This is a genomic window from Polaromonas potterensis (genome assembly GCF_033446725.1).
Lineage (GTDB): Bacteria > Pseudomonadota > Gammaproteobacteria > Burkholderiales > Burkholderiaceae_C > Polaromonas.
On record NZ_JAWQLX010000011.1, the window covers coordinates 1 to 113,830 of the forward strand.

Here is a 113,830-nt window from a genome sequence, read left to right on the forward strand (position 1 = left end):
AACGCCAACTCGTGTAATCTCGCGCATGGGACTTCTCCTTCATATAGGTTTCAGATTGAATTCAACAACCCAATCTTGGCACTTGATGCCGCTACCGTGAAGTGGGAAGTCCCTTCGTATTCCGTACAGCGAATCCATCTCTGCCCTCCGGAAGCAAGGCAAGTACAGTCACCGCTCGCAAAGCCGATCCAGGGGACAGTTGGACGGCGCAGGCGGGCCGCCGGATCTCATGGTTTGGCTCATAAAGGCATGAATTGACAGCATATGCATCGCAAGTCAAACATACAAGCCAGCGTCCGGAGGATCGGATGTCCAGATTGACTCGCAGGGATTACGACATACATCTTGTTATGCCTTAGAGGAAACACAGTGCCAGAACAGCAAATTGACTCCCAATTGATACCTTGGAGCGAGATCGCGGGAGAGTTGTGGCAGTCTCTCTTGCTCGGCAATGGCTTCAGCATGAACATATGGCCAAAATTTGGATATAAAAGTCTCTACGAAGTAGCGAAGAGCGATGAAGTTGAACCGTCGCTCGACGCGAATAGCACTGCGCTTTTCGAGCGCCTCGGTTCGAATAATTTCGAAGATGTACTGCGAGTGCTCTTTCATGCTCGTCTGGTTGATGTGCAGCTAGATTCTCCTCAGCAGGCGCAGATTGATGCCCTTTACAACAGCACAAAGAATGCACTCGCTGCTGCAGTTAATTACTCCCACGTCCCTCATGGATTCAATAGCCTGACAGCTATAAACATATCGTTTCGTAGTTTCAGGAATATATTCACAACCAACTACGACTTGATTCCCTATTGGGCAATCATGCAGGAAGAGGTCGGGCGATTCAAAGACCTCTTCTGGGGGAAGGGAAATACGTTCGACCCAAGCAATACCGAAGTCAATGCAGATAGATGCGTCATTTCTTATCTGCATGGGGCAATTCATTTGGTTGAGCTGCCGGACGGAAAAACGAAGAAACTAACAGCAAATGGAATTAATTCGCTTGCGGAACTTTTTGATCTCGATCACCCAGAGTACTTCCCACTTTTCATTTCGGAGGGTTCCTCCGAAAGAAAACTCTCAAGAATCAAGCGGAACGACTATCTGCGTTTTTCGTTTGAAAAGCTGCAATCCATAGATGGAAACATAGTGGTCATAGGCCATTCTCTCCATAAGGACTATGACCAGCATCTATTAAACGCTTTGCGTGATGGCAATGTGACCTCTATTGCAATTGGAGTCTGGCCGCTGCAGGGGCCAGAGGAAATACTTCTTTTCAAATCTCGGGTGCTTGCAGAGATCAAAGGCAAGAACATCTACTTCTTTGATTCAACGACCCACCCGCTCGGCAATTCGGGGTTGAAGCATGAGGCATAAACGACAACGGCTATCCCGGAACTCCCGTCTGGAGCTATCAAATGAAGTCTGCTACTGCGGAGCAGATGGAAAAATTCCTAGAGCCGAAATGAGGGCTAACCACTCATATATGGACTCCCTCCAAACGGCAAGAAACTGACCGAAGTAGCTCGCAATATCAGATGCAGATGGTTATGCGGCAAGCCAGGAGACGTCCACGCCCTCGTCAAACCGGCTCAATCGTGATCTCCACCGTCATGCTCTCCTCGCCCCCGCCCTGCCGCACGCCCTTGATAGGCGGGCAGGCGTTGTAGTCGGTGCCCATGGCCAGGCGCACATGGCGCTCGTCGATCAGGCAGCTGTGGGTCACATCGATGCTGGCCCAGCGGCGCGTGGCCACATCCAGGCACACATCACACCAGGCATGGCTGGCCAGGTCGGGTTCGTTGGCGGCGTAAAAATAACCGCTAACATAACGCGCCGGAATCCCCAGGCTGCGGCAAATCGCCACCATCACATGGGCCTGGTCCTGGCACACGCCAGCCCCCGCTTCAAACGCCTGCAGCGCCGTGGTGGTGACATTCGTGCTATTTTTTAGATAGCTGACTGCGCCCGCCACACCTTGGCTGAGGGCCAAAAGCATGCTCAAGTCGACACGTCCCTCGACTGCCGGTGCGGTGACAAAGCCGCGGCCGAACTCGGCCAGGCGGACATGCGGCGCGGCCAGCGAAGTGGAACGCAGGAAAAAAGCCGGGTGCGGCAGGGTGTCCGCATCGGTGAACTCGGCCACACCGAACGTTTCCACATCGCCCGCGGCATTGACCAGGCTCCAGCGCACGTTGTCGGCGACCTGGCCGACGAAGGTGTAGGAATGAACGCTGTTGCCAAAAGCGTCGCGTTGTTCAAACAGTTGTTCGGGTGCGCCCAGGCTCCAGAAATGCACGGTTTGCGCCGGTCCCGACTGCGGCGTGAGCCACATCGTTTGCACCGCGTAACGCAGTGGCTCGGTGTAGCGGTAGTCGGTGGTGTGTTTGACGTGCAGCTTCATGAATTAAGTGGCCCCCACGTTCGTTCGCTTCGCGTAACTCTCTGCCCTCCGAGGAGGCTGGCCTTGCTTGGGGCGGCCCGGCGCTGCGGCCGTCGCCCCCACGTTCGCTTCGCTTTCCCGATCGTCCTGAGCCCGTCGAAGGACGCCCCCCGAGGGGGCTGGCCTTGCTTGGGGCGGCCCGGCGCGGCGGCCGCTGTGTGCTCATCGTTCACGTGGTCGCCGGCATCAGAAAATCACGGCTGATGGCCGCACCCAAGGCATTGACGCGGTCCAGAAACTGCGTCAGGTAGGCGTGCAGGCCGGTAGCCAGGATTTCGTCAATGCGCGCGTACTGCAGGTCGGCACTGAGCTTGCCGGCGCGGCGCACCGTCTCGCAGGTCTGGTCGTCGGTCACCCTTTGCAGGTTGCTCACCACCTCTTGCAGACTGGCCGCCAGCGAACGCGGCATGTCGGCGCGCAGGATCAGCAACTCGGCCACCCGTTCGGGCTTGATCACGTTGCGGTAGACCCGGCGGTAAATTTCGAAGGCGCTGACGCTGCGCAAAATCGCGCTCCAGTGGTAGAAGTCATACTCTTGGTCCTTCACGCTGGCGGTGCCGTAAAAGTCGCTTTGCAGCGCATGAAACTTCACATCGACCAGGCGTGCCGTGTTGTCTGCGCGCTCCAGGAAAGTCCCCAGGCGCATGAAATGCAAGGCCTCGTCCTGCAACATGGTGCCCACGGTGACGCCACGCGAGAGGTGTGAGCGAAACTTCACCCACTCGAAGAACTGGCCCGGGTCACGCTCAAACTCACCCTCACGCAACATGCGCAACACCTCAAGGTAAGTCTGGTTTTGTGTCTCCCAGACTTCGGTGGTCAAGGTGCCGCGAACGGAGCGCGCATTTTCGCGCGCGTTTTTCAGGCAGGAGACGATGCTGGACGAATTTTTCTCGTCGTGCACCATGAAGTCCATCACGTCACGTGCGTTGATCGCGCCGTATTTTTTTTCGTAGGCGTCCGACAGCTCACTGATGCTCAGCAGCCCCTGCCAGCCGACCTGCGCCACCGCCGCCGATTGCGGCAACAACGAGGTCTGGTAGTTGACGTCCAGCATACGCGCGGTGTTTTCGGCGCGTTCTGTGTAGCGGGACATCCAGAATAGGTGATCGGCGGTTCTAGATAACATTTTTTCTCCTTGGCCTCAAACACCGAAAGCGCTGGCGCGCTTTGCGTGTTTTGGTGATGACGTCACAAGCGCTGCGCGCAATTGACGAGTCATCCCCCCGAATGCCTTCGGCATATCGCCAGCGCGCTCTGTGTAACGGGACATCCAGAAAAGGTGATCGGCGGTTCTTGACAGCATGTGAACTCCCTTAAAGCGATGCCAGCGACTGGCTTGGCGACTGACCCAATGTGAGCGACGCTTCCAGCACCCAGGTGTCCTTGGTGCCGCCCCCTTGCGAGGAGTTGACCACCAGCGAGCCGTCTTTCAGCGCCACACGGGTCAGCCCGCCCGGCACCATCTGCACGGTTTTTCCGCTCAGCACAAAAGGCCGCAGGTCGATGTGGCGCGGCGCGATGCCGCTGTCGACATAGGTTGGGCAGGTCGACAAGCTCAGCGTCGGTTGGGCGATGTAGCCGGCCGGGTTGGCCAACACGGCTTGGCGGAAGTCCTCGATCTCGGCCTTGGTAGACGCCGGGCCGACCAGCATGCCGTAACCGCCGGCACCATGCACTTCCTTGATCACCAGGTCCTTCATGTGGGCCAGCGTGTATTTGAGGTCGTCCGGGTTGCGGCACATATAGGTCGGCACATTGTTCAGGATGGGTTTTTCGCCGAGGTAGAACTCAATCATTTTCGGCACATAAGGGTAGATGGACTTGTCGTCCGCCACACCCGTGCCGATGGCGTTGCACAAGGCCACATTGCCGCTGCGGTAGACATTAAGCAGGCCGGCGCAGCCCAGCGTCGAGGTCGGCCGAAAGGCCAGCGGGTCGAGAAAATCGTCATCCACGCGGCGGTAAATCACATCCACACGTTTGGGGCCGCGTGTGGTGCGCATGTACACAAAGTTGTCTTTGACAAACAGGTCTTGGCCCTCGACCAGCTCCACGCCCATTTGTTGCGCCAGGAAAGCGTGTTCGAAATAAGCCGCGTTGTACATGCCGGGCGTCAGCACCACCACGGTGGGTTCGGCGCGGTGCGCCGGTGAGCTCTCGCGCAGGGTCTCCAGCAACAAATCGGGGTAATGCGCCACCGGCGCCACGCGGTTTTCGCTGAACAGGTCGGGAAACAGCCGCATCATCATCTTGCGGTCTTCCAGCATGTAGCTGACGCCGCTGGGCACCCGCAGGTTGTCTTCCAGCACGTAATATTCGCCCTCGCCTTGCGCGTTAGGCGCACGCACGATGTCGATGCCGCTGATGTGCGAGTAGATGTTGCCGGGCACGTTCACGCCCATCATTTCAGGGCGAAACTGCGCGTTCTGGAAAATCTGCTCGGACGGAATCACGCCGGCCTTGACGATTTCCTGGCCGTGGTAGACGTCGTGGATAAAACGGTTCAGCGCGGTGACACGTTGCACCAGGCCTAACTCCATTTTTTTCCATTCATGTGCCGGGATGATGCGGGGGATCAAGTCAAACGGAATCAGCCTTTCGGTCCCGCCTGTGTCAAGGTTGCCGTCATCCTTGTCGCCATACACCGCAAACGTGATGCCGACCCGGCGAAAAATCATCTCCGCCTCGGCCCGCCTGGCCTGCATGACCGGAGCCGGCTGCCGCGCCAGCCAGCGCTGGTAGCCCTGGTAATGTTCGCGCACGCCGCTGTCGGCGGTATTCATCTCGTCAAACTTGAGTCGGCTCATCGGCTTATCTCCGGAATGTGTCTTGAGTATGTCGGTGTATCCAGCTTAGCAAGGAATGCGCCAGCAAGCTGTAGGGCAGCGCCCTATTTGCGCGTCTCAGGCGTTTGCGGCGAAAGCTGGTGGTGCCAGTAACGCAGGCCCACCTGCCGCTGGCAGCGGATCAGCTCCGGCTGCTGGCTGGACCAGGTGGCCGCGCCGCACACCGGGGATACAAACACCGCAATGCCGCGTTCGTGGTAACGCGCCAGCACAGGCGCTGCCGGATGGCCAAAGCGGTTGCGGTAACCGGCCTGCGCCAGCGCCAGCCGGGGCTGCACGGCATCCAGAAACACCGCGCTGGACGAGGTCTTGCTGCCGTGGTGCGGCACCAGCAGCACATCGGCTTGGATAGTTGCGCCCGCCGCCACCAGGCGCTGCTCCTGCGCCAGCTCGATGTCGCCGGCCAGCAAAACACTGTTTTGGCCATTGGAGATACGCAGCACACAACTCATGGCGTTGGACTTGGCCGGCAAGGCGTAGTCCTCTACCGCCGGATGCAACACGTCAAATTGAACACCATCCCACCACCAGCGCTGGCCGGCCACACAAGGTGTCGAGGGGCGCAAGGCCTGCAGCGGATGAGTCGCTTCGATGGAACTGAGCAGGGCCGCCTGCGGCTGCATGGCCAGCACGGCTGGTGCGCCGCCAATGTGGTCGCTGTCCCGGTGGCTCAGCATGACGGTGTCCACGCGTTCGCCGAAAGCCCGCAGCAAAGGCACCAGCACCCGGTGCCCGGCATCACTTTCGCGCGAAAAACGCGGGCCGGTGTCATACACCAGGGTGTGGCCGGCGGTGCGAACCAGCAAGGCATTGCCCTGCCCCACGTCGGCGGCCAGCAGCTCAAACTGACCGTCAACCGGCCGCAACGCCTGCCACAACAAGACCGGCAGCAACAGCGGCACACCCAGCACCCGCCAGTGCCAGGGCAGGCGCATCGCCAGCAACACGCCGCCGGCCACACCCGCCAACGCACACCACAGCGGCGCAGCCGCCACACTGATGCTGGCCAGCGGCCAGGCGGCCAGCCACTGCAAAAACACCATCAGCCCGGCCACGGCCGCCGCCGCGCCATCCCAGGCCGGGGCCCAGACCACACCTAACATGGTCAACGGCGTCACCAGCAAGGTCACCCAGGGAATCGCCAGCGCATTGGCCAGCAGGCCAACCAGCGAGCCCTGGTTGAACAACAGCAGCGACAAAGGCGTGAGCGCCAGCGTGACCACCCATTGCTCACGCGCGGCGCGCCCCAATGCGCCCGCGGCTCGTGCCAGCCAGGGCATGCGCCAGTCAGAAAAGGACTTGCTTTCAGCATCAAATTGGCCTCCAGTCCTTTCCCCATGGCCGCTACCAGCTCCTGAATCCGTAGCAAACTCACCTCCACGCTCGCCCACTGCATGTGGCTCCCTTCCCCCCGAGGGGGCCTCTTTGCCTTGGGGCGGCCCGGCGGCAAAGAGCACACTCACCGCCACAAAAGACAACCAGAACCCTGCCTGCATCAAGGCCCAGGGGTCTAAGGCCACCACCGCCGCCATGGCCAACAGACAGACTTGCGGCCACGGCCAACGCTTGCCGCTTTGGCGCAGCAAAACCACTACCGCCAGCATCCAGACCGTGCGTTGCGCCGGCACACCCCAGCCCGAAAACAGCGCATAAGCCGCCGCCAGCAGCAGGCCGCCCCAGGCGCCGGCGGTGCTGGCCGGCCAAGCCAGGCACAAGCGTGGCGTCCAGCGCACAGACCGCCGCCACAGCCAGGCGATGCCGCGCGCCGCCAACCAGGCAAACATCGTGATATGAAGCCCGGAAATACTCATCAAATGAGCCACACCAGTGGCGCGAAACACATCCCAGTCCGCGCGCTCTATGGCGTTTTGGTCGCCGACCAGCAAGGCCGCCACCACGCCGGCCAGTTGGCGGTCGGCCACACGCGCAAACACCGCATCGCGCACCGACTGGCGCGCCCGTTCGACCGGGTGGCGCCAGCCATCGGCCAGTTTGATGGGCGGCACATCATGCGACCCCACGCGCACATAACCCGTGGCCTGCAAGCCTTGTTCCCACAACCAGAGTTCGTAATCAAAGCCATGCGGATTGCTGTTGCCGTGCGGCGCCTTCAGGCGCACCGTCATGCGCCATGTTTCCCCCGCACGCAGGGTTTGCGGCTGGCGTTGCAACGCCAATGTCGCGGCCGGTGTAGCCTCGGCCTCAGGGTTGTCCGGTGCGGTGGTGGAAGGCGTAGCCTCCCGGCCGCCAAAACCGGCATACCAGCCCAGGTAGATCTGCGCCGGCAACACCACGGGTTGCCCGTCCAGACGGGCAGACGCGACGGCAAAACGAAAACGCAGGCCGTCCTCACTGCGTTGCGGCATGGCCAGCACCCGGCCGGTCACCGTGATGTCTTTGCCTTCCAGCGCCGGGTCCAGCGCGCCGGCCTGAAAAATCGCGGCGCGCAGGCCTGTCAGCCCGAAGCCAAAAACCAGCGCCAGCAAAAGCGTCGCCGCACCGACGAGCGGAAACACGGCTTTCCCGCCCATCCACCAGCGCGCCACCCCGGCGGCCAAGGCCAGCACCAGGGCCACTAAAGCGGCATACAGCCAGGTGTCCAGCAGCGCCCGCTGCTGCAACTGAAGGGCTGCGCCCGCAACAAAGCCGCAAAAAAACAGGCTCAGCAGCCTGCCTGGCGGTGTGGCTGACATCATTCGACGCACTGGCCTCCCCTGTTTGACGACTTGTGTACCCGCGGAACGAAGCTGTTCAAGGGCGCGCTGTGCGCCCTGCCTGTATTAAAACCTCAAAGCCGTGCTTGCGGGAGCAGGACTATCCTGGGCCTTGTTTCTATGCATCCCACCACCGTCAAGCGAGACCGGGGACGCGCAGAAAGGCATACTGGGAACACCGTGAAAAACAACCCCTCCCCTCTCGCAGCCGCGCTGGCGCTGCCAGCCGCTGACGACCATTTTGACGAGCTTCACGGCGCGCCCGCGGCCCAGCCCTCTAAAGCGGCGCTGGCCCCCCACTGGCACCATTTTTTTGACTTGCTGGGCCCCGAGGGCTTGGACGATCTGAACCACCGCACCACCAACCTGCATCGGCAAATCCGCGACAACGACGTGAGCTACAACGTGTACGCCGATGCCCACGGCCCGCAGCGGCCCTGGTCGCTGGACCTGTTTCCGCTGATTCTTTCCGCCCAGGACTGGACGCAGATCGCCAGCGGCGTCCGCCAGCGCGCCCGGCTGCTGGACCGCATCATGGCCGACGTTTACGGCCCGCAGCAGTTGCTGCAACAAGGCCTGCTGCCCGCAGCGCTGGTGCAAGGCCACCCCGGCTACCTGCGTACCATGCACGGCGTGTTGCCGGTGGGTGGCACGTTTTTGCGGATCGCGGCCTTCGACCTCGCGCGTGGTCCGGACGGCCACTGGTGGGTGGTCTCGCAAAAAACCCAGGCGCCGTCCGGCCTGGGCTACCTGCTGGAAAATCGCCTCGCCATCTCGCGGCTGTTCCCGCAGGCCTTCCGGGACATGAAAGTGCAACGTGTGGCCGCGACCTACAAGGCCTTGGTCGATGGCATGAAGGCAGCCAGCCCGGCCCCGCCCGGCGAAGACAGCCGCATCGTGTTGCTGACACCCGGGCCCTACCACGAAACCTATTTCGAACACGCCTACCTGGCGCGCCACCTCGGCTTGAGCCTGGTCGAAGGCAGCGACCTGCTGGTGCGTCATGACAGGCTGTACCTCAAGACCTTGCAGGGGCTGGAGCCCGTACACGGCCTGCTCACACGCCTGGACGACGAGTTTCTGGACCCGCTTGAATTGCGCTCGGACTCCACCTTAGGTGTGCCCGGCCTGCTGCAGGTGATACGTGCGGGCCAGGTGCTGGTCGCCAACGCGCCGGGCTCGGCCTTTCTCGAATCCAGCGCGCTGCTGGGATTTTTGCCTGCGCTGTCGCGCCATCTGCTGAACGAGCCGCTGGCCTTGCCTTCGCTGCCCACCTGGTGGTGCGGCGAACAGGCCGCGCTGCAGCAGGCCCTGCCGCAGCTCCAGGACCATGTCATCAAGGGCACCTATCCGGATGCCGGCATCACATCGGTGATTACGCAAAACCTGTCGCTTGCTGAACGCGAGGCCTGGGCCGACCGCCTCGTCAAACGCAGCGAGGATTACACCCTGCAAGCCTATTTGCCGCTGTCCCAGGCACCGACCTGGCACGACAACAAAATCACCCCGCGCACCGCCATGCTGCGTGTGTTTGTCGTGGCCGACGGCGCGGGCGACTGGCAGGTCTTGCCGGGCGGGCTGGCGCGGCTGGGCGGCCCCGACCACACCATGGCGTCCATACAACAAGGCGGCAGCAGCGCCGACGTCTGGGTCTTGTCCGAGCCGACGCCGTCTTCGGCCAACGCCGCTGACACCGCCCCGCTGGTCTGGCCCAGCCTGCCGGCGCGGCACAAGCCGCCGGTGAGCAGCCGCGCCGCCGAAAACCTGTTCTGGCTGGGCCGCTACACCGAGCGCACTGAAAACGTCATCCGCCTGGCCCAGCTGACCTTGCAGTCGCTGAGCGGCGAGGACCAGTCCTCGCAAGCCTTGCTGGCCTGGCTGTCGGCGCTGGCGCTCAGAAACGGCCTGCTGCCCCATTCTGTCCCGCCGGCCACGCAGGCGCGCCGCGTGTTCGAACGCGCCCTGATCGCCGGCCTGACCGACACCGCGCATACCGCCAGCGTTGGCTACAACCTGCGCGCACTCAAGGACACGGCGTCGACAGTGCGCGAGCGCTTGTCGCAGGAGCAGTGGCATGTGATCGTGCGCGCCGAGGCAGATTTTTTCAAGCGCTGCGAGGCCTTCAGCGGCCACCATCACCCGGCGCCTTCGGCCCTCGAATATTCATCGGTGGAAGCCTTGCGTGCGCTGGAATCGGCCAGCGGTTTTCTGGCCGCCATGACAGGCGCACAAACCGACCGTATGACACGCGACGACGGCTGGCGCCTGCTCAGCATAGGTCGTCATCTCGAGCGCCTGAACACACTGGCCGCTGCGCTCATCCTCGGTTTTGAAACCGGCGCGGTGCACGACGACAGCGGCTTTGACGCCATCCTCGCCCTGTTCGACAGCAGCATCACGTTCCGTGCGCATTACCAGCAGCAGCGCGACGTGCCGGCACTGCTGGATGCGCTGGTACTCGACCGCGACAATCCGCGCGCGTTAGGCGGGGTGATCCAGACCTTGCGCAGCCGGCTCGCCAGGCTGGCGCAAAACACCGCAGAAGCATCGCAGCCGCCACCCGACCTGGGCGCGGCCCTGCCCGACCCCGGCAGCTGGAACTTGGCCGACTTGTGCGAGTCCAGCACCCCGCAAGCGCAGCGTGACGAGGCGCTGCTGGCGCACCTGGTGCAATGCTGCCAGGCCGCATTCACCCTGTCGGACAGCCTCAGCCGCCGTTATTTCAGCCACGCCGCGCCCGACGCGCACAGCCTGGGCGCCTAAAACGCCACCCCGCTCATGCTGCTTCACCTCGTCCACGAAACCCGGTATACCTACACGCCCAGCGTGGAGCATGCCCACCATGTGCTGCATCTCAAACCGGCCAGCCTGGCAAACCAGCAACTGCTGCACCGCCAACTCACGATCAGTCCGCAGCCGACGCAACTGCGCGAGCTGCCGGATGTGTACGGCAACATACGCACGTTTTTTTCCCTGCATGCCCCGCACAATCAGCTGACCGTGGTGGCCGACAGTGTGGTCGCCACGCAGGTCCCAACGCCCATCGTCCAGCCGGGCCTGCCTTGGGAAGAGGTGGGTGAGCAATTTCGCTACCAGGCCGGCGGCCGCTACAACAGCGCGGCCGATTTTGTGTTTGCCTCGCCTTATGTACCCTACGACGACCAGTTTGCGGAATTTGCACGGCCCAGCTTTGTCCCGGGCCGGCCGCTGCCGGAAGCTGCGCAAGCCCTGATGGAACGTATCCACCAAAGCATGCGTTACGAGAGCGACAGCACCGAGGTCGGCACACCCGCGCTGCAGGCCCTGCAACTGGGCAAAGGGGTGTGCCAGGACTTTGCCCACATCATGGTCGCCTGCTGCCGCGCCATGGGTGTGCCGGCGCGTTATGTCAGCGGCTACCTGCTGACCCAGCCGGCACCCGGCCAGCCGCGCCTGATCGGCAGCGATGCCTCCCACGCCTGGGCCTCGGTTTATTGCACCACGGCCGATGGGACTGGCGCCTGGCTGGACTTCGACCCGACCAACAATCGCCCACCCGGCGAGGACTACATCACCCTGGCCACAGGCCGCGATTTTCTGGACGTCTCGCCCATGCGTGGCGTGATACGCGGCGGCGCGCGCCATGTGCTGGACGTGGCGGTGACCGTGACGCCCATGGACACAGCGCCCGCGCCTGGGTCAGGCGCAACCAGCTAAACTGCCAGGCAGCGAGTCCGCCCGCTCTCGCTACCATTTTCATAGCTGATTGCGCCCAACCCTCAAGGGCTGGGAGCACTTTTTATCATCAAACTGCGCTTGAATGGCGCTTCAGGAGTTCCCATGACCACATCCTCGCCCAACGTTTACGACACCCTCAAAACCCTGGGCATCACCCTGCCGCCCGTCGCCACGCCGGCCGCGGCTTATGTGCCTTATATGCAGACCGGCAAACTGATTTTTCTGAGCGGCAACATTGCCAAGAAGGACGACCAGCCCTGGGTCGGCCAACTCGGTAAAACCATGGAGACAAAAGAAGGCCAGGCCGCAGCGCGCGCCATCGCCATCGACCTGATGGGCACCCTGCACGCAGCCCTGGTGGCCATGGGTAAAGACCTCAACGACGTCAAACAAATCGTCAAACTCATGAGCCTGGTCAACTCCACCAGCGAGTTCACGGAACAACACCTCGTGACCAACGGCGCCAGCGAATTGTTCGCGCAAGTTTTTGGCGCCAAGGGTGCCCACGCCCGCAGCGCTTTTGGTGTGGCGCAAATCCCCCGGGGTGCTTGCGTTGAAATCGAACTGATCGCTGAAATCAACTGATCATCAGCGCTACCGCTGGCCTGCGCGGTAGCACCGGCGACACGTGAATTTTTTATCCGCTTTAGAATAAACCGTCCCCGTAGCCATCCGGGGCAAGCGTTCTCAGGGCGGGGTGAGATTCCCCACCGGCGGTGTTTGCGATCAAACGCATCAGCCCGCGAGCGCCTGGCTTTGTTAGCAAAGCCAGGGTCAGCAGATTCGGTTCAACTCCGAAGCCGACGGTCACAGTCCGGATGAAAGAGATCGCGAAGTTCATGGCCCCTGCCGTGGGCTGGTGCGAAAGCGCCGGCCTGCTGGCGGGCCGTAGACTCGTGCGCCCTGATACCGGTTATTGCTTACCGTTTTCAGGAGAAACCCATGAGTGACAGACTTCCCCAGGCCGCTATTCAGCGCCCACCCCATCCCGCCCGTTATGCCTTTATCCAGGCCAGCTGGCATGCCGGCATCGTCAACCAGGGACGCGATGCGTTTCTGGCGGAAATGGCCAAAAACGGCGTGCCGCCCTCGGACATCGATGTGTTTGAAGTGCCGGGCGCTTTTGAAATCCCCCTGCATGCACAACTGCTGGCACGTACCGGCTGCTACACCGCCATCGTCGCCTGCGGCCTGGTGGTGGACGGCGGTATTTACCGCCATGAGTTTGTGGCCGATGCCGTGATCAGCGCCCTGATGCGCGTGCAGCTCGACACCGGCGTGCCGGTGTTCTCGGCCGTGCTGACGCCACACCACTTCCATGAACACGAAGAACATCGCCGTTATTTCAGCGAGCACTTCCTGGTCAAAGGCACGGAAGTGGCGCAAGCCTGTCTGCGCACGGTGGCGAGTTTGCGGCAGTTGGCGGATCGGGTCGCTGCCTGAGTGGGTTTTGTTGCGCCCGCTGGTTCAGCGGGCGCAACAGGTGTCAAGCGGTGTCAAGCGGTGTCAAGCGCGATCAGACGCGTTCGGCCACCCAGGCCTGCACCGATTTCAGCGCCTCAGCCAGTTTGGATGCGTCGGTGCCGCCGGCCATGGCCATGTCGGCCTTGCCGCCGCCTTTGCCGCCCACTTGCTGGGCCACAAAGTTGACGAGTTCGCCGGCCTTGACCTTGCCCACGCTGTCGGCCGTCACGCCAGCAGCGATCTGCACCTTGTCGCCGTCCACGGCGGCCAACACGATGACCGCGGTTTTCAGCTTGTCCTTGAGCTTGTCCATGGTGTCGCGCAAGGTTTTGGCGTCCGCGCCTTCAAGCCGCGCGGCCAGCACTTTCAGGCCCTTGATATCGATGGCTTGCGCCATCAATTCGTCGCCTTGGGATGACGCCAGCTTGCCCTTGAGCGCGGCCACTTCTTTTTCCAGCGTCTTGACCTGGTCCAGCACCTGGCCGATGCGGTTTTGCAACTCGCTGGGGCTGGCCTTGAGTGTGCCCGCCGCCGCCTGCACGGTGGATTCGAGCGACTGCAAATAGGCCAGAGCGTTGTCACCGGTGACGGCTTCGACACGGCGTACACCTGCCGCCACGCCGCTTTCGGCGACGATCTTGAACAGGCCGATGTCGCCGGTGCGTGTCACGTGGGTACCGCCGCAGAGTTCCTTGCTGGAGCCAATGCTGAGCACACGCACCTTGTCGCCGTATTTTTCACCGAAAAGCATCATGGCGCCGGTTTTCTGCGCGGCTTCCATATCCATCTCGCTGGCGTCGGTCGCCACGTTGGACAAGATTTCGGCATTGACACGGGCTTCGATCTCGCGAATCTGCTCGTCCGTCACCGGTGCGTTGTGGGTGAAGTCAAAACGCGTGCGTTCGGCGTTGACGAGCGAGCCCTTTTGCTGCACATGCTCACCCAGCACTTCGCGCAAGGCCTTGTGCATCAGGTGGGTGGCGCTGTGGTTGCGCACAGTGGCCGCACGCACGGCGGTGTTGACCTGAGCCGTCACAGTGTCGCCAACCTTGAGCGTGCCTTCGGACTGCGTGCCATGGTGGCCAAACACGTCGGCCTTGATCTTCAGCGTGTCTTCCACGGTAAAGGTCGCGCCACCGGCCGTCAGCCGGCCCTGGTCGCCGACCTGGCCGCCGCTTTCGGCATAAAACGGCGTCGTACTCAAGACCACCACACCGCTTTGCCCGGCATTCAGCGACTGCACGGTCACGCCGTCGGCATACAGCGCGACGACCTTGGCGGGCTCTTGCAGCAACTCGTAACCCGTGAAAGCATGGCCCTCGCCCGTGTAGTCCAGCGCGCGGTCCATCTTGAACTTGCCGGCGGCACGCGCCTGGTTTTTCTGTTTGTCCATGGCGGCCCTGAAGCCGGCCTCATCAACTTCCACACCACGCTCGCGGCAGACATCGGCCGACAGATCCAGCGGGAAGCCATAGGTATCGTGCAGCTTGAAGGCCACCTCACCCGGCAACACCTTGGCGCCACCGGCCAGTGCCGTGTCCAGAATCGTCATGCCGATTTCCAGCGTTTCGAAGAAACGTTCTTCTTCGGCCTTGAGGACTGCGGTGATGCGTTTTTCTTCGGCCTTGAGCCGGGGATAGGCATCACCCATCTGCACCACCAGCTCGGCCACCAGTTTGTGGAAAAACGGCGTCTTTTTGCCCAGCTTGTAGCCGTGGCGAATCGCGCGGCGAATGATGCGGCGCTGCACATAACCGCGGCCTTCGTTGGACGGGTTCACGCCGTCGCTGACCAGGAATGACGTCGCGCGAATATGGTCAGCGATGACGAACAAACTCTTGTTGCCCAGGTCTTGCTCACCGGTTTCGCGGGAGGCAGCCTTGATCAGCGCGGCAAAAATGTCGATTTCGTAGTTGCTGTGCACGTGCTGCAGGATGGCGGCCAGGCGCTCCAGCCCCATGCCGGTGTCCACGCAGGGTGCGGGCAGCGGCGAGACGGAGCCGTCTTCGGCCATGTTGAACTGCATGAACACGTTGTTCCAGATCTCGATGAAACGGTCACCGTCTTCATCCGGGCTGCCCGGTGGGCCGCCGGCAATGTGGTCACCGTGGTCGTAGAAAATTTCAGAACAAGGGCCGCAAGGCCCGGTGTCCGCCATCATCCAGAAGTTGTCGGACTTGTAGCGCCCACCCTTGTTGTCGCCGATGCGGATCACACGTTCCGGTGGCAGGCCGATTTCCTTGGTCCAGATGTCGTAGGCCTCGTCGTCCTCTTCGTAGACCGTGGCCAGCAGGCGGTCGGCCGGCAGTTTGTAGACTTCGGTCAGCAACTCCCAGGCCCACTTCAGCGATTCACGCTTGAAGTAGTCTCCAAAACTCCAGTTGCCCAGCATCTCGAAAAAGGTGTGGTGACGCGCGGTGTAACCCACGTTTTCCAGGTCATTGTGTTTGCCGCCAGCACGCAGGCAGGCCTGCACCGAAGCCGCACGCACATAGGGGCGTTTGTCGGTGCCGAGGAACACATCCTTGAACTGCACCATGCCCGAGTTGGTGAACATCAGGGTCGGGTCGTTGCCCGGCACCAGCGAGCTGGACGGCACCACGGTATGGCCCTTGGACGCGAAGAAATCAAGAAAGGTCTTGCGGATGTCGGCGACGGTGAAAGTGGGTGTGCTCATGTTTTGGTAGTTGCTGATGCCATCGGCGCCGGCCGGGTAAACGACCCGGAACGGCCGACCGCACCTGAATGCTTGATTTGCCTGAGCTTTTGATTATAAGTTTGGCTGGGCCGGGCCCGGCTGATACCTCCGCTGCGCCAAACCGGCTGACGCGCTATGCTCGCTACCCACACGCCGCACCAGAGCGTCCCCACCCGAAAGAGACATCGATGGACATGAAAACCTCCCCCCTTGCCCTGCTCAAAGACCCCAGCCTGCTCAAAACCGATGCCTTGATCAATGGCCAGTGGGTGGCGGGCGCCAACCGCTTTGACGTCAACGACCCGTCCACCGGCCTGAAACTGGCGGATGTGGCCAACCTGGGCGCCCACGAGGCCGAAGCCGCGATTGCCGCCGCCAACGCCGCCTGGCCTGCCTGGCGCAGCAAAACCGGCAAGGAGCGCCATGCCATCCTGCTCAAGTGGTACCAGTTGTTGATGGCGAACCAGGAAGACCTGGGCCGCATCCTGACCGCAGAGCAGGGCAAACCGTTTGCGGAAGCCAAAGGCGAAGTCGCTTATGGCGCCAGTTTTGTCGAATGGTTTGCCGAAGAAGCCAAACGGGTCAATGGCGAAACCTTGCCGCCTTTTGACAACAACCGCCGCCTGATGGTGATCAAACAGCCGATCGGCGTCTGCGCCGCCATCACGCCCTGGAACTTCCCGCTGGCCATGATCACGCGCAAGGTCGCGCCGGCGCTGGCCGCAGGATGCCCGGTGGTCATCAAACCGGCTGAACTGACACCGCTGACGGCATTGGCCGCGGCCGAACTGGCCGTGCGTGCCGGCATTCCGGCCGGTGTGCTGAATGTATTGACGGCCGACAGCAGCAACTCGATTGCCGCCGGCAAGGTGTTTTGCGCCAGCGACGTGGTGCGCCACATCAGCTTTACCGGTTCCACGGAAGTCGGCCGCATCCTGATGGCGCAAAGTGCGCCTTCGGTCAAAAAACTCGCGCTGGAGCTGGGCGGCAACGCACCTTTCATCGTGTTTGATGACGCCGATATTGATTCCGCCGTGGAAGGCGCAATGGCCAGCAAATACCGCAACGCCGGCCAGACCTGCGTCTGCGCCAACCGCATTTATGTGCAGGACGGCGTCTACGACCAGTTTGTTGAAAAATTCGCCGCCAAGGTCAAGCTGCTCAAGGTGGGCAACGGCTTTGAAGATGGCGTGTTGCAAGGCCCGCTGATCGAAGACGCCGCGGTTGAAAAAGTGCAGCGCCATGTGGCCGACGCGCTGGCCAAGGGCGGCAAGCTGCTGGCCGGCGGTCACCACCTCAAGGGCCAATTTTTCGAGCCCACGGTGGTGGCCGAAGCCACGGCCGACATGTTGTGCGCCCGGGAAGAAACCTTCGGGCCCTTTGCGCCGGTGTTCCGCTTCCAGCATGAGCAGGAAGCGATCGACGCGGCCAACAACACCGAGTTTGGCCTGGCCAGTTATTTCTACAGCCGTGATGTGGGCCGCATCTTCCGCGTGGCCGAAGCGCTGGAATACGGCATGGTCGGCATCAACGCCGGCGTGATCGCCACCGAACATGTGCCTTTCGGCGGCGTCAAGCAGTCGGGCCTGGGTCGCGAAGGCTCACGCCACGGCATGGAAGAGTACCTGGAGATGAAATACCTCTGCCTCGGCGACATGCTGAAGTGATACGCCCACAACTGCTGGGCTTGGCCCTCGCCGCCCTGGTGGCGGCTGTTGCGCCTGTACGCGTCCTGGCGGCACCACTCCAGCCTTTTCTCGATCGTCTGGTGAAGCAGGAAAAACTGCCGGGCGCCGTCTTGCTGGTGTCCGGCCCGCAAGGGCGCGAGGTCGTAGCCTCAGGCTTCGCCGACTTGAAAACCCGCGAACGCATGACGCCGCAAACCCGCTTTTACATTGCCTCCAGCGGCAAGCTGGTCACTGCGGCCGCCACGCTTCAGTTGATGCAGGAGCAACGCTTCAAACTGACCGACCCGGTGTTTCTCTGGGTCAAGAGCGTGCCCGGCATCGCCAAGCTGCGCAACATCCAGACCGTCACGGTGGAACAGTTGCTGCAGCACCGCTCTGGCCTGGCCGAATATTTCACCGACGACTTTGAAAGCGAAGCGGCCGAGCAGCCCGAGAAGCAATGGAGCGCCGAAGAGTCGCTGGCCTTTGCCTTTGGCGAAAAAGCCCAGGCACGCCCAGGCCGCGAATACATTTACACCAACACCAACTATGTCTTGCTGGGCCAGCTGATCAGCCAGGCCGACCGGCTCAGCTACGCCCAGTCGGTGCAAAAGCGCATTTTTGAGCGTGTCGGCATGCCGGCCTCCACCATTGGCGCGCGCAAGGAAGCCAGCGGGCTGGCCCATGGCTACACCCTCAATGAACAGGGCAAGCGGCAGGATGTTAGTTACTCCGGCTGGAGCGCCATCACCGGCGACGGTGCGGTGGTCACGACAGCCGCCGACTACGAGGCCTTTTTGTTCGCCCTGTTTCGCGACGGCAAACTGCTGCCGCGCAAAACCGTCGCACAAATGTGCAGCGTGCAGGAAGAAGACATCGACAGCGGCTATGGCCTGGGTTGTTCTGTCCAGGACACGCCCTGGGGCGAGGCCTGGGGCCACAACGGCTCCATCTCGGGCTTCAATACCGAAACTTGGTACATCCCAAAGCTTGGCGTGAGTGTGGTGTTCATGACCAATGGCGACTTTGTGTCCGACGAACCCGACCTCGTGGTGCGTGCCGTGAAAGCCTACCTCAAACAATAACCATGCATTTTTAGCATAGTTTTGTAACATATAGCTACAATCCTGTCGTCAGGAAAGTAGCTCTATGAAGACCCTCTCCCGGCATCCCGCAGCGGTTTTGCTGCATGTCTACGAGGGACTCATGAAATTTCAACGGAATGCGTTAGCCACGCTGCTCGGCTTTTTGGTGGTCGTTATCTTGCTGACCACCTTTCTGACCAACCGCCTGTTCGTCAGCACCACCGAACAGACCGAAAACAGCCAGTACGCGCTGATGAAGTCCATCATCGACTTCAACCTGCAGGGCGCCGCCGGCCGCTCGCTGGCCCGTGCCGAACTGGTCGCCAACATGCCAAGGGTCCAGGAACTGTTTGCTGCTGGCAACCGCGACGCGCTGTTGACCGAGCTCAAGCCCATGTTCGAGATTCAAAAGGACAAACACAACACCGACCAGGCGCAGTTTCACTCGCCCCAGGGGATTTCCTTTCTGCGCCTGAATGATCCGGCCAAATTCGGCGACGACCTGAAATCGTCACGCCCCATCGTGGTGGCCGTGCAAAAAGACCAGGTGGCCCGCAAAGGCTTGTCGATCTCGCGCGCCGGCCCCGGCATCTTTGGTGTGACACCGGTCCGGGACCGCGCCGGCAAATACATAGGCACTTTCGAGTTCGGCCAGAACTTCGGCGGCGTGCTGGACCAGGTCAAGACCGCTTATGGTCTGGAAACCGTGCTCTTCATCGACGAAGAAAGGCTCAAAAAGAGCTCGCCCGGCCTGGGCGGCGAAATTTTCTCCGAGAAAAACCGGGTTGGCCGCTACATCAAGTTCCAGTCCACCAACTGGGAATTGATGAGCAAGCTGGTCAGCGACACCGAACTGTCCCAGCCCGGCATCGAGAACCAGCCTTATGCCCGCGAAGCGCAGGACACGCCTTACGGTGTGGTGGTGCTGCCCCTGCGTAATCCCGCCGGTGAACAACTGGGCACGATTGTGGTGGCCAAGGACTTCAGCCCTTCGCGCAGCGCCATGGGCCAGTCCATGATCTGGCTGGCGATGTACTCGCTGTTTGCGCTGGTGATCCTGGCCGGTGTGATCCTGATGGTGATTCGCGGTGCCATCGTGCGTCCGCTGGCCGAGCTCAACCCGCGTTTTGCCGCCCTGGCCGACGGCCAGCCGGCCGAACCTCTGCCCAATCCCGAGGCCTATTACAGCGAAATCGGCACCTTGGCGCAGACCTACGAACGCCTGCGCCAGCGCCTGCAAGGCGAAGCCGCACAGCCGGCAGACAAACCATGAGGCGCTGGCTGATCGCTGCCGCGCTGGCCTGGCTGGCCCTGGGCAGCGCCCAGGCCAAGGATGCGCCCGCCGCCGCAACCGAACAAAACAAAAGCCTGACCGCGCTGCCGCAAGGCCGCGGCCTGCCCGTGGTGGTGCGCGCCGGCCTGAGCTTCATCGAACTCAAGGGGATCAACGAAAACGAGGAAACCTTCACCGCCACGGTGGACACCCGCCTGCGTTGGCAGGATGTGCGCCTGGCTTATCCGGCCGAGCAGGCGGCGGCAGGCTACCAGGAGTTCCTGGACGGCGAGGTGGAGAAAAAACTCGCGCAGATCTGGCATCCCAACGTGGAGTTTTCCAACCTCAAGGCGGCACCGACCTTTCAGAAGCGCAACCTGCGCATCTCGCCGGACGGCCGGGTCGAGCTGATGCAGCGCACCACAGCGGCCTTTGAAACCGGCTACTCGCTGGAGAATTTCCCGTTTGACCGCCAGAAACTGGGCGTGGAAATGATCTCGCGCAGCGAACCGCTGGAAAGACTGGTGCTGGACTACCGGCAAGACGAACTCGAGTTCAGCAACACCCAACATGGTGTGACGCTGGACGGCTGGTCGGTCGGCCTGGTCGAGTTGTCCAAGGATGCGGTCAATGCCTGGCGCGGCGAGGAAAACACCCGCGTGAAAGCCGCGCTGGTGGTCAAACGCGAACAAAAAAGCCTGCTGGCCACGATTTTTGTGCCGCTGTTTGCTTCGCTGCTGATTCCGCTGCTGGTCTTGTGGCTGAACCGGATCGAGGACGGCGAGTTTGCGGTCGATGCCTTCGAGCTGACCAACATCAGCATTGGTGGCCTGTTTGCCGTGGTAGCGCTCAACTTCACCGTCAACTCCAGCTTCGTGAAACTGGCCACGGGCGACAACCCGGTGATGCGTTTGTTCGGGCTGAACTACTTTCTGCTGGCCGTGAGTTTTGCCGTGGGCATCCTGCTGTACCGCTACAGCGGGGTCAAGCGCCTGTTCGGCACCCATGTGCAGCAGGAGTTTTACGCCTTCATCAACTGGGCCATCCCGGTGCTGGTGTTCGGCACGGCTACGGCCATGGTGTTGATGGCGGTGTTCTAACGGCGTAGAGATCCAGCCACCTTGCCGGGCCTCGACAAGGTGGTTTGCGCGGTACTTGCCGCTATGGTGAAATACGCCCTCTTTCTCCCGGAGACTTCCCCCATGAACCGCAGATCTTTTATCCAGGCGGGCGCCTTCGCCTCGCTGACCGCAGCCGCTCCATTTTTGATAGCTGCTCACGCCCAATCGACGGGGGCTACAGGCCAAAAACGTCATAAAGTCGTGATCCAGATGAGTGACGGCGACCCGGCCAAGTGGAACCTGGCGCTCAACAACGCCAGAAACCTGCAGGAAGACGTGGGCGCCGCCAACGTGGAGATTGAAATCGTTGCTTACGGCCCCGGCATAGGCATGCTTAAGCTCGAGTCGCCCACCGGCGCCCGCATCGCCGACGCGATGAAAGCCCACATCAAGGTGATCGCCTGCGAAAACACCATGCGCGGCCAGAAGCTGGGCAAGGAAGACATGTTGCCCGCCATCAGTTATGTACCGGCCGGCGTGACCGAAATCGTGAAAAGACAAGCTGAAGGCTGGTCTTACCTGCGGCCCTGAGCTTTTCAGCCGCTGCCAAAACCGGGGACGCCTGCACGGGCATGTTGCAGGCCTCGCCCTTCCCGCCCAGCCGCAGTACCATGGCTTGATCCCGCGTCCCGACAGACGCGACGGGCCTCACCATGGAAATCGAACTCAAGCTGCAACTGCCCCCGTCTGCGCTGGCCGCGCTACGCGCTGATCCGCTGCTGGCGCGGCTGCCCAGCACCCGTCAGCAGCTTGAGAACCTCTACTTTGACACAGCCCAGCGCACACTGGCGCAGGCCGGCATCAGCCTGCGTTTGCGCAGCGACGGCCAACACTGGCTGCAAACCATCAAGGGCCGCGGTAGCAGCCAGGCAGGTTTGTACCAGCGTGAAGAAATCGAGTTTGTGGTGGCCGGCCCGGCCCTCGAATGGTTGCCGTTGGCAGGAACCAGCTTTGAGCCCACACTGAAAGCGCTGCGCGATCCCCTGCTGCCGCAGTTTCACACTCGCTTCGAGCGCCATCGTCAACTGCTCTGCGGGGCCACGGGCGCCAAGATCGAACTTGCCATCGACCAGGGCGAGATTCTCGCCGGCGATCGCCGCGAACCGCTGTGTGAACTGGAGCTCGAACTCCTGGACGGGCCGGTGGACGACGTGTTCTCGCTGGCCTTGCTGCTGGTCGAACGACACCCGCTGGTGCTCGGCCATCTCAGCAAGGCCGAACGCGGCAGCCGGCTGGCCCAGGGCACGCAGCAAATCTTTCTAGTGCTCAAAACGAACACGCCAACTCCGAGCCCTGGCGCCGATGCCCAAACCGTGGCCCGGCTAGCCATCGCGCAATCCCTCGCCCATTGGCAGGCCAACGAAGCGGGGTTTCTGCGCCCGCCCGACCACCACAAGCCCTATGACAGCGAATACCTGCACCAGATCCGTGTGGCGGTGCGGCGGCTGCGTGTGGCCTGCGGACCGCTGGCACGCGCAGCCAAATGGAATGCTGAAGCACTCGCACCGGTACGCGATGGTTTAGGGACTTTGGGACAGCGGCTGGGCGCGGCGCGCGATTGGGATGTCTTCATCGAGGAAACCTGGCCAGCACTGGTGGACGGTCTGCACGATGCGGCCTTGCGCCAGAAGCTGCAAGAAGCCGCCGACCTGTTGCAGGGCACAGCGCACCTGCAAGCCAGTGCCGCCCTGCAAGGACGAGAGACGCAACGCCTGCTGCTGCAACTGGGTCGCCGCCTGGCGCAACCCGACGCGGCCGCGGCCCTGCCCACGGATGCACTCACGGCACGGCTTGAGAAACTGGCCCACCTCTTGCGGCAAGCGCTGGGCAAGCTGGAACACCTGAGCCCGGCCCGCCTGCACCGCCTGCGCATCGCGGCCAAACAGCTGCGTTACCTCACCGAGTTCACAGGCCATCAATACAACCCGCAAGCCGCGGACTTGTGGCTGGAATGGCTGAAAAAAGCACAAGCTGTTTTAGGTGCGCGCAATGACCGGGTCGCGGCGCAAACCCAACTCAAAGCCTTATGCGCCAGCCTGAACCGGCCTTCTGAAAAGATCCACAGACAACTCCAGTCAGCCCTGCAAAAGCAGCCGCTGCCGGAACTCGCCCTGCCGTCGCTGCCCGATCCCTACTGGCGCTGAAAACGCTGAGTGGAAGCTCCCTATAATGCTTCACTAAGCGGGTGTAGTTCAATGGCAGAACTTTTGCTTCCCAAGCAAATAGCGTGGGTTCGATTCCCATCACCCGCTCCATTGATTCTGCGAGCACAGTCAACCGGCCTTGGCCGGATCGGGGATCAACTCGCCACAGCAGCGATCTGGTCTTCCACCAGACCCAGGGTGAAATAAAATTCCGCCCCCTGATCCTCGACAGCATGGGCCCAGACCCGGCCTCCGTGCCTGAAAATAATGCGCTGCACGGTGGACAGGCCAATGCCGCTCCCCGAAAAATCTGATGCTGAATGCAGGCGCTGGAAAGTGCCAAACAGCTTGTCGGCATAACGCATGTCAAAACCGGCGCCATTGTCCTTGACGAAATAAACCAGCTCGCCGCCAGCTCGCTCCTCGCAGCCCATTGTGATCTGCGCCACGGCTCGTTTGGCGGTGAACTTCCACGCGTTGCCCAGCAGGTTTTGCACCACCGCCAACAACAACACGGGGTCACCCTGCACCAGCATCTTGTCCTGAATTTGCAGCTGGACTTCGCGTGCCGGCTCCCGCTCGCGGCACTCCTGCGCGGCCTGCCGGGCAAGAACCGAAAGATCGACGCGCTCTGAGTGCAGCTTGTCCTGTGAAGATTTCGCCATCGCGAGCAGGCCGTCGATCAGCGCCCCCATCTGCCGCGCGCCCGCGCGAATCCGGCCCAGGTAGTGCTTGCCCTTTTCGCCCAGTTGTTCCGCATCCATACGGTCCATGAGCTGGCTGAAGCCATCAATCGTATTAAGCGGCGAGCGAAGATCGTGCGACACCGAGTAGGAGAAACATTCCAGATCCCGGTTCAAGGCTTCCAGCTGGGCGGTACGCTGGCGCACACGCTCCTCCAGCTCGGCGTTGAGGCGCAGAATACTTTCCTGTGCCTGCTGGCGTTCGGTGATGTCCTGACATGAGCCGTGAATCCGGGTGATCCTGCCGCTCTCGTCCCGCAGCGCTTCGCCAATGGCACGAATCCACAAACGGCGTCCGCTGGCATTGATGATTTCCATCTCCAGGTCAAACGGTGTGCCGTCGCGGATACAAGCGGTGAAGACTTTGGTCATTTTTTCCTGCCACTCTGGCGCGTTGTACCGCTGGGCATCGCGCCGCAGCGGTTTGCTGCCCAGCGGCACACCATAAATTTTGCAGACTTCATCCGACCAGACCACATGGTCCGCCGACAAGTCCAGCATCCAGCCGCCCAGCCTGGCCGTGCGACCGGCGATCGCCAGCAGCATCTCGCTCTGGCGCAATTTCTCCTCGGTCGCCCGGCGCGCCGTGATGTCCTCGACCACCGCGATGACATGTGTCGGCACCCCTTCGGCAGAACGCACCAGCGACACCGTGGCATTGATCCATACAAAACCGCCATCTTTTTTGACGCAGCGCTGTTCGTCAGAGAAAGTATCAAACTCACCGGCCATCATCCGGCTCCTGAGCCCGTCATAACGCGGCAGGTCTTCAGGCAGCGTCCGGTTCCGCATGTCCATGGCCCGCAATTCGCTCTCGGTGTAGCCGGTGATCGCGTAATAAGCGGGATTGGCCATCAAAAAACGGCCGTCGGGCGTGTTCATCACCAGGCCTGCGGCCGCAGTGCCAAACATCAGCTGGACCAGTTCCTCGCTGGCCTTGAGTTGCCGCTGCACCTCGGTCCGGTGTGTGACTTCTTCCAGCAATTCTTGTGTCCGCTGGCGCACGCTGCGGCGAATCTGCATATTCCAGAGAAACACCAGCGCCACCAGCACACCGCCGGCCAGGCCACCACCCATGGCCCAACGCAAGATTTGGGGATTGACCTTGGCGTGGGGCTCGTACATCAGGCCCGCCAGGGAATAATCCGACCGCACCAGCCCCAGATCCGCCAGCGTGCGGGCCGTGTGCTCGAGCCGGGCCGGGTTCATATGCCCGATCTCGACCACATCCGGCAGGATGAAGGGACGCATGCTGCGGGCTTCCGCGATCAGAAGTTCACGCGTCAGCCCGCGCTGCGCCACACCGTCCATGCCCAGGATCAGGCCGGCTATTTCATCCTCGTGCGCCATGGCGTAGTCCCAGCCCTTGCGGGTTGCACGCAAAAAGGCGGCGGTTGTTTCAGGTGATTTTTCAAGCTGGACTTCGGTGGTAATCAGCACATCGCCATAAAAATCCACGCCGTAATCCGGACTCAGCATGAAGGCTGAGGCGATACCACGTGCACGCATCAACAAGGGCTCCACCGTGGCATAGGCCGACACGGCGTCAACCTTGCCCTGGATCAAATCTTCAAGCTTCCACGAATGCGGAACAATGTTGACAAGTTTCTCGTCAATGCCCTCACGCGCCAACATGGCACGCAACTGGATGCTGCCCTGGTCTTCCGACAACATGACGGTTTTTCCAACCAGATCGCTGGGCGTGCGTAAATGGCTGTCCTGCCGGCTCAGGATCACATAGGGAGAATGTTGAAAAATTGCCGCCAGCGCCACAATCGGCTGCCCGTTGATACGGTTGATCAACAAGTCCGAGTCGGCAATGGCGAACTGGGCCTGGCCACCAACAACGCTAGCGACACCCGATTTTCCCTGCCCCCCCTCCTTGAGGGTAACTTCGAGCCCTTCGTCTTTGTAAAAACCTTTGGCCTGGGCCGCGTAATAACCGGCAAACTGGAACTGGTGCAGCCACTTGAGCTGCAGCGTCACACGTTCTAGCGGCTTGGCACGATCTGCGCCAAAAGCCGGGCCGGCGGCCACCGTCCAGAAGGCCAGCACCATGAGGGCGAACACAGCTGTGGCTGGCCATCCCCCCGGGGAAGCCACGGGCCGGGAGAAGAAGAGGCGGCGGAACATCGTGATTTCAGTCTAATACCTCATTATCTGTGCTCAAAAAGTTGTAACCGTGTATCAGTTTGTCAGAACAACACGATCTGCAAACCCTCGTCAGCAAGCGGTCAGCGTCTGCCATCTCGTAAAAAAGCAAAGAAAAAGCGGCAATGAATGCCGCTTCAAACCCGTAGCCGGAGATTTACCCGCTTTTAATGAAGCTTGCAGCCGGTTTTGGCTTGCAGGGCTTCCAGCGTCACACCGGGCGCCAGTTCCACCACTTTCAGGCCTTCGGGCGTGACATCCATGACGGCCAGGTCGGTGATGATGCGGTCCACCACACCCACACCCGTCAATGGCAGGCTGCACTTTTCGAGGATTTTCAGGTCCTCGGTGCCATCTTTCTTTTTGGCCACATGTTCCATGAGCACGATCACGCGTTTGACGCCGGCCACCAGGTCCATCGCGCCGCCCATGCCCTTGACCATCTTGCCGGGAATCATCCAGTTCGCCAAGTCGCCGTGTTCGCTGACCTGCATGGCGCCCAGGATGGACAAATTGATCTTGCCGCCGCGGATCATGGCAAAGCTGTCGTGGCTGCCAAAAATCGACGAACCCTTGATGGTGGTCACGGTCTGCTTGCCGGCGTTGATCAGGTCGGCATCCACCGCGTCTTCGGTCGGGAAAGCGCCTATGCCCAACATGCCGTTTTCCGACTGCAGCCAGACTTCCTTGTCTTGGGGCACAAAGTTGGCCACCAGGGTCGGGATGCCGATGCCGAGGTTGACGTAAAAACCGTCTTCAAGCTCTTGCGCCGCACGTGCGGCCATCTGGTCTTGGTTCCAAGGCATATCAGGCTCCCGCTTTTTCGGTGATGGTTCGTTTTTCGATGCGTTTTTCAGGCGTGGCATTGAGCACGATGCGGTGCACATAAATGCCGGGCAAATGGATCTGGTCGGGATCCAGCTCGCCGGTTTCGACAATTTCTTCGACTTCCACGATGCAAATTTTGCCGGCCATCGCCACTGCCGGGTTGAAGTTGCGTGCGGTCAGGCGGAACTGCAGATTGCCGGCCTTGTCGGCCACATGCGCCTTGACCAGCGACACCTCGGGCCTCAGCGCGCGTTCCATCACATAGGTCTCGCCATCAAACTCGCGCAACTCCTTGCCTTCGGCCACCTGGGTGCCGACACCGGTCTTGGTGAAAAAGGCCGGAATGCCCGCACCGCCGGCGCGCAGCTTTTCCGCCAGCGTGCCTTGTGGGGTGAACTCCAGTTCCAGCTCACCGGCCAGGTACTGGCGCTCGAACTCCTTGTTCTCGCCCACGTAGCTGGAAATCATTTTCTTGATCTGGCGCGTCTCCAGCAGTTTGCCCAGGCCAAAACCATCAACGCCGGCGTTGTTGGAGATGACGCTGAGATTCTTCACACCGCTGTCACGCAGTGCCTGAATCAAGGCTTCGGGAATGCCGCACAAGCCAAAACCACCGACAGCCATCAGTTGGCCGTCCTTGACGACCCCCTGGAGAGCCTGGGCAGCGGAGGGAAAAAGTTTATTCACAAAAATCTCCTGCAGAACTTCAACACAAACTTTGAAAACCTGACGATACTACCTAGCCGCATACGTAGTACCCCTTAAAGCTTAACCCTCACCCGCACCGGACGCCCTCAGAACCCATGGACATCGATTACCGCCTGGCCTTCAACATGGCACCGGTCGGCCTGGTGCTTTCGCGCAACCGGGCCATTGTGGACTGCAACCAGCACCTGTGCGAAATGTTTGGCGCGGCGCGCGAGCAGTTGATAGGTCAGTCTTTCCAGATTCTCTACCCCAGCGTGGATGAATACGAGCGTATAGGCGCGCGCATGTTGCCGATTCTCAACACCAAAGGCCATTACGCCGACGACCGCATCATGAAGCGGGTCGAGGGGCGGCTCAAGGGCGAAACCTTCTGGTGCCACGTCACCGGGCGCGCACTGAACCGCGCCGCGCCGCACGAATCCGGCATCTGGACTTTTGAAGACCTGAGTTCGCGCCGGCCGGTGAAGGCCGAACTCACGGCGCGTGAACGCGAGGTCGCGGCCCACCTGATGGACGGCATGACCTCCAAGGAAATCGGCCGCGCCCTGGTCATCAGCCACCGCACCGTGGAGATTTACCGCGCCCGCCTGATGCGCAAATACAAGGCCTCCACCACCGCCGACCTGGTGCACAAGCTGATGGTGGGCTGAGCGTCAATCGCTATTAATTTGATAGCTTATGGCGCTTTCTGCATGGGGGCTATCGGCCTAAAATACTTAAAAACTCAGCAAGGACAGGCATGAACACAATAACGGCCGCCCGCCCCGACAGCGCCCTGTCCCACCTGCCGGTCAGCCTGTTCGGCGCGGTCATGAGTTTGTGCGGCCTGTGTATGGCCTGGCGCATCGCCGGCGTGGCCTACGACCTCCCGGCACTGATCTCGGAAACCATAGGTGGGGCCGCCGTGTTGACCTTTCTCGTGCTCTGCGCCGCTTACGGCGTGAAACTGGTGCGCGCACCGGCCGCCGTGCGGGCCGAGTTCATGCACCCCGTGGCCGCCAATTTTTTCGGCACCTTCATCATCTCGCTGCTGCTCTTGCCGGCCGTGCTGCTGCCGTATGCGCGCTCGCTGGCCGCTGCCCTGTGGGCGCTGGGCGCGCTGCTGATGGTGCTGTTTGCCGGGTGGATGGTCACACGCTGGATGAGCGTGCGCCAGAAGTTCGCACAAGCCACGCCGGCCTGGATTGTGTCCGTGGTCGGCACGCTGGACATTCCAATTGTCGGCAACCTGCTGGGCTGGCCCGGTCTGCACGAAGTCGCTTTGTTGTCGCTGGCCGTGGGCCTGTTCTTCACCGTGCCGCTATTCACCCTGATTTTTGCGCGCCTGCTGTTTGAAGAACCCATGCCCGGGGCGCAGCGGCCTTCGTTGCTGATTCTGATGGCGCCGTTTGCCGTGGGCTTTTCGGCCTATGTGGGCACGGTGGGGCAGATCGACATCTTTGCCAGCGGCCTGTTTTACCTGGCGCTGTTCATGCTGGCCGTGCTCTTGCCCAAGCTGCTCGACTTGCCGGGCACTTGCCCGTTTCGTGTCTCGTGGTGGGCGACGGGTTTTCCGCTGAGCGCCATCTCCATTGCCGCGCTGAACTACGCGGCCTACCTGGGACTTGGCTTCGCCCACATCCTGGCGCTGATGTTGCTGGGCTTCACCACCCTCTTGGTGCTGGGCCTGGCCTGGCGCACGCTGCGCGGCATTGCGCAAGGCGAACTGGCCACCATCACGCTCGCCTGAGGTTCCACGCAACCGCCTCAATCGCTATGCTTTTGAGAGCGGATTGCGCATGACCAACCTGGGCTACAGCCCTAAAACCCTTAAGAACCACTTGGCATTCAGGTTTTCACAGGGGCGTCCACCACCTCGGCGGCACTGCGAAACGCATCCACCGCCGTAGGCACACCGCAATACACGGCGGCATGTAACAAAACTTCCTGCAACTCGGCCGGTGTGACGCCGTTGTTCAACGCGCCGCGCACATGGGCTTTGAGCTCATGTTGCTTGCCCAGGGCCGTCAGCATGGCCACCGTGATCAGGCTGCGGGTCTTGAGGTCCAGGCCGGGCCGCTGCCAGACATCGCCCCAGGCTTTGGCCGTGATGTGCTCCTGAATCGGTTGGGTGAAATCGGTGGCCTTGCCCAGGGCATTGGCCACAAAGTCTTCACCCATCACCTGCTTGCGGGTGGCCAGGCCTTTTTCAAATTGGGAATTCATTAACATCTTCTCCTGAAAAAGCCCAAGCATAGCCACAACACGCCGCTATCGGCGCCTTGAGAAATTACTATGGCGGCTCTCTTGCCTCCTGGCGGGTGATTGCACACAATGAAGCAACCCACCGCCATTTCAATCACCGAAACAAGGAAAGCACAGCCATGAGCAAACTCACCACCGCCGCAGGCGCACCGGTTGTCGACAACCAGAATATACAAACCGCGGGACCCCGCGGGCCGGCGCTGCTGCAGGACGTCTGGCATCTGGAGAAGCTGGCGCATTTTGCCCGCGAAGTGATTCCCGAGCGCCGCATGCACGCCAAAGGATCGGCGGCTTACGGCACCTTCACCGTCACGCATGACATCACCCAATACACCAAGGCCAAACTGTTTTCACAGGTCGGCAAAAAGACGGATCTGGTGCTGCGCTTTTCCACCGTGGCCGGCGAACGTGGCGCGGCCGATGCCGAACGCGACATACGCGGCTTTGCCGTCAAGTTTTATACCGAAGAAGGCAACTGGGACCTGGTCGGCAACAACACGCCGGTGTTCTTTCTGCGCGACCCGCTGAAGTTTCCCGACCTGAACCGCGCCGTCAAACGTGACCCGCGCACCAACCTGCGCAGCGCCGAAAACAACTGGGACTTCTGGACCCTGTTGCCCGAGGCCTTGCACCAGGTCACCATCGTGATGAGCGACCGCGGCCTGCCCAAGTCCTACCGCCACATGCACGGTTTTGGCAGCCACACCTTCAGCTTCCTGAATGCGACAAACGAACGTTTCTGGGTCAAGTTCCACTTCGTCACCCAACAAGGCATTGAGAACCTGAGCGATGCCGAGGCGGCGGCACTGGTCGGCCATGACCGTGAAAGCCACCAGGCCGATTTGCTGAATGCCATCGACAACAAGGACTTCCCGCGCTGGGCCCTGAAAATCCAGGTCATGCCCGAGAAGGATGCCGCGACCTACCACCTGAACCCGTTTGACCTGACCAAGGTCTGGCCGCACAAGGACTACCCGCTGATCGACGTCGGCGTGCTGGAGCTGAACCGCAATCCGGAGAATTATTTTGCCGAAGTCGAGCAACTCGCTTTTGCGCCCGCCAACGTGGTGCCCGGCATCAGCTTCTCGCCCGACAAGATGCTGCAGTCGCGCCTGTTTTCCTACGGTGATGCGCAACGTTACCGCCTGGGCGTGAACCACCACCAGATTCCGGTGAACGCGCCCAAGTGTCCTTTCCACACCTCCCACCGCGACGGCAGCATGCGTGTGGACAACAACAATGGCGCTGAGGTCGGTTACGAGCCCAACAGCAAAGGCGCGCTGCAAGAGCAACCCGACTTTGCCGAACCGCCGCTGTCGATCGAAGGCGCGGCCGACCACTGGAACCACCGCGTGGACGAGGACTATTATTCGCAGCCCGGCAAGCTCTTCCGCCTGATGACGCCGGAAAAGCAGCAACTGCTGTTTGACAACACGGCACGTGCGGTCGGCGGCGCCTCCAAAGCCATCCAGGAACGCCACATCGCCAACTGCAGCAAAGCTGACCCGGCTTACGGCGCCGGCGTGGCCAAGGCCCTGGCCAAATTGGCTTGAGCTGAAGCGGCCAGGCCCGCCCTTTGACACAAGCGCATGGTTTCCAGCCATGCGCTTTTTTTGTGGGCCACGCCCGGGATTACCTGGATAAAACAACAAGCATCGAGCCGTCACGAAAGTCGTCTTTGCAGCGTTTGCGGGTACTCGTCAGCGGCAGCTTTCTGGATCTTGAATTTTGTTGGTTGACTTGCCAGTCAGCGGTCGTTCGTGCCAGGAAACAACGGAGCCAAAGCAGACATTGCCATCCCAATGATGGGGAAGCTCGCAATTAGGGTGCTCTGTCGGGCTTAGTATTCCTCGTGCTGTTTAAGGTTTTGCGATGCCTGGTTGTACGAGCGTGGCAGCGAACGCTGTGCTTTTACTATACGGAGTAGCAACTGAAGGGGGTGCATCAACCGCAGACCATCAACAATTTTCGCCTGACACCTGCAGGAGAAACCTGTCGCAACCGTTCTGCCTTCGTGGCTAGGGTTGGCGAGGATGGGCCCCCAACTTAGGTCGTAGATTTTTTGCGACGTGGCCCTGTTCGCTAGGTCGTGTCCGTACAGTCCGGCCATACCGCAGCAGCCACTCTCCAGTATCTGCAAATCAACTCCTAGCCGACGCGAGACTTTGATCCAATCTGAAGTAGCGCTGGGGGCGTTTGTCCGCTCGGTGCAATGTGGCAAAAGCGACCATGCCGAACCCTCCTCCAGCGGTATCGGATCCAGTTCATCGATCCGCATGGACAACCATTCTTGCGGCAACAGAATCTGGGGAACTGCCTCCCTCCCCAGCGCCTTGACATACTCCGATCGGTAGGCCAAGGTCATGGAGGGATCTAAGCCAACTAACGCCACGCCGGTTTCTGCAAGCTTCCTCAACATCCCCGCATTGACGCTTGCTGTCCGCCGGAATTTGTCAAGCATACCGAGCACGTGTTGCGGCTTACCGTTAGGATGAAATGGGGCAAGCCATGGCATAAATCCCAAGTGCTGAAGCAGTTCAACAAAGTCGAGCAATACTTGGGCGTCGTAATGCGTGGTAAATGCGTCCTGCACCACTACCACGCTCTTGTTGCGCTCGGTCGGGTTCAATTTGGCCAGCGCTTCCGGCGTCGCCGTCTGCACACCCCAACGATCCAGTTGGTCCCGGATGGCGACAGTCCCAAGCTCGGGCAACTCGACAAGCCCTAACCGGCGAGCTACAAAGCGGCCAAGCTGGCTATGGGTGAACGCGTTGACGAGTCTCGGTGCTTTCGCGACCAGCGGCAGCCAGGCTTCCAGACCCGCCACAAGGTGATCCTTGGTGGGGCGTATGAAGCGGCCGTAGTAGGCATTCAAAAAACGCGACCGAAAGGCCGGAACGTCTACCTTGATGGGGCACTGACCTACACAGGACTTGCAGGCCAGGCATCCGTCCATCGCCGCTTTGACTTCATGCGAAAAGTCGGCAGGCCTGCGGCGGGCTTTCCACGTATTCAGCGCACGGGCTGGAAGATCCAGCCAGCCTCGGGACAAATCCGTGTCCGGATCAACGTCTTTAGCTGCCAGTAGCCGCAACCACTCGCGCATCAGGGACGCCCGACCTTTTGGGGAATGCTTCCGGTCTCGGGTCGCCTTCCACGACGGACACATCGCGTCATCGGGATCGTAGTTAAAGCACGCCGCGTTGCCGTTGCAATGCAGCGCATCGTCGTTGGAACGCCATACGTTGATGGGTATTTGCCTGTCGGCTTGTCCACGCGTTGGCACCTGGTCGAGGCGAGTGAGTTCATGTCCCGGCGGCGAGGCGATCTTTCCCGGGTTGAGCTGGTTGTGCGGATCGAAAGCGGCCTTGACCTCCTGCATGCGCGAATAAAGCTGGCCAAAGAAGGCCGGCGCGTACTCGGATCGAAAGCCTTTCCCATGCTCTCCCCAAAGCACACCCTTGTACTTGCGCGTCAACTCAAACACTTCATCGGAGATTTCTCGCACAAGCCGCTCCTGCGCCGGATCTTTCATGTCCAGTGCCGGTCGAACATGGAGGCATCCGGCGTCGACATGGCCGAACATGCCGTAGACCAGTCCGCGGCGATCCAGTGCCGCGCGAAACTCCTGGATGTAGTCTGCCAGGTGTTCCGGCGGAACGACGGTGTCTTCCACAAACGGCATGGGACGTTGCTCGCCCTGCATGTTGCCCAGAAGGCCCACCGACTTCTTGCGCATAGACCAGATCGCCGCAGCGGCTTCCGCACCCCGAGCGACGGTATAACCCCTTCGACCGGCCCCGCCGGCAGCAAGTGCCGACTCAACGCACGCCAATTGCTCCTGAATCGACGCTTCATCCGCAGCGACGAACTCGACGATATTTACACCCTCGGCCGGCCCCTCGGGATCGTCGGGGAAAAAAGCACGCACCTTGAGCCAGACGGCATCCTGCCGCGCCAGACCAAGGACGGTTGCATCGATCGTTTCGCTCGATGCCGCCTGTAGTTTCATCAAAGTGCCAGCATCACGAAGCGCTGCATCGAAGGAGGCGTAACGGATATTCAGCAAGGCGGTGAAGCGCGGCACCGGCGTGAGTTTCACCTTCGCCTCGGTCACGAAGGCCAACGTGCCTTCCGCACCACAGATCACGGCGCTCAGATCGAAGCGGCCATGGCAGTCGCAAAGGTGCGCAAGGTCATACCCGGTGACACACCGATTCAGCTTCGGGAAGGTATCAGCGATCAATTCCGCGTCGTCTTGGCGAATGCGATCAAGCACACGCAGCACGCGACCGACCCGGTCGTTGCGGCCTTTGGCGCTTTCGAGTTCGGTTGGCGTCAGCGGCCTGGACTGCCATTGCGTACCGTCCGTGAACACCGCGTTCAGTCCCATCACGTGGTTCCGTGTCTTGCCGTAGAGCACCGAGCCTTGTCCCGAAGCGTCGGTCGCAATCATCCCGCCAATCGTCGCCCGATTGGACGGTGAAAGTTCTGGCGCGAAGAATAGCCCGCTTGCCGCCACGGCCGCATTCAATTGGTCCTTCACAACGCCCGCTTGCACACGCGCCCAGCCTTCTTCGACATTGATTTCGAGAATGGCGTTCATATACCGAGACAGATCCACAGACAAGCCGTCCGTGAGCGATTGGCCGTTCGTGCCGGTGCCGCCGCCGCGCGGCGTGAATTTCAGGGGCGTGAAACGTGGATCACTGGAGAGCTTGGCGATACGAACGACATCTGTCTCATCACGCGGGAAGAGAATTGCCTGTGGCGCCAGCTGGTAGATGGAGTTGTCCGTCGCGAACACGGTGCGGTCGGCGTGGGTCTGTTCGATGTCACCCCCAAAGCCGCGAAGGCGGAGCTCCGCGAGGTACTGCAGGGCGAGTGAAGCCGGCAGGCCGCCAACTTGCAGGGCAGGAATCAATGCTGATCTCCATCCGGATGGGAGGCACTGAATTCAATGCGCTGGCGCTTGAACCGATGCGAGGCGACGCGCAAATGCAGGGACATGATTTGCCTGGCGAGCTCCGGGTCGCCCGCGCGGATGGCAGCGGCAAGGTCACGGTGGTGCTGGAGGCTCTGCAACTTGTCCTGCCGGGTGCTGATGAAGTGCGAACGAATCACGATCGGCATGTCGATGAGCCCTGTCAGCATCAAGCGCAGACGGGGCGAGCCGCTCGCCTCCAGGATCGCGTGATGAAACTGGGAATTGATCTCCTGCAGGCGTTCAGGTGGCCCCCCTGCCTCAGCCGCGATGGCTCTATCCATCTGTTCATTCAGGTCGTCAAGGCGATCCGCAAGCGGCAGACCGCCTCGGCGTGCCGCGAGGCCCGCGCCGTGCGACTCCAGCAAACCCCGCAAGTCGAATGTTTCTTCAATGTCGAAATCGGTCCATTCTGCTGCGCGAACACCACGGTTCGGGTCGGCCGTCGCGAGCCCGTCATCAACCAGGCGCTTGAGTGCCGCCCGGATCGGGGTCCGGCTGATTTCCAGTTCGCGCGCGATGTGTTCCTCCTTGAGCTGCGCGCCTGGCGCGTAGGTGCCTCCTATCACGCGCTGCTTCAGGATTTCGTAGGCGTTGTCAGCGGCAGCAGCCATTTTTGTTCCTATTTTGTTCTTTAATAAAGTGCAAATGGCAGGATTTACCCAAATAGGTGTATACCCTCCACCAATTATGATGACTTGATTGTTTTTTTATTGTACATTGCATGGACCTTACTCCTTAACCACTTCTATCAATACTTCCTATGGTCGGTCTTCAAATTCTCAAGCGCAAGCGCCAAGTGTCGGCGAAACTCGTGGAGGCATTCAAGGGTCTTCCAGTTGCCAATATCAGCGACTGCATGACGCGCATGGCGGCTGCGGGCCCTCGACTACGGCCCATGCACAAGGGCGGCTACCTGGCTGGACCGGCACTCACGGTGAAGTGCCGGCCTGGTGACAACCTCATGATCCACAAGGCACTCACTCTCGCTCAGCCGGGCGACGTGATCGTGGTCGATGCTGGGGGCGACCTGACGAATTCCCTTTTCGGCGAGATCATGGTCGCCACATCGGTCCGCATCGGGCTGGCTGGCATCGTTCTGAACGGCGCCGTGCGCGATTGCGAAGAGATCGGCCGGGGCAATTTCCCTCTTTACGCAGCGGGCGTGACGCACCGTGGTCCGTACAAGGACGGGCCGGGCGAGATCAATGTCCCCATCGCCATCGATGGCATGGTCATTCAGCCGGGTGACTTGATCGTCGGCGACGCGGACGGCCTTCTGTGCGTTCCATACGACGATGTCGAAGACCTCCTTGCCGCCACCCACAAGAAGATGCAACTCGAAAAGAAGATGCTGGCGGATATCGCGGCTGGCACGCTGGACACTACGTGGATCGATGCCACGCTCAAGCGCCTCGGCTGCAATCCGGAGCCTGTTTGATGACCAGCCTTCAAAAGCGGGTCGTTCGCTCCGACTTGTGGATCGCACCGGCGTTCGACGAGCGCATGGCCAGTGCGCAAGACATTGCACTGAGAGTTTTTCCGGCGCGCGGCAATAGCGCTGCAGCGTGGGACATGCTGTCGGCCGCGCACGTCTACCACATCTCCGCCGCAAAGGACGAGCTGCCTCAGGAGTTCTTTGCTCGCGCCGAGCTCCTTGCCCGTTGCCCGGAACTGCTGTGCGTTTCCGCCGGCGGGGCTGGCTATGACACGGTGGACGTCGCGGCTTGTACAGCAGCTGGTGTGCTGGTTGTCAATCAAGCCGGCGGCAACGCAGTTTCCGTCGCCGAGCACACGCTCGCGATGATCCTCGGCGTTTCTCGCCGCATGATCGAAGGCGACCGCCGCATGCGACGCGAGATCGGCTACTCCCGCGAGGATGTGATGGGCCACGAGATTCGCGGCAAGACGGTCGGGCTGGTGGGCATCGGACACATCGGCTCGCGGGTCGCTGCCCTCGCGCGCGCATTCGGTCTGGAAGTCTTAGCCACTGATCCTCTCCTGTCACACGAAGAGATCACACGTCGCGGCGCTCAGCCTGTGTCCTTCGATGAGCTCCTTACCCGTTCGGATTTTGTGTCCCTGCACTGCCCGCGTGATGCGAGCACGCTGAAGCTCATGAATGCCGACACCTTTGCCCGGATGAAGAAGGGATCGATCTTCATCACCACGGCACGCGGCGGCATCCACGATGAAGATGCGCTGGTACAAGCACTTCGGTCAGGTCACCTGGCCGGTGCCGGCGTGGACGTGTGGGACCAGGAGCCGCCTCCGTTGAACCACCCACTGCTGGCCATGGACAACGTCTTCGCGACCTACCACGTGGCGGGCGTCACCCACGAATCGCGCGGCAATGTCGCTGCAATCAGCGCGGAGCAGATTGTCAATCTGCTGGCCGGCAATCGGCCTCCCCGCCTCATCAATCCCGAAGCTTGGCCTGCCTACGAAAAGCGTCGTGTACAGGTCCTCGGCTGAAGTTGCCCATTCCTTCCTCAACCTACCTTTCCCAAAAGAGACAACTGAAATGCAACGCATCACCGCACTCCTGCGCCGCTTCGTGCCGGCCCTGGTTCTGTCCGCTGTCGCCGCCGCCCCTGGCATGGCGTTCGCGGCCTATCCCGAACAACCGATCAAGATGATCGTGTCGTACGCTCCCGGAGGGGGCAGCGACGTCATCGCGAGACTGGTCGCGCAATACATGGCCAAGCATCTTGGCAACAACGCCAGCATCGTGGTCGTGAACCGGCCGGGCGCAGGCGGCGGCATCGGTTTCGGCGAGCTCACGCGCGCTCCGGCGGACGGCTACACGATCGGCATGATCAACACGCCGAATGTTTTGACGATTCCGATCGAACGAAAGTCGAACTTCCACTGGCAGGACTATGACCTGCTGGGGAACGTGGTCGACGATCCAGACAACATCTCGGTGCGCGCTGACAGCGAATTCAAGACGCTCAAGGACCTTGTCACGTACGCCAAGGCGCATCCTGGGGAGGTGTCCTACGGCACAACCGGGGTCGGCTCGGACGACCATCTTGCGGCCTTGCAGCTCGAAAAGGCGGCCGGGATCAAGATGAACCATGTGCCTTTCAAAGGTGCCGCCGAGGTCCTCAATGCCACGGTGGGCAAACAGATCACGATCGCAGTCATGAACATCGGCGAGGCGCTGGCCGCTGTGAAGGGCGGCAACCAGCTTCGCCAGCTCGGCCAAATGAGCGCGAAGCGGAGCAGCGTAGCTCCGGACGTGCCGACGTTCCGCGAACAGGGGTACGACATCATCATGGCGTCCCTACGCGGCTTCGCAGCGCCCAAAGGCTTGCCCGCACCGATCCGTGAGCAGCTCGCCTCCGCACTGAAGAAGACCGCCGCGGACCCGGAATTTCAAGCTAAAGCTGCGAGCTACTTCGCTCCTCTGCGCTATCTTGAACCTCAAGCCTACTCGGCAGAACTGAAAGACACCGAGGCCAGCTTCAAGCAGCTGTGGCAAGTGATGCCTTGGGGAGAAAAGTAAGCCGGGGATGCAGCGCGAAACTTCAGCAAGCGGCGTGGGCCTGCCGGACCACGCCGCTGCAACAATCAGCTTCGGCAAACCGATCGTCCTTCCGGCACGGTTGGGCCATGTTCTTTCCCTGGACGACTTTGAAGTTGCAGCACGCCGGCACCTGCCACGACCCGTGTATGCGTACGTTTCGGGCGGGGTGGAGCGCAACCAGTCGCTCCAGGCGAACGCCCGAGCTTTCGACAATTTGGAGTTCGTGACGCGCGTCCTGGTAAACACCTCAGCGCGTTCGACTGAAACCACCTTGTTCGGCGAAACCTGGTCCGCACCCTTTGGCATCGCACCTATGGGGCTTTGCGCCTTGTCCGCCTACCGAGGTGACCTCGCGCTTGCCAACGCGGCGGCACGGGAGAACGTGCCGATGATCATGAGCGGCTCTTCGCTCATCCCGCTTGAAAAGATCGTACAGGCGAACCCACGGGCCTGGTTCCAGGCTTACCTGCCCGGCGCGGAGCCCGAGATCATTGCGCTGATCGATCGCGTCAAGGCTGCCGGCTACGGGACATTGGTGGTCACGCTCGATGCGTCCATCGCGTCCAATCGAGAAAACAATATCCGCGCCGGTTTCTCAACGCCATTGCGGCCCAGCGTGCGACTGGCGTGGCAAGGCTTGACGCATCCGCGCTGGCTCTTCGGGACGTTTCTAAAAACCTTCTTGAAGCATGGCATGCCGCACTTTGAGAATAACTACGCCCGGCGCGGTGCACCTATCCTGTCAGCCAATGTGCTGCGCGACTTTTCGGATCGTGGCCATTTGGGCTGGGAACACATCCGCCTGATCCGACAGATGTGGCCAGGCAAACTGGTGCTCAAGGGAATCCTGGATGTCCGGGACGCCCGTCTATCGGTGGAAAATGGCGCCGACGGCATCATCGTCTCCAACCATGGAGGCCGACAGCTCGATAGCACCGTTTCACCGATGCGTGTACTGCCCGGAATCGTCAAGGCGTGCCCGGAGGTTCCAGTGATGATTGACAGCGGCTTTCGGCGCGGCACCGACGTTCTCAAAGCACTGGCCCTTGGCGCTCGATTCGTCTTTGTCGGTCGACCCTTCAACTACGCGGCTGCGGTCGGCGGCGAAGAAGGCGTCTGCAAGGGCATCTCGTTACTCCGGGAAGAAGTCTCGCGTGACATGGCGATGCTGGGAGTTACGCCCACAAGCACCGTAGAAGAAAACTTGCTCTATGAGAGCCCAGATGCGACCAGAAATTAGTGCCATCGCATTGGCACAAGCAAGGTTCTTGTTTCGATCATTCACTTTGACGTCCAAAGGTTTTTCGCCATTCGCTAGGGCTGACTTGGTTTCTGTTCTTGAAGTGTTGGCGCAGTGACGTTGGCGTTTTAAACCCTACGAGATCCGCGATGGACTCCACTGGTAGCGTCGTACTTTCCAGCAGTTCCCTCGTGCGTTGCAATCGTTCGTTGATGAGCCACTCCATGAATGACATGCCTGTTGCCTTGCTGAAGTGACGTGTAAAAGTTCTGCGACTCATGGCTGCACGTTGCGCCAGGTCGTCCACCGAATGTGTTTGATTCAGGTGTTCACGCAGATAGTCCATCATCTGGTTGATCCTGGCGTCTTGCGTGGATGGAGCAATAGGCTGTTCAATAAACTGAGCCTGCCCCCCCTTCTCGGTGAGGCGGTACCACCATCATCCGGGCCACTTTGTTGGCCGTTTTTTGGCCGTAGAACTTGCGCACGATGTAGAGACAACAGTCCAAGCTCGCCCCTGTGCCGGCAGATGGCAGCGTGGAAGCAATGAGAATACGAATGGCCTATTGAGGCAATACTTCCCAAAGGGTATCGACATCTCTGGGTACTCGCAGGCACAGCTCAATGCGGTTGCTCGACGGCTCAACGAACGCCCCAGGATGACACTAAACTACGAAACGCCTGCTGAACGATTCAGCCAACTTGTTGCATCGACCGGTTGAATCCGCCGTCTAAAGCGGTCTTCGTATAGTTCCATTGGAATCAACTGGAAAACCTTTTTTGGTTTCTCTGAGTCATCCTGGCCACGCCTGACCCTATCATTGCCAGAAATAATCATGCAATCGAAAAGAAGGAGACAACACCATGAGCACACGTTACCCAGCCCCCGACATCAACGACCTGCCCGAGGACATCAAGGCCAAACTGCTGGAGGTGCAGGAAAAAGCCGGTTTTGTGCCGAATGTGTTTCTGGCCCTGGCGCGCCGGCCGGCCGAGTGGCGTGCGTTTTTTGCTTATCACGATGCCTTGATGCTGCGCGAAGAGTCCGGCCTGAGCAAAGGCGATCGCGAGATGATTGTCACGACCACCAGCGCCGCCAACAAATGCCTGTATTGCGTGGTGGCACACGGCGCGATTTTGCGGATTTATGAAAAAAAACCACTGGTGGCCGACCAGGTGGCGGTGAACTACCGCAAAGCCGACATCACGCCGCGCCAGCGCGCCATGCTGGACTTTGCGATGAAGGTGTGCCAGAAATCGGACGAGGTCGAGGACGCCGATTTTGCGGCCTTGCATGCCCACGGTTTCAACGACGAAGACATCTGGGACATCGCCGCGATCACGGCTTTTTTCGGCCTGTCGAATCGCATTGCCAGCTTCTCCAACATGTTGCCCAATCCGGAGTTTTACCTGATGGGCCGTGTGCCCAAGCAGAAGTAAGCCAGGCTCTGCGTCAAGGAGCGGCCAGCAGTCGCTCCTGATTTAATAGCTGCTTGCGCCCGCCGCAAAAGGGCTGAAGGCCTATTTCATGCTCAACTGACGATGTCGCGCATCCAGTCCGGCAAGGTGGCGGCTTTCTGGGTCGGAAAGTCCACCCAGATGGTGGTGCCGCCACCAGCGGCGTAAATCACACCGGGCTGGTCGCCACGTTCCATCGTGCCCCAGGTTTCAAACGTGGTGCGGCCGGGGTCGCTGACATACATCTTCAGCAACACATCGCCCGGGTACTCAAGCTGCTTGTAGAAATTGCAAAACGCATTGACGATCACCGGCCCCTGGCCTTTCGGGTCGGGCAGGCAGCCGATGGAGTACATCCAGTCGATACGCGCCGTCTCCAGATAACGGAAATAACTGGCATTGTTGACGTGGCCCATGGCGTCCATGTCGCCCCAACGAATCGGCAGGCGTGTTTCAAAAACCAGTTTTTTGTTCTCGGGGATGTCGATTTTCATGAGTTGAATTTTTCAGCGATGAGCCCGGATGGAGGCGAGGATGCCGCCTGTGAACAACACACAGGCGGCCAGTTGGGCCGGCGTGGGCCAGTGGCCGTCCCAGGCGAAAGAATACAGCAGCGCAAACATGGTTTCGCTGACGATCAGCTGCCCGCACAAGCTGGCGCTGAGCCGCTGGCTGGCGATGGTCCACAAGATGGTGGCCAGCCAGGCCGAGCCAAAACCCGTGGCCATGCAGAGCAGAACAAAGGCCGCGCTGTCATCCTGCGCGACCAGCGTGTGGACGTCAGAGCCCGCCGCCAGCCACATGACCAGGGCGCCCAGGCCGGTGGCCACCCCCAGCCAATTGGCCCAGTCGGTGGCGTTGACGTCGGGGTGGCGCTTGAGCCAGGCCGAGTTGAGAATGGCAAACGCCGTCCAGCTCAGCATGGAGACGGTGACCAGTGCCATGCCGCGCCAGTAATGCCCGCCGCCATCCGCTGCACCGCTGTGCGTGGCGCCCATCATGAGCAGCAGCCCGGCCAGCGTCAGCCCCAAACCCGGCAATAACGCGCCCCAACGCAAATGCCGCGGTTTGCCCAGCAGCATGATCCAGACCGGAATGGTGCCTATGACCAGGCTGGGCACTTCGGTGCCCGCGTCGCGGATGGCCATCGCCAGCAGCAGGTAGTAACCGCTAAAGCCCAGCACACTCATGCCCAAGGCCGTCAGCGCCTGGCGCGCCGTGGGCAGGCGGGACCGGCGTTTACCGGCCAGCCGGCTCAGCAACATGACCGCCGCGGCCAACAGTCCATAGGCGACATACCGCCCCGCCGTCAAATCCACCGACGAATAACCCGTGACCATGCGCGGCGCCACAAACACCAGGCCCCACAAGGCCCCCGCCGCCAGGCCGGCCAGAATACCCGTCAGCACCTCATGACCGCCACACGCCAAGCTGAAACAGCCCTTGTGGAGGGCTGCGAAGTGCGCGAAGCGGCAAGCGTGAGGGCCATATCTTCAGACGCCGAAGCCGTCATCAGCAGCAATGACCGCACCGTTGATGAAATGGCTCTGGCCGCTGGCCAACATCACCAGCAAAGCGTCCAGGTCCTCGGGTTTGCCCACACGTTTGCGCGGCAGCATCTGCACCAGCTTTTGCCCCTGCTCGGTGTCCCAGTGGTGGTGGTTGATTTCGGTGTCGATATATCCCGGGCAAATCGCGTTGACGTTGATGCCAAACCGGCCCCACTCCAGCGCCATGGCCTTGGTCATCTGCACCACGGCGGCCTTGCTCATGCAATACACGCCGATTTGCGGCAACACCCGCAGGCCGGCCATCGAAGCGATGTTGATGATGCGGCCACCGGCAAACGTGCCGGGCGCTGTGCCGCGTGCGCGCGCCAGCATGCGTTTACCGACCTCTTGCGCCACAAAAAAAACACCCTTGACATTGGTGTTGAAAATGAAATCGTAGTCTTCTTCGTCCACTTCCTGAATCCGCTGGGTGGTGCTGACACCCGAGTTGTTGACCAGGATGTCGATGGGCCCGACCTCGGTTTCGGCATGCGCAACAGCAGCCTTGATGCTTAGGGTGTCCGTCACATCCAGCAAAACCACATGGGCGTGGCCACCTTCGGCCTCGATCTGCGCGCGCAAGTCCTTGAGCCTGTCCAGCCTGCGGCTGGCCAGCACCACCGCGGCACCGGCACGGCTCAGTGTTTTCGCAAACTGCGCACCCAGGCCGCCGGAAGCGCCTGTCACCAGCGCGACGCGCCCCGCCAAATCCATGCTGTAGGCCATAACAGACTCCTGTTGGTAAAAATGGGCGGCCGTTTTTTCCTGCGTACATTAGCAGAATAAAATCAGCCGCCACACCGGCAATCGTTCCGCAATTCATTATCAGCGAGCCCCACTATGAACAACCAAGAGATACTGGCCCAGTTCGGCCCCCGCGAAGCCATGGAATACGACGTGGTCGTGGTCGGCGGCGGCCCTGGCGGACTGGCCAGCGCCATTCGCCTGAAACAACTGGCCGCTGAAAAAGGCACGGAGATCTCGGTGGTGGTGCTGGAAAAAGGCTCGGAGCCCGGCGCACATATCCTGTCCGGCGCCGTGATGGACCCACGCGCCATCACCGAACTGCTCCCCAACTGGAAAGAACTGGGCGCCCCGCTGAACCAGCCGGTCACCAGCGACGAAGTGTTATTCCTCAGCGAAACCGGCGCGACCAAAACGCCCAACTTCCTGGTGCCCGACTGCTTTCACAACGAAGGCAATTACGTCATCAGCCTGGGCAATGTGGTTCGCTGGCTGGCGCAGCAGGCCGAGAATCTTGGCGTTGAAATTTTCCCCGGCTTTGCCGCGGCCGAAGTGCTTTACAACGACGACGGCTCCGTCAAAGGTGTGGCCACCGGCAACCTCGGTGTTGGCAAAGATGGCGAGCCGACCGAGAACTTCCAGCTCGGCATGGAGTTGCATGGCAAATACACGGTGTTTGCCGAAGGCGCACGCGGCCACCTGGGTCGCCAGCTGATTGCCAAGTTCAAACTCGACGAAGGCAAGGACCCGCAAGCTTATGCACTGGGCGTGAAAGAACTCTGGGAAATCGACCCGACCAAACACAAACCCGGCCTGGTCGTACACACCGCCGGCTGGCCCATGGACAGCCAGACCTATGGCGGCGGCTTTATGTACCACCTGGAAGACAACAAGGTCACGCTGGGTTTTGTGACCGGGCTGGACTACAGCAACCCCTACCTCAGCCCGTTTGAAGAAATGCAGCGCTGGAAAACCCACCCCAGCATCAAAAAATACCTGGAAGGCGGCAAACGCATCAGTTACGGCGCACGCGCCATCACGGCGGGTGGTGCCCTGAGCCTGCCCAAAACCGTGTTCCCCGGCGGCGCCCTGGTGGGCTGTGAAGCCGGCTACCTCAACGCCAGCCGCATCAAGGGCAGCCACGCCGCCATCAAGACCGGCATGCTGGCCGCAGACGCCGCTTACGCCGCGGTGACCGCTGGCCGCCAGCACGACGAACTCAGCGCCTACCCCGAGGCTTATGCCAAAAGCTGGCTGGCGCAGGAGTTGAACCAGTCGCGCAACTTCAAGGCCTGGTTCAAGAAGGGGGTCTACATGGGCTCCTTCATGACCGGCATCGAGCAGTGGCTGCTGCCCAAGTTGGGCATCAAGAGCCCGCCGTGGACCATTCACCGCACCCAGCCGGACCACGCCATGCTCAAGCCCGCGGCTGAGTGCACGCCCATCGTCTATCCCAAGCCCGACAACAAGATCACCTTTGACCGCCTCAGCTCGGTGTTCGTCTCCAACACCAACCACGAAGAGCAGCAGCCGGCACACCTGACGCTGAAAGACGCGAGCGTGCCGGTCAACATCAATCTGGCGAAATACGCGGGTCCCGAAAGCCGTTACTGTCCGGCCGGCGTCTATGAGTTTGTGAAGAACGAAGACAACAGCGATCGCCTGCAGATCAACGCCCAGAACTGTGTGCATTGCAAGACCTGCGACATCAAGGACCCGACCCAGAACATCGTCTGGGTCACGCCCGAAGGCGGCGGCGGCCCGAACTACAGCGGGATGTAAGTCATCGCGAACCCGCCGGCGGCAAGTGCTGCCGGCGGGTTCGCGTTTTCCCTGCATCGCTTGATTTTTCCCGCCGTGCAGGCAGGCTTTGCGCTATAACGGTCGCCAGACTCAACAGGAAACCCCTGTGCGCATGGCAAAGCTGTATCAACGTAAATGGCTGCTGATTCGCTTGCCTGTCGTTCTGGCGGCGCTTGCGGCAGCCGCCTACCTGTGGGTTCAGGTCTGGCCCATGCCGCCCGATCGGATAAGCATCACCACGGCGGCCACCGACGGCGCCTATTACCTCCACGCGCAACGTTACGCCGAAAAGTTTGCACAACACGGCGTCACCCTGGACATACAAAGCTCCGCCGGCTCGCAGCAAAACCTGGAGCGTCTGCGGCGTCCCGATGCCGTCAGCGACCTGGCGTTTATCCAGGGCGGCTTTGGCTACCTGGGCACATCCTTCGAAGGCCGGGACCGCAGCCGCGTGCAGACCTTGGCCAATGTCGATGTCGAACCGGTGTGGATTTTCGCCAAGAACCGGGAGATTGAGTCGCTCAGCCAGTTGCAAGGCCTGCGCCTGGCGATAGGGCCGGAAGGCAGCGGCCACCGCCGGGTCGCACTCAAACTGCTTGAGCAAGCCCGGATGAGCGACAGCGACCTGACACTGTCGGCCCTGAGCGGCAACGCCGCGGTTCAGGCCATGCGACAAGGCACGATTGATGCGGCCTTGATGGTGGCCGCACCCGAGTCCGCCGCCTTGCAAAACATGCTCAGTGTGCCGGGGATCCGCATCGCCAACCTGAAAAAAACCTCGGCCATCACCGAACGCAATCCCTACCTGGAGTCACGCCTGCTGGCACAAGGCACCTTGGACACCCGGCTGCCGCCCCGTGACCACACGCTGCTGACCACCTTGACCAGCCTGGTGGCGCGCGAAGACCTGCATCCGGCCCTGCAGCGGCTGGCCGTGGCCGTGGCCACTGAAGTGCATGCCGGCAACGGCCTGTTCCACAGGACTGGCGACTTTCCCGCACTGCGGCGCATCGACTTCCCGATCTCCGAACAGGCCAGACCCACATTGGCCCACGGCTTGCCGCTGCTGGAAGGTCTGCTGCCCTTCTGGTGGGCCCAGTTGGCAGAGCGATTGCTGCTGATCGGCCTGCCTCTGGCCTTGCTGGCGCTGGGCCTGATGCGCCTGATTCCGGCCTATCTGCGCTGGTTGCTCGAAAGCCGCGTGAACCGCTGGTATGGCGAGCTGAAGTTTATTGAAAACGATTTGTCGCAGTCGAAGCCAACGGGCCTGGAATTGAGCAAGTTCCTGCTGCGCCTGAACAGCATCGACAAAACCTTGCTGGCTTTTGCCACGCCCAAAGATTTGATCGCGCGCTGCTACACCTTGCACCAGCACATCGAGTTTGTCCGGCAAAGGTTGTACCGGATGCGCGGCCGATGAAACTTTTGCTGCTCTACCGCCGGCGCTGGGGGCTGTTTTACCTGCCGGTGTTGCTGCTGGCCCTGGCCGTGGTGTGGTGGTCGGCCACGGTCTGGAAAACGTTGCCGCCGGCCAAGGCCGTGATCGCCGGGGGCTCGCCGCAAGGCAGCTACGCCCAACTGGCCCAGCGTTATGCCGAACAGCTGGAGCGCCTCGGGCTCGCCGTCGAGATTGTTTATTCCGACCGGCAAAAAGGCTCGCTGGAGCGTTTGCTCACACGCGGCGATGTGGCCGACATCGGTTTTGCGCATGGCCTCTACGCCAGCACCGGTGTGCCTGTGCAGGCCCTGGCGGTGGTCGGCCAGGAGCCGGTCTGGATTTTCACCAACCTTCCAGGGCTCACGTCACTGTCACAAGCCAAGGGTCTCAAGGTGGCCGCCGGCGCCAGCAACACCTCGTCCTTCAGCGCGGCCAAGGCCTTGCTGGCCCATGCCGGGTTGCGCGACACCGACGTGCAATTTTCCAGCGCCTCAGGGCTAGATGCAGCCAATGCGCTGTTGGACGGAAAAATCGATATTCTTTTTGAGGCGGCCGGGGACAATGCGCAAGCCATCCAGTTGCTACACCAGAAAAACACGGTTCATTTGTTAGGTGTGGAACGTGCCGGCGCCCTGGCGGCGCAAGATCCCCGGTTGCAGTCCATCCTGCTGCCGCAAGGTGCGATAGAACTGCGCGGCGACGTGCCAACACGCGACCTGATCCTGATGGGTTTGCAAACCCATCTTCTGGTGCGGCCCGACATGCACCCGGCCTTGCAGCGAGCGCTGCTGGATGCCGCGCTTGAAATCCATCAATTTCCCAGCTTTTTGCAGCGCCACGGGCAATTCCCCAGCTTTAGAGGCAGCGACTTCCCGCTGTCTCCAGAAGCCCGTGCCTACAGCCTGGGCAGCCGTCCCTGGCTGGAGCTGTTGCTGCCCTACGGCCTGGCACAAGGGGCAGAATTGATCCTGTACGCCCTGCTTCCCGTGCTGGCGTTGACCTTCTTGGTCCTGGCCTGGATTCCGCGCCTGTTTGACTGGCGCATCAGTGCCGCGATGCAAAATTTTTACGGCGAGCTGAAGTTTCTTGAAACCGAGATGGAGAGCACGGCCAGCAACAACCCGATCGCACTGCGCCGGCTGCTCGCAAAACTCGACCACATCGAAAAACAGGTCACCCAGCTAGATTTGCCGGCCGAATATTCCGAGCGCTGGTACACCTTGCGCGAACACCTGGCCGCGGCCAGGGAAAAGTTGCTGAAACTCCGGGCACGCTAGACTTTGCATCAACCGCGCACGCCACGGCCCCCGTTCCTACATCGTGAAAGTTTAAAAAGCATGAACATTGTCATCACCGGCGGCGCCGGATTTCTGGGCGTACGCCTGGCCCGCGCACTGCTCCAGAAAAACTCACTCGCCTTGGCCGGCGGCGCGGCCCAGACCATCCGTCGCCTCACCCTGGTTGATCGCGCAGCGCCGCCAGCCGATCTGCTGGCCGACAGCCGGGTACAAGTCCTGGAAGGGGATTTGAATGCCCTGCTCGCATCGTCGCCCGTCATCGCCGACGGCACGGACCTGGTTTTTCATCTGGCCGCAGCGGTCAGCGGTGAGTGCGAAGCCGACTTCGACCTCGGCATGCGCAGCAACATCGACGCCACACGCGCGCTGCTGCAAGCCTGCCGCCAACTGAAGCGTGCGCCCACCGTGGTTTTTGCGAGTTCACTGGCGGTGTTCGGCAACTCGCCCGAGCAGCCGCTGCCCGCGGTGATCACCGACACCACCTTGCCGACGCCGCAAAACAGCTACGGCATCCAGAAATTTATTGGCGAACAACTGGTGGCCGACTATGCGCGCAAAGGGTTTATCCGCGGCCGCAATGTGCGCCTGATGACCGTCAGCGTGCGGCCCGGCAAACCCAATGGCGCAGCCTCCAGCTTTTTGAGCGGGATGATCCGCGAGCCGCTGGCAGGTATTCGTGCTGCATGTCCGGTGCCACCGGAAACACCCGTGGCCCTGTCATCTCCCAGCCGCACCATTCGTGGCCTGATTCGCGCGGCCGAAGCCAGTGATGCCGACTGGGGCGCACGCACGGCCATCAACCTGCCGGCGCTGAAAACCACCGCAGGCGAGATGGCCGCCGCGCTGGAACGCGTGGCCGGCCCAGCGGTCACGGCCCTGATCGACTGGACGCCCGACGCGGCAATTGCCAACATCGTCACCAGTTGGCCGGCCCACATCGATGCCGCCCGTGCGCGTCAGTTGGGCCTGCTGCCGGATGCCAATTTCGACGCCATCATTGCGGAGTACTTAGGCGAAAACCCCGACACCAGCCGGCCCCAGCAACAGTAATAATGCAAAGTGCACTTACGGTCTGGTCCACGCTGCGGCCGGTTTTCCTCATCCTCCCGGAGACTCCATGAAACTCAGCAAACTCATCATCGGCCTGTCCATCGCCATCGGTTTTGTGGCCAGCGCCACGGCGCAGACCACCATGAGAATCAGTATCTCGACGGCACAGAACTCGCATCAAGGCGTGGCGATTGATACCTTTGCCAAGGAAGTGGAAAAACGCACCGGCGGCCGCTACAAGGTCCAGACCTTTTACAACGGCGCCCTGGGCGGCGAACGTGAGTCGATTGAGGCGGTGCAACTGGGCACCCAGGAGCTGGCTTTCAGCTCGACCGGCCCCATCCCCAACTTTGTGCCTGAAACCAAAATCCTCGACGTGCCATTCCTGTTTCGCGACAAGGCCCATGCACGTGCCGTGCTGGACGGCCCCATCGGCCAGGAGATGTTGACCAAGTTCGACGCCAAGGGTTTCAAGGCGCTGGCCTGGGCCGAAAATGGTTTTCGCCACATGACCAACAGCAAGCGTGACGTGAAAGAGCCCGGCGATCTCAAAGGCTTGAAGATGCGTACCATGGAAAACCCGGTGCATATTGCCGCCTACAAGGGGTTTGGCATCATCACCACCCCCATGGCTTTCCCGGAGGTGTTCACCGCCTTGCAACAAGGCACGGTGGATGGCCAGGAAAACCCGTTGTCAGTCATCATCTCGGCCAAGTTTGACCAGGTGCAAAAACACCTGTCGCTGACCGGCCACGTTTATTCACCCTGCATTTTTGTGATGAACAAAGCCTCGTTTGACAAACTCAGCGCGGCCGACAAACAGGCCTTCCTCGATGCCGCCAAAGAAGGCGCCAAGGTCAATCGAGCCCGCGTTGACGAGGACGATGCCAAAGGTGTGGCCGACTTGCGCGCCAAAGGCATGACCGTGATCGACACCCTGGACAAAGCCAAGTTCGTCGCCGCCCTGGCGCCGGTCAATGCCGAGTTTGAAAAGCAGTTTGGCAAGGCCAACATCGACAAGATCCGCAGCGTCAAATAAACGCTACGGTTTTGATAGCTATCTGCGCCCGCAGTCATTGGACTGGCGGGCGTTTTTATTCTCAATCGGGCGAGACATCATGAAGCAGGCTTTTTTAAGGTTCGAGCGCTGGAGCACCGGTCTGGCCATGGTCGGTGCGTGCGTCATGCTGGCGATCGCATCGACGCTGGGCATGTTCCAGATCATCACGCGGTTTGTGCTGGAGCAGCCGGCCGAGTGGACCGAAATCCTGATCCGTCTGAGCCTGATCTGGATGGTGTTTCTCGGCATCCCCGCCGCCTTCCGCCAAGGCGCCATGGTCAGCGTGGATGTGTTGTACCGCTGGAGCCCGCCCAAGATCAAACGTGTGCTGGACTGGCTGGTCTGTCTGGCCGCGCTGACCCTGATCGCCGTCATCATCTGGTGGGGCTGGGACTATTCCCTGCGCGGCCGTGTGCAGTCCATGGCCGGGCTGGAGTCCATCTCGATGTTCTGGGGTTATGTGGCCATGCCGGTCGGTGGCCTGTTCTGCGTCATCGGCATCATCGGCAACCTGATTGATCCCCAGCGCCAGGAACTGGAAACCGCCACATGAGCCACGCTACAAACAACGCAAATCGCCCCATATCTGGCGCCGTATTTTTCAAGGGAATCGCACAATGACCGCTGTCATGTTGACCACCATGATCGTGTGTTTCGCACTGACCATTTCCGTGGCTGTCTCCATCGGCCTGGCGGCCGTTTTTGGCATCCAGGCCAGCAACGCCAACATGCTGATCTCGGTGAAGGAAATGTTCTCCGCGATCAACAAATTCCCGCTGGCCGCCATTCCGTTTTTTATCCTGGCCGGCAACCTGATGGAAACCGGCGGCATTTCGCGCCGGCTGGTGGAGTTTGCCAAAAGTATCGTCGGCGGCGTTCAGGGCGGCCTGCCCATGACCTGCGTGTTGACCTGTATGATTTTTGCGGCGGTCTCGGGCTCCTCGGTGGCCACCACCTTTGCCGTCGGTGCCATCCTGATCCCCGCGCTGATCAAACACGGCTACCCGACCAGCTACGCCGCCGCCCTGCAGGCGACCAGCGCCGAACTGGGTGTGATCATTCCGCCGTCCATTCCCATGATTCTGTACGGTGTCAGCGCTGAAGTCTCGATCGGCGAGTTGTTCATCGCCGGTGTTGGCCCGGGCATTTTTATCAGCGTGGCCCTGATGGCCTTTGTCTACGTGTATTGCAAGCTCAAAGGCTGGGGCAAAAACGACGGCGACGGCCGCCTGAGTTTTGGCAAAGCCACCTGGCAGGCCGGCTGGGCCTTGTTGATGCCTGTCATCATTCTGGGCGGCATTTACGGCGGCATCTTCACACCAACCGAAGCGGCGGCCGTGGCCGTGTTTTACGCGCTGGTTGTCGGCGTGGTGATTTACCGCGAGATCAGCCTGCCGAACCTGGTGCAGGTCTTGCGCAAATCCGTGATTTCCAGTGCCGTGATCATGTTCATCATTGCCAACGCGGGCCTGTTTGCCTTTCTGATCACCCGCGCCGGTGTGCCCGACGCCATAGGCCGCTGGCTGCAAGAAGTGCTGCAGTCGCCAGCGCTGTTCCTGCTCGGGGTAAACGCCGCCCTGTTCATCATCGGCATGTTCATCGAAACCAGCGCCGCCATCATTGTGCTGGCGCCCATCCTGGCGCCGGTGGCCATGCATTTCGGTATTGACCCGGTGCATTTCGGCATGGTGATGGTGGTCAACCTCGCACTGGGCATGATCACGCCGCCGTTCGGGGTGAACCTGTTTGCGGCCTGCACGGTGGCGCGTATTTCACTGGACCGCATCGTCACCCACCTGATTCCGTTTGTGCTCGTGATCCTCGGCTGTCTCATGGTGATCACCTACTTCCCGGCACTCTCGCTGACCTTGCGCGATCTGGTCTATTCCAAATAGCGCCCCCACGGTCGCTCACTGCGTGTAGCTCCCTGCCCCCCGAGGGGGCAGCTGCGCCTGCGGGCCGGCTAAGCCGGACCCGCGCCCTACTTGATGATACGGACCCAACGGTCGCAGTATTCCGTTCCTCCTGCGCCTGTCCAGAGGTGTACGCACCCAAGGCTTGGGCTACACTTACCCGGTCAGGAGAGAGTTTTCACATGAAAACCGCCGAAGGCGCATGCATCCCCTTTATGGTGTGCTGAACGCTCAGGCAAAAGGACTGGCAACCGTTGTTTGGCATGTATTTTCCGGACAACGTTCCCTACTGGAGAGAGGCTGCCTTCAAGGCATCCCACCGAAGGAGCAAACCTGTATCGCCAGGTGAATCTCTCAGGTAAAGCGGACAGCAGGGGCAGCCCATGATTTTTCATGGATAACGCTTTGCCCCGGAGAACGCCTATGTCCGCTACCGATTCCACTCTGCTGAAAACACCGCTGCATGCGCTGCATGTAGAACTTGGCGCACGCCTGGTGCCGTTCGCCGCTTACGCCATGCCGGTGCAATACCCGGCCGGCCTGATGGCCGAGCACCACCACACCCGTACCGCCGCCAGCCTGTTTGATGTGTCGCACATGGGCCAGTTGCGCCTGGTCGGACCGGACGCGGCCGCCGCGCTGGAGACCTTGATGCCGGTCGATGTGCTCGATCTGGCGGTCGGCAAGCAGCGTTACGGCCTCTTGCTCAATGACGAGGGCGGCATCATTGACGACCTGATGTTTTTCAACCGCGACTACGCGAACAGCGGCGATCCGAGCGTCGCCGGGCCGCCCCAAGACGCGAGAGCCCCCCTGGGGGGCAGGGAGCCACACGCAGTGGGCGACCGTGGGGGCGACATTTTCATCATCGTCAACGGCGCCTGCAAGGTCGGCGACATTGCACATATCCAGGCCAAGATCGGCAGCCGCTGCGAGGTCATCCCCCTGCCCGACCTGGCGCTGCTGGCACTGCAGGGCCCGCAGGCCGTCACCGCACTGGCCCGCCTCGCCCCCGGTGTTGAAAAACTCGTCTTCATGACCGGCGGTCATTTCAAGATCGCGGGGTGCGACTGTTTCCTCACGCGCAGCGGCTACACCGGCGAAGACGGTTTTGAAATCTCGGTACCGGCGGCGCAGGCCGAAACACTGGCCAGAGCCCTGCTCGCCCAACCCGAAGTCAAACCTGCCGGTCTGGGCGCGCGCAACTCACTGCGCCTGGAAGCCGGCTTGTGCCTGTACGGCAACGACCTCGACACCAGCACCACGCCGGTGGAAGCCGGCCTGAACTGGGCGATCCAGAAAGTGCGGCGCAGCGGCGGTGCACGCGCCGGTGGTTTCCCGGGCGCAGACAAAGTACTGGCGCAACTGGCAAACCCCGCGAGTCTGACACGCAAACGGGTCGGCCTGATCGCGCTGGAACGTGTGCCGGTGCGTGAACACACCGAGTTGCAAAATACCGACGGCCAGCACATTGGTGAAGTCAGCAGCGGCCTGCTGGGGCCGACAATCGACCAGCCGATCGCCATGGCTTATGTGGCGCCCGCGTACACCACGCTGGGCACACGTGTCAACGCCATCGTGCGCGGCAAAGCCGTCGCCATGGAAGTGGCGGCCATGCCTTTTGTTCCCAACCGCTATTTCCGCGGCTGATTCCAGCCGCATCTAACAACATTAATGAATGGAGAAAACCATGATCAAGTACACCGAAGACCACGAATGGCTCAGCGTGACCGGCGACATCGCCACCGTCGGCATCACCGTCCATGCGCAAGACGCATTGGGTGACGTGGTGTTTGTAGACCTGCCTGCCGTCGGCAGCACGTTTGCGCAAAAAGCCATTGCCGGCGTGGTGGAGTCGGTCAAGGCCGCTGCCGATGTCTACATGCCGATCAGCGGCGACATCACCGAAGTCAACGAAGCCTTGCGCGACGACCCCTCGCTGGCCAACAGCGACCCGCTGGGTGCCGGCTGGTTCTTCAAGGTCAAGCTGTCGGATGCCAAGCAGCTGGACGCGCTGCTGGACGAAGCGGCTTACGCTGCGTTTGCCAAAGACGCATAAATATCCGCCCCCACGCTTGTCGCTTCGCGTACTACGCTGCCCCCCGAGGGGGCTAATTTTTCTAGGGGCGACCCGTCGAAAAATTGCCCCCGTCCCATTCAATGGAAAGAATCCCCATGTTGATGTCAACCGCCAAGCCGCTGGGCGAGCTTGAAAATCCTGCTGAGTTTATCGCCCGCCACATCGGCATCGAAGCGGAGGACGAAGTCCATATGCTCAAGGTGGTGGGCTCCAGCTCGCGCCGCGAGTTGATCGACGGGATTGTGCCGCGCTCCATCGCGCGCCAAAGCGTCATGGCGATTCCGGCGCCGGTGACCGAGGCCGCCGCGCTCAAGCAGCTCAAGGCGATTGCCGCCAAAAACCAGGTCTTCAAAAACTTTATCGGCCAGGGTTATTACGGCACCTATACACCTGGCGTGATTCTGCGCAACGTGCTGGAAAACCCCGCCTGGTACACCGCTTACACGCCTTACCAGGCCGAAATTTCGCAGGGCCGCATGGAGGCGCTGGTCAACTTCCAGACTATGGTCTGCGACCTGACCGGCATGCCGATTGCCAACGCGTCCATGCTCGACGAAGCCACCGCCGCCGCCGAAGCCATGACCCTGGCCAAACGCAGCGTCAAAAGCAAAAGCAATGTCTTCCTGGTGGCGGGCGACTGCCACCCGCAGACGATTGAAGTGATCCAGACCCGCGCCAAACCGCTGGGCATTGAGGTCAAGGTCAGCACCGCCTCCAGCACCCTGCCCATGATGATGGCCGAGGGCAACTACTTTGGCGTGCTGGCGCAGTACCCGGCCACCACCGGCAGCATCCATGACCTGCGGCCGCTGGCGGGCCATGCCCATGCCGATGGCGCCGCCCTGTGTGTGGCCGCCGACCTGCTGGCACTGACCCTGCTCACACCGCCTGGCGAATGGGACGCCGACATCGTGCTGGGCACCACCCAGCGTTTTGGCATGCCCATGGGCAACGGCGGCCCGCACGCGGCTTACCTGGCCTGCCGCGACGAGTTCAAACGCTCACTGCCCGGCCGCCTGGTCGGTGTCAGTGTCGACAGCCACGGCAACCCGACCTACCGCCTGGCGCTGCAAACCCGCGAGCAACATATTCGCCGCGAAAAAGCCACCTCCAACATCTGCACCGCCCAGGTCTTGCCTGCGGTGATGGCCAGCATGTATGCGGTCTACCACGGCCCGCAAGGCCTTCAACGTATCGCCGAACGTGTAGCCGCCTACACCGCGATTTTCGTCCAGGGTCTCAAGGAGCTGGGTTACGAGATCACCAACACCGGCGCCTTTGATTCGGTCACGATCAAGACCGGAGACGCTACTAATTTAATAGCTGATCGCGCCCGCCAATCGGGGGCCAACCTGCGATTTCGCTTGAATAATCACCTGGGCGTGTCGCTGGACGAAACCACCAGCCGCAAGGACATCGAGCTGCTCTGGTCCTTTTTTGCCCAGCCCGGCCAGACCCTGCCGGTGGTGAGCAGCTTCGAAAAAGGCATCACCTCCCTGATCCCCGAAGACCTGCGCCGCAGCAGCGCCTTCCTCACCCACCCGGTGTTCAACACGCACCACTCCGAAACCGGCATGCTGCGTTACATCCGCATGCTCAGCGACAAGGACCTGGCGCTGGACCGCACCATGATCCCGCTGGGCAGTTGCACCATGAAGCTCAACGCCACCAGCGAGATGATTCCCATCACCTGGCCCGAGTTTGCCAACATCCACCCCTTTGCTCCCGCTGAACAGTTGCAGGGTTACGCCGAACTCGACAAGCAGTTGCGCGACTGGTTGTGCCAGGCCACGGGTTACGCCGGCATCAGCCTGCAGCCCAACGCCGGCTCACAGGGTGAATACGCCGGCCTGCTGGTCATCAAGGCCTGGCTGGAGGCCAACGGCCAGGGCCACCGCAATATCTGCTTGATCCCGTCGTCCGCGCACGGCACCAACCCAGCCAGCGCCCACATGGCCGGTTTGACCGTCGTGGTCACGGCCTGCGATGCGCAAGGCAATGTGGACATGGCCGACCTGCAAGCCAAGTGTGAACAACACAGCGCCAATCTGGCCTGCGTGATGATCACCTACCCCAGCACACACGGCGTGTTTGAGACCCAGGTCAAAGAGTTGTGCCAACTGGTGCATTCACATGGTGGACGCGTTTACGTCGACGGCGCCAACATGAACGCCCTGGTCGGCGTGGCCGCCCCCGGTGAATTCGGCGGCGATGTCAGCCACCTCAATTTGCACAAGACCTTCTGCATCCCCCACGGCGGCGGCGGTCCCGGTGTCGGTCCCGTGTGTGTGGTGGCCGACCTCGTGCCTTATTTGCCCGGCCATGCCACGGCTGGCTTGCCGGTCAACGGTGTCGGTGCCATCTCCGCAGCGCCCCTGGGCAATGCCGCGGTGCTACCCATCAGCTGGATGTATTGCCGCATGATGGGCCCCGAAGGCCTGCAGCAGGCGACCGAAGTCGCCATCCTGAGCGCCAACTACATCAGCGCCCGCCTGAAAGACCATTACCCGACCTTGTACGCCAGCGCCAACGGCCATGTCGCGCACGAATGTATCCTGGACCTGCGGCCGCTCAAGGAAACCAGCGGCGTCACCGCCGAAGACGTGGCCAAACGCCTGATCGACTACGGCTTTCATGCCCCAACCTTGAGCTTCCCGGTCGCCGGCACCTTGATGGTCGAGCCCACCGAAAGCGAAACGCTGGACGAGCTGGAGCGTTTTATCAGCGCGATGATCGCCATCCGCGAGGAAATCCGCCGTATCGAAAAAGGCGAGTGGCCACAGGACGACAACCCGCTCAAAGCCGCGCCACACACGGCCCTGAGCCTGCTCAAGGGCGAGTGGAAGCATGCCTACACCCGCGACGTGGGCGCAGCCATCCTCAGCACCACCCAGCACGCCAAGTACTGGCCGCCGGTGGGTCGCGTGGACAACGTCTACGGCGACCGCAACCTGTTCTGCAGCTGCGTGCCCATCAGCGACTACGTGTCCTGATCCGGCCCCGGTTGACGCATGGATTCGCAAACGCTGATCATCATCGCAGGCGCCATGGCCGCGGGTTTTGTGCAAGGCCTATCGGGTTTTGCCTTCGGCCTGGTGTCCATGTCCTTCTGGGCCTGGACCCTGGACCCCCGTCTGGCGGCCGCCCTGGCGGTGTTCGGCTCCCTCACCGGGCAAATCATCGCCGCCGTCACCGTGCAGCGCGGGTTTGATCTGAAACGGCTCGCGCCTTTTGTGCTGGGCGGCCTGCTCGGCCTGCCGCTGGGGCTGCTTTTGCTGCCGCGGCTGGACGTGCAAGTGTTCAAGGCCTTGCTGGGCGCGCTGCTGCTGGTCTGGTGTCCGGCCATGCTGCTGAGCACGCAACTGCCGCGTATCACGCGCGGCGGGCGTGTTGCCGACGGGCTGGTAGGCGCTGGCGGCGGTTTGATGGGTGCGCTGGGCGGTTTTACCGGCGTCTTGCCGACCTTGTGGTGCACGCTGCGCGGCCTGGAGAAAGATACGCAGCGCGCCATCATCCAGAATTTCAACCTGTCCATGCTGGCCGTCACCTTTGCCAGTTATGTCGCCACCGGCATCATCAGCAGCGCCACCCTGCCCTATTTCGCCATCGTCGCGCCGGCCATGCTGATCCCGTCCCTGCTGGGCGCACGGCTGTATATCGGCATCAGCGAAGCGGCTTTTCGCAAAATAGTGCTGAGCCTGCTGACCTGTACCGGTGTGGCACTGCTGGTTTCGTCGTTGCCAGGCCTGTTGCGGCGACTGGCCTAGCGGACTTCGCAATCCACGGTGTTGGACTTGGTCGGCCCTGTATTGCCGCCTGGTGCGGTGGATTGGTTGAACGCCGGCGGTGGCGTGAACTGTATGCCGGGGTTGAGGGGCAAGAGGACCGGCGGCTGTCTGAAGTTTGCGGTGTAACCAAATTGGCCGGATGAGAAATTGCTGGTGCCGGCCGGGTTGGTGACGTGAATCAGGCCGTCCAGGACTTGCACATAGAGTCCCGGGGCGCGTACCCCCGTGGGCGGTGGTGGTGTGAGCTGCGCCAAGGCTTCACCAGAAACCAGCGTGGCCAGCAAGGCCAGTGTGCTCAGGATGTAGTTTTTCATGGGCTTTCCTGTGATGTGAGGTTGTAGGGGAAGTTGCTCAGGTGCGTTTAAACACGTTTTAAGGCTGCCTCAGGGAAACCTCCATGCTGGCGCTGCCCTGCAGATTGCCTGCAGGCGTGGTGATGGTGGTGGCATCCTTGCTGCGTTTGCCCAGCTCGCCGGTGGTACTGCTGAAGCCGCCCTGCGCCAGTTCAAGCTCAACCTTGTCCAGCTGGGGTTGTGCGGCGTCGTAGCTGTAGCGCGTCAACACCAGCCGCGACTCGGGCTGCAGGACGATGGCGGCGCCGTCCACAAACTCCAGGCGGCCAAAGGTGTTGCGTTCGGTGGTGAGGGTGTCGCCCTGGCGCAGCGGTGAGTTCAAGGCAAGCACCCGGGTGCGGCCATCGACACTTTTGGCCACCATCAGGCCGGAGACCCGCGCAACCGTGCCCACCACCTGCGCTTGCGCAAGCGGGGTCAGCATCAACAGCGTCAGTGTGGCGAGCAGTTGGGTGAGAAATGTTGGCAAATTCATGTCATGCGCCTCAGTTGCAATACATTTTTTTGACAGGCGCATTTGGGGCGATGCTCATGCCGTTCCCAGGGGCTAGAGGCTCCTTCTTGTCATCCTTTTTGGCCTCTGCCTTGTCGTCCGGACTGCCTTGCTGCGAACCTCCGCTGTTCGCTGCTGGTATGGAGACCGGCATCCCTGCGACCTGCTCAGGTGTCAGCTCACTCTGCAGCGTAGGCACGCGTGTGGCGGATGGCGTGACGGTATTGATAATGTTCACGGTTGAATTCAGTGCCTGCGCGACGGGCGCGAGGGCGGCAGCGTTTGCTGCGGCGAGGGCAGCAGCAAACGCTGCCCTCGCAGCAGCGTCTGCCGCTGCCATTAATGCTGCTGCTCCTGCTGCCGCTGCAGCCGAATTGCCCGCGATGAGGCGGACAAAGTTGTTGCCCGCGTTTGGGTAGGTGACGGCGATGCCCGCCGTGTTGCCACCAAAGGACAGGTCGGGCGCATTGACAGTGCTAAAGCGGCCGCTACTGCCCGGGCCTGCTGTCAGAACGTTGAACGTCGATCCGACAGCCGGCACAAAATTGTTGATTCCGCGCACATTGAGCCTGCCATCCACGGTGATCGCGCCATCAACGGCGAGCACGTCGAAGCCGTCGCTGGCCCCCAGCTTGATATTGAGCACGCCGGAGCTGCCCTGGACGTACTTGCCCTGCACGGCCAGCCTGCCGTATCCACTGGATGTGCCCAGCGTCAATATGCCGTTGTTGGTCAGCGTTCCGGTGCCACCCAGCACAAGGTCGCCCGCGCCGGCGAGCGTGCCGCCAACCAGCACATTGACGGCGGCAGCCTTGATGGCCGAGCCGCCTGTCAGCGATGTCGTGCCGCCTGCAATATTGAGTGTGCCGTTGGCATTGCCGCCGTCTTGCGACACCGTGAGCCCGCCGCCGTTCAGGTTGAGGTTGGCGTTGAGTTGCACCGCATGGTCGGCGGCAGGGGTGCTGTTCTGGAAGTTGCTATTCAGGTTCAGGTCAAGCTTGCCCGCCGTGCTGGTGATGTCCGCATTGATGATGATGTTGTTGTGAGCGTTCAGTGTCAGCGCTGCATCCGCGCCACTGGTCTTGGCAATGGCGGAAGACACGGTGATATCGCCCGAGGCAGGCGTTGCCGCGCCAGTGGTGATGGACACATTGGTGCCGGCATCGAGCTGCGCAACAATGGTGGAGGCCTTGATGCGGGCGCCGGATTCACTCGACGTGATGACATTGCCACCTGCCACCGTGACGCCGGAGTCCGGTCCTGCAGCAACGATTTCAATGTTCATGGGGTCGATGTGCCATTCGCCGCCCGCGCCGACCACAGGCGCCTTGACGACGTCGAGCCATGCCTTGCCGGACGTATCGACATAACCACCACGCCCCGCGCTGCCGATGGCCGATATGTCGCCGTCCAGCGATGCCGCGTTTTCTGCAATCAGCACCACGTTGCCGCCGGTCGTGCCGTTGGCACTGATGTTCGAGCTGGCCGATGTTTTGATGTCGCCGGAAGCCCGCAAAAAGATTCGCCCGCCTTCGCGCACCGCGCTGGAGGCATTGATGGTGCCGCTGTTGCTGATCAGGCCGGCAGCCAGGCCTATGCGCCCGGCTTCGGCGGTGATTTGCCCGAGGTTTTTGACCTCCCCGGGCGTGCCGGTGATAACCACGGAAACGCCGGGCGTGGCCGTATCCATCAGTTGCACGGTTTGCCCGGCGGCCAGCAGCACCTCGCCGCCCGGCGCATTCAGGCTGCCGCTGTTGCTGACATTTGCACCGACCAGGTAAATGCTGCCGCCACTGGCTGCATTGATGCTGCCCCCGTTGCGCACGTCACCGGGTGTGCCGACACCCTTGAAGTTGAGGCGGTTCGCAAGAAAGTCGCTGTCGTTGACATTGAGCGAGCTGGCGATGAAGCGGGCGACGTCAATACGCGCGCCCGGTCCTACCATGATGCCGGCCTGGTTGATCAGCCACAGGGCGCCGTTGGCCCTGACCTGACCCAGGATTTGCGACGGATCGCTGCCGGTAACGCGCGCCAGCAGTGCTGCGGAACTGTTCGGCTGGCTGATGTCGACCCTCGCACCCGAACCGACGCTGAAGCTCGCAAAATTGGCGATGGCCTGCTGGCTCGTCTGGTTGATGTTCAGCGTCGTGCCGTTCTGCACGAAAGTCGCGCTGCCGGAGGTGACATTCCAGCCCGTGGGCAGGGTGCCGGCGGGCAGCGCCTGCGCAAGTGACGGCGCGTTGACCGCCATCATCACGGCTGCAGCCAGCAGGGAAAGGCGTTGGCGACGGAAATGCATGGTCATGGTCTTTTCCTTTTAGAACGCCAGGCTGGCGCTCAGGTGCGCCTTCCAGTTGCCCCGTACTTCGGTGGTGGATGTACCCGCATTCTGGACGCGTGCAATATCCAGGCTGACGTTGAAATCGCGGCTGGAAACATAACGAAGCCCTGCGCCCGTGCTGGCCACCGTGACACTGGCCGGCACGCCGCTGGAGCCCACACGCTTGTTAGCGCCATAACCGGCATCGACAAAAAACAGGGCCCGCAGCTGACCAGGCATGCCCATCTTTGCGGCAAGCTCCGGCGTATAAATTTCTGCGTTGGCGACCACACCACTGTCGGCAGCAACCGCGCGCTCCTGGAAGCCGCGCACAAGGGTTGAGCCTGTCAGGCCAAACTGCTCGCCCGAGACAAGGGCCGTATTGGCGTACTGCGCACTGCCGGCCAGCCGGCCCTGCCAGCCGTTGGCAAAACCCTTGAAGACGGACGCAGCACCACGCAGTATCGTGAAGTCATCACGCGAGCTGCGGTTGCCGGGCGTGAGGTAGGAATACCGGTCGCTGCGTCCGTCCACATTGGTGTAACGCTGCCCGCTCGGCAGGTTGCGCGACAGGCCCACGCTGAAGCTGGAGACCTGGTTGGCGCTTTCGCGCTGGCTGCTGTAGGTGAGGTTGATCGGTGTTGTCGTGTACGGCACGCAGGACGCAATCGGCGGCGTTGGCGGTGCGATGCTGACCAGCACCCCGCCGACCTCACAACGTGAATCGACCAGTTTGTGGTCCAGGCCCAGCACCAGCTTGGCGGTGCTTTCACCGGTGCGGCCCAGAAAGTGATTCCAGCGCAGGCCGTAGACGTCGCCTTTGCCGGTAAAGCCCAATATGCCGCCCAGCACGGGCGAGGTCGAGGGTGAGTTGACGCTGGACTTGCCGTAGATGAAGTCAAGACTGTCGCCGTAGGCATAGAGCGGAATACGGTAACCCATCGAGTACACCTTCAGGCTGACGCCGGAAGGGCTGTCAGGCGAGGTGGTGTACGCCAAGGTGCCGACCTGGTCACGGTTAAAGAGGTTTGAATGTTGCAGCGCGACTCCGGTGCGCCACTTGCCGCTGGACGGTGAGCCCGTATTGTCCAGCGTGGTAATGAGGCGCAAGGGATGGTTGTCGGTCACCAACACGGTTGCATCAATGCGGCCAGGTTTGTCGCCTTCGGCCAGCGAGACGCCGATCTGTTTGGCCGGACTTTCATTGGCCAGTTGAATCGATTCGGAAATGGCACCCAGCCTGGGCGCGCGGCCGATTTCCAGCCGGCTCAAGCTGGCGCGAATGTTCGCCTCATCGAAATGCTGGTTGCCCTTGACCGTGATCGATGAGATCACCCCTTCACTCACCTGCAGCCTGACGGTGCCGCCAGTCAGTTCCTGCTCGGGCACCGACACCTGCACCGTGCCGTAGCCGACCTTGACATAGGCTTCCTGCAGGGCCTCCATGGCCAGTTGGATGTCGGCAAAGGCCCGTTTCGAACCCGCCAGCGGGGCAAGCACACGTTCGACGTCCGCAGGAGGCAGCAAGGTGTTGCCCTCGACCTGGAAGCGGGTAATATCAAAGCGCTCGTCAGTTGCGAGCGCCGGGGTGGCAGATGTGACAAGCATCAAGGCCAGAGCAGACCCGGCAAGGGATTTTTCCAAACGTCGTCGAATCATTTTGTTCCCAAGCACGAAAGCTGACAGGCTGAACAAATTACTTCGACCCTTGGCTTTTTAGGCTCGTCTGTTCAGGCTAGCGGCCAATGGTAACAGGAGGTAATAAAAAAACTTAGGCCAAATTACCACCATTACAGGGCTTGACGCGGGTTTTTGTAGCCGCGATTTCACGCAAAACAGGCCCTTCAGGTCTTTGTGGCTCCTTGAGTTGTCTAGGCGAGTGGTAATTCCCAGTCTCTCAAACTCAATCAGGATGAATAGATGCGACCTATTGGAATTTCACAACCAGGGCGTCCGTCAGCTATAAAATAAATAGCATCAAGAGTCCTATTCATAATGACTGAAGGCCTATTTTCATAAAATTATGGATTGACATGGGCGGGGTGTTGCCTACCTCAGTTGGACACCGTCCATGCTGTGCCACCGAATATCTGGTACAGACCGAGGGGGTTTAATCCGGGTCGCATCTTGTGGATAAAGAATGTGATTGCCCCATATTTCGTTTCATGGCGCATAATCCGGGGGTGCTGGTAGAAAAATACCAGCACAGGTTAGGTGAATGGTCAGTTTCGCGCGCCACGGCGGTACTTCTTGGGTTTGTTGTGCTTTCGGGACCCCATCGCTTTTTTTTAGTGTTTTTGAGGAGTCCTTATGGGCAATAAACTTTACGTCGGCAACCTGCCTTACACAGTGCGCGACGAAGATCTGCAACAGTCTTTCGGCGAATTCGGTTCTATCACCAGCGCAAAAGTCATGATGGAACGCGACACCGGTCGCTCCAAAGGCTTTGGCTTTGTGGAAATGGGCAGCGATGCTGAAGCTCAAGCCGCAATCGCCGGCATGAACGGCCAGTCCCTCGGCGGCCGTAGCATCACCGTGAACGAAGCCCGTCCGATGGAGGCACGTCCTCCACGTACCGGCGGCTTCGGCGGCGGTGGTGGCGGTTACGGCGGTGGTGGCGATCGCTCCGGCGGTGGCGGCTACGGCGGTGGCGGTGGTGGTGGTCGCGGCGGCTACTAAGCCCTGCGAACCCCGTCAACGGCAGCAATGCCGTTGCCAAGCAGCTAATTCAGCCTTAGGCTGAGCCAAGCATCAAAGGCTTCAAAACTTCGGTTTTGAAGCCTTTTGTCATTGGCGGGACGATATTTCGGCATCAAAAGTGGTCTACGGGAGGCCCCGCGTACGCCAAGGGGCAGGTCAACGCCACGCACGCACACATCACGTGGCTATCGAACTCCGATTCAGGGATCCCGGCTCAAGTCCAGGATGACCCAACAAGAACAAGGGCCTCGCTGGCCGTATGGGCGTCAGCCTTGGGCACTTAGCCCTTGCAACCACCCCATCGCCTCCACCAGTTCCTGCTGAATAATCTCGTGCGCACTCGGGTACTCGGCGTAAGACAAATCCACCGGCAGCGTTGCCACCAAGTCCCTGATGGCATGTGCATTCGCCAGCGGAATCACCTGGTCGTAAGTGCCGTGGCTCAGCCAGAGCTGTTTGCCCTGCAGCGTCTCGGCAGGTGCCAGTTGCGGCAACACCTGTTGCAGCAGGCGGCTGTGCATCACCATCGCCCCGTGCATCAGCGCCGGTTGCGTGAGCAACAAAGACAGCGACATGATGCCGCCCTGGCTGAAGCCGCCCACCACCACACGTTCGGGTGGAATGCCTAATTGCTGCGCCGCCGCGGCCAGTGTTTGCGCGACGGCTTGCCGGCTGGCGGCTTCCTGGGCTTCGTTGATGTTGCGGCCGCCTTGCGGCGTGACTGAAAACTCGAACCAGCCGTAGGCCGACGGCCCCATCACATAGGGTGCGCGCAGGCTGAGCACGTGGAAGGGCTTGGGCACATAAGGCGCCAGGCCGAACAGGTCTTGCTCGTTGCTGCCGACGCCGTGCATCAGCACCAGCAGCCAGGGCAAGGCAGACGAAGAAGCCGAGATATCGGCGGGCCGGTGTAAAAAAGACAGTGGCAGCTGAAGCATGGCGAAAACTCGGTTGATGGAAACTGATTATCGACAGTTGGCGGTGGCGCCAGCGTCAACCCACACAACGCCCAGTCGCTATTAATTCAATAGCTGCTTGCGCCCATCCCTTGTGGGCTAGAGGCCTGAAACACTAAAATTCCGGCCAAAACCACTTATTCGCTGACTTTACCGCGCGAACTTTTGATCTCGGAGCGCTGGCTTTTGCCAGCCAGGCGGCGCTGTTTGGAGCCGTAAGTCGGCTTGGTGGCGCGCCGCGCTTTCTGCGGAATGGAGACGCCATCAATCACTTCCTGCAGCCGCGCCAGCGCATCGGCGCGGTTCATCTCCTGGGTGCGGTGTTGCTGCGCCTTCAGCACAAACACGCCTTCCTGCGTGATGCGGCTGTCGCTGAGGCAGAGCAGGCGCTCCTTGATCGCCTCGGGCAGCGACGAGGCCATGATGTCAAAACGCAGGTGGATCGCGCTGGAGACCTTGTTGACGTTTTGCCCGCCCGCGCCCTGGGCACGGATGGCGCTGAACTCGACCTCTCGTTCGTCCACCAGGAATTTCGGTACGGTGGACATGACAGGGCTTATCGAGTGAATCAGGCCAGCTCAGCCAAACCGGTAATCGCCAGGGCATAACCCTTGACGCCGAAACCGGCCATCACGGCTTTGGCCACGGGCGAGATATAGGAATGGTGGCGAAACGCCTCGCGCGCATGCACATTGCTGATGTGCAACTCGATCAGGCTCACCCCCGCGCCCTTGATCGCGTCATGCAGCGCGACGCTGGTGTGGGTGTAGGCGCCGGCATTCAGCACCACACCGATCGAGGTGCCGGCGGCCTGGGCGCGCCCGGCTTCCTGGATTGCGTCGATCAACACCCCTTCGTGGTTGCTCTGGCGAAAGTCGAGTTGCAGGCCGTGGACGGCACAGGTTTTGGCACACAAGGCCTCGACGTCGGCCAGGGTCTGCGAGCCATACACAGCGGGCTCACGTGTACCGAGCAGGTTGAGGTTGGGACCGTTGAGGACGAGGACTGTTTTCATGCGTTCAGTTTTTCCATGGGTGAGCGGGCATTATCCGGCCTGCTGGATGCTGCGTAAAAAGGCGTCCAGCAAACGAACAAAGGCCTCGGGCTGCTCCACGGCGCTGAGGTGGGCCGCGTCTATCGTGCACAACTGCGCGCCCGGGATGCTATCGGCAATCGCCTGCGACATCGCCACCGGGGTGGCTTCATCCAGCGTGCCGGCCATCACCAGCGCCGGGCAGGCGATGTGTTGGTTGCTGCTGCGAAAGTCGATACCCGCCACCGCACCGCAACTGGCGGCATAAGCCCGCGCATCACTTTGTTCCAGCCGCTCGCGCAGGGCCGCCACACGTTGTGCGCCACCGCCGGTTTCATCCGCCCGGAAGGCCGGCGTGAACCAGCGCTGCAGGGCGCCGTCGACCACCGGCGCCACACCTTTCGCCAGCACGGTCTCGATCCGGGCCTGCCACATGGCACGGGCCGCATCGTCGTACCAGCTCGCCGAATTGGCGATGGTGATACTTTGAACCAGCGCCGGGTGGCGAACCGCCAGCGCCTGCGCCGTCATGCCGCCCAGGCTCAGGCCGACAAAATGCACAGGGCCTGCGGCCTGGGCGCGGATCAAGGCGGCGGCATCGTCGGCAAACATGTCGATGTCATAAGGCCCGGCTGGGGCTTCGGACTGCCCATGGCCGCGGTGCTCATAACGGATCACGGTGTAGCGGGCTTTCAGCAAGGCGGCCACGCCGTCCCACATGCTGGCGTCGCAACCCAGCGCATGGCTGAGCACCACGACCGGCCCCTGGCCTTCTTTTGTCCAGTTCAAAACAGCTGTTGTCATGGTTTGTGCTTCTCGCTCAGGGTTTGGCGGCCAGCAGGCCTTTTTCGCGCAAGATCTCGCCGGCCACGGCAAACGCGTGGTTGGCGGCCGGCACGCCGCAATAAATCGCCGCCTGCAAAATGATTTCCTTGATGTCGTCGGGCGTAAGCCGCGACTCGGGCGGGCCATCGAGGCCGGCACGCACGTGCATCGCAAACTCTTCATACGCCTTGAGCGCAATCATCATCGATAACACCATCAGGCGCCGCGTCTTGTCGCCAAAAGCCGGGCGGCCCCAGATGCCATCCCACGCATAACGCGTGATCAGTTCCTGGAATTCGCCGTTGAACTCGTTGCGGTTGGCAATCGATTTGTCCACCCAGGCATCCCCCAGTACACGCCGGCGGTTGAGCAGGCCTTGTTCGTAGTCTTGCTTGGTATCACTCATTTTGTCTCCATTGAAATTTGTAGCGAGGCGCGTAATTGCGCCAGGCGCGGCGGCACAAGCAAAGCAACCTCCTCGGCCAGTGGCAGATCAAACCATTCCTTGACCGCCTCGGCAGGCAGTTGCGCGGCCAGGGTCGCTATGTTGGTCCGCATGCGCGCAGTGTGAACCTGCAGGCCGGGCAGCATTTGCGCCATGGCGCGCGCGGCGCCCTGCACACTCATCAGCAGTTGTGGCCACTCGGCCAGCTCGGCCTGCCAGCCGCCCAGGGCGCGTTCATGTTCCTGCGGCATGGCGGCCAGCAAGGCGGCCACATGTTGCGGCGCGCGTTGTGCGGCGGCCAATGTGGCCATGCAGGCCACCGGGTTGCGTTTGTGTGGCATGGCCGACGAACCGCCCCGCCCCGGCTCGCTGGGTTCGGCCAGCTCAGCCACTTCAAACTGGCCCATCAGCGCGATGTCTTTGGCGATTTTTCCCAGGCTGCCGGCCAGCAAACCCAGCTCGCAGGCCAGGGCCACCCACTCGTCGCGCTGCGTGTGCCAGGGCGCTTGCGGCGCATGCAGGCCCAGGCGCTCAGCCATCAACTGCGTGACTTGCGCGCCCTTGCCTTGCAGGCCGGCTTGTGTTCCGGCCGCACCACCCAGCTGCACACACAGCGCGAGGTTTTGCACCCGCTGCAGCCGCGCCAGGCTGCGCACCAGCGGCGCGACCCAGTTGCAGCACTTCCAGCCGAAGCTGGTGACCGAGGCCGGCTGCATCAGGGTGCGCGCCAGCATGGGGCTGGCGGCGTGTTGCTCGGCCAGCAAGAACAAGGTCTGCACCAATTGCCGCACATCGCTTTGGATCAGGGCCAGCACATCCCGCGTGGCCAGCGCCATCGCGGTGTCGATCACATCCTGGCTGGTGCTGGCAAAGTGCACCCAGGGCAAGGCCTCGGGCGTGTCCTGAGCGACCACGGCTTTCAGGCTTTTGATCAGCGGAATCGCCACACTGCCAGCCACCGCGCTGGCCTGGACCATGCCCGCCACGTCGTGGCGCGACACGTCACAAGCGGCACCAATGCTGGCGCTGGCACTTTCAGGAATCAGCCCGGCCTGCGCTTGCGCGTGGGCCAGTGCTTCTTCAAAGCGCAACATCGCCGCCACAAAATCACGGCTGGCAAAGGCCTGCAGCGCCTCGGGGCTGGAGAGAAAATCATCAAAAATACTCATGCGACATTCTAGACAGAAGACTTGGAGACGGACTCTTCGTCAGCAGCCCTGGCGCGGCGGCCTCACAATGCAAGCACCCATGCACAGCCGCCACTTTCTCCAGCTTCTTGCCTTGTCCGCGCTTTGGGGCGCGTCCTTTCCTTTTATCCGTATCGCCAGCCCGGCACTCGGCCCCTGGGGCGTAGCGGGCATACGCTGCGTGTTGGCGGCGCTGGTGCTGGCCGGCTTGATGACCTTGCTGCGCGAACGTTGGCCGGGCCGCCCTGCCTGGCCGCGTCTGGTGCTGCTGAGTGTGCTGACGGTGGTCGCGCCTTTTGTACTCTTCGGTTGGGCCGGCCTGCATTTGCCCGCCGGTTATTCCGCCGTGTTGAATGCCACCGCGCCGCTGTTCGGCGTGCTGGCCGCCGCGGTGGTCCGGGAAGAACGCCTCACGCTGCGTCGCCTGCTCGGTTGCGCCGTGGGTTTTGCGGGGGTGGCCTTGCTGGTGCGCCTGGGGCCGGTGGCCGTGACCACCCCGGTGTTGATGAGCGCCCTGGCCTGCGTGGCAGCCGCCGCCTGTTACGCCTGCGGCGCGATTTTGATGAAACGCGCCAGCCACGCCCACCAGCCGCTGCCCGCCTCGGCCGCCGTGCATCTGGCGGCCGCCTTGTTGCTGCTGGTGCCGACCGGGCTGTCGGTGCCGGCCATGCAGCCCAGCACAGCCGCGCTGCTTTCGGTCGCGGTGCTGGGCCTGGTGACCAGCGGCTTCATGTACTGGATCAGCATGCGGCTGATGCGCGAAATTCCGGCCAGCGCCGCGACCTCGGCGGCCTTCATGATTCCGCTGTTCGGCATCGCCTGGGGCGGCCTGTTTCTGGGCGAGCCGGTGACCTGGGGCATGGCGCCGGGTTGTGTGCTGGTGCTGGCGGCCACCGTGATGATCACCGGCTTCAACCCGTTCAGGGCAGCAGCGCGTTAAAACGCTACAAAATTCATAGCTTCTTGTGCCCGTCCTGCCTGGGCTAGAGCCCTAAATCGCTTAAGAATCAGGGCGTGACGGCAGCCGCGGCATCCAGACCACGCTGCAGGCGCCAGGTGCGGTAAGCGCACAACATGGCGAGCCCGCTGGCGCCGGCGCAAGCCCAGTACACACTGACCAGGCCATAGGCCGAGCTGAGCAAGCCGCCCGCCAGCCCGCCCAGCACACCCGGAAATCCGTAAGCCGTCACCACATACAGCGCCTGGCCGCGGCCACGCAGGCGTCCGGGGAAATGGTGCGACAGCAGCGCGATGCACACCGTGTGGTGGGTCGCAAAAGTCAGTGCATGCAACATCTGCGCAAACACAAGCAAGGCCAGCACCCCCGCGCCGGTGGCGGTGATGCCCATGCGCAGCGCCATGGCGGCGGCACACACCACCAGCCAGGCACTCAGGCTGAACTTGGGCAACCAGCGGCCCTGGGTGTAAAACCAGGCGATCTCGACCACCACCGACACCGCCCACAAAATACCGATCATGGCCTTGCTGTAACCGATCGAATCCAGGTAGAGCGAGAAAAACACATAAATGCCGATGTGCGCCAGCACATGAAAAAACGCCGAGGCAAAAAACCACTGCACGACGCGCCGGCGCAGTATCGGCAACACCGGGATCTTCTCTTGCTGCGGGCTGACCGCCTCCTTCAGGTCGGGCAGCAGCCAGACGCTGATGGTCACCGCCAGCAGCGACATAAAGGTCCAGGCCGGAAAATGGCGCATGCCGAAAACCTCGAACCAGCTGCCGGCGGTAAACACGGTGACCAGAAAACCCAGCGAGCCCCACAGGCGTACCCGCCCATAACGCCGGGCATCAAAAGCGCCGCCGTGGCTGATCAGGTGTGCCATCGCGGCCTCACTCATGGGCATCATGGCGCTGGTGTGGGTGAACATCACCAGCAACACGGCGCTCAGCCACCAGACACCGTTGGCTGAATCAAAATCCATCCACAGGCCCAGCGACACCATCAGTGCCACCGTGGCGCCGTAACGCAGCAGCTTGACGCGTTCGCCGGTGTGGTCACTGAGCGCGCCCCAGCCATAAGGCGCAAACAGCCGGGTCGCGGCCTGCACCGAGGTCAGCAGGCTGATCGCCAGAATGCTGAAACCCAGCTCCTTGAGCCACAGCGGCAAATACGGGTTGAAAAACCCAATATGGGCGAAATAACTGGCCGACAGTGCCGCAAACGGCGCCAGTTGGCGGCGCCGCGCCGCGGCTTCAGGCATAACTTAGATGGAGCCGCTGATCGCCTGCATCGGCGATGTCACGTCGCCGCACTGCGCACGGTGGCGCAAGGCATGCTCCATCACCACCAGCGCCAGCATGGCTTCGGCAATCGGTGTGGCGCGTATGCCCACGCAGGGGTCGTGCCGGCCCTTGGTCACCACGCTTGTGGGCGCGCCCGCCATGTCGATGGACTCGCGCGGCGTGATGATGGAGCTGGTTGGTTTGATCGCAATCGACACTTCCAGGTCCTGGCCGGTGCTGATGCCGCCCAACACGCCGCCGGCGTTGTTCGACTTGAAACCTTCAGGCGACAGCGAGTCGCCATGCGTGGTGCCGCGCTGCGTCACGCTGGCAAACCCGGCACCGATTTCCACCCCCTTGACGGCATTGATACCCATCATCGCAAAAGCAATGTCGGCGTCCAGCTTGTCAAACAGCGGCTCGCCCAGGCCCACCGGCATGCCGCTGGCGGTCACGCGGATACGCGCGCCGCAGGAATCGCCGGCCTTGCGCAAGGCGTCCATATAGGTTTCAAGCTTGGACACATCGGCCACGGGCGCAAAAAACGGATTGTTCGGAACATGCGCCCAGGACTCGAAATCCAGGGGCATCTCGCCGATTTGTGTCATGCAGCCGCGGAAGGTCGTGCCGTATTTTTCAAACAGCCACTTCTTGGCCACCGCACCGGCCGCCACCATGGGCGCCGTCAGCCGGGCCGAGGCCCGACCGCCACCGCGCGGGTCACGAATGCCGTATTTCTGCAAATAGCTGTAGTCGGCGTGGCCGGGGCGGAAGGTGTTGAGGATGTCGCCGTAATCCTTGCTGCGCTGGTCGGTGTTTTTGATCAACAGGCAGATCGGTGTGCCGGTGGTTTTGCCCTCGTACACGCCGGACAGGATTTCCACCGCGTCCGGCTCGTTGCGCTGCGTCACATGCCGGCTGGTGCCGGGACGCCGGCGGTCCAGGTCGCCCTGGATGTCGGCCTCGCTCAGCGCCATGCCGGGCGGGCAGCCGTCAATCACGCAGCCAATGGCCGGGCCGTGGGATTCACCAAAGTTGGTGACTGCGAATAGGGTTCCGAAGGTATTGCCGCTCATGGTGGGATTATCCCAGATGGCAATTTCGGGATGGCTAATCGCTCGGGCATACGGCGTTCCGCGCGTTCTCATCCCGGGCCAGCCCCGGGGTCGGTGCGGGGCTTGGCGGCGTGTTCAGCGGGCGCAATTGAAACCCGTAGATCTACCCGCGGGGGCAAGAGATGATCCACAGCGCCAGCAATTGAAGCGGGGGCGTCAGCGGTATTGGTCCTCGATACGCGCCCACTTGTCCATGCCCACGATGGATTTGTACTCCTCGAAAGACACGCCGGTACCTGACAGTTTGAGTTCACCGCTGGCAATGTCGCGTAGCGTCTCCTGCATGCTGCGCGTGGCGCGCATCAGCAGAGAAATGCCGTAGATCACGATACGAAAGCCAAGCTCTTCCAGTTCGACCGGTTTGAGGATGGGTGTACGGCCGCCTTCGAGCATGTTGGCCAGCAGCGGCACGTCGAAGGTCTCGCCGATCCGGCGCATCTCTTCGATGGAAACCGGTGCCTCGATGAACAGGCCATCGGCACCGGCCCGAAGGTAACGCTCACCGCGCCGCAACGCTTCGTCCATGTCCACCACTTCACGCGCGTCGGTGCGGGCGATGATGAAGGTGTCCGGCCGCATTCGCTCCCCCGCTGCAGCGCGGATCTTGCTCTCCATCTCCCTGGTGTCAACCAGGGCCTTGCCGGCGATGTGGCCGCAGCGTTTGGGGCTGACCTGGTCCTCGAAAAATAGCGCCTGCGCGCCCAGCCGCTCCAGCGAGTGCACCAGATGCACCACATTCTTGTGGTCACCATAGCCGTTATCGGCATCGACCAGCACCGGCAGGTCGCTCACCGCCAGGATGTCCCGGTAGGCGTCGGCAAACTCGCGCCCGCCGAGCAGGCCGATGTCCGGCACGCCATAGCGCACGCCAGCCACGGGAAAACCACCGACAAAATAGGCCTTGAAGCCGGCCTGCTTGATCAACAGGGCGGACAGCGCGTCATGTGCGCCGGGAAGAACCAGGGGTCGCTCGCTGGCAACCAATTCACGAAATGTCGTCATTCGAATTTAACTCCTGCATCACGGATAACCCTGCCCCATTTCACGGCATCTTCACGCATCAGCCTGGCCAGGTCGTCGGGCCGACCCGACGCGGCCTCCGCGCCTTGCGCAGCCAGCTTGTCCTGCACGTCCTGCGACTGGAGGGCGCGGCCAAGCTCTGTGGCCAGCCGGGCCAACACCTCCGGTGGCGTCGCCGCTGGTGCGACGAAGCCAAACCATGTCACCCCTTCAAATCCGGGCAGGCCGGACTCGGCCACGGTGGGCAGCTCCGGCGCCAGGGGCGAACGCTTGAGGCCCGTGACCGCCAAGGCCTTGATCTTGCCGGCGCGCGCTTGCGGCAAGGTCCATGTGATCGAGTCGAACTGGAAACCCACCTGACCCGAGACCACGTCCGCCAAGGCCTGGACACCGGTCTTGTAAGGCACATGAACGGCCTGGGTGCCACTGCTGGATTTGAACAGCTCGCCCACCAGGTGCGTGATGGTTCCATTGCCGCTGGAGGCAAAGCTCAGTTGACCCCGCTTGGCTTTGGCCAGTTGCAGCAGGCCTTTCACGTCCGTCACGCCCAGCGTATTGCTGACCACCAGCACATTCGGTGCGCGGGCCACCAGGCCCACGGGCGCGAAGTCCTTCACGGCGTCGTAAGGGAGCTTGGGGTTGGCCACCGACAGGATGGCGTGGGTGCTGGTGGTCGCCATCAGCAACGTGTAGCCGTCCGCCGGCGCTCGGGCCACTTGCTCGCTGGCAATGGCACCGGCCGCGCCGGGACGGTTGTCGATGACCACCGACTGCCCCAGGGCGTCGCCCATCTTCTGGCCCACCAGGCGAGCGATAGCGTCGGTTGACCCGCCAGCGGCAAAGGGCACCACCAGCTTGATGGGCCGCGAGGGATAGCCCTGCGCCATGACAGGTGCCAGCGTCAGCACGGCCGCCGCCGCCAGCGCGCATTTCAGAAAGTACCGGGTTCTCATCATGTCTCCTTTGGTTGGATACGTGCTACCTTAGCGACAGGACTCTGCGATGGAAAATGATTAATTTGGATGCCCGGGCCATGCACGCCATCGATGGCTGCGCTGACGGATCGAACTGAATGGACTTGCGGCGAATCGATCTCAACCTGCTCGTGGTGTTCGAGGCCCTGGTGTCCGAGGGCAGCGTTTCCAGCGCTGCGCGACGGCTGCACTTGTCGCAAAGCGCCATGAGCCACGCCTTGTCCCGTCTGCGGGACGCTTTCGGCGATCCCATCCTGGTGCGCCATGGTCGCGGGATGGAAGCCACGCCGCAGGCACTGGCGGCCCTTCCCGAAGTGAGATCGCTGCTTGTCCAGGTCGGCCGCCTGTTTGCACACGGTGGCCGCTTCGATCCGGCGACAGCCGATCGCAGCGTGCACATCGGGGCGTCGGATCACGCCGCGGCGCTGGTGCTGCCCGCGCTGATCGCCAGCATTCGCCGCGAAGCACCCGGTATCCGGCTGCGGCTGCGCCATGCAGGGCGTGTGGATGCGCCGCAGATGCTGCGGTCGGGCCAGCTGGACCTGGCCCTGGGCGTCCTCAACAACCTGACCGCGGACCTGGCTACCCAGCCGCTGATCTCAGAGCCGTATATGTGCGCCGTGGCTGAAGAGACCGCAACAAAGCTGCCGCTGTCGCGCGGTGACTACCTCGAGGCAGAACACATCAATGTGCTGGTACAGGGCGATACGCTGGGGCTGATTGACGAGGCACTGGCCCGACAGGGCCTGGCCAGACGCATTGCGCTGACCGTCCCCCACTTCAGCACCGCGCTGGCCTTGTTGCCCGGCACGCCGCTGGTGTACACGGGACCGGCCAGCCTGTTCACCCGCACGCCGCAAGGGCTGCGTCTGTTCAAGCCTCCCGTGGATCTGCCGGAGTTCCCGACACAACTGGCTTGGTCCGTGCGCAACCAGAACGACGAGGGGCTGCAATGGCTGCGCAAGCAGATTGTGGCGCAGTTTCAGTCGGTGAAAAAACCTGGCGCTAATGAAGAAGAGCGATCCATCACCGACGCTGCTTGAGCGCTCTCCCCGGGGACGAGAGAGCTCGCATGTCAGAATAGGAATTTAAGAAAAATCAGCACCCAGCCCTTATGGACAGTGCGTAGACAGCTATTGAATCAATAGCGCCTTATCTGGCGGCGTGCGGCAGGCTCACAGCTTGGTTTCTGGCACTTCTTCTTCCTCCGAAGGCCAGTCACGGATATAAGCCTTGAGCATCTTGTTCTCGAAGTTCTGCCCATCGACCACCGCCTTGGCCACGTCGTAAAACGAAATCACGCCTTCCAGCACTTTTTTGTTGAGCACCGGCATGTAGCGCGCGTGACGGCCCAGCATCATGCGCCGCACTTCGTCAATTTCGGTGTCGGGCGTGCAGGTCAGCGGCGCATCGTCCATCGCGCTGCGTACCACCATGGTGCCAACCGCACCGTCGTTTTTGACCAGGGCCAGAATCACTTCGCGAAAAGTCAGCATGCCGACCAGGTCGCCGTGTTCCATCACCACCAGTGAGCCGATGTCTTTGTCGGCCATGACTTTCACCGCATTGGCCAGCGCTTCGTCGGGATGAGCGGTGTAAAGCGTGTTGCCCTTAACACGCAGGATATCAAGGACTTTCATAAGGCGCTCCTTTGTGTTTATTACCTCGGCCGACTGCCCATTTTCAGCAGTGCCCTCAGGCGAAAAATTCAGTTCAAATATAGCCCACAATCGGCTGGCAAGCCATTGCGATTTGTTTCAGGGCGGCTGTGGTCGGCCCTGCCATTTGTTCTGTCCTTACTGGAGACTCCATGTCTGGCTACTCTGACCCCGGCTTTGACACGCTGGCGCTACACGCCGGCGCTGCGCCCGACCCGGCCACCGGCGCACGCGCCGTGCCGATTCACCTGACCACCTCTTTTGTTTTCGAGTCCAGCGACCATGCCGCCGCGCTGTTCAACCTGGAACGTGCTGGCCACGTCTATTCGCGCATCAGCAACCCGACCAACGCGGTGCTGGAGCAACGGGTGTCAGCGCTGGAAGGCGGCATAGGCGCGATCGCCACCGCCAGCGGCCAGGCCGCGCTGCACCTGGCCATCGCCACCTTGATGGGGGCCGGCTCACACATCGTGGCCTCCACCGCGCTTTACGGCGGCAGCCAGAACCTGCTGCACTACACGATGCGCCGCTTCGGCATAGACACCACCTTTGTCAAACCCGGCGACATGGACGGCTGGCGTGCAGCCGTGCGGCCCAACACCAAGCTGTTTTTCGGCGAAACCGTCGGCAACCCCGGCCTGGACGTGCTGGACATATCGATGGTCGCCAACATCGCGCATGAAGCCGGCGTGCCACTGCTGGTGGACTCGACCCTGACCTCCCCGTGGCTGGTCAAACCTTTCGACCACGGTGCCGACCTGGTCTACCACTCGGCTACCAAATTTTTGAGCGGCCACGGCACGGTGATCGGCGGCATCGTGGTGGACGGCGGCAGCTTCGACTGGGAAAAGTCCGGAAAATTCGCCGAACTGACCGAGGCTTATGACGGCTTTCACAACATGGTGTTCAGCGAGGAAAGCACGGTTGGCGCCTTTCTGCTGCGCGCCCGCCGCGAAGGCCTGCGCGACTTCGGCGCCTGCATGAGCCCACACAGCGCCTGGCTGATTTTGCAAGGCATTGAAACCCTGCCGCTGCGCATGGCGCGGCACATGTCCAACACCGCCCGGGTGGTCGAATTCCTGGCGGCCCAGCCTTTTGTCTCGCGTGTCGGCCACCCCATGCTGGCGTCCCACCCCAGCCACGCGCTGGCGCAAAAACTGCTGCCGCGCGGCGCCGGTTCGGTTTTCAGCTTTGACATCAAGGGCAACCGCGAACAGGGCAAAAAATTCATCGAAACGCTGAAGGTCTTCAGCCACCTGGCCAATGTGGGTGACTGCCGCAGCCTGGTGATTCACCCGGCCAGCACCACCCACTTCCGCATGACGGACGAAGCGTTGGCGGCGGGCGGTATCACGCAGGGCACGATTCGCCTGTCCATCGGCCTGGAAGACCCGGATGACCTGATCGACGACCTGAAGCGGGCGCTGAAGGCGGCCGAGAAAGCCTAGGCCTTGTCATGGCGGGCCTGACCCGCCATCCAGGCTGCACGGAATGAAGCGCCGCCATGGATTCCGGATCAAGTCCGGAATGACAGTCATAAAAACACCACGACACGGGAACAGGAGACAAGATGTATTTGCAAGTCAACGGCCACAAGACCTACTGCTACACCGGCGGCAAACCTTTTGACGCGGCCAAACCCACGGTCGTTTTCATCCACGGCGTACTCAACGACCACAGCGTGTGGATTCTGCAAACCCGTTCCCTGGCCCACCACGGCTGGAACGTGCTGGCCGTGGACTTGCCGGGCCACTGCAAAAGTGAAGGCGAGGCGCCCAGCAGCGTGGAAGAAGCGGCCGACTTCATCGCCGCGCTGCTGGATGCGGCGGGCGTGGCCAAGGCCGCGCTGGTTGGCCACAGTTGGGGTTCGCTGATCGCGCTGGAAGCGGCGGCCAGGCTCAAGGAGCGCGTGAGCCACCTGGTGCTGGTCGGCACCGCCTACCCGATGAAGGTCTCGCCCGCCTTGCTCGAGAGTTCGCTCAACGAGCCGATGAAGGCCCTGACCATGATCAATGTGTTCTCGCGCAGCACCCTGGCCCCGCCGCCCTCGGCGCTGGGCCCGGGTACCTGGGTTTATGGCGCCAGCCTGGCGCTGGGCCGTCGCGTCTTGGCCAGCAACACCCGGGTCAACGTTTTTCACCGCGGCTTCAAAGCCTGCGACAGTTATGCCAATGGCGAAAATGCCATCGCCCGGATCACCTGCCCGGTCCTCTTCCTGCTGGGGGCACAAGACCAGATGACCCAGCCCAAAGCCGCGCAGTTGCTGATCAAGCAAGCCCAAAGCAGCGGCAAAACCGTGCAGGTGGTCAGCCTGTCCGTGGGCCACAACCAGATGAACGAGGCACCGGAAGAGACGCTGGCCGCGATCCGCGGCTTTCTGGCGCAGACGGTTATAAACTAATAAGCAAGCGTATGATTGCGAGGTTTTGCCTCCAGGGAGGAGGCGGACCCCCGTCCACTCATTACAACAAAGCTTCATGCCCTCCGAGACCCCGCTGACCGAACCGTCGCCCCCCTCCCTGCACCGGGTACTGACCGCCCGCCACCTCACCATGATCGCGATCGGCGGCTCGATCGGCACCGGGCTGTTCGTGGCCTCGGGTGCCACCGTGTCGCAGGCCGGCCCCGGCGGCGCATTGGCCGCCTACCTGCTGATAGGCGCGATGGTGTATTTCCTGATGACCAGCCTGGGCGAGCTGGCCGCCTACATGCCGGTGTCGGGCTCGTTCGCGACCTATGGCGCGCTGTATGTGGACGAGGGTTTTGGCTTCGCGCTGGGCTGGAACTATTGGTACAACTGGGCCGTCACCATCGCCGTGGAACTGGTCGCGGCCCAACTGGTCATGCAGTACTGGTTTCCGGGCAGCTCGGGCGTGTTGTGGAGTGCGATGTTTCTCGGGCTGATGTTCCTGATCAACGCCATTTCCGTGCGTGGTTTCGGTGAGACGGAGTTCTGGCTGGCGCTGATCAAGGTCGTCACCGTGGTGGCCTTCATCGTGGTTGGCATCCTCATGATCTTCGGCATCCTGCAGGGCGACCATCCGCCGGGCGGACTGGCCAACTTCACGGTCGGCGATGCTCCTTTTGTGGGCGGCCTGCCGGCCATGATGGGGGTGGCGATGATTGCCGGTTTTTCCTTCCAGGGCACCGAGCTGATAGGTGTGGCGGCCGGCGAGTCGGCCGACCCAGCCAAAAACATTCCGCGCGCGGTTCGGCAGGTGTTCTGGCGCATCCTGCTGTTTTATGTGTTGGCGATCCTGGTCATCGGCCTGCTGATCCCCTACACCGACCCCAACCTCATCAAGACCGACCTCGGTTCCGTCAGTGTGAGTCCCTTCACGCTGGTGTTCCAGCATGCTGGTCTGGCTTTTGCCGCGAGTGTGATGAATGCGGTGATCCTGACAGCCGTGTTGTCGGCGGGCAACTCGGGCATGTATGCCTCGACCCGCATGTTGTTCAACCTCGCGGTCGACCGCCGCGCCCCGCAATGTTTCGCGCGACTGACCCGCGCCGGCGTGCCGCTCAACGCGCTGCTGGCCACCACGGCCGTGGGCGCGCTGTGTTTTCTGACCTCGCTGGGCGAAAGCCAGAACATCTACCTCTGGCTGCTCAACCTCTCGGGCATGACGGGATTTGTGGCCTGGCTGGGCATTGCCGTCAGCCACTACCGCTTCCGCAAGGGCCTGCTGGCGCAGGGCCTGGACCTGGGCCTGCTGCCATACCGCTCGCCCTTCTTTCCCTACGGACCCTTTTTCGCCTTCGGGCTGTGCCTGATCGTGACACTGGGGCAAAACTACGCTGCTTTCATAGGTGGCAACATTGACTGGGTCGGGGTGCTGGCGACCTACATCGGCATCTTCGTCTTCCTGGGCATGTGGCTGGGCTACCGGCTGGTTCGCAAGACCCGCATCGTCGCCTACGCGGACATGCCCTTCCCCGGCCTGCATCCCAAAAAACCCTGACATGCGCCGGGCCCCCCTGGCGGCAGCCGCCGCCCCGGTGGCGCCGGGACCGCTTTCTCTTTTCCCCTTCCCCCTAAAACTATCCCAACAGGAGAACTCATGAAAAAACATCTGCTGCAACCCCTCGCGGCACTGGCCGCGACCCTGGCACTGGCGGCCGGCTCGGCCCAGGCAGCGCCCACGCTGGTGGACCACGTCCAGGGCTACACCTTCAGCAAGGACAAACTCACCACCTTCACCGGCCTGGTGTTCGACCAGGGCAAGGTGTTGCGTGTGGGTGATGCCGCCGCGCTGGCCAAGCAATACCCCAACGCACGCCGCGTGAACGGCCAGGGCAAGACCCTGCTGCCGGGCCTGATCGACGTCCACGGCCACGTCTTCCGCATCGGCTTTCGCCGCAGCGAAGTGGTGGTGACAGGCACCCAGACCTTGCCTGAAGCACTGGACCGTATCAAGACCTACGCCCAGGCCAACCCGGCACGCCAGTGGCTGGTGGGTTCGGGCTGGAACCAGGTGATCTGGAAGCTGGGTCGTTTCCCCACGGCCGCCGAACTCGATACCGCCATTGCCGACCGCCCCGCCACGCTGCGTCGCGTGGATGGCCACGCCACCTGGGCCAACAGCAAGGCCTTGCAACTGGCCGGCATCACACGTGACACGCCGGATCCGGACGGCGGCCGCATCGAACGTGATGCCAAAGGCAACCCCAGCGGCGTGCTGGTCGACAAGGCGCAGGCCTTGCTGGCCAAGGTCATGCCCCCGTACACCGACGAAGAACGCCGCCTGTCGCTCGACTCCGCGCAGCGCCACTTCAACTCGCTGGGCCTGACCTCCGTGGGTGATGCTGGTGCCGGGGTCAACGAAGTCCGCATCTACCGCGAATTCGCCGACCAGAAAAAACTCACGACGCGTATCTACGCCATGATCGGCGACGTCGGCGACGACTACAAGGCGCTGGCCGTTCAAGGCCCGATCAAGGGTTATGCGGATGACCGCTTCAACCTGCGCGCCGTCAAACTTTACGCCGACGGCGCCCTGGGCAGCCGTGGCGCGGCCTTGCTGGAGCCCTACTCGGACGACCACAGCAACAAGGGTCTGCTGTTCATGGACGACGCCACGATACAGGCCAAGACCAAAACCGCGCTCAAGGCCGGCTACCAGGTCAACATCCACGCCATCGGCGATGCGGCCAATCGTCAGATCCTCAACGCCTATGAGGCAGCCTACAAGGAAGTTGGCGGCGACCAGCTGCGCAACCGCATCGAACACGCACAAGTGATTTCGCTGGCAGACATCCCGCGCTTCAAGACCTTGAGCCTGATCGCCTCGATGCAGCCCACCCACGCCACCAGCGACATGAACATGGCCGAAGACCGCATTGGCAAGGAGCGCATCAAGGGCGCTTACGCCTGGCAAACCATGCTCAAACAAGGCACCGTGGTGGCAGGCGGTTCGGACTTCCCCGTCGAGTCGGCCAACCCGTTTTTTGGCCTGCATTCCGCGGTGAACCGGACCGACCATGACGGCAAGCCCATCGCCGGCTGGCACCCTGAAGAAGCCATGACATTGACGCAGGCCTTCCGCGCCTTCACACTGGACGCGGCCTACGCCCAGCACCAGGAAAAAGTCATCGGTTCGCTGGAGCCTGGCAAGTGGGCCGACTTCATCCTGGTGGACCAGAACCCGTTCAAGATCGATCCCTCCAAGCTCTGGAACACCCAGGTTCTGGAGACCTGGCTGGCCGGCGAACGCGTCTACAAACAGGCCCCCGCCAAGCGCTAAGCCCTATCCCGGCGCCTTCCCCCCTGTTTAGGCAGGCGCCGGGTGGCAGCCCATCGGGTATAAGGATCGGGCGCGAGACCTTCGCGCCCACCTGATGGACCTTGCTGCCATGATGAATGCCGAAATCACGCCTCCCCTGTCGCCACAACGTGTGTACGACATCGCCGCCAGTTTCGATCTGCGCGAGCTGCCCCCCGATTTTTACGCCAACCCCTACCCGGTCTACGCGCGCCTGCGCGCATCCGAGCCGGTACGGCGCATGCCCGACGGCTCCTGGTTCCTGACCCGTTACGCCGACATCGTGGCGGTCTACCGCGACGCACAGACCTTCAGCTCGGACAAGAAGGTGGAATTCACGCCCAAGTATGGCGAAAGCGCACCGCTGCTGGAACACCACACGACCAGCCTGGTGTTCAACGACCCGCCGCTGCATACGCGCGTGCGCAAGCTGATCATGGGCGCGCTGACGCGGCGCGCCATCGCCGGGATGGAGCCCGGCCTGGTCACGCTCGTGGACGGCCTGCTCAATGCGATCGAAGCCAGGGGCGGCGGCGACCTGATCGAGGACTTCGCCTCGGCGATCCCGGTGGAGATCATCGGCAACCTGTTGGGTGTGCCGCATGCCGACCGCTGCCCGCTGCCCGCTGCGCGACTGGTCGCTCGCCATCCTCGGGGCACTCGAACCCAAACTCACGCCCGAGCAGGAGGCGCGGCGCTTTTCCGCGCGCCCCTCTCGATCAATATCAGGCAAGAAAGCGTCGGTTGGCAGTGCGGCCGAACGCAGCGCTATTTTTTTCTGGGATCATCGGCCGGATTGACATAATTGACGCCCCACGGCCCCACCCCGTGGACTTGGACGATGGTTTCCTCCTTGGTCCAGGCGAAATGGTTGGTCTTGGGCTGCATGATGGCGACACTGCCCGCTGCCAAGGGCATGGTTTTTGCCGGATCAAGCATGTCCCCGGTTCCCATGTTGAAGGTGCCGGAAATCACCGTGACATGCTCGATGGCGGGATGCCAGTGGGCCGGGATCTTGTAGTCGGCGGGGAGCTTCAAACGGAAGGTAATTGGGTTCGCCTCGTTCATCGGGCCTTCGATGACGGCGAGCTTCGCCCCCGGCGGCAGGGAGGGCACATCGGTCCACTTCAGATCAGCCGGCAAGACCATGACGTGGCCATCGCCGGCTGCCCATGTCGTGGACGGGGCAAGGCAGGCGCACACGAGCGTGATAGCGACCACCGCAATTTGACTTGCTTTCATTTCCTTCTCCTTTGTTGAGCAACATGTCGCTGGGTTGAGGCCCGGAAATCCATCAAGCGCTGGCACTGGCCTCGACGGTGCACGCCGAACGAACGGTTTCGGGCTGGCAGGCCTCTATGCCATCTTGGCAAGAATTCCGTTCATTTCATCCTTGCTGAAGGCGCGCAGAGTCTGCATGCGAACATTGCCGGCCCCAGCGATGGCCAGCGCGAATGCGGTGGCCGACTCGTCATCCGGTGCTTCGATGGTCACCACCAGGTCGTATTTCCCGAGTGTCCAGTAGATCTGCGTCATCTTGGCTCCGAACTTCTTGGCCGCCTCCTGAACCGCCTCCGCGCGTTTTGTGGTGTCCTTGACGCTACGGATCCCCTGATCGGTAAAGCTGGAAAGTGCAATGTAGGTTCCCATGATTATTCTCCTTGTGGCAACAGGGACCTCGGACAGTGGGCAGGCCAGCGGCGGTCCCGAAACGCTGGCCTGGCTTGCCGGCTCAGTGGCGGCCAAACACATTCCACGACAACCGGCTGTGAGGCGCCAGGCGCCAGGGGTCAGGGGTCAGGCGGGCTTGATATTCTGGTTCGTGCTGAAGAGGTTGGCCGGGTCGTATTTGCGCTTGATCTGGGCCAGGCGATCGTAGTTCGGACCGTAAGCCGCCTTCACGCGATCGCTCTCGTCGGCGGTGAGGAAATTGACGTAAACGCCACCGCTGGCAAAGGGCGCTGAGGCCTTGAAAAAGTCACGCGCCCAGCCGATGCAGCGCTCGTCGTCGGCCGGGTCCGCCCAGCGGCCGTGGACGTTCATCACGAACAGCGCATCGCGGTGCGGGTAGGCCGCGGAGTCGGGCGCCGGCCGTGTGGTAGCGCCGCCGATGGCGCCAAAAAATATCTCGCACTGGGGCGAGGGCAACTTCTCGATGTACTCAATGACGGCGTCAAACAGTCCGTCGTCGAGCACCGAGAAATTGTGCGACTTCCAGTAGTTGCGAGCGCCCGGGGTGAGCAGCGGGTCAAAGGCCTGTTGCCAGGCGGTGTAGGGTTGCACGCCGACGTGCTCGCCCAAGGGGGTGCCGAAGGTGCGCAGCGGCGCTATGAGCGGCTGGCCCTGCGCCGGGTCACCCGCGTAGCACAGCGCGAGCGCGATCATCCCCTGGCCGTGGACCTTCTCGGGGAGGAAGGGCAGAGGCGGCGCCTGACGCAGGACGGCCCATACCGCAAGCTCGTCGGGTGCCTTCGCGATGAATTCGCGGTATTGCTGCAGCACCGCCTTCGCCTCGGAAAGCGGGTAGACGATCAGGCCACTCAGGAGGTCCGGACCGACCGGGTGGAGCCGGAACTCGAAGCGGGTCACAACGCCAAAATTGCCGCTACCGCCGCGGAGAGCCCAGAAAAGGTCGGGATGCTCCGTGGCGCTGGCGCGCAGCACCTCACCGGCCGCGGTGACCACCTCGGCGGACTCCAGGTTGTCGACGGTCATGCCGTACTTGCGGCTGAGCCAGCCGAAGCCACCGCCGAGCGTCAGGCCCGCGACACCGGTGGTGGAGTTGATGCCGAGCGGCGTGGCGAGGCCGTGGGCCTGGCTTGCGGCGTCGAAGTCAGCGAGCGTGGCGCCGCCCTCAATGGTTGCGCGGCGCGCGCCAGCATCGACGCTGGCGGCCTTCATCTGCGACAGGTCAATGACGATGCCGTCGTCACATATCGCACTGCCTGCGATGTTGTGCCCGCCGCCGCGGACGGCGAGCGCGAGGCCGTTGTCCCTGGCGAAGTTGACCGCCCGAACGACGTCCGGCGTGGTGGCGCAACGGACAATGAGCGCGGGGTGCTTGTCGATCGTCGCGTTCCAGACCTTGCGTGCGCTTTCGTAGCCATCGTCATCCGGGAGAATCACCTCCCCCCCTGCGCTCTCTTTTAGCGCCTGGATCTTCGTCGCTTGCAATGCAGTCATGGCGTGCTCCTTCGGTTGAGAAAAAACGATCCGTTGAAGGCCATCAGAGCAAGGGTCAACGCTGGCAACGGCCCCGGGTACCGCCAGCCCCAGTCAATGCAAGGCGACACCCCACCGTTCTTCATCACGGCACCGGAGCCCCCTGAGAGTTCCCCCAAAAAAAACAGAGCGCCGGTATTCAGCTCAACCTGGCAGCTGCATTCTTTGCACGGGCAAATTTGCCACCCACCCTTGTAGCACCGGCATCCGCATCAAGCCAGAGCCAGTTGTATCCAAAGGTCTGTGCACCTGAAACCGGGTACCTAAAACAAGGTAGAGGGTACGCAGTCACGTACTCCTGCTGGCCTCGGGCTGCACTGCCGACCTGCGTCGCAGGCAGGCCGCAATGCCACAATGACCGCATGCCAGACGCTTTACCCTTTGTCATCACCCCACCGCTTTCTGCGGAGCGCGCACGGGACATCGCAGCCAGTTTCGACCTGCGCGCCCTGCCCGCAGACTTCTACGCCAACCCCTACCCGGTCTACGCGCGGCTGCGCGCATCCGAGCCGGTAAAACACATGCCCGACGGCTCCTGGTTCCTGACCCGTTACGCCGACATCGTGGCGGTGTACCGCGACGCCCAGACCTTCAGCTCCGACAAAAAAGTGGAGTTCACGCCCAAATACGGCGCCGGTTCGCCGCTGCTGGAGCATCACACGACCAGCCTGGTGTTCAACGACCCGCCGTTACACACCCGCGTGCGCAAACTCATCATGGGTGCGCTGACACGGCGTGCGATTGCCGACATGGAGCCCGGTTTGATCACACTGGTGGACAGCCTGCTGGACCGCATCGAAGCCCAAGGTGGCGGCGACTTGATCGAAGACTTCGCCTCGGCGATTCCAGTCGAGATCATCGGCAACCTGCTGGGTGTGCCGCATGCCGACCGCGGCCCCTTGCGCGACTGGTCGCTCGCCATCCTGGGCGCGCTGGAGCCCAAACTCACACCCGAGCAGGAGGCGCGTGGCAACCGCAGCGTCAGCGAATTCACGGCTTACCTGAAGACCCTGGTGGCAGAACGCCGCCAACACCCCGGGGATCCGGAACACGATGTGTTGACCCGCCTGATCCAGGGCGAAAACACGAAGTCGCCTGACGGCTCCGTGGCCGGAGAACAACTCAGCGAAACCGAACTGCTGCAAAACTGCGTGTTTATCCTCAACGCCGGCCATGAAACCACCACCAACCTGATCGGCAATGCGCTGGTGCTGCTGCAGGAGTGGCCCGAGGCCAGGCAGCAATTGCTATCAAAAATGCAGCTATCTGCGCACACTGGACAAGGGCTAGAGGCCGATTTAGCTGTTGAAATCGACGAATTCCTGCGTTTTGAGTCATCCAACCAGCTGAGCAACCGGCGCGCCCTCAAAGCCTGCCAGGTCGGTGGTGTGGACCTGCCGGCAGGAACCTTGCTGACCCTGTGTATAGGCGCAGCCAACCGCGACCCGGCGCAGTTTGAACATCCCGAACAACTGGACCTGGCGCGTGCGAACAACCGCCACCTGGCCTTCGGCTTTGGCATCCACCAGTGCGCCGGCCTGAGCCTGGCGCGGCTGGAGGGTCGAATCGCCGTCGGCCGCTTTCTGCAGCGCTTCCCCGACTACAGCCTCACAGCCCCGCCTACCCGAGGCGGGCGGGCCCGCTTCAGGGGATTTTTGAACGCGCCCTTCAGCGTCAAGTCACGCTGATTTCAGGTTTTGGTACAGCGTGCGCGCCAAGGCTGTCAGGGCCGGGTCGACCGATGTTGCGGCCACACCGGGCGCCAAGGCTCCCACCATCCGCGACAAGGTGCCGGCGTGTGGCAACAAGGGACCGGCGAACCTAAGCTCGTCACCATCGGCAATCAACAGTGTCGGAAAAGTTTCGATGTCGAGCTCACCCACCAGCGCCGCCTGGTCTTCAATGTCCAGCCAGAGAAATGGCATGCCCGGGTACTCGGCGGCCACCTGGTCGAACACGGTCCGGTAGTCGCGGCAGGTGCCGCACCAGTCGGCACACAAACAGGCCACCCAGCGCTGGGCGGGGTCACGGTGAAGATACGGCGGGCAAGGGTCAGACATAAGTGCAATTGTGTGTCGGCGTGACTATCATGGGTGATTCACCCGGAGACAAGCCATGACCACCACGACTTCCAGCGCACCACCCGCAGCAGTAGACGCCAAAACCTTCCAAAGGTTCGCCGAGTTTTACCCCTTTTATCTGACCGAACACAGCAACCGCACCTGCCGCCGCCTGCATTTTGTGGGCTCCAGCCTGTCGCTGTTATGCCTGCTGGCGCTGGTCCTCACGCGCCAGCCGCTGTGGTTGCTGGCGGGTTTGTTCTGCGGTTACGGTTTTGCCTGGGTCGGCCATTTTGTGTTCGAGAAAAACAGACCCGCGTCCTTCAAACGCCCGCTGTACAGCTTCATGGGCGACTGGGCCATGTACAAGGACATCTGGCTGGGCAAGGTCAAGATCTGATGACAAGCAACGCCACCCTCCCGCTGGAAACCCAGGCCATCGAGACCCTCTCCCGCGTCACCACCGCCACACTGACCACCCTGCTGCTTAAAAAAGGCTTGCGCAATGTCTGGCTGCGCGGCGCGCGCCCCTTGCGCGCCGGCCAGCCCCGGCTGGTGGGCCGGGCTTTTACCCTGCGTTTTGTGCCGGCGCGTGAAGACCTGGCCACACCCGAGTCCTGGTCTTCGCCGATTTCGACCCGCGCCGCGATCGAAGACATGCCCGCCGGCTGCATCGCCGTGGTGGACGCCATGGGTGTCAGCGACGCGGGGATTTTTGGCGACATCCTCTGTGCCCGCATGCACAAGCGCGGTGTGGCCGCGCTGGTGAGTGACGGCGTGGTGCGTGACCAGGCCGGCGTGTTGGCCACTGGCCTGCCGGTCTGGTGCAGCGGTGCCGCCGCGCCGCCTTCTGTGGCCGGCCTGACTTTTGTCGCCTGGCAGCAGCCGATTGCCTGCGGCGGCGTGGCGGTGTTTCCCAACGACGTGATTGTGGTGGACGACGACGGCGCGGTGCTGATTCCCGCCGCGCTGCTCGAAGAAATGCTGGTTCTGGCCCCCGAGCAGGAACGGCTGGAAGCCTGGATCATGGCTGAGGTCGAAAACGGCGCGGCCTTGCCTGGCCTGTACCCGCCGAATGCCGAAAACAAGGCGCGTTATGAGGCGCAAAAATCTGGCTAACAGGCCTTGATCACCCAGTCTGCCGCGCTTGAGTTGCTATCATTTTTATAACGCGTCACGCAGCATCAGTGCGGGCAAACGCGCGTTTTCCCATAATTTTTTCATGGAGGCGTCTTTACTCAAGAGCAACTGCGCCATCAGCGGCTCCAGCGCCGTGGCGTCCGGGTCAGCCAGCAGCAGATAACGCGCTTCGTGCGCATTGTCAGGGTCGGTCAGTTGGCCTATCCAGTCCAGCGCCATCAGGGTTTCCAGCACCGGCTCCAGTTGCAACACATCAACCTGCAGCGCCTGCGCCAGTTGCGAAGCCTCCAGGCCGATGTGACTGGTGCTGCGCGCCTGGTGCAACTGCTGCAGCAACTCCACCGCCAGCTGGAACTGCCAGCCGTGCGCACTGCCGCGGCGTTTCACCCCGGCCATCAGGCTGGGCAGGTAGGCCGCAATCACCGCGCCCATCAAGACGATGACCCAGGCGACGTAAATCCAGACCAGCAAAATCGGCAAGGTGGCAAAGGCGCCATACACCAGCGAATAGGTCGGCACGCTGCTGAGGTACAAGCTCAGCGCTTTTTTCGCCAGCTCGATGCCGGCCGCCACAAACAAACCACCGACCCAGGCATGTGACCAGCGCACAAAGGTGTTGGGCACATAACGGTAGAGGGCGGCCATGCCGCCGGCCAGCAGGAAGAACTGCGCCACGTCCAGCAGAAATCGCAATCCGTCGGGCAAGGTCCCGACCATGCCGCGCGAGGCGGACAACACATACGACGTCACCGCCAGGCTGGCGCCCAGCACCAGTGGCCCCAGGGTGATCGCGGCCCAATAAATCAGCACGCGCTGGGCCAGGGGGCGCGGCTGTTTCACGCGCCAGATACCGTTGAGCGTGCGGTCTATGGTCAGGATCAGCGCAATTGCCGTCCCCAGCAACACCGCCAGGCCGGCGACGCCGAGTTTGCTGGCCTGTTTGGCGAATTGCGTCAGGTAGCCCAGCACCTGGCGCGAAATGTCGTCGGGAATCAGGCTGTTGACCAACCACACCTGCAAGGTGCCCTGCAGCTTGGAAAACATCGGAAAAGCCGTGAAAATCGCCAGCGCCACCGTGAAAAACGGCACCAGCGCAATGCTGGTGGTGAAGGTCAGGCTGCTGGCCGTCAGGCCCATGTGGTCTTCGCGAAAACGCTGGCGCAGGGTGATGGCGGTATCACGCCAGGGAAAATGGGATAAGTCAGTCAATAACTGCTGGAAATTCATCCCCGGTATCATGCCATCGACATGAGCCTCAACATCCACAAAACAACACAGATAGACGCCACGCGCTGGCTCGCCCTGGGCAGCCTGGGCGGCCTGATCATTCTCGGCCTGGCCTGGGAGCTTTGGCTGGCACCGGTGCGTCCGGGCGGCTCGCTGCTGGCCCTGAAAGTCCTGCCCTTGTGTATTCCCCTGGCCGGCCTGCTGAAAAACCGCATGTACACCTACCGCTGGCTCAGCCTGATGATCTGGCTGTATTTCACCGAAGGCGCGGTGCGCGCCTGGAGCGACAAGCCGCCCGGCAATTACCTGGCGATGATCGAGGTCGTCCTGTGCCTGCTGCTGTTTACCGCCTGCGCCATGCATGTGCGTATTCGCCTGAAAAATGCCAAAAACCCGTCAACCCCTGAACCGGAACCCCAAACACCGTGAACACCCACAACGAACTGCTTGAATCCCTCCGCCACATCGTGGGCGCGCCCAATGTTCTGACCGACGGCGACCTGACCGCCTGGGTGCAGGACTGGCGCAAGCGTGAAACCGGCAAGGCGCTGGCCGTGGTGCGACCGGCTTCCACGCCGGAAGTCGCCGCCGTGGTGAAGGCCTGTGCTGCGGCACGCGTGAGCATCGTGCCGCAAGGCGGCAACACCGGCATGGTGGTGGGCTCCACCCCGGACGCCAGCGGCACCCAGGTCGTCCTGAGCCTGACACGCATGAACAAGGTGCGTACCCTCGATGCGGGCAACCTGACCATCACCGTCGATGCCGGCTGCGTGTTGCAAAACCTGCAGGAAGCGTGTGAACAAGCCGGTTTTCTGTTCCCGCTGAGTCTGGCGTCTGAAGGCAGTTGCACCATAGGCGGCAACCTCGGCACGAATGCCGGCGGCACCCAGGTCGTGCGTTACGGCAATACCCGCGAACTCTGCCTGGGGCTGGAAGTCGTGAATGCGCAGGGTGAAATCTGGGACGGCCTGTCCGGCCTGCGCAAGGACAACACCGGCTACGACCTGCGCCACCTGTTCATCGGCAGCGAAGGCACGCTGGGCGTCATCACAGCCGCGACCATGAAGCTATACCCCATGCCCAAGGCCCAGCTCACCGCCTTTGCCGCCGTGCCCACGCTCGAGGCCGCCGTGCAGTTGCTCGGCCTGGCGCATGAGCACCTCGGTTCCGGCCTGACAGGTTTCGAGGTCATGGGCCAGTTCGCGCTGAGCCTGGTGGCCAAACACTTCCCGCAGCAGCGTGTGCCTTTCTGGCAGGAGTCAGCCTGGTGCGTGGTGCTGGAGAACTCGGACAACGAATCGGAAGCCCATGCACGGGCCTGCTTTGAGCGCCTGCTCGAAGCGGCCATGGAGGCGGGCTGCGTGGTCGATGCGGTGGTCGCCGAGAGCATGGCCCAGGCACACGCGTTGTGGCACATCCGCGAAAGCATCCCCCTGGCGCAGGCCGAAGAGGGCCTGAACATCAAACATGACATCTCGATCAATGTCTCGCGCATCCCCGAATTTGTGGCCGAGACCAACGCCCTGCTGCTCGCGCGTTTTCCCGGCGCGCGTTTGGTGGTGTATGGCCACCTGGGCGACGGCAACCTGCACTACAACGTGCAGGCGCCCGAACATGACGACCAGGCACGCTTCCTCAACGAGGAGGAGGCGCCCATGAATGCGCTGGTTTACGAGGTCGTGGACCGCTACCGGGGGTCGATCTCGGCCGAACACGGTGTCGGCAGCCTCAAGGTCGACACCTTGCCCAAACACAAATCGCCAGTCGCGATGGGCATGATGCGTGCCATCAAACACGGCCTGGATCCCCTGAACCTGATGAACCCGGGACGGGTGCTGAAGGCATAATCAAGGCCATCGCGGCACCCGTGCCGCGCCCTCTTTTCCAGCACCTTTAGCCCGGTTTTTCATGACCTCTCCCATCCGCTCCCAATACGAAGATTTCATGCGCCATGTGGACACGCAGGGCGTGCTCAAGGCCGACCGCACTGGCACCGGCACCAAAAGCGTGTTTGGTTACCAGATGCGTTTTGACCTGAATGAAGGCTTTCCGCTGGTGACCACCAAAAAGGTGCACCTCAAGTCCATCGTGCATGAACTGCTGTGGTTTCTGCAGGGCTCCAGCGACAACAACTGGCTGAAAGAGCGCGGCGTGACGATCTGGGACGAGTGGGCACGTGAAGACGGCGACCTGGGCCCGGTCTACGGCGTGCAGTGGCGCAGCTGGCCCACACCCGAGGGCGGCCATATCGACCAGATCGCCGAAGTCATCAAGACCTTGAAGACCAACCCCGACTCGCGCCGCATCATCGTCAGCGCCTGGAACGTGGCCGATCTGAGCAAGATGGCCTTGATGCCCTGCCATGCTTTTTTCCAGTTTTACGTGGCCCCGGCCACCGAGCCCGGCGGCAAGGGCAAACTGAGTTGCCAGCTGTACCAGCGCAGCGCAGACATCTTTCTCGGCGTGCCCTTCAACATCGCCAGCTACGCCCTGCTCACCCACATGGTGGCGCAGCAATGTGATCTGGACGTGGGTGACTTCATCTGGACCGGCGGCGACTGCCACATCTACAGCAACCACGCCGAACAGGTCGCGCTGCAACTGAGCCGCACACCTTTCGCCTACCCGACGCTGAAGATCAAACGCAAGCCCGCGTCGATTTTTGAATACGAGTTTGATGATTTTGAGTTTGTGGATTACCAGCACCACCCGGCCATCAAGGCGCCGGTAGCGGTCTAGTCAGAGTTCCATGCGAATCAACATGATTTTTGCCCGCTCCGCCAATGGCGTGATTGGTAGTCACAATCGACTTCCATGGCATCTACCGGAAGACATGGCGCACTTCAAGCAGCTGACCCACGGCCATCCGGTCATCATGGGCCGCAAGACTTGGGAATCGTTACCGCCCAAGTTTCGGCCACTGCCAGGTCGAGTCAATATAGTCATTACCAGCCAGACTGACTGGTCTGATGTGGGCGCAGTAGTAGCATCGAGCTTCCCTGAGGCGCTCACGCTCTGCGGACGAGATGCCGAGGTTTGGGTCATTGGCGGCGCTCAAATCTACGCGCTGGCCAAGTCACTGGCTCATCGCGTCGAGGTCACCGAGATTGAGCAGGACTACCAAGGCGATGCTTTTGCACCAGTGCTTGGGTCCGCTTTGCGGGAGGTATCGCGAGAAACCCACGTGTCTTCTAACGGCTTACCGTTTAGTTTTATCACTTACAACAAACAACAAATGGAGATGCGACATGTCAGGAGCTGGATTTCACGTACACGGACCTCACGACCACGAGCTTGAGCATGCCGCGCAGAGCGGTCACGACAGCAGCGGTGGCATGATTGCGCAGATCGCCGTCATCACCGCCGTCATCGCCACCGTGGGCGCGCTCTTTTCCTACATGGGCGGCGCCACGCAGGCCAATGCCGGCCTGTACAAGAACACCGCCGCCATCAAGAAGACCGAAGCGGCCAACCAGTGGGCCTTTTACCAGGCCAAAAGCACCAAGCAGTCGCTGGCCGAATTTGCCCGAGACCTGGCACCCGAAGATAAAAAGGTCGCCTACCAGGGCCGGGTAGAGCGCTACGACAGGGAAAAAAGTGACATCAAGACGGTCGCCGAGAAACTGGAAGCCGAGTCCCTGGCCTGGGACAAGTCCTCCGACGATCAGATGCACCAGCACCACCGCTGGGCCCAGGCCACCACCGTGCTGCAAGTCTCCATTGCGCTGGCGGCGATTGCCCTGCTGACGCGCAAGAAATGGCTGGAGTACGGCATGTTCGCGCTGGCCAGTGTCGGCCTGGTGCTGGGCGGCCTGGCAGCGCTACATATTTAATAGCTACTCACGCCCGACCTGATTGGGCTGGAACCCTGAAACTATGAAAATCGCCACCTGGAACGTCAACTCCCTGGCCGTGCGCCTGCCGCAGGTGCTGGACTGGCTGGCCGCCAACCCGGTCGATGCCTTATGTCTGCAGGAACTCAAGCTCAGCGACGACAAGTTTCCGCTAGAAGCGCTGGCCGCCGCCGGTTACCACAGCGCCGTCTTCGGGCAGAAAACCTATAACGGCGTCGCCATCCTGAGTCGCACGCCGGCGCGCGACATTGTGAAAAACATCGTGAGTTTTGCCGACGAGCAGTCGCGCGTGATTGCCGTGACGCTGGACACGCCGCAAGGCGAACTGCGCCTGGTCAACGGTTATTTCGTCAACGGACAAGCGCCCGGCAGCGAGAAGTTTGAATACAAGATGAAGTGGCTGGGCGGCCTGCGTAGCTGGCTGCAGGGCGAACTGCTTGCCCATCCCAAGCTGGTGCTGGTCGGCGATTTCAACATCACGACCGATGACCGCGACACCTACGATGCCGAAGGTCTGCGCGAAACCATTCACCACACCACCGAGGAGCGCGAACACCTCCAGGCCCTGCTGGGATTGGGCCTGCATGATGCTTTCCGGCTCTTCGAGCAGCCGGAGAAAAGTTACTCCTGGTGGGACTACCGCGAGTTTGCTTTCCGCCGCAACCGCGGCCTGCGCATTGACTACATCCTGGTCAGCGACGTACTCAAACCGGCCGTCAAAAGCTGCGTGATCGACAAGCTGCCGCGCAAGAACGAACGCCCCAGCGACCACGTGCCGGTGGTGGTCGACCTTGACTTGCTATAAATAAAATAGCTGCTTGCGCCCGTTAGAAAAGGGCTAGAGGCCTATTTCACTCACAAACTCCGGGCCACCTGGCCGGGCAGGGTCGGCGACTCCGGCACCGCGCCCTTGGCGTGGCGCTGGCTGTTGCAGACCTCATGGCTGATCGCCAGGTTTTCGGCGTGGCTGTTGCCGCCTTCGCTGAGCGGGCGGATGTGCTCCAGCGTGGCGGCGCCAGGCAAGACATGGGCACCACACACCCAACACGGCACTTGGCCATGCAACTGGCGGGCCACAGTTTTGTAGATCTTGTCGCGGGTCAGGGAAAGTCGGCTCATGCTTGAACTTTAACCTCAGGCGCAAAGAGCACGCGCGGCGAACAAACGCTGACGCTGTCCCCAGCCAGCCGGGGCCGCGGGTCCGGCTTCGCCGGCCCGCAGGCGCAGCGCCCCCTCGGGGGGCAGCGCAGTACACGAAGTGACAAGCGTGGGGGCTCCAGCTACTCCAGATGCAGTTCCTGAATCTTGCGTGTGATGGTGTTGCGGCCAATGCCCAGCTTTTGCGCGGCTTCGATACGCCGTCCGCGGGTATTAAGCAACGCCGTCTGGATCAGCCTGGATTCAAAACGCCGGGTCAACACATCCCAGACATCGCTGCGGCCGCTCGCCAGCAGAGCCTGGGCTTCGGCTTCCAGCCCCGACTCCCAGCCGCCGTCGCTCAAAGCCACGGCGGACTCGGCTGGCGCGTTGGTCGCCAGTATGTCGGCCGCAGCGGCCTGAATGAAGTCTGCAGGCAGCGGATGCAAGAGTGGCGCCACCCCGCTTTCAAGCAACACCGGCGGCGGCGGCGCCCGAACTGGTTCGGGCACGGCATCGCGCACCTCGGGCGGCAAATCCTTGGCTTCGATGACCTGGGCTGGTGCCATCACGGTCAGCCAGTGGCAGATGTTCTCCAACTGGCGCACATTGCCTGGAAAACTGAAGGTGCTGAGCTGCTGCAGCGCGGCATCTGAGATACGTTTGGGTTCGGCTACCCCGAGCTGTTTGGCGCTTTGTTGCAGGAAGTGGCGCGTCAGCATGAACACGTCCTCGCGCCGCTCGCGCAAGGCCGGCAAGCGCAGGCGGATCACGTTGAGGCGGTGAAACAAATCTTCCCGAAAACCACCTTCCTTGACGCGCTGCTCCAGGTCCTGGTGGGTGGCCGCAATCACGCGTACATTGGTCTTGACGGCGTTGTGGCCGCCGACGCGGTAGAAATTGCCGTCTGAGAGCACACGCAGCAAACGGGTCTGCAGATCAAACGGCATGTCGCCGATTTCGTCCAGAAACAAGGTGCCGCCGTCGGCCTGCTCGAAACGGCCGCGGCGCATGGTTTGTGCGCCCGTGAAAGCGCCGCGCTCATGGCCGAACAACTCACTCTCCAGCAAGTCTTTGGGAATGGCGGCCGTGTTGATCGCCACAAACGGCCCATTGGCGCGTGGCGAGTGTTTGTGCAGGGCGCGGGCCACCAGCTCCTTGCCCGAGCCTGATTCGCCGGTGATCATCACCGTGACATTGCTCTGGCTGAGCCGGCCGATGGCGCGGAACACGTCCTGCATCGCCGGCGCCTGGCCCAGCATTTCGGGCGCGGCGGCCATGCGTTCTTCGGCCACCTCCTCGCGCTGGCTTTCCTCGACCGCGCGGCGTATCAACTCGACGGCTTTGGGCAGGTCAAAGGGTTTGGGCAAATATTCAAACGCACCGCCCTGGAAGGCCGAGACGGCGCTGTCCAGGTCGGAAAACGCCGTCATGATGATGACGGGCAGCCCGGGATGTTTTTCCTTGACCTTGGCCAACAGGTCCAGGCCGGAGCCACCGGGCATGCGAATGTCGCTGACCAGCACCTGCGGGCCGTCCTCGTCGGTGGCAATGTCCAGCGCCGCCAGGACTTCGCGCGGGTTGGTGAAGCTGCGGGTGGGCAGGCCTTCGCGCAGCAAGGCCTTTTCCAGCACAAACCGGATGGACTGGTCATCATCAACAATCCAGATCGGTTTCATAGTTCTTATCCCTTTGGTACGTCGACCGGTTATCCATCAATGACAGGGGACGGCGCTCAAGGCAGCGGTATCAGCAGCTTGAAATCCGTGCGGCCGGGGACGCTGTCGCACTCGATCAAGCCGTGGTGTTGCTGAACAAAGGTTTGCGCCAATGTCAGCCCCAACCCGGAACCGCCCTCCCGCCCTGAGATCAGGGGAAAGAAAATTCGGTCCTTGATGGAGTCCGGAACGCCCGGTCCATTGTCGATAACATGCAATTCCAGTGCCAAGCGATAACGCTGCTTGCCGAAAGTGACCTGGCGTGCAATCCGGCTCCGGAAACTGATCTGCGCATCACCCGCCGCAATCCGATCCGCCAGCGCCTGCGCGGCGTTGTGGGCGATGTTGAGCACGGCCTGGATCAGTTGCTCGCGGTCACCGCGAAAGTCGGGAATCGAGATGTCGTAGTCGCGCAGCACACGCAGGCCTTTGGGGAACTCGGCCAGGATCAACGAACGCACCCGCTCGCAGACCTCATGGATATTCACGTCGCCCACCAGGTGTGGCCGGCGGTGCGGCGCCAGCAGGCGGTCGACCAGGGTCTGCAGGCGGTCCGCCTCGTGGATGATGACCTGGGTGTATTCGGTCAACTCCTTGGACTCGATCTCCATCTGCAGCAATTGCGCCGCGCCGCGTATGCCGCCCAACGGGTTTTTGATCTCATGCGCGAGGTTGCGGATCAACTCCTTGTTGGCCTGCGCCTGGTCGAGCAGCCGCTCCTCGCGGTCTTGCTTGGCCTGCTGCTCCAGCGGCAGCAGCTCGACAATCGCTTCGCCCGGCGTGTCGGTCTGCGCCACCACCACGTGCACAGGCATGGGTTCGCGGTTCAGGGGTTTGAGCCAGGCGTCGTAACGCAGGGCCGCGAATTCATTGCTGCCCGCACCTTCCAGCGCATTGTGCAGGATCAAGGGCTCGGTGAAACAGTCGGGCAGTTGCGAGCCCTCGATGGTGCGGCGCGAAATGCCCAGTGCGTCTTCCAGCGCGGCATTGGCAAACACCACCACGCCATTGGTACGCACCACGGCCACCAGCGTGGCCAGCAGGTCAAAAGACTGAAAGCGGGGGGAGGCCTGAGCGGCGGCGGGGAGGAAAGTAGGTGGCTTGTTCAAGCCACCATTTTGACGCAGAACGATTACTGCGGCGCGCTGTTGCCGGGCAAGCGGGCAATTTCACGTTTCAGGCCGGCAATGTCACTTTCGTGGCGGGTGATGCTTTCTTTCATCGCGGCCACCCGGTCAAGGTAACGCTGGTGGTTGCGCCCTTCAATGCCCTGTTTGTCGGGCTCGCCGTTGTTGTATTCTTTTTGCTGCTCGGCCAGTTTGAGCTCGGCCTTTTTCAGTTCGGCCTCGAGGATGGCCCGCATGTCGCTGTCACGCGCGCGCTGCTCGCTGTTGCTGGACGCTGGCGCGGCCTGCACCGCCGAGGCCACACGCACGGACGGCCGGCTCACCGGCGTGCCCTGGACCACGGTAACGTTGCCACCTTCGATCGGCTTGCAGCCGCGCGCCTGCGCATCCTTGGCGTTGTTGATGTATTCGGTGCCGGTTTTGCCGCTGCAACGGAAAATGCGCTCCTGGGCGAAAACGCTGGAGACACCACTGGCCAAAAGAACAAGAGAAATTGAAAGAAGTACTGTAGGTTTCATGCGTAACCCCATGTGCCTGTTCAGGCCTGGACGGTCTGCCAGTATCCTGCAAAGGTCTCAAAATGCAAAACCCTGCAAGTAATAAACACAGCGCCCATAAAAAAGGACGGCCAAAGCCGTCCTTTTTTGACCACAAACTGTAAAAAATTACAGGGAGTAATACATCTCGAACTCGATCGGGTGTGTGGCCTGGCGCAAGCGCGTCACTTCACCCATTTTCAGTTCAATGTAGGCATCCAGCATGCTGTCGGTGAACACGCCACCTTTGGTCAGGAAGCCGCGGCCCACGTCGAGTGCGTCCAGGGCCTGGTCCAGGCTGTGGCAAACGGTTGGCACTTTGGCATCTTCCTCGGGCGGCAGATGGTACAAGTCTTTCGTCGCGGCTTCGCCAGGATGGATCTTGTTTTCCACGCCGTCCAGGCCAGCCATCATCAAGGCCGCAAAGCCGAGGTAAGGGTTCATCAGGGGATCGGGGAAACGCGCTTCAATGCGACGGCCCTTGGGGTTGGCCACATAAGGAATGCGGATCGATGCCGAGCGGTTCTTGGCCGAATAAGCCAGCTTGACCGGTGCTTCGTAACCAGGCACCAGGCGCTTGTAGCTGTTGGTGCCGGGGTTGGTGATGGCGTTCAGGGCACGCGCGTGCTTGATGATGCCGCCCACGTAGTAGAGCGCGAAGTCGGACAGGCCGGCATAACCGTCGCCGGCAAACAGGTTTTTGCCGTCTTTCCAGATCGACTGGTGCACGTGCATGCCGGAGCCGTTGTCACCAACGATGGGCTTGGGCATGAAGGTGGCGGTTTTGCCGTAGGCATTGGCCACGTTGTGCACCACGTATTTCAGCAGCTGCGTCCAGTCGGCGCGCTCGACCAGCGTGCTGAAGCGGGTGCCGATTTCATTCTGGCCGGCGCCGGCCACTTCGTGGTGGAACACCTCGACCGGAATGCCCAGCGATTCGAGAATCAGCGACATCTCGGCGCGCATGTCTTGCGTGCTGTCGACCGGTGGCACGGGGAAATAACCGCCCTTGACGGTGGGCCGGTGACCGCGGTTGCCGCCTTCGAGCTTTTTGCCCGAGTTCCAGGGTGCTTCGTATTCTTCGATCTTGAAGAAGGTGCCCGACATGTCGGTGTTCCAGCGCACGTCGTCAAAGATGAAAAATTCTGGTTCTGGTCCGAAGAAGGCCGTGTCGCCCAGGCCGGTGGCCTTGAGGTACGCTTCGGCGCGTTTGGCAATGGAACGCGGGTCGCGGTCATAAGCCTTGCCGTCACTGGGCTCGACCACGTCGCAGCTCAGCAGCAGCGTGGTTTCTTCAAAGAAGGGATCGATGTTGGCCGTGTTGGCGTCAGGCATCAGTTGCATGTCGGAGGCTTCGATGCCCTTCCAGCCGGCAATCGAAGAGCCGTCAAACGCATGGCCCGAAACGAATTTGTCTTCGTCAAAGTGGGACACAGGCACGGTCACGTGCTGTTCTTTGCCCCGGGTGTCGGTAAAACGGAAGTCAACAAACTTGACTTCGTTTTCCTTGACCATTTTCATGACGTCTGCGACGGTCTTTGCCATCAGAATCTCCTGTTGCTGGATGGTGGTTAAAAAAATATGCTCGTGCTGGGTGAATGCACTTTTTATGCCAAACCCGATGGCCGGTTTTTTTCTGCCAAGCCTTCGATTGTGCCGCCATCTGGCGCGGGATAAGCCGGCGACCGGCCTGCCAGACCGGAAAAATCATTCCCACCAAAAAGCACCAAACAAGTGCAAATCAACAAGCCCGTTATTGGTGCATCGATTTATCGCACCAATTCAGGGCCTAACTTAGCATTAAATGTGTGCAGCCCGGCCAACAGCGCCGGAAAAGCGGCATTCACCAACTCTGGCGGGCCTTTCACGCCCAGCTCGATATGCCGGCCGTATTCGGGGTGGTCCACGCTGGGCAAGCTGAACACCTTGACGCCGCTGTAATTGGCCTCGATGGCGAGCATCAGCGGCGTCAACGTCGCCTCCATGGAACCCATCACAATCACGGATTTTTCGACGTAGGCCGATTGTTGGTGCAAATCGGCGTGGTCCGTGTCGAGCACCCACTCGATCATGGGCCAGGCCATGACGGGAAAGCCAGGAACGAAATGTATGCCCCCACGCTTCCCCACTTCGTGTGGGTCGCTGCCCCCCGTGGGGGCTGGCCTTGCTAGGGGCGGCCCGTCGCGGCGGCCGTTGCTATCTACAGAACCATTTCGTTGCACGTAGCAGCTGAAGCCGGGGATTTTGTTGTACGGGTTGGGAATGATCTCGGCGCCCACCGGAAACATGCCCATGTTCAGGCGGTGGATGTTGTCGTGCCGGTCCGGTTCATACGGCACGCCCTGCTCCCTGGCGACGTCCTGCATGCGTGCGCGGATCAGGGCTTCGGCTTCGGGGTGTAAGGCCAGCGCCACGCCCAAGGCGTCGGCGGCACACTGGCGCGTATGGTCGTCCGGCGTGGCGCCTATGCCGCCGCAGGAGAACACCACGTCGCCCGAGGCCCGCGCGGCCGCAAAGGCGCGCGCCAACACCGCGGTGATACGCGCCGGGTCATCCCCCACGTAGTCCGCATAACTGAGCTGCAGGCCACGCGCGGCCAGCAGCTCAATGGCCTTGGGCAGGTGTTTGTCGGCACGTTTTCCCGAGAGGATTTCGTCGCCGATGATGATGAGTCCGAAGTGAGTGCTCATGGTGAAACGCCTGAATAAAGGGGTTACGGTTGTTGTCCGGGTCCACCAAAGGCCGGCGCGGCATCGCTTGCCACGCTGGTCGACGGCGCGGGCGAAACCTCATCCGCTATGGATTCAATAGCTGCTTGCGCAAGTGGGTCGGGGGTTATGGCTATTTTTTGCTTGCGAAGTTGCTCCAGCGCCGCCAGCGTGTAATGGGCAAACCAGAGCGAGGAAAAAGCAAACACCAGGGTGTAAATCCAGATCGCCACCGGCACCAGGATGGGCGCCATGGCGACAAACATCGCGCCCGAGGCCCAGATCAGGCTGGGTGCGGCGCCCAGGTAACCGCTGAGCACACCAATCAGCAGCAGGCTGGCGCGGTGCTGGCGGAAAATCTCCCGCCGTTCTTCGGCGCTGGCGTGGTCCACCAGCGCGTCATAAGACATCACCCGGTAGGTCAGCCAGCCCCAGATCAGCGGCGGCAAGACCAGAATCAAGGGCGGGATCAGCCACAGCGGAATCGACACCACCAGCGCCAGCACGGCCAGCGAGGTGGAACCCAGTGACCAAAACAGGCTGGCCATCAACGAGCCGCCTTTTTTGCGTTCCAGCAGCGGGAAACGGCGCTCGGCCACCAGGGACACCATGGCCGGCGTCATCAGCAGCGCCACAAACAGCAGCGACACGATGACGATCACCGGGATCGCCAGGAACAGCAACAACGCCGGCGCCAGCACCACACGCAGATTGCCAAAACCCACCCCTTCGAGCCAGCGCGCCATGGCGTTCAGCAGCTCGTAACCCTCCAGGCCGGAACGCACGGCGAACAACGCGTCTTCCCAGAAAAAATAACCCAGCCCGAGCGAGATGACCACCATGATGATCAGCGGCAACACCGACAAGGCAATCACCCGCGGGTGCAGGCAGTACATCACCGCCCGCCAAAAGGAATCCAGAAGCTTGTTCATGGCTGGAGTTTACTGGCCCCCACGCGCGCTCACTGCGTGTAGCTCCCTGCCCCCCGAGGGGGCATATTTTCCTTGGGGTGGCCCAGCGGAAAATTGCTCGGGCAAAGCAAATTTCCTCAAGCCCGGCCGACCAAGCGCTTCAGGCCCAGCCACTGCTGCGCCCAGAAGCCACGGCCGTAGTCGCGCTGCTTTTCCACCTGATCACGGATACCGGTCGGGTCGTAACGTTGCTCGAAGTTGGCCGTGCCAAACAACATGTCCCACCAGGGCAGCAAGACGCCAAAGTTGTGCCCACCCAACGTGGCCGGGCCGTGGCTTTCATGGCCTATGCCTATGCTGTGGTGCAGGCGGTGAAAACGCGGACTGACCCACAGGCGCTCGCCGATGCGGCCAAACCAGAGCCGCAGATTCGCATGCTGAAAACTCTCGCTGAGCTGGGTCAAGGCCACGATGGCGATGAACTGGCCGGGTGCCACGCCTATCAACTGCGCCACCACCACCACGATGATGTCGACAATCACGTCGTCCAGCAGGTGGTTGCGGTTGTCGCTCCACATCGTCATCTGCCGCTGCGCGTGGTGCAGCGAATGCAGGGGCCACCACCATTCGAGCTGGTGCTGGCCACGGTGCGTCCAGTAGGCAACAAAATCGAACACAACGAGGTAAATCAGCAGGCTGACCAGCGCGTTGTCGGTCACGCCGGGCCAGAGCTGGTCGAGGTGGAAAGTGCCAAAGCCTGCCGTGCGCACCATGCCAAAAAAGCTGTCGAACACAGGCTCCAGGGTGAAAAACAGTGCAATGCGGAACAGGCCCAGGCGATGGATCAGGGTGTACAGGATGTCGGTGCGTATGGTGGCGCGGTCCGTCACCGGCTCCACCGGCCGCCAGCGCTGCAGCGGACCGATCACGGCCAGCAAAATGACGATCTGGATCACGCCCGCCATGAACCACGCCGTGGCTTCATAGCCGTCTTCCAGCAGGTTGCCCAGGCCCAGCGCAAACATGGCAGGCTGCACGACTGTCTCAAACAAGCCCTGCTGCACCCACGAGAAAAAATTTTCCAAACTGTCCATGCCGCCTATTTTGCAGGCTTGGCCGCGGCCGGGCCGGCGTGGGATTCAATCCAGGTTTTGTACTGGGGATGTTCGCGCAAAGTCTGGAAGCAAAAACCGCGCGCCTTCAGGCCGACAATCAGCGGCTCCAGCACGGCGGGCGCCCACGGGTCTTGGCGCGACCAGATGCCCAGGTGGGCCAACAAGATGTCGCCGGGCTGGATGCCCTGCAGCGCTTTTTTAAGCAAGGCCTCGTTGGGAAATTTGTCGCTGGGCAATTCGTCCCCCAGAAAGCCGGCGGGCGACCAGCCCACGTGTTCATAACCGCAGGCCTTGGCGGCGGCCAGCAAGGCCGGCGAGGTTTTCCCACCCGGGGCCCTGAACAGCGGCAACGGTTTTTTACCGGTGATTTCCTGCAGACGGGTGGCTGACTTGCCGATCTCGTCGCAATACTGCTTCGCCGTCCAGGTGAAGTCCTTGCCCTCGGACGGGCCGGCCGACGGGCGCACCCGGAACTGGGCCGGATTGCTAGCCACATCACCACGCCAGTAGGTGTGGTCAAAGGTATGCGAGGCGAATTCATGGCCTTCTGCAGCGCGCGCTTTCCACCAGGGCGCCCAGTCCTGGCCCAGGCTGCCATCGCCGGTTTTGGTGCGTTCGTTGGCCGCGAAGAAGGTCACCTTGACCTGATGTTTGCTGAGGATGTCCGCCATCAGCGGCGCCACAGCCATGTGGCCGGTGTCCAGGGTCAGGTAAACCGGCTTTCCAGGCCTGCCTTGGGCATCAAAACAGGCTCCAGCCCATACGGGACGGACGCAAGCAGCTACCAAAGTAATAGCAATGAGTAATCGCAAGGATTTCATATGCAAGCCAGGGCCGCGGGTCTGGCTTCGCCAGCCCGCAGGCGCAGCGGCCCCTTTCTCCGTGAAGGGGCAGGGAGCTGCCGCAGGCTCGCAGTGAGCGACCGTTGGGGCTTATCTAGGTGCGTGGTCAAGTGTCCAGACGCCATGGGGGCTTTTTCCAACGTTCACCTGGCGCACCACCTTGCGGCTGGCCACGTCGATCACCGTGAGTTTTCGCGCCCAGCGCGAAGTCACATAAATCAGCTTGCCGTCGCGCGAGACTTCAATGCAGTCCGGCCCGCCGGGCGCGGGGTAGGTGTCCACCACGCTCAGTGTCTGCAGGTCGATCTTGCTGATGCTGTTGGCCACGCGGTTGCTGACCAGCACATGGCGTCCGTCGCCCAGCGCCCGGAAAGCGTGTGCGCCGGCGGCGGTCTTGATGACACGCGTGCGCTGGGGCTGTTTGCCGCTGACGTCGTAAACCTCGACCGAATCACCGCCGGTCAGGCCGATCAGAATCAACTTGTCGTCAGCGCTGCCATACACGTCGGCGGGAATCGATCCGGTGGGTGTACGCCACTTGATGGTTTGTGTCGCCAGGTCCAGCGCGATCAGCTCGTTGCTGTCCTGCATGGTCGAATACACCGTGCTGCTTTTGCTGTCTATCCACAAATGGCTGGGCGTCTTGCCGGTGGCCACGCGTTTGACCAGCGTGATGTTGCTGCCGTCCCAGCGGTAAATGTCGATGTGGTTGAGCCGGTTGGCGGCTGTGACAAACCACTTCATGTCTGGCGAAAAACGCAGCTGGTAAGGGTCGAGGATGCCGGGGATGACGCGCTGAATGGCGGCGGTTTTCGGGTCAATAAACGTCAGGGTGTCGGACAGCGCATTGGCCACAATCACCGATTTTTCGTCGGGTGTGAGGTAGAGGTGGTGCGGCTGCTTGCCGGTGGGAATGCGCTTGATTTCGGTCCAGTCCACCGGATTGATCACACTGACATTCGCATCCAGCGAATTGAGCACAAACAGCGGTGCGGGCTGGGCCAGGGCGGGCAAGGCGGCAGCGCCCACATAACAACACAGGGCGGCGGCAATCAGACGGGGAAACAAATTCACAAACTACTTTCTTCGAGGCGACCGGCAAGTGTAGCGGTCCGACATGAATCAACGCGCCAGAGGGCCGGCCCGCTTACATCCTTTACGATGCTGCGATGAACTTTTCAGCGAATATCCAGGGCATCCGCCTCGAAGTGCAGCGTATTGCCGGTTCAGCGGCGCTGGCGCCGCTTGTTTTTCTGCATGAAGGCCTGGGTTCGGTCAGCTTGTGGACACAACGCGGCCAGAGTTGGCCCGAAGCCGTTTGCCTGGCCACCGGCCGCGCCGGCCTGGTGTATTCGCGGCGCGGTTATGGCCAGTCGGACCCTGTGCCCGATGTGCGCAGCGCCGGCCGGCTTGCGCCGGACTATATGCACCGCGAAGCCTGGGAGGTCTTGCCGGCGCTGCTGGCCGACCAGGGCATCACACAGCCGGTGTTGCTGGGCCACTCGGACGGCGCCAGCATCGCCCTGCTCCACGCCAGCCGTTACCCGGTGACGGCCGCCATCGTGATGGCGCCCCACCTGATGGTCGAGGACATTGCGGTCCAGGCGATTGCTGAAGCCAAACTGGCGTTTGAACGCAGCGGCAACTCCGCCGGTTTGCGCGAGCGGCTGGCGCGCCACCACGCCGATGTGGATGGCGCCTTCTGGCAGTGGAACGACATCTGGCTGTCCGAGGCTTTCCGCCGCTTTGAGATTCGCCCCGACTGCCGGCGTATCAGCGCCCCGCTGCTGGCGATTCAGGGCATCAACGACGAATACGGCACCCTGGCGCAACTCGACGAATTGGCGCTGGCCGCGCCGCAGACCGTGCAACTCCGGCTGGCCGACTGCGGACATTCCCCGCAACGCGACCAGAGCAGCAAGACGCTGGAAGCGGTGGCGCAGTTTCTCGCGCCTCTGCCCTGATCGCTATTGAATTTATAGCTGCTAGCGCTCAGCATATATGGGTTACAGCCATTTTTGGCTTATAAATCAGCGCCCCACGGGCCGCCTGCGCAGGTAACACAAGGATGGACGGCCAGCGCGCCATGAGCGCGCCAAACCCGGCATCCCCGCCTTTTTGGATCCACTGAAGCCTATAAGCCTCAAAAAACATGACTTAGTTCCTGGTTTCGTAAGGAATTGTGATTAGTTCACTTCTCAAATACCATGATCAGGCGTAGTCTAGGACTTGTAATTATTGGTAACGGTCCGGGAGTGACGACATGAATATCAATGCAGAGTGGTGGTTGGCAGGCTTGTCCTTGCTTGTGCTGGTCTTTGCGTGGTCGGGACTCTGGTTCCGCAGCAGCGCAAAAAAAACGCGCACGATTCCGACACACTGGCCCTTGCATGCACGGGGTCTGGTCAACAAGGAAGAGTTACGGATCTGGCGCTGGCTGACCGAAACCTTTGACGACCACCACGTGATGATCAAAATGCCGGTCACCCGCTTCACACGGCCCAATGCGAGTGAAAACGGCCGCCACCTGTATGACTTGCTCAAAAACACCAACTGCACGTTTTCCATCTGTGCCAGCGACGGCCATGTGCTCGGCTGTGTCGATGTTCCCAAGTCTTTTGGCCTGTCGCAAAAGACCCGGAACCTGAAAGAAAACCTGCTGGAGCAATGCGGCATTTCCTACATCGTGCTCAATCCCGGCCGCCTGCCCACACCGGCAGACATTCGCGATGAAATCCTGGGCGAAGTCGCGGCCAGAGCCAGGCATTTGAAACGCGAGGAAGCCGCCATCGAGGCCGCCCGTGTCAACCTGAAAAGAACCCTGGTGCAGCAACGCCGCATGCGCGAATTCAGAAGCGTTTATGAAAAGGGCGACAGCGTCATGAGCAGCGACATGCCCAGCCAGTGGCAGGATGCCTTCCTGATTCAGGCCAACAGCCTGCCGGCCGAACTGAGAAGCGCTGACGGCTGCCGGCTGGCCTGAAGCGGAAAGAACACGCCTGACGGGTCAGGCAGCGCAAAAACCCGTCAAGCCGAAATACTGGCCAGGTCCTGCGCCGTCAGCCAGCGCCACTGGCCCGGTTTCAGATCTGCCGGCAACGCCAACGAGCCGATTCGAGAACGGTGCAAACCAGCGACGTCTTCCACCCGGTTGCCCACTGCGGCAATCATGCGTTTGACCTGGTGGTATTTGCCTTCGGTCAGGGTCAGGCTGAGCGTGTTGTCCCCGGTTTTTTCGCAAGCCGCCGCCTTCACGGCTTTGGGGTCATCGTCCAGCACCACACCGCTGAGCAGTTTCTGGATCTGTTTGTCGTCCACCGGGTGTTTGGCCGTGACCTCATACACCTTGGGCACATGGTGTTTGGGTGAACTCATGCGGTGGATGAACTTGCCGTCGTCCGACAACAGCAGCAGCCCGGTCGTGTCCTGGTCCAGCCGGCCCACAGCCTGCACCCCCGCCGCCGCCCCGCCGCCACGCTGGCGAATCGGCGCCGGCAGCAAGGTGTAAATGCTCGGATAGGTGCTGGGTTTTTGCGAACACTCGTAACCGGCCGGCTTGTGCAGCATCAGGTAGGCCTTCTCGTGATAGGCCCAATCCACGCCCTGCACCGTGAATTGCAGGTCATTCGCTACAAATTCCATAGCTGGCTCCGCACACGGGACGCCGGCTACAGCCACAAAACCCTGTTGAATCAGCCCGGCGCAAACGCGCCGCGTGCCAAAACCCTGGGAAAAAAGAATCTCTTGTAATTGCATGGTGACCATGGGTCGATTTTCGCCGGGTTTGGAGGGCTCGCCCAAACCGCAGCATGTTCAGGCGAAAAAAAGCCCAACCGTTACCGGTTGGGCTTTGGATGAATGGTGGCGGATGGTTGCCTGTGTGCCGACTGGCCTCCCGAGCTTATGAGCACTGGCGGGGAACAGTGCGGACCGGAGCGGGTAGCACGTCATTTTCCCTCTGTATCAGCCCCCATCCGATAGCCCATCGCCCGATATCCACGCTGCCGCTTGTCCCACATTCGAAGCAACGCCGGGTGCCCGGTGTCGACGAAATCGATGATGCGCACATCGGTCTTGCTGGCGTGCTCTCTATGCAGGCGGCCGGCGTACTGCTGCAACGTGCCTTTCCAGGACACGGGCATCGCCAGCACCAGGGTGTCGAGAGGTGGATGGTCGAAGCCTTCACCGACCAGTTTGCCGGTGGAGAGCAATACCCGCGGCGCATCCGGCGGTAAAGCGTCCAGTGCAGTGACCTGCGCCGCACGCTGCTTCTTGGACATGCGACCGTGCAGCACAAACGGCTCGGGTCTCATCTCCGCCAGCGCTACCCGTATAGCATCGAGGTGTTCGGTGCGCTCGGTCAGCACCAGCACCTTGCGCCCCTGCTGGAATGCATCACAGACTTCGGCGGCGATGGCCTCGGTTCGTCCTTGGTCATTGGCTAGATGTCGGAACACGTCCTGAATCCCGGCATCAGTCGACAGATCAATCCGTGAGAACCGAGAGCGCGGAAGCACTTCCAAGTCGTGGGGCGCACCGGCCGGTTTGGCCGCCGTGTAGCGGATCGGACCGCACTGCATGAAGATGATCGGCTGCTGGCCGTCGCGGCGGATCGGTGTCGCTGTCAGGCCCAGCACGTACTTCGCCTTTGTTCGCTTCAGGATGGCGTCGAAGGACACGGCACCGACGTGATGGCACTCGTCCACAATCACCTGCCCGTAGTTCTCCACCAGCGGATTGACCTCGCCCTGTCGTGAGACTGACTGCATCACGGCGATATCGATCTTCCCTGTGGGCTTGACCTTACCGCCGCCAATCGTCCCAACCACGCCCTTGCCGACTCCAAGGAAGGCTTGCAGGCGTTCCTGCCATTGCTTGAGCAGTTCGGTGCGATGCACCAACACCAAGGTGTTCACGCCCCTGCGCGCGATCATCGCGGCGGCGGTAACCGTTTTGCCGAAGGCCGTCGGCGCGCACAGCACGCCAGTGTCGTGATACAGCATGGCCGAGACAGCCGCCTCTTGATCGAGACGCGAGGTGCCAGCGAAGGCCACGTCGATGGATTCCCCGCCGAAGCGCTCGTCGCGCAGGTCGCAGGCGATGCCGTTGTCGCGCAGCAGGTCCAGCGCCCCATCAAGGCAGCCGCGCGGCAACGCGATGTGCTGTGGGTAGTTCTCAGCGTTGCCGATAACACGCGGCTTGTCCCACACCGACATCCGCATCGCCTGCGCCTTGTAGAACTCGGGGTTCTGGAAGGCGGCCAGCCGGATCAGGCGATTGGCCAGTGCCTGCGGCAGTTGGGCCTTCTCAAAGTAGATCAGGTTGGCCAGTGTCACCGTGAGCGACTTCGGCATCGGTCCAGCCAGCCTCTTGGTCGATGCGCTCTCGCGTTTCCACGGCGTGGCCAGATCCTCATCGTCGATGAAGGTGACGTCCAGCGGATGGACGCCACCCGTGGCGCGCAGGATAGTCGGCTCGATGTCGTGGGCGGACATGGGCTGGATCGCAGCCAAGAAGGCCCACTGGTCGGGATGTGGACGCAGATCGGCATCGACGAACAGGCTGCAACCGCTTTCACGGGGCCACTTCTGCAACGGTAGTGCAATCAGGTTGCCGAAGCCGCCTTTGGGCATCGTGTCCTGGTTGGGAAACAGCCGGTCGTAGGACTCCAGCTTCAGTTGCCGGGTGCGCGAGCAGGTGTGGCTGATGATGGCCGTGCCCAAGCGGCGGGCATCGCGTGCCGAAACGCGGCTTGCGAAAAACACCCACGCGTGCGCGCCTTGACCGGACCTAGAGATTTCCAGCGCTGCCGGCACACCCAGTTCGTCGCAGGACTGCATGAATGCGCCGGCATCGTCACGCCAATCGGCCTCGTCGAAGTCGACCGCCAGGAAATAGCAGGTGTCATCTTCCAGCAGTGGATAGACGCCGACCGTGTGCTCACCGGCCAGATGGTCATAAATCACCGCATTGGAAAGCGGGATCAGCAGACGGTTGCCGCAGTCGCCGCACTTGATGCGTGGCTTCTCGCAGACCCCGGCCCGCCACTCGTTGGCACAGGCCGGCGCGTAGCCTGCCTTGCCCGAGGTCTTGCTCTCCCAGCGGATCGGGTAAACATCGGTGCGCCCGCGAAACAGCCGCCGGAATAGCGCCACTTTCTCAGCCGTAGACAGTTTGGATGGTTCTGGCTCTCGAACCGCTGCGACGGGAGGCGACGACAAGCGCCACTCGATGTCATGGGATTCGAGCAGCGCGATCAAGCGGGTGTTTTCGGCCTGAAGGGCTGCGAGCGCATCACGGTCAGTCATCGACCCCGTGCTCGGCCAGCAATTCATCCATGTCATCACCAACGCCGTAACCGAAGTTGTGACTGATGCGTCGAACCTCATCCAGCCGTTGCAAGAGGGCCGGTCGTGCCTCGATGGGCAAAGCGGCAATAATCTTCAATGCCTGCTCGAACATCCGTACCAAGGCATCGAAGTAGCCTTCGTCTTGCAGGCCGATGTCGTTGCTGAAGCCAGCGGCCCGTTCGCAGTAGAAAACCATCAGTTCCGCCAGCCCCTCGGGTTGCCCAACTGCCTTCTTATAGTCCGCAATCGCCTTCTTGGCTTTGGCGACTGAAGTGTCCTGGTTCTTGAACACATCCGGCCACAGCCAACGATCAATGGTCGCCTTGTACGGTTTCAGCACATCGCTGCCTAGCGCAAAGCGCGCGTGCAAAAACGCCTGGTTATCTTTGCTGGCCGCGTACAGGTCTTGCACCAGACCGATCAGACCTGCGCGGTCGAAGTCAGCCAGCTTGGTTTTGACGTCGCTCCAGCTGGGCGTGTTTTTCTTCGTGGCCATATCAGCTATTCCTTGTCGGTGACAGATGCCATGCGCGCTCGCTTCTTGTCGGGTGGGCAGGCGGCGTTCTTGCAGTGCTTGTCAGTCAACATGGAGAGGGCTCCAGGGCGGGGAACAGGGATCACCGGGGAACAACCCCTCGATTTTGCTAATTTTGCCTCAATTGTTCCCCGGATTATTCCCCGGTTTAAGCTTGACTGTCGTTGGATAAAAACAAACGTCATTGGACGCTAAGTTATTGATTTAACATAGAAAAAGGCCGCTTGCTGGACTTCAGCAAACGGCCTTGGACATGATGGTGGTGGAGCTGGGGGGATTTGAACCCCCGTCCGCAAGCCTTGTTCGGGCAGATCTACATGTTTAGCGGTCTGATTTGAGTCTCGCCACCTGTATCGCGCAGTCGCACGCTACACAGGACGCCAGCACCCTATTTTCTCGCCCCGGGTTAAGGTACCCAGCCCGGAGCCAGCCGATGAAATTATCTTTACAGCCGGGAGTGTTTAACTTGCGCTAAACACCCCTTGCCCAGCCCATCGGCCTGCTGTTGTAAAGCTCACTGGCAATTAAGCAGCGAGTGCGAAACGTTCGTCGTTTGCAGTTAGTTTGTTTGAATCAGTTTTACGAGCACACTCAGCTCGACATGCACCACACCGCGTCCGAACCCACGTCGAAACCAATGCAGCCCCAAGCACAGTAGTTTAAGCCATTCGCAGCAAATTCAAGAGCGAGGCCGGAGAAACAATGGTGGCGTCCGCGTTCCAGCCCCGGGTATCAGCCAAAGCGCCGAGGTAACCATAAGCCGCCGCCACCGTGGGCATGCCCGCCGCACGCCCCGCGACGATGTCGCGTTCGTCGTCACCGACATAAACACAACGCCCGGGCTCCACCTGGAGCTGCCGCGCCGCTTCCAGCAAAGGCGCGGGATGCGGCTTGGCATGCGGCGTGGTGTCGCCACTCACAATGGTTTTGGCCGTGCCAAACAGCGGCATCTGGCGGGTCAATGGCAGCGTGAAACGCTCCGACTTGTTGGTCACCACGCCCCATTTGAGGCCGGCGCGGTCAATCTGCGCGATCAACTCGGCCACGCCGTCAAACGCATAGGTGCGTTCGGTCATGCAGGCTTCGTAGTTGGCAAAAAACTCTTCCCGCAAGGCGCCGAAACCGGCGTCATTCGGTGTCAGGCCAAAAGCCACACCCAACATGCCGCGCGCACCCGCACCGGCCATGGGTCGGTAATCCGTCAGCGGCAAGGAAGGCAGTCCGCGGTCCGTGCGCATCTTGTCGGCGGCGGCACCCAGGTCGGGGGCACTGTCGATCAACGTGCCGTCCAGATCAAACAGAACGGCATCAATATGTTCAAACATGGGCAAAGCTGTCTTCAGAGTTTCTGCGTCGCGAGCAGGTAATTGACGCTGGTGTCGGCGCTAAGCCAATAGTGTTGCGTCAAGGGGTTGTATTCCATGCCGCGGGTGTGCTGCAGATTAAGCCCGGCGCTGCGGCAATAAGCAGCCAGTTCGCTGGGCTTGATGAGTTTGGCGTATTCGTGGGTGCCGCGCGGTATCAGGTTCAGCACATATTCGGCGCCCACGATGGCAAACAGGAAGGCCTTGGCATTGCGATTAATCGTGGAAAAAAACACATGGCCACCTGGCTTGACTAAGGTTGCACAGGCCCGAACCACCGAGGACGGGTCGGGCACATGCTCCAGCATCTCCATGCAGGTCACCACATCGAAACTGCCGGGCGCTTCAAGAGCCAGGTCTTCGGCGCTGATTTCGCGATATTCGACGCCTTCGGTACCGGCTTCGAGCGCATGCAACTGGGCCACTTTGAGGGCTTTTGTGGCCAGATCTATGCCCAGCACCTGTGCACCTTGCCGGGCCATGGCGTCGGCCAGGATACCGCCGCCGCAACCAATATCCAGCACGCGTTGCCCCTTCAAGGGCGCCAAACCCTGAATCCAGTCCAATCGCAAAGGATTGATCTGATGCAGAGGGCGGAACTCACTTTCAGTATCCCACCAGCGGTGGGCCAGATCGGAAAATTTGGCCAGTTCGGCCGGGTCGGCATTTTGAGTGGTTTGCATGGGACGATTATCGCCCGGGCATAAAAAAACCGCGCCGTAGCGCGGTTTTTTAAATAATCTGTGAAAGATTATTTGTTGGCGCGGGTGCCAACCACTTCGATTTCCACGCGACGGTTCTTCGCACGGCCTTCGGCAGTTTTGTTGTCAGCAACTGGCTGTTTCTCGCCTTTGCCTTCGGTGTAAACGCGGTTTTTCTCAACGCCTTTGCTCACCAGGTAAGCTTTGACAGCTTCAGAGCGCTTGACCGACAACTTCTGGTTGTAGGAGTCGCTACCAACGGAGTCGGTATGACCAACAGCGATGATGACTTCAAGGTTGATGTCTTTGATTTTGCCGACCAGGTCGTCAAGCTTGGCTTTGCCTTCAGGCTTGAGCACAGACTTGTCAAAGTCGAAGAAAGCGTCAGCAGCGTAGGTGACTTTGGTGGCTGCAGGAGGAGCAACCACGACAGGAGCGGCGGGTGCTGCGGGAGTAACAGCGGCAGGCGCTGCAGGAGCGGCAGCAGCAGGAGCAATCGCGCCATCGCAACCTGGAGCGGCAGTAGCCGGGGTCCAGTTCGCATCACGCCAGCAGAGTTCGTTGGTTCCGTTTTTCCAGACCAGCTCGTTCGTGCCGTTTTTCCAGTTGTCGATTGTTTGTGCACCAGCGGCGGTAGCAAGCGCTGCGGAAGCAAACAACATTGCCACTTTGTTGAGTTTCTTCATGGTTCTCCTCTAGAGAAAAGCCGCAGACTTGCTGCGATTAAATATCACGCCCTGAGTGACCATCACTCAAAGCGTTACAGTTATTGTGCCATAGCTCATTCGCGGTTCAAGCGCGGTATCGGCTTCGTCCGACACAGAATCGAGATTCTCTTTGTTTTCTGTTGCAGGCTTGCCACACCCCGACTGGCCTAAACTCAGGCCTTAAAATCAGTGGGCTTATCTCTGTAAGCGCTCTGCCAAATCCTACTCAGGCCTCTCATGACCCAGTTTGCCAAAGAAACCCTGCCCATCAGTCTTGAAGAGGAGATGCGGCGCAGCTACCTTGATTACGCGATGAGCGTGATCGTCGGGCGCGCCTTGCCAGACGCCCGCGACGGCCTCAAGCCCGTGCACCGGCGCGTTTTGTTTGCGATGCATGAGCTGAACAACGACTGGAACCGGCCTTACAAAAAGTCGGCGCGTATCGTCGGCGACGTGATTGGTAAATACCACCCGCACGGCGACCAGTCGGTCTACGACGCCATCGTGCGTATGGCCCAGGACTTTTCCCTGCGCCACATGCTGGTGGACGGCCAAGGTAACTTCGGTTCGGTGGACGGCGACAGTGCAGCCGCCATGCGTTACACCGAGGTTCGCCTGTCCAAAATCGCCCAGGAAATGCTGGCCGACATCGACAAGGAAACCGTCGATTTCGGACCCAACTACGACGGCAGCGAGAAAGAACCGCTGGTCCTGCCCTCCCGTATTCCCAACCTGTTGATCAATGGCTCCGGCGGTATCGCGGTTGGCATGGCCACCAACATCCCACCGCACAACATCAACGAAGTGGTCGACGCCTGTCTGCACCTGCTGAAAAACCCGCAGGCCAGCATCGAGGAACTGATGGAAATCATTCCGGCGCCCGACTTCCCCACCGGCAGCATCATCTATGGCATCAACGGTGTCAGGGATGGCTACCGTACCGGCCGCGGCAAGGTGGTGATGCGCGCCAAATGCCACTTCGAGGACATCGACAAGGGCCAGCGCCAATCCATCATCGTTGACGAGCTGCCCTACCAGGTCAACAAAAAGACGCTGCAGGAGCGCATGGCCGAACTGGTCCATGAGAAAAAAATCGAGGGCATCAGCCACATCCAGGACGAGTCCGACAAGTCCGGCATGCGCCTGGTGATTGAACTCAAACGCGGTGAAGTGCCCGAAGTGGTGCTGAACAACCTGTACAAACAAACGCAGCTGCAGGACACCTTCGGCATCAACATGGTGGCGCTGGTCAACGGCCAGCCCAAGCTGTGCAACCTGAAAGACCTGATCCAGGTCTTCCTGTCGCACCGCCGCGAAGTGGTCACACGCCGCACGGTGTTCACACTGCGCAAGGCGCGCGAACGTGGCCATGTGCTCGAAGGCCTGGCCGTTGCGCTGGCCAACATCGACGACTTCATTGCCATCATCCGCAATGCGCCGACACCACCGGTGGCCAAGGCCGAGTTGATGCTCAGGCCCTGGGACAGCAGCCTGGTGCGCGAGATGTTGACCCGCACACGTGCCGACGGCGGCATCGTGAATGCCGACGACTACCGCCCTGACGGCCTGGAAAAAGGCTACGGCATGGGCAGCGACGGCCTGTACCGCCTGTCGGAAACGCAGGCCCAGGAAATCCTGCAGATGCGTTTGCAGCGCCTGACCGGCCTGGAGCAGGACAAAATCGTCGCGGAATACAAAGAAGTCATG

General features: G+C 61.6%; 101 protein-coding genes, 1 tRNA gene, 1 other RNA gene, 2 pseudogenes and 3 riboswitches (1 of these 108 cut by a window edge). Of the genes and pseudogenes, 52 read left to right on the forward strand and 53 right to left on the reverse strand.

All coding sequences use genetic code 11. The features are described 5' to 3' along the window. Positions 1–369: 369 nt before the first annotated feature. Positions 370–1,374, forward strand: a complete 1,005-nt coding sequence (locus R6254_RS18160; protein ID WP_318408924.1) for a DUF4917 family protein — start codon at positions 370–372, stop codon at positions 1,372–1,374. A gap of 205 nt (positions 1,375–1,579) precedes the next feature. Here R6254_RS18160 and R6254_RS18165 read toward each other — a convergent pair whose 3' ends face one another. From R6254_RS18165 to R6254_RS18180, 5 genes are all read right to left on the reverse strand, one after another. Further along, the gene (locus tag R6254_RS18165) at positions 1,580–2,401 is read right to left on the reverse strand and encodes a transglutaminase family protein (protein WP_318408926.1); all 822 of its coding nucleotides are present in this window, start codon (positions 2,399–2,401) and stop codon (positions 1,580–1,582) included. 208 nt (positions 2,402–2,609) lie between these two features. Next, the gene (locus R6254_RS18170; protein ID WP_318408928.1) at positions 2,610–3,569 is read right to left on the reverse strand and encodes an alpha-E domain-containing protein; all 960 of its coding nucleotides are present in this window, start codon (positions 3,567–3,569) and stop codon (positions 2,610–2,612) included. 15 nt (positions 3,570–3,584) lie between these two features. Then, a complete protein-coding gene (locus R6254_RS21975; RefSeq protein WP_412103192.1) occupies positions 3,585–3,746 on the reverse strand; it encodes an alpha-E domain-containing protein in 162 nt (53 codons plus the stop codon). Between the two features lie 10 nt (positions 3,747–3,756). Further along, complete coding sequence (locus tag R6254_RS18175) at positions 3,757–5,250, reverse strand: circularly permuted type 2 ATP-grasp protein (RefSeq protein WP_318408930.1); 1,494 nt, start codon at positions 5,248–5,250, stop codon at positions 3,757–3,759. An 83-nt stretch (positions 5,251–5,333) separates the two neighbouring features. Continuing rightward, complete coding sequence (locus tag R6254_RS18180) at positions 5,334–7,985, reverse strand: DNA internalization-related competence protein ComEC/Rec2 (RefSeq protein WP_318408932.1); 2,652 nt, start codon at positions 7,983–7,985, stop codon at positions 5,334–5,336. A 138-nt stretch (positions 7,986–8,123) separates the two neighbouring features. Between R6254_RS18180 and R6254_RS18185 the strand changes: the two genes are divergently transcribed. The 4 genes from R6254_RS18185 to R6254_RS18200 all read left to right on the forward strand — a co-directional run bounded on the left by R6254_RS18185 (position 8,124) and on the right by R6254_RS18200 (position 13,163). After that, positions 8,124–10,766, forward strand: coding sequence for a circularly permuted type 2 ATP-grasp protein (locus R6254_RS18185; RefSeq protein WP_412103193.1), 2,643 nt, complete (start codon positions 8,124–8,126; stop codon positions 10,764–10,766). Positions 10,767–10,781: 15 nt separating this feature from the next. Next, positions 10,782–11,699 carry a transglutaminase family protein gene (locus tag R6254_RS18190; RefSeq protein ID WP_318408934.1) on the forward strand — a complete coding sequence of 306 codons (918 nt, stop codon included), beginning with the start codon at positions 10,782–10,784 and terminating at the stop codon, positions 11,697–11,699. Positions 11,700–11,822: 123 nt separating this feature from the next. After that, positions 11,823–12,305 (forward strand): RidA family protein, encoded by a 483-nt coding sequence (locus R6254_RS18195; protein ID WP_318408936.1) that lies wholly within the window; start codon positions 11,823–11,825, stop codon positions 12,303–12,305. 94 nt (positions 12,306–12,399) lie between these two features. After that, positions 12,400–12,554: riboswitch (FMN riboswitch) on the forward strand. A gap of 108 nt (positions 12,555–12,662) precedes the next feature. Next, positions 12,663–13,163 (forward strand): 6,7-dimethyl-8-ribityllumazine synthase, encoded by a 501-nt coding sequence (locus R6254_RS18200; protein ID WP_318408938.1) that lies wholly within the window; start codon positions 12,663–12,665, stop codon positions 13,161–13,163. A gap of 73 nt (positions 13,164–13,236) precedes the next feature. Here R6254_RS18200 and alaS read toward each other — a convergent pair whose 3' ends face one another. Then, positions 13,237–15,861, reverse strand: a complete 2,625-nt coding sequence (gene alaS, locus R6254_RS18205; RefSeq protein WP_318408939.1) for an alanine--tRNA ligase — start codon at positions 15,859–15,861, stop codon at positions 13,237–13,239. 209 nt (positions 15,862–16,070) lie between these two features. Between alaS and R6254_RS18210 the strand changes: the two genes are divergently transcribed. The 7 genes from R6254_RS18210 to R6254_RS18240 all read left to right on the forward strand — a co-directional run bounded on the left by R6254_RS18210 (position 16,071) and on the right by R6254_RS18240 (position 23,283). Then, entirely contained in the window at positions 16,071–17,549 is a 1,479-nt protein-coding gene (locus R6254_RS18210) for an NAD-dependent succinate-semialdehyde dehydrogenase (protein ID WP_318408940.1), read from the forward strand. Then, positions 17,546–18,634 (forward strand): serine hydrolase domain-containing protein, encoded by a 1,089-nt coding sequence (locus R6254_RS18215; protein ID WP_318408942.1) that lies wholly within the window; start codon positions 17,546–17,548, stop codon positions 18,632–18,634. The genes R6254_RS18210 and R6254_RS18215 overlap by 4 nt, the downstream gene beginning before the upstream one ends. A gap of 64 nt (positions 18,635–18,698) precedes the next feature. Continuing rightward, on the forward strand, positions 18,699–19,907 hold the full coding sequence (locus R6254_RS18220; RefSeq protein WP_318408944.1) for a HAMP domain-containing protein: 1,209 nt from the start codon (positions 18,699–18,701) through the stop codon (positions 19,905–19,907). After that, the gene (locus R6254_RS18225; protein ID WP_318408945.1) at positions 19,904–21,007 is read left to right on the forward strand and encodes a ligand-gated ion channel; all 1,104 of its coding nucleotides are present in this window, start codon (positions 19,904–19,906) and stop codon (positions 21,005–21,007) included. The genes R6254_RS18220 and R6254_RS18225 overlap by 4 nt, the downstream gene beginning before the upstream one ends. 102 nt (positions 21,008–21,109) lie before the next feature. After that, positions 21,110–21,559: a DsrE family protein gene (locus R6254_RS18230; protein ID WP_318408947.1), complete on the forward strand. Its 450-nt coding sequence runs from the start codon at positions 21,110–21,112 to the stop codon at positions 21,557–21,559. A gap of 122 nt (positions 21,560–21,681) precedes the next feature. Then, on the forward strand, positions 21,682–23,172 hold the full coding sequence (locus R6254_RS18235; RefSeq protein WP_318408948.1) for a CYTH and CHAD domain-containing protein: 1,491 nt from the start codon (positions 21,682–21,684) through the stop codon (positions 23,170–23,172). Between the two features lie 37 nt (positions 23,173–23,209). Beyond that, positions 23,210–23,283 (forward strand) — tRNA-Gly (locus R6254_RS18240). A gap of 44 nt (positions 23,284–23,327) precedes the next feature. Here R6254_RS18240 and R6254_RS18245 read toward each other — a convergent pair. The 3 genes from R6254_RS18245 to R6254_RS18255 form a co-directional block, all read right to left on the reverse strand. Beyond that, complete coding sequence (locus R6254_RS18245) at positions 23,328–26,048, reverse strand: ABC transporter substrate-binding protein (RefSeq protein WP_318408949.1); 2,721 nt, start codon at positions 26,046–26,048, stop codon at positions 23,328–23,330. Positions 26,049–26,233: 185 nt separating this feature from the next. Continuing rightward, entirely contained in the window at positions 26,234–26,872 is a 639-nt protein-coding gene (locus R6254_RS18250) for a CoA transferase subunit B (protein ID WP_318408950.1), read from the reverse strand. A 1-nt stretch (position 26,873) separates the two neighbouring features. Beyond that, positions 26,874–27,581: a CoA transferase subunit A gene (locus R6254_RS18255; protein WP_318408951.1), complete on the reverse strand. Its 708-nt coding sequence runs from the start codon at positions 27,579–27,581 to the stop codon at positions 26,874–26,876. A gap of 116 nt (positions 27,582–27,697) precedes the next feature. On the opposite strand from R6254_RS18255, the gene R6254_RS18260 reads away from it, so the two are divergent. Together R6254_RS18260 and R6254_RS18265 are read left to right on the forward strand one after the other, a co-directional pair. Then, positions 27,698–28,252 (forward strand): LuxR C-terminal-related transcriptional regulator, encoded by a 555-nt coding sequence (locus R6254_RS18260; RefSeq protein WP_318408952.1) that lies wholly within the window; start codon positions 27,698–27,700, stop codon positions 28,250–28,252. Between the two features lie 89 nt (positions 28,253–28,341). After that, positions 28,342–29,331, forward strand: coding sequence for an SLAC1 anion channel family protein (locus R6254_RS18265; protein WP_318408954.1), 990 nt, complete (start codon positions 28,342–28,344; stop codon positions 29,329–29,331). Between the two features lie 98 nt (positions 29,332–29,429). Here R6254_RS18265 and R6254_RS18270 read toward each other — a convergent pair whose 3' ends face one another. Then, positions 29,430–29,807 carry a carboxymuconolactone decarboxylase family protein gene (locus R6254_RS18270; protein ID WP_318408956.1) on the reverse strand — a complete coding sequence of 126 codons (378 nt, stop codon included), beginning with the start codon at positions 29,805–29,807 and terminating at the stop codon, positions 29,430–29,432. A gap of 158 nt (positions 29,808–29,965) precedes the next feature. On the opposite strand from R6254_RS18270, the gene R6254_RS18275 reads away from it, so the two are divergent. Then, positions 29,966–31,399: a catalase gene (locus R6254_RS18275; protein WP_318408958.1), complete on the forward strand. Its 1,434-nt coding sequence runs from the start codon at positions 29,966–29,968 to the stop codon at positions 31,397–31,399. A gap of 287 nt (positions 31,400–31,686) precedes the next feature. Here R6254_RS18275 and ydiJ read toward each other — a convergent pair whose 3' ends face one another. Together ydiJ and R6254_RS18285 are read right to left on the reverse strand one after the other, a co-directional pair. Beyond that, positions 31,687–34,770: a D-2-hydroxyglutarate dehydrogenase YdiJ gene (ydiJ, locus tag R6254_RS18280; protein WP_318408960.1), complete on the reverse strand. Its 3,084-nt coding sequence runs from the start codon at positions 34,768–34,770 to the stop codon at positions 31,687–31,689. Continuing rightward, positions 34,767–35,444 carry a GntR family transcriptional regulator gene (locus R6254_RS18285; protein ID WP_318408961.1) on the reverse strand — a complete coding sequence of 226 codons (678 nt, stop codon included), beginning with the start codon at positions 35,442–35,444 and terminating at the stop codon, positions 34,767–34,769. The genes ydiJ and R6254_RS18285 overlap by 4 nt, the downstream gene beginning before the upstream one ends. A 149-nt stretch (positions 35,445–35,593) precedes the next feature. Between R6254_RS18285 and R6254_RS18290 the strand changes: the two genes are divergently transcribed. The 4 genes from R6254_RS18290 to R6254_RS18305 are packed head-to-tail and all read left to right on the forward strand — an operon-like array spanning position 35,594 to position 39,602. Beyond that, positions 35,594–36,271 carry an RraA family protein gene (locus tag R6254_RS18290; RefSeq protein ID WP_318408963.1) on the forward strand — a complete coding sequence of 226 codons (678 nt, stop codon included), beginning with the start codon at positions 35,594–35,596 and terminating at the stop codon, positions 36,269–36,271. Next, entirely contained in the window at positions 36,271–37,305 is a 1,035-nt protein-coding gene (locus tag R6254_RS18295) for a hydroxyacid dehydrogenase (protein ID WP_318408964.1), read from the forward strand. Before R6254_RS18290 ends, R6254_RS18295 begins: the two co-directional genes overlap by 1 nt. Positions 37,306–37,354: 49 nt before the next feature. Further along, on the forward strand, positions 37,355–38,341 hold the full coding sequence (locus tag R6254_RS18300) for a tripartite tricarboxylate transporter substrate binding protein (RefSeq protein ID WP_318408965.1): 987 nt from the start codon (positions 37,355–37,357) through the stop codon (positions 38,339–38,341). Between the two features lie 7 nt (positions 38,342–38,348). Then, the gene (locus R6254_RS18305) at positions 38,349–39,602 is read left to right on the forward strand and encodes an alpha-hydroxy acid oxidase (protein ID WP_318408967.1); all 1,254 of its coding nucleotides are present in this window, start codon (positions 38,349–38,351) and stop codon (positions 39,600–39,602) included. 37 nt (positions 39,603–39,639) lie between these two features. On the opposite strand, the gene R6254_RS18310 is transcribed toward R6254_RS18305, so the two are convergent. Next, positions 39,640–39,951, reverse strand: coding sequence for a helix-turn-helix domain-containing protein (locus R6254_RS18310; protein ID WP_318408969.1), 312 nt, complete (start codon positions 39,949–39,951; stop codon positions 39,640–39,642). Between the two features lie 178 nt (positions 39,952–40,129). On the opposite strand from R6254_RS18310, the pseudogene R6254_RS18315 reads away from it, so the two are divergent. Next, positions 40,130–40,324: pseudogene (locus R6254_RS18315) on the forward strand (transposase); the annotation flags it as partial. A 142-nt stretch (positions 40,325–40,466) separates the two neighbouring features. Then, positions 40,467–41,042 carry a peroxidase-related enzyme gene (locus R6254_RS18320; RefSeq protein WP_318408971.1) on the forward strand — a complete coding sequence of 192 codons (576 nt, stop codon included), beginning with the start codon at positions 40,467–40,469 and terminating at the stop codon, positions 41,040–41,042. Between the two features lie 92 nt (positions 41,043–41,134). On the opposite strand, the gene R6254_RS18325 is transcribed toward R6254_RS18320, so the two are convergent. From R6254_RS18325 to R6254_RS18335, 3 genes are all read right to left on the reverse strand, one after another. Then, a complete protein-coding gene (locus tag R6254_RS18325; protein ID WP_318408972.1) occupies positions 41,135–41,554 on the reverse strand; it encodes an acyl-CoA thioesterase in 420 nt (139 codons plus the stop codon). A gap of 12 nt (positions 41,555–41,566) precedes the next feature. Further along, the gene (locus R6254_RS18330) at positions 41,567–42,469 is read right to left on the reverse strand and encodes a DMT family transporter (RefSeq protein ID WP_318408974.1); all 903 of its coding nucleotides are present in this window, start codon (positions 42,467–42,469) and stop codon (positions 41,567–41,569) included. 84 nt (positions 42,470–42,553) lie between these two features. Next, positions 42,554–43,336 carry an SDR family oxidoreductase gene (locus R6254_RS18335; protein ID WP_318408975.1) on the reverse strand — a complete coding sequence of 261 codons (783 nt, stop codon included), beginning with the start codon at positions 43,334–43,336 and terminating at the stop codon, positions 42,554–42,556. A gap of 114 nt (positions 43,337–43,450) precedes the next feature. On the opposite strand from R6254_RS18335, the gene R6254_RS18340 reads away from it, so the two are divergent. The 11 genes from R6254_RS18340 to R6254_RS18390 all read left to right on the forward strand — a co-directional run bounded on the left by R6254_RS18340 (position 43,451) and on the right by R6254_RS18390 (position 57,763). Then, positions 43,451–45,136: an electron transfer flavoprotein-ubiquinone oxidoreductase gene (locus R6254_RS18340; RefSeq protein ID WP_318408976.1), complete on the forward strand. Its 1,686-nt coding sequence runs from the start codon at positions 43,451–43,453 to the stop codon at positions 45,134–45,136. A gap of 133 nt (positions 45,137–45,269) precedes the next feature. Beyond that, on the forward strand, positions 45,270–46,577 hold the full coding sequence (locus R6254_RS18345) for a TAXI family TRAP transporter solute-binding subunit (protein ID WP_318408977.1): 1,308 nt from the start codon (positions 45,270–45,272) through the stop codon (positions 46,575–46,577). Further along, complete coding sequence (locus R6254_RS18350; protein ID WP_318408979.1) at positions 46,574–47,872, forward strand: TAXI family TRAP transporter solute-binding subunit; 1,299 nt, start codon at positions 46,574–46,576, stop codon at positions 47,870–47,872. Before R6254_RS18345 ends, R6254_RS18350 begins: the two co-directional genes overlap by 4 nt. A gap of 60 nt (positions 47,873–47,932) precedes the next feature. Next, positions 47,933–48,943, forward strand: a complete 1,011-nt coding sequence (denD, locus tag R6254_RS18355; RefSeq protein ID WP_318408980.1) for a D-erythronate dehydrogenase — start codon at positions 47,933–47,935, stop codon at positions 48,941–48,943. Between the two features lie 67 nt (positions 48,944–49,010). Beyond that, entirely contained in the window at positions 49,011–49,982 is a 972-nt protein-coding gene (locus R6254_RS18360) for a TRAP transporter substrate-binding protein (RefSeq protein WP_318408982.1), read from the forward strand. Positions 49,983–50,061: 79 nt separating this feature from the next. Then, positions 50,062–50,556, forward strand: coding sequence for a TRAP transporter small permease (locus tag R6254_RS18365; protein ID WP_318408983.1), 495 nt, complete (start codon positions 50,062–50,064; stop codon positions 50,554–50,556). 64 nt (positions 50,557–50,620) lie between these two features. Further along, on the forward strand, positions 50,621–51,898 hold the full coding sequence (locus R6254_RS18370) for a TRAP transporter large permease (protein ID WP_318408984.1): 1,278 nt from the start codon (positions 50,621–50,623) through the stop codon (positions 51,896–51,898). 173 nt (positions 51,899–52,071) lie between these two features. Next, a riboswitch (glycine riboswitch) is annotated at positions 52,072–52,173 on the forward strand. Between the two features lie 22 nt (positions 52,174–52,195). Continuing rightward, positions 52,196–52,297, forward strand: a riboswitch (glycine riboswitch). 42 nt (positions 52,298–52,339) lie between these two features. Continuing rightward, the gene (gcvT, locus tag R6254_RS18375) at positions 52,340–53,566 is read left to right on the forward strand and encodes a glycine cleavage system aminomethyltransferase GcvT (RefSeq protein WP_318408986.1); all 1,227 of its coding nucleotides are present in this window, start codon (positions 52,340–52,342) and stop codon (positions 53,564–53,566) included. Positions 53,567–53,606: 40 nt separating this feature from the next. Beyond that, positions 53,607–53,975, forward strand: coding sequence for a glycine cleavage system protein GcvH (gene gcvH, locus R6254_RS18380; protein ID WP_318408987.1), 369 nt, complete (start codon positions 53,607–53,609; stop codon positions 53,973–53,975). 116 nt (positions 53,976–54,091) lie between these two features. Then, the gene (gcvP, locus tag R6254_RS18385; protein ID WP_318408988.1) at positions 54,092–56,989 is read left to right on the forward strand and encodes an aminomethyl-transferring glycine dehydrogenase; all 2,898 of its coding nucleotides are present in this window, start codon (positions 54,092–54,094) and stop codon (positions 56,987–56,989) included. An 18-nt stretch (positions 56,990–57,007) separates the two neighbouring features. After that, positions 57,008–57,763 (forward strand): sulfite exporter TauE/SafE family protein, encoded by a 756-nt coding sequence (locus R6254_RS18390; RefSeq protein ID WP_318408990.1) that lies wholly within the window; start codon positions 57,008–57,010, stop codon positions 57,761–57,763. On the opposite strand, the gene R6254_RS18395 is transcribed toward R6254_RS18390, so the two are convergent. From R6254_RS18395 to R6254_RS18410, 4 genes are all read right to left on the reverse strand, one after another. Beyond that, positions 57,760–58,098, reverse strand: a complete 339-nt coding sequence (locus R6254_RS18395; RefSeq protein ID WP_318408991.1) for a hypothetical protein — start codon at positions 58,096–58,098, stop codon at positions 57,760–57,762. The genes R6254_RS18390 and R6254_RS18395 overlap by 4 nt on opposite strands. A gap of 58 nt (positions 58,099–58,156) precedes the next feature. Further along, positions 58,157–58,612, reverse strand: coding sequence for a FecR family protein (locus R6254_RS18400; protein ID WP_318408992.1), 456 nt, complete (start codon positions 58,610–58,612; stop codon positions 58,157–58,159). 10 nt (positions 58,613–58,622) lie between these two features. Next, entirely contained in the window at positions 58,623–60,884 is a 2,262-nt protein-coding gene (locus R6254_RS18405; protein ID WP_318409163.1) for a two-partner secretion domain-containing protein, read from the reverse strand. 63 nt (positions 60,885–60,947) lie between these two features. Then, a complete protein-coding gene (locus tag R6254_RS18410; RefSeq protein WP_318408994.1) occupies positions 60,948–62,558 on the reverse strand; it encodes a ShlB/FhaC/HecB family hemolysin secretion/activation protein in 1,611 nt (536 codons plus the stop codon). Between the two features lie 702 nt (positions 62,559–63,260). On the opposite strand from R6254_RS18410, the gene rbp reads away from it, so the two are divergent. Beyond that, positions 63,261–63,629, forward strand: a complete 369-nt coding sequence (rbp, locus tag R6254_RS18415; RefSeq protein ID WP_318408995.1) for an RNA-binding regulator — start codon at positions 63,261–63,263, stop codon at positions 63,627–63,629. Positions 63,630–63,916: 287 nt separating this feature from the next. Here the strand turns inward: rbp and R6254_RS18420 are convergent, their stop codons facing one another. The 6 genes from R6254_RS18420 to pcaB all read right to left on the reverse strand — a co-directional run bounded on the left by R6254_RS18420 (position 63,917) and on the right by pcaB (position 68,078). Beyond that, a complete protein-coding gene (locus tag R6254_RS18420; RefSeq protein ID WP_318408996.1) occupies positions 63,917–64,588 on the reverse strand; it encodes an alpha/beta hydrolase in 672 nt (223 codons plus the stop codon). Positions 64,589–64,743: 155 nt separating this feature from the next. Then, on the reverse strand, positions 64,744–65,154 hold the full coding sequence (gene arfB / locus R6254_RS18425; RefSeq protein WP_318408998.1) for an alternative ribosome rescue aminoacyl-tRNA hydrolase ArfB: 411 nt from the start codon (positions 65,152–65,154) through the stop codon (positions 64,744–64,746). Positions 65,155–65,174: 20 nt separating this feature from the next. Then, on the reverse strand, positions 65,175–65,621 hold the full coding sequence (gene aroQ, locus R6254_RS18430) for a type II 3-dehydroquinate dehydratase (protein ID WP_318408999.1): 447 nt from the start codon (positions 65,619–65,621) through the stop codon (positions 65,175–65,177). Positions 65,622–65,651: 30 nt separating this feature from the next. Then, positions 65,652–66,443 carry an alpha/beta fold hydrolase gene (locus R6254_RS18435; RefSeq protein WP_318409001.1) on the reverse strand — a complete coding sequence of 264 codons (792 nt, stop codon included), beginning with the start codon at positions 66,441–66,443 and terminating at the stop codon, positions 65,652–65,654. A 16-nt stretch (positions 66,444–66,459) separates the two neighbouring features. Continuing rightward, a complete protein-coding gene (locus R6254_RS18440; RefSeq protein WP_318409002.1) occupies positions 66,460–66,870 on the reverse strand; it encodes a carboxymuconolactone decarboxylase family protein in 411 nt (136 codons plus the stop codon). After that, positions 66,867–68,078 carry a 3-carboxy-cis,cis-muconate cycloisomerase gene (gene pcaB / locus R6254_RS18445; protein ID WP_318409004.1) on the reverse strand — a complete coding sequence of 404 codons (1,212 nt, stop codon included), beginning with the start codon at positions 68,076–68,078 and terminating at the stop codon, positions 66,867–66,869. Before pcaB ends, R6254_RS18440 begins: the two co-directional genes overlap by 4 nt. 79 nt (positions 68,079–68,157) lie before the next feature. On the opposite strand from pcaB, the gene R6254_RS18450 reads away from it, so the two are divergent. After that, positions 68,158–69,036: a DMT family transporter gene (locus tag R6254_RS18450; protein ID WP_318409005.1), complete on the forward strand. Its 879-nt coding sequence runs from the start codon at positions 68,158–68,160 to the stop codon at positions 69,034–69,036. Between the two features lie 67 nt (positions 69,037–69,103). Here R6254_RS18450 and R6254_RS18455 read toward each other — a convergent pair whose 3' ends face one another. From R6254_RS18455 to R6254_RS18470, 4 genes are all read right to left on the reverse strand, one after another. Beyond that, the gene (locus tag R6254_RS18455) at positions 69,104–70,318 is read right to left on the reverse strand and encodes an MFS transporter (protein ID WP_318409006.1); all 1,215 of its coding nucleotides are present in this window, start codon (positions 70,316–70,318) and stop codon (positions 69,104–69,106) included. A 3-nt stretch (positions 70,319–70,321) separates the two neighbouring features. Then, a complete protein-coding gene (gene aroC, locus R6254_RS18460; protein WP_318409008.1) occupies positions 70,322–71,416 on the reverse strand; it encodes a chorismate synthase in 1,095 nt (364 codons plus the stop codon). Positions 71,417–71,611: 195 nt separating this feature from the next. Further along, a complete protein-coding gene (locus R6254_RS18465; protein WP_318409010.1) occupies positions 71,612–72,457 on the reverse strand; it encodes an isocitrate lyase/PEP mutase family protein in 846 nt (281 codons plus the stop codon). Then, positions 72,454–73,428, reverse strand: coding sequence for a Bug family tripartite tricarboxylate transporter substrate binding protein (locus tag R6254_RS18470; RefSeq protein WP_318409012.1), 975 nt, complete (start codon positions 73,426–73,428; stop codon positions 72,454–72,456). The genes R6254_RS18465 and R6254_RS18470 overlap by 4 nt, the downstream gene beginning before the upstream one ends. Before the next feature lie 119 nt (positions 73,429–73,547). Between R6254_RS18470 and R6254_RS18475 the strand changes: the two genes are divergently transcribed. After that, a complete protein-coding gene (locus tag R6254_RS18475) occupies positions 73,548–74,492 on the forward strand; it encodes a LysR family transcriptional regulator (protein WP_318409013.1) in 945 nt (314 codons plus the stop codon). A gap of 132 nt (positions 74,493–74,624) precedes the next feature. Here R6254_RS18475 and R6254_RS18480 read toward each other — a convergent pair whose 3' ends face one another. After that, entirely contained in the window at positions 74,625–75,089 is a 465-nt protein-coding gene (locus R6254_RS18480; protein ID WP_318409014.1) for a CBS domain-containing protein, read from the reverse strand. 170 nt (positions 75,090–75,259) lie between these two features. On the opposite strand from R6254_RS18480, the gene R6254_RS18485 reads away from it, so the two are divergent. The 5 genes and pseudogenes from R6254_RS18485 to R6254_RS18505 form a co-directional block, all read left to right on the forward strand. Then, positions 75,260–76,555 carry an O-acetylhomoserine aminocarboxypropyltransferase gene (locus R6254_RS18485; RefSeq protein WP_318409016.1) on the forward strand — a complete coding sequence of 432 codons (1,296 nt, stop codon included), beginning with the start codon at positions 75,260–75,262 and terminating at the stop codon, positions 76,553–76,555. 122 nt (positions 76,556–76,677) lie between these two features. Further along, positions 76,678–77,508, forward strand: a complete 831-nt coding sequence (locus R6254_RS18490) for an alpha/beta fold hydrolase (RefSeq protein ID WP_318409018.1) — start codon at positions 76,678–76,680, stop codon at positions 77,506–77,508. 76 nt (positions 77,509–77,584) lie between these two features. Continuing rightward, the gene (locus R6254_RS18495; RefSeq protein ID WP_318409020.1) at positions 77,585–79,069 is read left to right on the forward strand and encodes an amino acid permease; all 1,485 of its coding nucleotides are present in this window, start codon (positions 77,585–77,587) and stop codon (positions 79,067–79,069) included. 99 nt (positions 79,070–79,168) lie between these two features. After that, the gene (locus R6254_RS18500; RefSeq protein ID WP_318409021.1) at positions 79,169–80,851 is read left to right on the forward strand and encodes an amidohydrolase; all 1,683 of its coding nucleotides are present in this window, start codon (positions 79,169–79,171) and stop codon (positions 80,849–80,851) included. A 112-nt stretch (positions 80,852–80,963) separates the two neighbouring features. After that, positions 80,964–81,564: pseudogene (locus R6254_RS18505) on the forward strand (cytochrome P450 family protein); the annotation flags it as partial. 73 nt (positions 81,565–81,637) lie between these two features. On the opposite strand, the gene R6254_RS18510 reads toward R6254_RS18505, so the two are convergent. From R6254_RS18510 to R6254_RS18520, 3 genes are all read right to left on the reverse strand, one after another. Next, positions 81,638–82,111, reverse strand: coding sequence for a cupin domain-containing protein (locus R6254_RS18510; RefSeq protein ID WP_318409022.1), 474 nt, complete (start codon positions 82,109–82,111; stop codon positions 81,638–81,640). A 114-nt stretch (positions 82,112–82,225) separates the two neighbouring features. Beyond that, entirely contained in the window at positions 82,226–82,519 is a 294-nt protein-coding gene (locus R6254_RS18515; RefSeq protein ID WP_318409024.1) for a GYD domain-containing protein, read from the reverse strand. 147 nt (positions 82,520–82,666) lie between these two features. Then, positions 82,667–84,052, reverse strand: coding sequence for an FAD-binding oxidoreductase (locus tag R6254_RS18520; protein ID WP_318409026.1), 1,386 nt, complete (start codon positions 84,050–84,052; stop codon positions 82,667–82,669). A 401-nt stretch (positions 84,053–84,453) separates the two neighbouring features. Between R6254_RS18520 and R6254_RS18525 the strand changes: the two genes are divergently transcribed. Next, on the forward strand, positions 84,454–85,779 hold the full coding sequence (locus R6254_RS18525; protein WP_318409028.1) for a cytochrome P450: 1,326 nt from the start codon (positions 84,454–84,456) through the stop codon (positions 85,777–85,779). On the opposite strand, the gene R6254_RS18530 is transcribed toward R6254_RS18525, so the two are convergent. Beyond that, the gene (locus R6254_RS18530) at positions 85,771–86,151 is read right to left on the reverse strand and encodes a thioredoxin family protein (RefSeq protein ID WP_318409030.1); all 381 of its coding nucleotides are present in this window, start codon (positions 86,149–86,151) and stop codon (positions 85,771–85,773) included. The two genes, R6254_RS18525 and R6254_RS18530, sit on opposite strands and share 9 nt — an antisense overlap. Before the next feature lie 55 nt (positions 86,152–86,206). On the opposite strand from R6254_RS18530, the gene R6254_RS18535 reads away from it, so the two are divergent. Together R6254_RS18535 and R6254_RS18540 are read left to right on the forward strand one after the other, a co-directional pair. Next, complete coding sequence (locus R6254_RS18535; protein WP_318409032.1) at positions 86,207–86,551, forward strand: Mpo1-like protein; 345 nt, start codon at positions 86,207–86,209, stop codon at positions 86,549–86,551. Next, the gene (locus R6254_RS18540) at positions 86,551–87,270 is read left to right on the forward strand and encodes a ribonuclease activity regulator RraA (protein ID WP_318409033.1); all 720 of its coding nucleotides are present in this window, start codon (positions 86,551–86,553) and stop codon (positions 87,268–87,270) included. Before R6254_RS18535 ends, R6254_RS18540 begins: the two co-directional genes overlap by 1 nt. A 45-nt stretch (positions 87,271–87,315) precedes the next feature. Here R6254_RS18540 and R6254_RS18545 read toward each other — a convergent pair whose 3' ends face one another. Next, positions 87,316–88,518, reverse strand: coding sequence for a YihY family inner membrane protein (locus R6254_RS18545; protein ID WP_318409035.1), 1,203 nt, complete (start codon positions 88,516–88,518; stop codon positions 87,316–87,318). A 21-nt stretch (positions 88,519–88,539) separates the two neighbouring features. On the opposite strand from R6254_RS18545, the gene R6254_RS18550 reads away from it, so the two are divergent. From R6254_RS18550 to xth, 6 genes are all read left to right on the forward strand, one after another. Next, positions 88,540–88,947: a DUF2069 domain-containing protein gene (locus R6254_RS18550; RefSeq protein WP_318409037.1), complete on the forward strand. Its 408-nt coding sequence runs from the start codon at positions 88,540–88,542 to the stop codon at positions 88,945–88,947. Next, positions 88,944–90,365, forward strand: coding sequence for an FAD-binding oxidoreductase (locus R6254_RS18555; protein ID WP_318409039.1), 1,422 nt, complete (start codon positions 88,944–88,946; stop codon positions 90,363–90,365). Before R6254_RS18550 ends, R6254_RS18555 begins: the two co-directional genes overlap by 4 nt. 61 nt (positions 90,366–90,426) lie before the next feature. Further along, positions 90,427–91,257, forward strand: a complete 831-nt coding sequence (locus R6254_RS18560; RefSeq protein WP_318409040.1) for a thymidylate synthase — start codon at positions 90,427–90,429, stop codon at positions 91,255–91,257. A gap of 10 nt (positions 91,258–91,267) precedes the next feature. Then, entirely contained in the window at positions 91,268–91,816 is a 549-nt protein-coding gene (locus R6254_RS18565) for a dihydrofolate reductase (RefSeq protein WP_318409042.1), read from the forward strand. After that, positions 91,767–92,351, forward strand: a complete 585-nt coding sequence (locus R6254_RS18570) for a DUF4337 domain-containing protein (protein WP_318409044.1) — start codon at positions 91,767–91,769, stop codon at positions 92,349–92,351. The genes R6254_RS18565 and R6254_RS18570 overlap by 50 nt, the downstream gene beginning before the upstream one ends. A 43-nt stretch (positions 92,352–92,394) precedes the next feature. Next, positions 92,395–93,177, forward strand: coding sequence for an exodeoxyribonuclease III (gene xth, locus R6254_RS18575; RefSeq protein WP_318409046.1), 783 nt, complete (start codon positions 92,395–92,397; stop codon positions 93,175–93,177). Positions 93,178–93,227: 50 nt separating this feature from the next. On the opposite strand, the gene R6254_RS18580 is transcribed toward xth, so the two are convergent. The 10 genes from R6254_RS18580 to R6254_RS18625 all read right to left on the reverse strand — a co-directional run bounded on the left by R6254_RS18580 (position 93,228) and on the right by R6254_RS18625 (position 103,534). Continuing rightward, a complete protein-coding gene (locus R6254_RS18580; RefSeq protein ID WP_318409047.1) occupies positions 93,228–93,491 on the reverse strand; it encodes an HNH endonuclease in 264 nt (87 codons plus the stop codon). 161 nt (positions 93,492–93,652) lie between these two features. Continuing rightward, the gene (gene ntrC / locus R6254_RS18585; protein WP_318409048.1) at positions 93,653–95,188 is read right to left on the reverse strand and encodes a nitrogen regulation protein NR(I); all 1,536 of its coding nucleotides are present in this window, start codon (positions 95,186–95,188) and stop codon (positions 93,653–93,655) included. Positions 95,189–95,244: 56 nt separating this feature from the next. Next, positions 95,245–96,336 carry a nitrogen regulation protein NR(II) gene (gene glnL, locus R6254_RS18590; RefSeq protein WP_318409050.1) on the reverse strand — a complete coding sequence of 364 codons (1,092 nt, stop codon included), beginning with the start codon at positions 96,334–96,336 and terminating at the stop codon, positions 95,245–95,247. Between the two features lie 23 nt (positions 96,337–96,359). Further along, a complete protein-coding gene (locus tag R6254_RS18595; RefSeq protein ID WP_318409052.1) occupies positions 96,360–96,872 on the reverse strand; it encodes a hypothetical protein in 513 nt (170 codons plus the stop codon). A 147-nt stretch (positions 96,873–97,019) separates the two neighbouring features. Next, complete coding sequence (gene glnA / locus R6254_RS18600) at positions 97,020–98,435, reverse strand: type I glutamate--ammonia ligase (protein ID WP_318409054.1); 1,416 nt, start codon at positions 98,433–98,435, stop codon at positions 97,020–97,022. 224 nt (positions 98,436–98,659) lie between these two features. Further along, positions 98,660–99,580, reverse strand: a complete 921-nt coding sequence (locus R6254_RS18605) for a competence/damage-inducible protein A (RefSeq protein WP_318409056.1) — start codon at positions 99,578–99,580, stop codon at positions 98,660–98,662. 23 nt (positions 99,581–99,603) lie between these two features. Then, a complete protein-coding gene (locus R6254_RS18610; RefSeq protein WP_318409058.1) occupies positions 99,604–100,530 on the reverse strand; it encodes an EI24 domain-containing protein in 927 nt (308 codons plus the stop codon). A gap of 116 nt (positions 100,531–100,646) precedes the next feature. Then, entirely contained in the window at positions 100,647–101,603 is a 957-nt protein-coding gene (locus R6254_RS18615; RefSeq protein ID WP_318409060.1) for a sterol desaturase family protein, read from the reverse strand. 5 nt (positions 101,604–101,608) lie between these two features. Continuing rightward, a complete protein-coding gene (locus tag R6254_RS18620; RefSeq protein WP_318409062.1) occupies positions 101,609–102,445 on the reverse strand; it encodes a polysaccharide deacetylase family protein in 837 nt (278 codons plus the stop codon). A gap of 111 nt (positions 102,446–102,556) precedes the next feature. After that, a complete protein-coding gene (locus R6254_RS18625) occupies positions 102,557–103,534 on the reverse strand; it encodes a YVTN family beta-propeller repeat protein (protein WP_412103196.1) in 978 nt (325 codons plus the stop codon). A 101-nt stretch (positions 103,535–103,635) separates the two neighbouring features. Here R6254_RS18625 and R6254_RS18630 point away from each other — a divergent pair, with 101 nt between their 5' ends. Both R6254_RS18630 and R6254_RS18635 read left to right on the forward strand, forming a co-directional pair. Next, on the forward strand, positions 103,636–104,430 hold the full coding sequence (locus R6254_RS18630) for an alpha/beta fold hydrolase (protein WP_318409063.1): 795 nt from the start codon (positions 103,636–103,638) through the stop codon (positions 104,428–104,430). Positions 104,431–104,729: 299 nt separating this feature from the next. Beyond that, positions 104,730–105,449, forward strand: coding sequence for a DUF2726 domain-containing protein (locus R6254_RS18635; protein ID WP_318409065.1), 720 nt, complete (start codon positions 104,730–104,732; stop codon positions 105,447–105,449). A 44-nt stretch (positions 105,450–105,493) separates the two neighbouring features. On the opposite strand, the gene R6254_RS18640 is transcribed toward R6254_RS18635, so the two are convergent. The 7 genes from R6254_RS18640 to ompA form a co-directional block, all read right to left on the reverse strand. Beyond that, positions 105,494–106,222: a pseudouridine synthase gene (locus R6254_RS18640; protein WP_318409067.1), complete on the reverse strand. Its 729-nt coding sequence runs from the start codon at positions 106,220–106,222 to the stop codon at positions 105,494–105,496. 191 nt (positions 106,223–106,413) lie between these two features. After that, complete coding sequence (locus R6254_RS18645) at positions 106,414–108,774, reverse strand: TOTE conflict system archaeo-eukaryotic primase domain-containing protein (protein WP_318409069.1); 2,361 nt, start codon at positions 108,772–108,774, stop codon at positions 106,414–106,416. Further along, complete coding sequence (locus R6254_RS18650) at positions 108,767–109,312, reverse strand: hypothetical protein (protein WP_318409071.1); 546 nt, start codon at positions 109,310–109,312, stop codon at positions 108,767–108,769. Before R6254_RS18650 ends, R6254_RS18645 begins: the two co-directional genes overlap by 8 nt. Before the next feature lie 299 nt (positions 109,313–109,611). Continuing rightward, positions 109,612–109,998: a transfer-messenger RNA gene (ssrA, locus tag R6254_RS18655) on the reverse strand. 12 nt (positions 109,999–110,010) lie between these two features. Beyond that, positions 110,011–110,676: an HAD-IA family hydrolase gene (locus R6254_RS18660; protein ID WP_318409073.1), complete on the reverse strand. Its 666-nt coding sequence runs from the start codon at positions 110,674–110,676 to the stop codon at positions 110,011–110,013. A 14-nt stretch (positions 110,677–110,690) separates the two neighbouring features. Continuing rightward, positions 110,691–111,398: a bifunctional 2-polyprenyl-6-hydroxyphenol methylase/3-demethylubiquinol 3-O-methyltransferase UbiG gene (ubiG, locus tag R6254_RS18665; RefSeq protein WP_318409075.1), complete on the reverse strand. Its 708-nt coding sequence runs from the start codon at positions 111,396–111,398 to the stop codon at positions 110,691–110,693. A gap of 68 nt (positions 111,399–111,466) precedes the next feature. Next, the gene (gene ompA / locus R6254_RS18670) at positions 111,467–112,102 is read right to left on the reverse strand and encodes an outer membrane protein OmpA (RefSeq protein WP_318409076.1); all 636 of its coding nucleotides are present in this window, start codon (positions 112,100–112,102) and stop codon (positions 111,467–111,469) included. Between the two features lie 258 nt (positions 112,103–112,360). Here ompA and gyrA point away from each other — a divergent pair, with 258 nt between their 5' ends. Continuing rightward, on the forward strand, positions 112,361–113,830 hold the 5' portion of the coding sequence (gene gyrA, locus R6254_RS18675; RefSeq protein ID WP_318409078.1) for a DNA gyrase subunit A. 1,179 nt of this gene lie beyond the right edge of the window; only the first 1,470 of its 2,649 coding nucleotides appear in the window; it begins with the start codon at positions 112,361–112,363; the stop codon falls past the right edge of the window.

Bases quoted from the DNA above. Each gene is read 5' to 3' on its own strand.
- R6254_RS18165 (WP_318408926.1), bottom strand. From the start codon at position 2,401: ATGAAGCTGCACGTCAAACACACCACCGACTACCGCTACACCGAGCCA.
- R6254_RS18295 (WP_318408964.1), top strand. From the start codon at position 36,271: ATGACCAGCCTTCAAAAGCGGGTCGTTCGCTCCGACTTGTGGATCGCA.
- R6254_RS18350 (WP_318408979.1), top strand. From the start codon at position 46,574: ATGAAACTTTTGCTGCTCTACCGCCGGCGCTGGGGGCTGTTTTACCTG.
- R6254_RS18180 (WP_318408932.1), bottom strand. From the start codon at position 7,985: ATGATGTCAGCCACACCGCCAGGCAGGCTGCTGAGCCTGTTTTTTTGC.
- R6254_RS18570 (WP_318409044.1), top strand. From the start codon at position 91,767: ATGTCAGGAGCTGGATTTCACGTACACGGACCTCACGACCACGAGCTT.
- R6254_RS18580 (WP_318409047.1), bottom strand. From the start codon at position 93,491: ATGAGCCGACTTTCCCTGACCCGCGACAAGATCTACAAAACTGTGGCC.
- R6254_RS18485 (WP_318409016.1), top strand. From the start codon at position 75,260: ATGTCTGGCTACTCTGACCCCGGCTTTGACACGCTGGCGCTACACGCC.
- R6254_RS18345 (WP_318408977.1), top strand. From the start codon at position 45,270: ATGGCAAAGCTGTATCAACGTAAATGGCTGCTGATTCGCTTGCCTGTC.
- R6254_RS18640 (WP_318409067.1), bottom strand. From the start codon at position 106,222: ATGCAATTACAAGAGATTCTTTTTTCCCAGGGTTTTGGCACGCGGCGC.
- gcvT (WP_318408986.1), top strand. From the start codon at position 52,340: ATGTCCGCTACCGATTCCACTCTGCTGAAAACACCGCTGCATGCGCTG.
- R6254_RS18620 (WP_318409062.1), bottom strand. From the start codon at position 102,445: ATGAAATCCTTGCGATTACTCATTGCTATTACTTTGGTAGCTGCTTGC.
- denD (WP_318408980.1), top strand. From the start codon at position 47,933: ATGAACATTGTCATCACCGGCGGCGCCGGATTTCTGGGCGTACGCCTG.
- R6254_RS18595 (WP_318409052.1), bottom strand. From the start codon at position 96,872: ATGAAACCTACAGTACTTCTTTCAATTTCTCTTGTTCTTTTGGCCAGT.
- R6254_RS18450 (WP_318409005.1), top strand. From the start codon at position 68,158: ATGCACAGCCGCCACTTTCTCCAGCTTCTTGCCTTGTCCGCGCTTTGG.
- R6254_RS18285 (WP_318408961.1), bottom strand. From the start codon at position 35,444: ATGGCTGCTGCCGCTGACAACGCCTACGAAATCCTGAAGCAGCGCGTG.
- R6254_RS18520 (WP_318409026.1), bottom strand. From the start codon at position 84,052: ATGACTGCATTGCAAGCGACGAAGATCCAGGCGCTAAAAGAGAGCGCA.
- R6254_RS18630 (WP_318409063.1), top strand. From the start codon at position 103,636: ATGAACTTTTCAGCGAATATCCAGGGCATCCGCCTCGAAGTGCAGCGT.
- R6254_RS18515 (WP_318409024.1), bottom strand. From the start codon at position 82,519: ATGGGAACCTACATTGCACTTTCCAGCTTTACCGATCAGGGGATCCGT.
- R6254_RS18420 (WP_318408996.1), bottom strand. From the start codon at position 64,588: ATGCTTCAGCTGCCACTGTCTTTTTTACACCGGCCCGCCGATATCTCG.
- R6254_RS18500 (WP_318409021.1), top strand. From the start codon at position 79,169: ATGAAAAAACATCTGCTGCAACCCCTCGCGGCACTGGCCGCGACCCTG.
- R6254_RS18400 (WP_318408992.1), bottom strand. From the start codon at position 58,612: ATGAATTTGCCAACATTTCTCACCCAACTGCTCGCCACACTGACGCTG.
- R6254_RS18260 (WP_318408952.1), top strand. From the start codon at position 27,698: ATGGACATCGATTACCGCCTGGCCTTCAACATGGCACCGGTCGGCCTG.
- R6254_RS18270 (WP_318408956.1), bottom strand. From the start codon at position 29,807: ATGAATTCCCAATTTGAAAAAGGCCTGGCCACCCGCAAGCAGGTGATG.
- R6254_RS18565 (WP_318409042.1), top strand. From the start codon at position 91,268: ATGCGAATCAACATGATTTTTGCCCGCTCCGCCAATGGCGTGATTGGT.
- R6254_RS18605 (WP_318409056.1), bottom strand. From the start codon at position 99,580: ATGAGCACTCACTTCGGACTCATCATCATCGGCGACGAAATCCTCTCG.
- R6254_RS18190 (WP_318408934.1), top strand. From the start codon at position 10,782: ATGCTGCTTCACCTCGTCCACGAAACCCGGTATACCTACACGCCCAGC.
- R6254_RS18325 (WP_318408972.1), bottom strand. From the start codon at position 41,554: ATGAAAATCGACATCCCCGAGAACAAAAAACTGGTTTTTGAAACACGC.
- R6254_RS18470 (WP_318409012.1), bottom strand. From the start codon at position 73,428: ATGAGAACCCGGTACTTTCTGAAATGCGCGCTGGCGGCGGCGGCCGTG.
- R6254_RS18230 (WP_318408947.1), top strand. From the start codon at position 21,110: ATGAACCGCAGATCTTTTATCCAGGCGGGCGCCTTCGCCTCGCTGACC.
- R6254_RS18220 (WP_318408944.1), top strand. From the start codon at position 18,699: ATGAAGACCCTCTCCCGGCATCCCGCAGCGGTTTTGCTGCATGTCTAC.
- R6254_RS18185 (WP_412103193.1), top strand. From the start codon at position 8,124: ATGCATCCCACCACCGTCAAGCGAGACCGGGGACGCGCAGAAAGGCAT.
- R6254_RS18635 (WP_318409065.1), top strand. From the start codon at position 104,730: ATGAATATCAATGCAGAGTGGTGGTTGGCAGGCTTGTCCTTGCTTGTG.
- R6254_RS18170 (WP_318408928.1), bottom strand. From the start codon at position 3,569: ATGTTATCTAGAACCGCCGATCACCTATTCTGGATGTCCCGCTACACA.
- R6254_RS18455 (WP_318409006.1), bottom strand. From the start codon at position 70,318: ATGCCTGAAGCCGCGGCGCGGCGCCGCCAACTGGCGCCGTTTGCGGCA.
- R6254_RS18495 (WP_318409020.1), top strand. From the start codon at position 77,585: ATGCCCTCCGAGACCCCGCTGACCGAACCGTCGCCCCCCTCCCTGCAC.
- R6254_RS18250 (WP_318408950.1), bottom strand. From the start codon at position 26,872: ATGCCTTGGAACCAAGACCAGATGGCCGCACGTGCGGCGCAAGAGCTT.
- R6254_RS18390 (WP_318408990.1), top strand. From the start codon at position 57,008: ATGGATTCGCAAACGCTGATCATCATCGCAGGCGCCATGGCCGCGGGT.
- R6254_RS18650 (WP_318409071.1), bottom strand. From the start codon at position 109,312: ATGGCCACGAAGAAAAACACGCCCAGCTGGAGCGACGTCAAAACCAAG.
- arfB (WP_318408998.1), bottom strand. From the start codon at position 65,154: ATGTCCACCGTACCGAAATTCCTGGTGGACGAACGAGAGGTCGAGTTC.
- R6254_RS18335 (WP_318408975.1), bottom strand. From the start codon at position 43,336: ATGGCCTACAGCATGGATTTGGCGGGGCGCGTCGCGCTGGTGACAGGC.
- rbp (WP_318408995.1), top strand. From the start codon at position 63,261: ATGGGCAATAAACTTTACGTCGGCAACCTGCCTTACACAGTGCGCGAC.
- R6254_RS18615 (WP_318409060.1), bottom strand. From the start codon at position 101,603: ATGGACAGTTTGGAAAATTTTTTCTCGTGGGTGCAGCAGGGCTTGTTT.
- R6254_RS18225 (WP_318408945.1), top strand. From the start codon at position 19,904: ATGAGGCGCTGGCTGATCGCTGCCGCGCTGGCCTGGCTGGCCCTGGGC.
- R6254_RS18405 (WP_318409163.1), bottom strand. From the start codon at position 60,884: ATGATGGCGGTCAACGCGCCGTCACTTGCGCAGGCGCTGCCCGCCGGC.
- R6254_RS18475 (WP_318409013.1), top strand. From the start codon at position 73,548: ATGGACTTGCGGCGAATCGATCTCAACCTGCTCGTGGTGTTCGAGGCC.
- R6254_RS18465 (WP_318409010.1), bottom strand. From the start codon at position 72,457: ATGACGACATTTCGTGAATTGGTTGCCAGCGAGCGACCCCTGGTTCTT.
- R6254_RS18545 (WP_318409035.1), bottom strand. From the start codon at position 88,518: ATGAATTTCCAGCAGTTATTGACTGACTTATCCCATTTTCCCTGGCGT.
- R6254_RS18550 (WP_318409037.1), top strand. From the start codon at position 88,540: ATGAGCCTCAACATCCACAAAACAACACAGATAGACGCCACGCGCTGG.
- gcvH (WP_318408987.1), top strand. From the start codon at position 53,607: ATGATCAAGTACACCGAAGACCACGAATGGCTCAGCGTGACCGGCGAC.
- R6254_RS18210 (WP_318408940.1), top strand. From the start codon at position 16,071: ATGGACATGAAAACCTCCCCCCTTGCCCTGCTCAAAGACCCCAGCCTG.
- R6254_RS18235 (WP_318408948.1), top strand. From the start codon at position 21,682: ATGGAAATCGAACTCAAGCTGCAACTGCCCCCGTCTGCGCTGGCCGCG.
- aroQ (WP_318408999.1), bottom strand. From the start codon at position 65,621: ATGAAAACAGTCCTCGTCCTCAACGGTCCCAACCTCAACCTGCTCGGT.
- xth (WP_318409046.1), top strand. From the start codon at position 92,395: ATGAAAATCGCCACCTGGAACGTCAACTCCCTGGCCGTGCGCCTGCCG.
- R6254_RS18275 (WP_318408958.1), top strand. From the start codon at position 29,966: ATGAGCAAACTCACCACCGCCGCAGGCGCACCGGTTGTCGACAACCAG.
- R6254_RS18530 (WP_318409030.1), bottom strand. From the start codon at position 86,151: ATGTCTGACCCTTGCCCGCCGTATCTTCACCGTGACCCCGCCCAGCGC.
- ntrC (WP_318409048.1), bottom strand. From the start codon at position 95,188: ATGAAACCGATCTGGATTGTTGATGATGACCAGTCCATCCGGTTTGTG.
- R6254_RS18195 (WP_318408936.1), top strand. From the start codon at position 11,823: ATGACCACATCCTCGCCCAACGTTTACGACACCCTCAAAACCCTGGGC.
- R6254_RS18490 (WP_318409018.1), top strand. From the start codon at position 76,678: ATGTATTTGCAAGTCAACGGCCACAAGACCTACTGCTACACCGGCGGC.
- R6254_RS18525 (WP_318409028.1), top strand. From the start codon at position 84,454: ATGCCAGACGCTTTACCCTTTGTCATCACCCCACCGCTTTCTGCGGAG.
- R6254_RS18535 (WP_318409032.1), top strand. From the start codon at position 86,207: ATGACCACCACGACTTCCAGCGCACCACCCGCAGCAGTAGACGCCAAA.
- R6254_RS18440 (WP_318409002.1), bottom strand. From the start codon at position 66,870: ATGAGTGATACCAAGCAAGACTACGAACAAGGCCTGCTCAACCGCCGG.
- R6254_RS18305 (WP_318408967.1), top strand. From the start codon at position 38,349: ATGCAGCGCGAAACTTCAGCAAGCGGCGTGGGCCTGCCGGACCACGCC.
- R6254_RS18365 (WP_318408983.1), top strand. From the start codon at position 50,062: ATGAAGCAGGCTTTTTTAAGGTTCGAGCGCTGGAGCACCGGTCTGGCC.
- R6254_RS18360 (WP_318408982.1), top strand. From the start codon at position 49,011: ATGAAACTCAGCAAACTCATCATCGGCCTGTCCATCGCCATCGGTTTT.
- R6254_RS18660 (WP_318409073.1), bottom strand. From the start codon at position 110,676: ATGTTTGAACATATTGATGCCGTTCTGTTTGATCTGGACGGCACGTTG.
- R6254_RS18480 (WP_318409014.1), bottom strand. From the start codon at position 75,089: ATGAAAGTCCTTGATATCCTGCGTGTTAAGGGCAACACGCTTTACACC.
- R6254_RS18435 (WP_318409001.1), bottom strand. From the start codon at position 66,443: ATGACAACAGCTGTTTTGAACTGGACAAAAGAAGGCCAGGGGCCGGTC.
- R6254_RS18645 (WP_318409069.1), bottom strand. From the start codon at position 108,774: ATGACTGACCGTGATGCGCTCGCAGCCCTTCAGGCCGAAAACACCCGC.
- R6254_RS18310 (WP_318408969.1), bottom strand. From the start codon at position 39,951: ATGATGGACTATCTGCGTGAACACCTGAATCAAACACATTCGGTGGAC.
- alaS (WP_318408939.1), bottom strand. From the start codon at position 15,861: ATGAGCACACCCACTTTCACCGTCGCCGACATCCGCAAGACCTTTCTT.
- R6254_RS18370 (WP_318408984.1), top strand. From the start codon at position 50,621: ATGACCGCTGTCATGTTGACCACCATGATCGTGTGTTTCGCACTGACC.
- R6254_RS18265 (WP_318408954.1), top strand. From the start codon at position 28,342: ATGAACACAATAACGGCCGCCCGCCCCGACAGCGCCCTGTCCCACCTG.
- R6254_RS18300 (WP_318408965.1), top strand. From the start codon at position 37,355: ATGCAACGCATCACCGCACTCCTGCGCCGCTTCGTGCCGGCCCTGGTT.
- R6254_RS21975 (WP_412103192.1), bottom strand. From the start codon at position 3,746: ATGCTGTCAAGAACCGCCGATCACCTTTTCTGGATGTCCCGTTACACA.
- ubiG (WP_318409075.1), bottom strand. From the start codon at position 111,398: ATGCAAACCACTCAAAATGCCGACCCGGCCGAACTGGCCAAATTTTCC.
- ompA (WP_318409076.1), bottom strand. From the start codon at position 112,102: ATGAAGAAACTCAACAAAGTGGCAATGTTGTTTGCTTCCGCAGCGCTT.
- glnA (WP_318409054.1), bottom strand. From the start codon at position 98,435: ATGGCAAAGACCGTCGCAGACGTCATGAAAATGGTCAAGGAAAACGAA.
- R6254_RS18245 (WP_318408949.1), bottom strand. From the start codon at position 26,048: ATGTTCCGCCGCCTCTTCTTCTCCCGGCCCGTGGCTTCCCCGGGGGGA.
- aroC (WP_318409008.1), bottom strand. From the start codon at position 71,416: ATGAGCGGCAATACCTTCGGAACCCTATTCGCAGTCACCAACTTTGGT.
- R6254_RS18340 (WP_318408976.1), top strand. From the start codon at position 43,451: ATGAACAACCAAGAGATACTGGCCCAGTTCGGCCCCCGCGAAGCCATG.
- pcaB (WP_318409004.1), bottom strand. From the start codon at position 68,078: ATGAGTATTTTTGATGATTTTCTCTCCAGCCCCGAGGCGCTGCAGGCC.
- R6254_RS18410 (WP_318408994.1), bottom strand. From the start codon at position 62,558: ATGCTTGTCACATCTGCCACCCCGGCGCTCGCAACTGACGAGCGCTTT.
- R6254_RS18175 (WP_318408930.1), bottom strand. From the start codon at position 5,250: ATGAGCCGACTCAAGTTTGACGAGATGAATACCGCCGACAGCGGCGTG.
- R6254_RS18290 (WP_318408963.1), top strand. From the start codon at position 35,594: ATGGTCGGTCTTCAAATTCTCAAGCGCAAGCGCCAAGTGTCGGCGAAA.
- R6254_RS18510 (WP_318409022.1), bottom strand. From the start codon at position 82,111: ATGAAAGCAAGTCAAATTGCGGTGGTCGCTATCACGCTCGTGTGCGCC.
- R6254_RS18395 (WP_318408991.1), bottom strand. From the start codon at position 58,098: ATGAAAAACTACATCCTGAGCACACTGGCCTTGCTGGCCACGCTGGTT.
- R6254_RS18320 (WP_318408971.1), top strand. From the start codon at position 40,467: ATGAGCACACGTTACCCAGCCCCCGACATCAACGACCTGCCCGAGGAC.
- R6254_RS18610 (WP_318409058.1), bottom strand. From the start codon at position 100,530: ATGAACAAGCTTCTGGATTCCTTTTGGCGGGCGGTGATGTACTGCCTG.
- R6254_RS18200 (WP_318408938.1), top strand. From the start codon at position 12,663: ATGAGTGACAGACTTCCCCAGGCCGCTATTCAGCGCCCACCCCATCCC.
- R6254_RS18560 (WP_318409040.1), top strand. From the start codon at position 90,427: ATGACCTCTCCCATCCGCTCCCAATACGAAGATTTCATGCGCCATGTG.
- gcvP (WP_318408988.1), top strand. From the start codon at position 54,092: ATGTTGATGTCAACCGCCAAGCCGCTGGGCGAGCTTGAAAATCCTGCT.
- R6254_RS18540 (WP_318409033.1), top strand. From the start codon at position 86,551: ATGACAAGCAACGCCACCCTCCCGCTGGAAACCCAGGCCATCGAGACC.